Source organism: Streptomyces sp. NPDC056734 (assembly GCF_042790455.1).
GTDB lineage: Bacteria > Actinomycetota > Actinomycetes > Streptomycetales > Streptomycetaceae > Streptomyces.
On record NZ_JBHTZD010000003.1, the window covers coordinates 227,070 to 339,740 of the forward strand.

A 112,671-nucleotide genomic window follows, 5' to 3' on the forward strand; every position below is an offset into this window, starting at 1 on the left:
GCAGCGCCGTCATCGAGCGCGCCGCCGAGGTGCACGACCGGCTCGCCGAACTGGTGCTGCGCGGCGGCGGTGTGCACGACGTGGCCGCCGCCGTCTCCGAGGTCCTCGAAGGCACGGTCCGCTTCACCGAGGCGGACGCGACACCCGCAGCCCCGCTGGAGGCATCGCGCGCCGACGGACACGCCGTACGGCACAAGGACGACTGGATCGCCGCCGTCGCCGCGGGTGACGAACTCCTCGGCGCCCTCGTCCTACGCGGCCATCCCGGCCTCGACCCGGTCGACCAGCGCACCCTGGAGCGGGCCGCGATGGTCACGTCCCTGCTGCTGCTCGCCCGCCGCTCGGCGGCCGAGGCCGAACAGCGGGTCCGCGGGGAACTCCTGGACGACCTCCTCGACACCCGCGACCACGACCCGCGTCTGCTGCGCGAGCGCGCGGCCCGGCTGCGTGCCGACCTCGACGCCACCCATGTCGTGCTGGCCGCCCGTCTCGACGGCACCGCCGCCGACGCCGAACAGGAGGCCGCCGCCCGCCGCCGCCTGTGGTCCGCCGCCTCCCACCTGGCCGCCACCCGGCACGGCCTGGCCGCCGCGCGCGACGGCGGCACGGTCCTGCTGCTGCCCCTCACCGACGGCGACACCGCCACCGACGTGGCCCGCCACACGGCCCGCCGGCTCGGCACCGCCGTCCACGAGGCCGTCACCGTCGGCGCCTCCGCCCCTGTCGAGAATCTCACCGCACACCCCGACGCGATCGCCACCGCCTACGCCGAGGGCCGCCGCTGTCTGGAGGCCCTGCGCCTGCTCGGCCGCACGGGCGACGGCGCCGCCGCCGAGGACTTCGGCTTCCTCGGCCTGCTCCTGGCCGGGGACCGCGACATCGCCGCCTTCGTGGACCGCACCATCGGCGCGGTGGTGGCGTACGACGAGCACAGACACACCGACCTGCTGCGCACCCTGGAGGCCTACTTCGCCTGCGGGATGAGCCCCGCCCGCACGAAGGACGAACTCCACGTCCACGTCAACACGGTCGCCCAGCGCCTGGAGCGTGTCGGGCGCCTCCTGGGCGAGGACTGGCAGAGCCCCGCTCGCCTGCTGGAGATCCAACTGGCCCTGAGACTGCACAGGCTGGCGGCGCCCAGACCGTGAGGGAGCGGCTCACCCGCTGTCGTCCGCCAGCGCGTACAGCCGCGGCAGGTTGACCACGATCGCCTCCTGTGTGCTGCGGGCGATGACGACCACCGCCTCGTCGGCGGGGTCGGGATTCTCCTCGCGGTGGGGGACGTACGGCGGGACGAAGATGTAGTCGCCGGGGGCGGTGCGCAGGCGTACTTCCTCGGGCTCGTCGCCGCTCGCGTCGAGGAACACGAACTCGGGGTGGCCGCTGACGACATAGATGGCGGTCTCCGACTCACCGTGGTGGTGGTCGGAGGAGGCGGTCGCGGGAGCGACATGGGTCTGGCCCATCCAGAGCTTCTCCGAGCCGACGGCCCTGCCGCTGACGGCGGCGAACCGGCGCATGCCTCCGGTCTGGGCCGTGTCGCCGTCGAGCGAGTCGGCGCGGATGTGATGCAGACGGGTGTGCAAGGGGGTGGCCGCGGTGGTGGGGGCGCCGTGGAGATGAGGGTGGAAGCCGTCGCCGGGGGTCGTCAGGGGGTCGCTCATGGGCGGGGACGCTATGGCGGCGCCGAAAAGGATGTCAAGAGGTGTCCATTCCTTTTCACCTGCGGCAATGTTGCCGCAACGGAGGATTGTGGCCGGGAGTGGCCCCGCGCCGGGGAGTTGTCGTCGGGCATGATGGAGGGCATGCATATCTCCGCGAAGGCGGATTACGCCACGCGGGCGCTGCTGGAACTCGCCTGCGAACCGGCCCGCCCGCTCACCTGTGAGGCCATCGCCTCCTCGCAGCAGATTCCGTTCAGATTCCTGAAGTCCGTCGTGGGTGAGTTGCGCAAGGCGGGCCTGGTGCGCAGCCAGCGCGGCTGCGAGGGCGGGTACTGGCTGGGCCGTCCGGCCGGCGAGATCACCCTCCTCGATGTCTCGCGTGCCGTCGACGGCGAGTTGCTCACCCTGCGCGGTGAGCCGCTGACCGGGCTCGACTATCCGGGCGCCGCGGCCGGCCTGCCCGGGATCTGGCGCCGGATCGAGGCCGACGCCGCCGCCGTCCTGGGCGGGGTGACCCTCGCGTCCCTGATGCCCGTGGCCGACAGCGGGCAGTTGAGCCGGAGGGGAGCGGCGTGAGTGCGGTGCCCGGCGGGCCGGGGGTGGAAGTGGTCGAGTACACCGACCCGTTGTGCCCGTGGGCCTGGGGATCGGAGCCGGTGCTGCGCAGGCTGCGCGCGGCCTCGGCCGGCCATGTCGTGTGGCGCCGCGTGTTCTGCATCCTCTTCGACGACGCCGATGACCCACCTCCCGACCCGGCCGCCGAGACCGCCTGGTACGCGCGCTACGTCGAGGAGATCACCGCCCACACCGGCGCTCCCCGGGCGGCGCGTCTCGACCGGGTCGCGGCGAGTTCCTGGCCGGCCTCGCTCGTCGCGAAGGCGGCGGAACTTCAGGGCCCCGATGTGGCCGACCGCGCGCTGCGACGGCTGCGGGAGACAGTGTTCGTCCTGGGGCGGCCCGCGGACACCATGCCGCTGGCCCTGGCGGCGGTGCGGGGCTGCCCCGGTCTGGACCTCGCCCGGTTGTCCGCCGACGCGATGTCCGCACCGGTCCGGGAGCGGGTGCGCGCCGATCACGCCGAGGCGCGGCGCCCGGTCCCCGAGGCGCTGACGGCACACGGTTCCTCGCCGCATCCCGGCGCGGCCAAGGAGACCGCCGACGGCGGCGTGCGGTACGCGCTGCCCACCGTGCTGGTCCGCTCGCCGGGCGGCCACCGGCTGGTGCCGGGCTGGCGCGGCTACGACGAGTACGCCACCGCCGTCACCTCCCTGTGCCCGGAGCCGCTTCCAGAACCGCCCTCGCTCTCCGCCGAAGAGGCGCTGGAGCGGTACGGCAGCCTCACCGACGTCGAGCGCAAGGCCCTGACCCGGGGCGCGTGGCCGCCCGCGCACGCGATCCGCGCCGACACCGGGAACGGGCCTCTGTGGCTGCATCCGAGAGAGGCGGCCGCGCACCCGGCGACGGTCGACCGGGCGGGGCCTGCCGTCGGCACGACCGGTTCGGCCGTCCGCCCGGCGGGGCCCGTTGCCCACTAGGTCGGGCCCGCCGTCGAGCGATCCCGTCCTGCCGCCCTCCAATCCGGTCCCGCCGCCCTCCAGGCCAGGCCCGTCGTCGACCCAACCCGCTTTGCCGTCCACGAGACCGGGCCTGCCGTCGACCCAACCGGTCCCGTCGCCCGCCAGGCCGGCCGGGCTGCCCGGTAAGTTCCGCTGGCCGGCTCCTGACCTGCTGTCAGGTGGGCTCGGTCCGTCCCGCCCAATGAGACACCAATTGGTGTCCATTGACAGCCGGTGAGGTACGACCGCAGGATTGCCGCATGCTCACGACGCACCCCGGTGTGGTGTGCCGCTACGTGGACCTGCGGCGCACCAGCAGCGCTCTCTGTCGCTGAACCGTTCCGCCGCCCCGGCCCTCCGGCGCCCCTCCGTCCGCTGACGCCGGGCAGCCCTTCCGGCGCCGCAGCGCCGCTCTCGTCGTACCGTGCCGTCCCTCACGGGAGTTGGAGTTCGCGCGGCTTCCGTGGCTCCCGCGACTTCCGCTGCCCCCTTGGCGTTTGACGCGTTCGCGGTAGTCGGGCCGGTCGGCGCGTGCGCCGCCTCGGTCCCGTCCCGGATCTGGTGCGAACCGGCTGACGCCGACGCCCTCTGCTCCTGTCCTCACCCTCACCCCTGTCCTCACCCTTGCCCTTGCTCGGAGCCCGAGTTCGGTGTGCGCCCGACGTGTGACGCGACGCCGTGCGGGCGGAGCCCCGGTGTGCCGGCCTCCCCGTCCCGCCGCCCTGCCCCGGGCCGTGCCCTCGCAGAAAGAAACCCATGTCTGCCCTGTCCGTACGTCTGAAGTTCCGCAAGTTCCGCCGCCGTGTGGTGGCCCGCCGAGCCCGCGTCACCGACGCCGGCCGAACCCATGCCACCGATTCAGGCCGCGCCCATGCCACCGCCCCCGGCCCCACCCACGTCACCGTCCCGCCCCCGTCTCACAGCACCCCCCGCCGCACCCACCCCCTACGCGCCACCGCCCTCGCCACCGTCCTGCTGACCGTGCTGGTTCCCACCCTCAGTGCCTGCGCCGGGGAGACCGGATCCGCGTCCGGCAGCTCCACCCTGAAGTGGACGTCGTCGTACTTCCCCACCCACTGGGACCCGGTGGTCAGCGGCAGCAGCGCGCAGTTCCGGGAACTCGCCCTCGTGTACGCCTCGTTGACCCGTACCGACGAGAACGGCGACGCCGTGCCGGACCTGGCCGAGAGCTGGGAGTACAACGCCGAGGGTGACCAGGTCACCTTCCATCTGCGGCCGGGCCTGACGTTCAGCGACGGCGAACCCGTGGACGGCGCCGCCGTGAAGGCGGCCATCGAGCGGGCCAAGGACCAGGAGAACTCGGCGCTGTTCGGCGACCTGACCTCGATCGAGTCCGTGACGGCCGACGGACTGGACGCCATCGTCCACCTCACCCAGGTCGACTACCAGATCCCCCAGCTGCTCGGACAGCGCGTCCTCCAGATCGCCAGTCCCAAGGCGGCGGCCTCGCCGGAGGAACTGGACCAGCAGCCGGTCGGCGCGGGCCCGTTCATCGTGACCCAGCTGGTGCCCGGCACCAAGGTCACCCTGGAGAAGAACCCGGACTACTGGGACGCCGAGAACATCCACATCGACAACGTCGAGCTGACCTCCGCCCCCGACGCCGCCACCGTCGTCAACGGCCTCCAGACCGGGGTGTACAACTTCGCCGACATCGACCCCAGCCAGGCCCAGGCCGCGAAGGACGCGGGCCTCGACGTCTTCGTCCAGCCCGGCTTCAACGCCTCCAACCTCAGCCTCAACATCAACAAGGCGCCGTTCGACAACCCCGAGGTCGTCGACGCCGTACGCCACGCCATCAACCGCGACGAGTTCGTCGACAAGCTGACCTTCGGCTACGGCGAGGCGACCGACCAGCCCTTCCCGAAGGGATACGTGGCCTACGACCCGGAGTCCGAGAACACCTACCCCTACGACCCCGAGGAGTCGAAGCAGCTGCTCGCCGACGCGGGCTACCAGAGCGGCGAGATCAAGCTCGACCTGGTCATTCCCGCCGAGGACCCGCAGGCGGAGATCGTCCAGTCCCAGCTCGCCGCGGTCGGCATCACCGTCAACATAAAGATCGACAAGAACTGGGCCACCCCGTTCTTCGCCAAGGACCTGACCTTCTCCCTGTACGGGACCACCGGCCGTGACTCCGCCGTGCAGACCCTGACCGCGCACTTCGGCCCCGACGGCCCGCTCAACCTCAGTACGCCCTACGAGCCCGCCGGTTTCGAGGAGGCCGTCGCCAAGGTCCGCCAGACGCCGCTCGACTCGCCCGACTACCAGGAGACCCTCCAGGCGGCGACCCGCGCCGGACTCCAGAGCCAGGCGCTGGTCTTCACCTACTCCCAGCCCAACCTCATCGCCAAGAGCACCTCGGTCTCCGACCTGCCCAAGAACCCGGCCCACATCGACTGGACCGGCGTGACCATCTCCGGCGCCGGCTGAGCCGCCGCCCCAGACAGAAGGGAGGCACCCATGACGACCACGGAAGCGCCGGCGGCGAGGTCCGGCCCGCGTCGCCCGGTCGCCGTGGCCAGGACCCGGCGGGCACTGGGCCGGGTCCTGTTCACCCTCGCCCGGTCGGTCGCGATCTTCGTGCCGGTGTTCCTGGTCGCGACGTTCGTGACATTCGCACTGCGCTCGCTCAGCGGGCTCAGCCCGGCACGGATCCAGCTCGGCGAGCAGGCGACCCCCGAGGCGGTCGCCCGTATCGAGGCACAGTGGGGCCTCGACCGGCCCTTCCTCGTGCAGTACGGCGACTGGCTCACCGGAGTGCTGCACGGACAGCTCGGCGCCAGCTGGACCAACGGCGCCGACATCTCCACCCTGATCGGCCTCGGCCTGGGCGTGAGCCTGTCGGTGGCCACCTTCGCGCTGCTCATCGGCGTGCTCGCGGGCTTCGCCCTCGGCACCGTCGCCGCGCTGCGCCGCACCACCTGGCTGGACCGTGCCATCACCGGCTTCGTGACGCTGATCTCGGTGATGCCGCCGTTCGTCGTCGGCATCGTGCTGGTCGCGGTCCTCGCGGTCGGCCTGGGCCTCTTCCCGTCCGCCGGATACGTCCCCGCCGCCGACGGGTTCGGCCCCTGGCTGGCCCACATCACCCTGCCGGCCGTCGCGCTGAGCTTCGACGTGGTGGCCGACGTCGCCCGCCAGCTGCGCGGCAGCCTCATCGCGGCCCACCGCGAGAACTACGTGACCGGAGCGGTCGTACGGGGACTCAGCCCCCGGCGCATCTTCTTCGGCCATGTCCTGCGCAACGGCCTCGGGCCCGTGCTCGCCACCCTCGGCCTGAAGTTCCCCGCGCTGGTCGGCGCGTCCGTCGTCACCGAGTGGATCTTCGGCCTCCAGGGCTTCGGCCGGTTCGCCAACGACTCCGCCCAGGCCGGTGACGTACCCGCCGTACAGGGCGTCCTCGTGGTGTCGATCGCCCTGGTCGTCGCCTTCAACCTCGTCGTCAACCTGGTGCTGGCGCGTGTGACGCCGGCCTCCCAGAGGGGGGTGTGACCCATGCCGCGTCGTGTTCTCGCCCTCCCGTCGGGCCGGATCGCCGTCGCCCTTCTCGCCGGCATCGCGCTGCTGGCCCTGTTCGGTCCCCTGATCGCCCCGCAGAACCCGCTCGCCACCAGCGACAACGCCCTCGCCCCGGTGTCCGGCGCGCACTGGCTCGGCACCGACTACCTCGGCCGCGATGTGCTGAGCCGCCTGCTGGACGGCTCCCGGCTCAGCGTCCTCGGCGCGCTCGAAGTGGCCGTCACCGCGCTGGTCGTGGGGTCCGTCCCCGGCATGCTGTCGGTCTATCTCGGCCGGACCTTCGAATGGATCACCCTGCGGCTGGCCGACACCCTGGTCGCGCTGCCGTTCCTGCTGTTCGCCGTCGCCGTGATCGCCCTGCTCGGCAACGGGCTCACCCAGGCGATGCTCGTCACCGGCGTCCTGGTCGCCCCCCTGTTCTACCGGGTCTCCCGCGCCGCGACCCTTGGCGTCGCCCGCTCCCCGTACGTCGAGGCCGCGTTGCTGGCCGGGGCGTCCGTCGGCTGGGTGGTGCGCCGGCACGTGTGGGCGAAGGTGCTGCCGCCGATCGCGGTCGCCCTCGCCCAGACCATCGGCGTCGGCTTCGTCATCGTGTCGAGCCTGACCTTCCTCGGGATCGGTGTGCAGCCGCCCGAACCCACCTGGGGCGGACTGCTCGCCTCCGACCTCGGCTACCTCAGCCACCGGCCGTGGGCACCGCTGCCCCCCGCGCTGCTCATCATGGTCACCGTCTGGGCCGGCAATGTCCTCGCCGACGCCATCCGCGATGTCTCCGGCGAGGCGGGCCGCGCACTGGTGACCGCCCGCGCCGCCCGCACCCGCCGCCCCGGCCGGGGCCGCCCCGCCGCCACCGGAGGTGCCTGATGACGACCGCGTCCGAGAACCTCACCGCCGAGGAGAGCGTCACGCCCGAGGCGAACCCTGACTCCCGGGGGAACCCTGATTCCGGGGCGAACCCTGACTCCGGGGGGCGCCTCACCCCCGAGGAGACCCGCCTCTCCAAGGGGAACCTCACCGCCGAGGAGACCCCCGCCCCCGGCCGGCACCCCACCCCCGGACCCCACCCACCCGCGCTGTCCCTGCGCGACGTCCGTATCCGGGACCGGGTCACCGGCGTCGAGATCGTGCACGGCGTCAGTTTCACCCTCACCCCCGGCCGGGTGGTCGGCATCGTCGGTGAGTCCGGCAGCGGAAAGACCCTCACCTGCCGGGCCGCGCTGGGCATCCTGCCCGACCGTTTCGAGGTCTGTGGCGGCATGATCGAGATCCTGGGCACGGACATCGCCGGTCTGTCCCCGGCCCGCTGGACGGCCCTGCGCGGCGGCGCCATCAGCGCGGTCTTCCAGGATCCCGCCTCCTATCTCAATCCCTCGCTGCGGGTCGGCGCCCAGATAGCCGAGGTCGTCCGGGTCAAGAAGAAGCTGCCGAGGCGCGCGGCCCGCCGCCGTGCCGTCGAACTGCTGCGGGCCGTCCATCTGCGGGATCCCGAACTGGTCTACGGCCAGTACCCGCACGAACTGTCCGGCGGCATGCTCCAGCGCGTCCTGATCGCCACCGCCATCGCCGCCGACCCGCGCGTCCTGGTCGCCGACGAGGCCACCACCGCGCTCGATGTCACCGTCCAGGCCGAGATCCTCGACCTCCTCGCCGACCTGCGCGAACAGACGGGCCTCGCCCTCGTCGTGGTCTCCCACGACCTCGCCGTGGTCGCCCACCTGTGCGACGAGGTCCTCGTGATGCGGCACGGCGAGGTGGTCGAACAGGGCCCCACCGCCCAGGTGCTGCACGCCCCGCGCCATGACTACACCCGGCTGCTGATCGACGAACACGAGCAGTACGGCCTGGAGAAATTCCTCGCCCGAGACCCTGACCCCGCCCCTGACCTCGCCCCCCACCCTGACCCCGCCCCCCACTCCGACCCTGCCCCCCACCTCCCCCTCGCCCCCGACCCGAAGAAGGCGACGGCATGAGCCCACCCCCACCCCCCGAAACCCGCCCCACCGACCCCCCACCCGTCCTGAAGGTCACCGGCCTGGACGTCCACTACGGCCCCCGCCGCCGACGTCGCCGCGCCCTGCATGGCGTCTCGCTCGCCGTCTCACCCGGCGAGACCGTCGGCGTCATCGGTGAGACAGGCTCCGGCAAGTCGACCCTCGCCCGTGCCGTCCTCGGCCTGGTGCCCGCCTCGGCCGGGTCGGTCCTGGTGGACGGCGACGAGGTCACCTCGTACGGCCGTCGCCAGTGGCGCGACCTGCGTCGGCGGGGCGTGCTCCAGTACGTCTTCCAGGACCCCCTGCGCAGCCTCGACCCGGACCTGACCGTCGCGGCCTCGCTGGCCGAACCGCTGCTGATCCAGGGCGTCCGGGCCGACGACGCGGCGGCCCGCGTACGGACCTTCCTGGCCCGGGTACGGCTGGACGAGGACCTGCTGGACCGGCTGCCCGGGGAACTGTCCGGCGGCCAGCGGCAGCGCGTCGCGGTGGCCCGCGCACTGGTCACCGAGCCCCGCCTGGTCATCCTCGACGAGCCGGTCAGCGCCCTGGACTCCGCCAACCGCGTACAGATCCTGAAGATCCTCAAGGAGTTGCGCGCGGACGGCACCGCCCTCGTCTTCATCTCCCACGACCTCGGCTCGGTGGTGGGCATCGCGGACCGCATCGCGGTGCTGTACCACGGCGAACTGGTCGAGACCGGCGCCGCCCGCGACGTCGTCAACACCCCCCGGCACCCCTACACCCGGCTGCTCGTACGGTCCGCCCCCACCCTGCGTTCGGCCCCCGCCCACCGGGCCGAACGCGCGGCCCTGCGCGCCCTGCTGCACACCTGACCCACCGAAGCGACCACCCACCCCGTTCCGAGAGAGGTCTCCCATGTCCCGCACGATCCATCTCGCCCTGCACCCGCACGGTGTCGGCGGTCCCGGCCAGCACGGGCTGTGGAAGGACCCGCGCGTCGCGAACAACGCGAGCATCGACATCCAGTACTACATCCGGCAGGCACAGGCCGCCGAGCACGCCCTGTTCGACGCGCTGTTCATCGTGGACAGCCAGTTCATCAACGCCACCTATCCGGCGCACTACCTCAACCGGCTGGAGCCGCTGACCCTGCTGTCCGCCGTCGCCACCCACACCCGGCACCTGGGCCTGGTGGCCACGGCCAGCTCCACCTACAACTCACCCTTCAACCTGGCCCGCCGGTTCGCCTCCCTGGACCACATCAGCGGCGGCCGGGCCGGCTGGAACGTCGTCACCAGCTTCGACACCGGGGCCTCGCGCAACTTCGGCCTGGACGAGCACCTCGACTACACCACCCGCTACGCCCGCGCCCTGGAGTTCGTCCAGGTCGCCCGCGGTCTGTGGGACTCCTACGAGGACGACGCCTTCCCCGCGGACATCGAGCGGGGCGTCTTCGTCGACCCCGACAAACTGCATGAACTCAACCACCGGGGCGAGCACTTCAAGGTGGCCGGACCGCTCAATCTGTCCCGCTCCCCGCAGGGCCAGCCGGTGATCTTCCAGGCCGGGGTCTCCGAGGAGGGCCGCGATCTGGCCGCGCGGGTCGCCGAGGGCATCTACGCGCCGGGTGGCAGCCTCCAGCAGGCGCGGGACTACTACGCCGACATCAAGCGCCGCGCCGCCGCCTACGGCCGGGACCCCGACCACGTGAAGATCTTCATCCATGGCGGGCCCGTCGTCGCCGCGACCGATGAGGCGGCCCGGCGCCGTGAGCGGGAGATCTTCGAGGAGGACAACGACTTCGACCGTAACCTCGCCCTTCTCGGCCGCGCCTTCGGGGCCTACGACTTCAGCGTGCACGACCTGGACGCCCCCTTCCCGGACGTCGCCCACCTCGCCGAGAAGGGCGGGCGCACCGGCGCCAACCAGCTCATCGCCCGCGCCCGGCAGGAGAATCTGACCCTGCGCCAAGTCGCCGAGACCGTCTCGGAGTTCCGGCAGTCGCCGTTCGTCGGGGCGCCGGAGACGGTCGCCGACACCATCGAGCAGTGGTTCGACGCGGGGACCCTCGACGGGATCAACCTCGCCTTCCGTACCGACGACGATCTGAACCTGTTCGTGGACGGGGTTGTCCCCATCCTCCAGAAGCGCGGCCTGTTCCGCACCGAGTACGCGGCCGACACCCTGCGCGGCAACCTCGGTCTCCCGGTCCCCGTCAACCGCTGGACGCGTGAGCGCGGCGCCGCGGTGAACGGCTGAACCGGCCGATGACCGAGACGACGACGCCACCGACGCCGATGCCGACGACGCCGATACTGACGCCACCGACGCCGATACTGCCGACGCCACAGACGCTGACCCCGACGGGCGGACGGGACATCCACACCGTCCGCTTCCCGGCCGCCGATCCGCCGGCCGCCGTGGACGTCCTGATCGTCGGCGCCGGGCCGGTCGGGCTGGCCGCCGCGCTCGAACTGACCGCCCGTGGAGTCCGGGTCGCCGTCGTCGACCGGGCCCGCACCGCGACCCTGGTACGGGCCGGTGCGATGGGCCACACCCCCCGGGTGGTGGAGCACCTGCGCCGCTGGGGGCTGCTCCAGCGGGTCCGGGACGCCTGGACCTACCCACCCGAGTGGAACCGGGGCATCCGGGTGGTGACCTCGCTGGCCGGACATGAACTCCTGGCACCGCCCCGCCCGTCGTTCACCGCCTGGGACAACACCCCCAGGCGGTCCGCCGCCGAGGCGCTGCGCCGCCCCCAGACGGTGTTCCAGCGGGTCTTCCTCGAACGCCTCGCGGAACAGGGCGTGAGCGTGTCCGGCGGCTGGGAACTGACCGCCCTGCGCGAGGACGCCCAGGGCATCGATGCCGAGATCACCGAGATCACCGAGGCCACAGAGGTCACTGACGACACTGACGTCACCGGCATCGTGGACACCGGCCCGGGCGCGTCCCACACCATCCGCGCCGCCTACGTCCTGGGCGCCGACGGCGGCGGCAGCACCACCCGCGCCCTCGCCGGCATCCGGCGCGAAGGCGCCCACGCCACCGAGAAACGGCTGCGCCTCATCGTCCGCACCACCGATATCTCCGACCGCGTCGGCCCCGCGCCCAGCGCCACCAACATCGTCGTGAACCAGCACGCGTCCGGCTTCCTGGCCGCCGTCAGCGCCCGCGAATGGCGGGTGTACGCGGGCCCCTACCCCCTCGACCACCAGCCCGGCGAGCCGGAACTCCTGGCCACCGCCCGTGCCGCCTTCGGCTTCGACCTCGATCTGGAACTGCTCTCCGCGACCACCTTCTACGAGGCCACCCGCATCGCCGAGACCTTCCGCCGCGGCCGGGTCCTGCTCGCCGGGGACGCCGCCCACGTCCGTACCCCCGGCGGCAACCTCGGCGAGGGCATCGGGGATGTGGTCAATCTCGGCTGGAAACTGGCGGCGGTCCTGGCCGGGCACGCCCCGCCCGCGCTCCTCGACTCCTACGACCAGGAACGCCGCCCGCACAACCGGCGCGTCGCCGATCACGCCCTGGACCGGACCCGGCGCGACCGCGCGGCCCTCGCCGAGATCCGCGCGGCCGGTATCCCCGACGACACCGACCTCGGCCCCGCCGCCGAGCACCGCCGCACCGCCATCGCCGCGCGCCTGCGCCAGGACCACGGCGGCGCCGACGGCGTCACCTTCGACGAGCGCTACGACGCCTCCGCCGCCATCTGCTACGAGCCCGGCCAGCACGCCACCGAACCGCCCTGGCGGCCCGACGCCTACGAGGACGACCCGCGCCCCGGCCACCGCGCGCCCGACGGCCCCGTCGATCCCGGCGGCGGCACCCTGTACGACCGTATCGGCTGGTCGTTCGCCCTCCTCGTGCTCACCCAGGACCGCACCGCCGAGCGGGCGTTCACGGCCGAGGCCGCCGCCCGGGGCCTGCCGTTCACCGTCGTCCACCTCACCGACCCGGCGGCCCGCGCGGTCTACGGCACCGCCCATGTCCTGATCCGGCCCGACCAGCACGTGGCCTGGCGGGGCGCGCGACTGCCCGACGGCGGCGCCGGTGCCGTCCTGGACCAGGTACTGGGCCACGCCCACGACGTGGCACTCACCCACCCGACCCCGCCCCACCCCCACCGACCAGAACAGCGAGCCTGACATGACCGCCCCCACCCCCGACACCGCCCGCATCCCCGACACCGCCCGCATCCCCGACACCGCCCGCATCCCCGACACCGACCCAACCAGCCAGGCGGACCCCACCCACGGCACCGACTACCACGCCCCCGCCGGCCTGCGCACCCGAGGCACCGTCGTCGTGGTGCCCGGCCGGGGTGAGACCAGGGCGACCTACGCCCGGCTCGGCCGGCGACTGGCCGCCGACGCCTACCGGGTCCGGGTGATCGACGCCCCGGACATCGACTCCCGGGAACCGGACGCGTCGCTGACCGCCCTCGCCCACCGCGTCGCCGCCGCCGTGGAGGGCGCCGCGGGTGAGGACGGCGTCGTGCACCCCGTCGTCCTGCTGGGCGCCGACACGGGCGCCGCCGCGCTCGCCGCGCTGGCCGGTGTCCCCGGGGCACCGCGCCCGGACGCCCTCGTCCTGGCGGGCCTGCCCGGCGAGGGCGCCGCCGCCGTCGGCACCTGGGACGAGGAACTCGACGTACGCACCTCCTGCCCCGCCCACCGGGGCACCCTCAGCGAGGACTCCGGGGTGGCGCGCGGCGCACTCGGCACCCCGCTGCCCGCCGCCCTGCTGACGGCCGCCCACACCGGCGAACCCGGCGTGCCCGTCCTGCTCCTCGCCGGGGACGCCGACCCGCTCGCCGACCACGAGGCGCTGGCCCGGACCGCCAAGTCCCTGGACCTGGCCCGGCTCTCCGTGGTGCGCGGCGCCCACCACGACGTCCTCAACGACCTCCAGCACCGGTCCGTCGCCGCCGAGATCGTCACCTTCCTGGAGACCCTGCGCAATGAGCTGAAGCCGCTCATCGCGGTGGAGTCCAGCGCCTGGTGAGCCGCGTGCACCACTCCACCCCCTGACCCAGCCCACCCCGGAAGGTCCGCATGGCCGCCATCCTGTCCGTCTCCGCCAGCCCCTCCGCCACCTCCCGCACCGCCCGCCTCGTACGCCATCTCGACGACCGGCTCCGCCGCCAGGGCCACGAGGTGACCACCCTGGACGCGCGCACGGTGCCCGCCGAGGCACTGCTCGGCGCCGACTTCGGGCACCCGGCGATCGTCGAGGCCACCGCCCGCTTCGCCGAGGCCGACGGCATCGTCATCGGCACCCCCGTCTACAAGGCCGCCTACTCCGGCCTGCTCAAGGCGCTGCTCGACGTGCTGCCCCAGTACGCGCTCACCGGCAAGACCGTTCTGCCGCTGGCCACCGGCGGCAGTACCGCGCATGTGCTGGCCATCGACTACGCGCTGCGCCCGGTGCTCAGTTCGATGGGCGCGGCGCACATAGTGCCGGGCTGGTTCACCCTGGACAAGGACATCACCGTCGACGCCGACGGCAGCACGACGGTCGCCCCGGCCGCCGCCGAGGCCCTGGGCCAGGTCACCGACCTGTTCTCCACGGCCCTCGGCGGCCGCCTCGCCGCCCTGGCCAGGACCGGCTGACCCCCGCCGTCAGGAGCCGGTGTACTGCTCGGCGTACTCGGGCGACGGGGCGATGGGGGTGATGATGTCGATCAGTACGTCACTTGGATCGGCGACGATGAAGTGCCGCTGCCCGAAGTCCTCGTCGCGCAGGGGGAGCAGAGGGCGGAGCCCCTCGCGCACGACGAGCCGGTCCCACTCGGCGTCCACGTCGGGGACCTCGAAGTTCAGGACCAGTCCCCGGGCGGGGTGGCGGTGGCCCTCGGGAATGGTCGGGTGGGTGTGGTCGAGCAGGGCGAGTTCGTGGGCGGCCGGGCCGGGGTGGCGCAGGCTGACGTACCAGTCGGCCTCGAAGGTCGTCTCGAAGCCGAGGAGCCGGGTGTAGAAGTCGTGTGACTCCTTCAGCCGTGCCGTGCCGATCACGGGATAGAAGCTGGTCAGGCGCATGGTCGAACCCCTTTCACATACCTGAGGTATGCGAACCAAGCTACTTCACATACCTCAGGTATGTCAAAATGATGGCGAGAGAGCAGGGCGAGGGCGACGAAAGGCGGCACGGTGATGGGCGAGCAGGGCGTCCGGGCGCGGCAGCGGGAGCAGACCAGGCGGACGCTGCTGCGGGAGGGCAGGAAGGCGTTCGCCGCCGATGGGTACGCCGGGGTCGGGGTCGCGGAGATCGTCCGTGCGGCGGGGGTGACCAAGGGCGCCTTCTACCACCACTTCGCCACCAAGGCGGAGCTGTTCCATGCCGTGCTGGAGGAGGTGCAGCAGGAGGTGGGCCACCGGGTGGCCGTGGCGGCCGAGGGGTGCGAGGACCCCTGGGACCAGCTCACCACCGGGTGCCGGGAGTTCCTCACCGCGGCCACCGATCCGGACCTCCAGCGCATCATGCTGATCGACGGCCCGGCCGTCCTGGGCTGGGCCCAGTGGCGCGCGATGGACGAAGCCGCCTCGGTCCGCCATCTGACCGACATCCTCACGGCCCTGCGCGACGCGGGACGCATCGTCCCCCAGCCGGTCGAGCCCCTGGTCCACCTCCTGTCGGGCGCGATGAACGAAGCGGCCCTGTGGCTGGCGACCACCCCCGACCCGCGTCTCCACCTGGACCACACCCAGGCCGCACTGACCCGGCTCCTGGACTCCCTCCGCCCCACCTGACCCATGGGTGAGGGGGCGTTGTACGGCCTCGGCCCACCGGTTCGGGCGGGGCCGGGACGCCGGGTGCTGCCGGGTTCGGGTTGCCCCTGACGTGCGGGTCAAGGGTTAACGTCCCTGCGCCGTGCCCGCCCACCGCGTCAGGAGCGCCGATGACCGCATCCCGGCCCACCCACCCCCGTACCCACCGCGAAGTGCGGCTCGCCGCCGTGCCCGACGGTCTGCCCACGCCCGCCGACTTCACCGTGGCCGAAGTCCCGCTGCCCACCGCCGACGAGCATCACGCCCTGGTCCGCAACCACGGGTTCCTGGTCTTCGGCGGACTGCGCACCCTGATCGGCGGCAAGGCGCGGGACACGCCCGTACCGACACTGAGCCCCGGCGACACCCTGTTCGGGCCCGCCCTCGGCGAAGTGGTCCAGGCCCCGAACGGCAGCGCGCTCAGCGTGGGCGACCTGGTCACCCACCCGCTCGGCTGGCGCGAGTACGCGCGCGTCCCGGTGACGCAGTGCACCCCCGTCGACCCGAAGTTCCCCGAGCCGGCCGCCCTGCTCGCCTCCGGTTCCGCCGCCTACGGGGCGCTGACCCGGCTCGCCCGGGTCCGTGCGGGCGATGTCGTCCTGGTCACCGGCGCCGCCGGCGGGGTCGGCTCCCTCGCGGGGCAGATCGCCCGGCTGCTCGGCGCGGGCCGGGTCATCGGCACCACCGGCTCACCGCACAAGGCCGCGCGACTCGTCGCCGAGGCGGGCTACGACACGGTCCTGACCGCCGGTTCCTGGCGCGCGGACGAGGCCACGGACGTGTACCGGGCCTTCGCCGCGCAGCTCGCCGAGGCCGCGCCGGACGGCATCGACGTGCTGCTGGACAACGTGGGCGGCATCCAGCTCGCCGCCGCCGTCGACGCGGCCCGGCAGGGGGCCCGGTTCGCCCTCGTCGGCGCGCTGTCCGGACAGTTCGCCGCCGACGGCTCCGGCGGCGACGCGCCCGTACGGCTCGACACCTTCCGGCTCATCGTCAAGGGCGTCACCCTCCAGGGCTACACCGGCGCCGAACACCCCGGCGTGGACGCCGAATGGACCGAGCGGTTCGCCGGCTGGCTGCGGTCCGGCGCCATCCGCACGCCCCTGAGCCGCGTCATCGGCATCGAGCGGGCCCCGCACGCCGTACGGGAGATGATCGACGGGCGGCACTTCGGCACGGTCGTCGTGGAATTGCCGGCCCAGGAGTGACGTTGCACGACTGATGTTGCACGACTGATGGGACGGCTGCCTGGGCCGTCGTAGCAGGATTGACGAAACGGCCGCCGGGGCCGTAGTCGCACGATGGACGGGACGGCTGCCGGAGCCGCCGCTCCACGACGGGCGAACCGGCCGCCGGGGCTGTCCTGCGGCGGCGCCCCGGCAGCCGAAGTTCCACGACCGCCGGGAGGTACCCAGATGCGGATCGGCGACGCGGCAGCCGCCGCCGGCACCACACCCAGGGCGTTGCGCTTCTACGAGCAGCGCGGGCTCCTGCCCCCGCCGCGCCGCACCCCGTCCGGCCAGCGCGACTACGGCTCGGGCGAACTCGCCGTACTGCGCGTCATCCGGCGGCTCCTGGGCCTCGGGCTCACCGTCGAGGACCTGCGCGGCATCGCCGACCGCCTCCCCCTGCTCGCCGAGCACCCGCCGCCCTGCCGCGCCTCCCTGGCGGCGGGCGGCGAGGAGGCGGCGGAGACGGGGGTCGTCGGCACGGCCGTGGTCCGGCGGCGCATCGCGGCGATCGACGCCGAGATCGAACGCCTCAGCCGGGTAAGGGAGACACTGGCGTCGGGCCTGGCCGCACCGGATGTCGACCCCGAGGTCTCGGCCTCCCGGGTCTCGGCCTTCCAGGACTCGGCCTCCCGAGGCCCGGTCTTCCGGGACTCGACTTCCGGAGGCCCGGCCTCCCGGGACCTCACCTCCCGAGGCCCGGCCCCCGGGACCTGACCCCCTGCGGCCCGCCCCCCAGGGTCTGGCTCCCCAAGGCCCCGATCCCCCCGAGACCTTGCCTCCCATGGCCCGGCCTCCCGGGACCCGGCCCCCGAACGCCCTGCCCCCAGGCCCTGCCTCCCGGGACCGGACCCCCTTAGGCCCGGGACCCAAGGTCCGGCTTTCCAAGGCCCCGCCCCCCCCGAGAGGGCAACGGGTCGCAGACTCGGGCCCAGGCCGGCGGTGGAGTCGCCGATCTGGCGCCGGCTGTGAGGCTGGGCCAGGCGATGTTCTCCGGCAGACCTCGCCTCCCAACGCCCTGTTCCCCAAGGCCCGCCCCCCCAAGACGCGACCGCGAGACTCAACCCCTCAAGGCCCGGCCCTCCCGGACCCGGCCTCCCGGACCCGGCCCCCCAACGCCGGGTCACTCCCGCCCCCTCACCCCACCCGTACCGTGCTCGCGCGGACGCGTAGCCGGCTGGGGACCAGGGTCGGGGCGGTCACCGTCTCGCCGTTGAGGCGTTTCAGGAGCATTTCGACCGCCGCTCCGGCCTGGTCGGCGGGGCGCAGATCGATCGCGGTGATCGGCGGATCGGACTGCTGGGCGAAGCGGTTGTCGATACCGATGGCGAGCAGCAGATCCTCCGGCACCCGGATGCCCCGCTCCCGGCAGGCCCGGGTCGCGCCCTCGCTGTACTGCTCGGCGGAGGCGATCAGCGCGTCCGGTGGCTCGTCGGCGTCCAGGAGCGCGCAGGCGGCGCGATAGGAGTCGGCCTCCAGCCGGTCCACCGACACATGGGCGACGAAGGGCCGCATGCCGTGCGCCGCGCACCAGGACTCGTACGCCTCGCTCCCCTCCAGTGTCCAGGCCCAGGTGGAGCGGGCCGACAGCAGGGCGATCCGGCGGGCCCCCTGGGCGTGGAGATGGTCGAGCAGGTCCCGCATGTTCTGCTCGTTGTCGCCGGAGACGTAGAAGGGCCGCTCGGGGCGGTCCGGGTCGCGCTCGATGGAGACCACCGGGATGCCCATGCCCTCCAGCAGGTCGATACGGGGATCACCGGCGGCGGGGTCGCACAGCACCACCCCGTCCGGGCCGATCAGCCGCCACTCGTCCTCCGTGCTGATCCTCGGGGTCAGCATCACCGCGTAGCCCTCGCTGAACGCGGCGCGCGCCGAACCGGACGCGATGGTCATGTAGTAGTCGAGGCCGATCATGTCGTACTCGTTGCCGCTGACGTCCCGGTGCGGCAGGACCAGGGCGATGGTGCCGGTGCGGCCCCGCCGGAACGCCTGGGCGACCCGGCTGGGCCGGTAGCCGAGGGAGGCCGCCGTCCGCCGGATGCGGTCGCGGGTCTCCTGGCGGAGTTTGCCCTTGCCGTTCAGGGCGTCGGAGACCGTGGTCACCGATACCCCGGCGGCGGCGGCGACATCACGGATCGTCACCCGGCCGCCTGCGGCTTTGGTCGCCTTCACCACGGCATCACCAGATTCACTCGAAGCCCTGCCCGACGTCGACACGGAACTCGGAAAAGAAACACGACATGAAGCACAATCCACGGAACGAAATCACGGAACACGATCCACGGAACACGATCCACGGAACCGGTCCACGCGACACCGCACACCCACCACAGCGCCGGGATCACGCACCCGCACCCGCACCGGGGCCACGGCCGGTCCGACGCGCGTACGCATACAGTACGACGGGCTCCGGCCCGGCCCCGACAACCGCACGGCACGATCGATCAGGCCACCCCCGCCGGCACCGGAGCCGTCCAGATCTCGCCCAGCCGGCGCGCCGCGATCCGGCCGCCCCGTACGGTCCAGCGCGGGCCCGGCTCATTGCGCAGCGCGTCGGTGAGCGAGGTCGCGGCGAGGACCACGAAGTCGGCGGGTTCGCCCGCCCGCAGGGCGTTGAAGGGCACCCCGGCGGCCCGTGCCGCGTGGTCCGTCACCAGCCGCCAGGCCGTCTCGACGCCCCGGTCGTCCTCGTCGGCGAGCGGGACCGCGTGCCAGGCCAGCCGGGCGGTGTCCAGCGGGTCGAGATTCCCGAACGGCTCCCAGTTGTCCTGGAGGTTGCCGGTCCCGGCCGCGAGGGTGACCCCGGCGGCGAGCAGTTCGGCGGCGCGCGAGACACCCCGGTAGGGCCGGGAGCCGCTCAGGTTGGTCGGGCAGACGGTGACCGTGATGCCCGCCTCGGCGACCTTCTCGATCGCCTGCCGGGCGTCGCCCTCCGAGTAGGTCTCCAGGGCCCCGACATGGTTGGCGTTGACCAGCCCCTGCATGCCGTGTGCGAGGGTGCGCTCCGCGAGCGGCAGCAGCAGCCGTTCCGTGGGGTCGGTGAAGTAGTCGACGTTGATGTCGATGCCGACCCCGAACCGCTCCGCCAGCTCGAACACCTGGTCGAGATGGGTGAGCTGGTCCTCCGGTGAGCGCTCGTTGTTGGGCCAGCCGCCGACCCGGTGGGCGCCCGCCGCCAGCGCCGCCGCCACCAGCTCGTAGGCGCCCGGGTCCTGCACCAGGCCCTCCTGGGGGAAGGCGGTCACCCGCAGCTCCAGCAGGTCCGTGTGGGCCTCGCGGGCGTCCATCACACCCTCGAAGGAGGTCAGTCCGGTCACCGTGTCGATGTCCGCCTGACCGGCGACCGTCCCCACGCCCTGCGCGGCGGCCAGCCGCAGGAACGCCCCGGCGCGGTCCGCCACCTCCTCCCGGGTGAAGGTGGCCTTCAGATCACGCTGCCGCTGCATCAGCGCCGGGCGGTGGGTCAGCGGGGCGGGCAGCCCCAGCGGCCCGATCGAACGCCGGCTGAGCGCCTTGTCCGGGTGACTGTGCGGCTCGGTGAACGGGGCGGTGACCAGCCCGCCGTCCGCCGCGATCCGCTCCCGGGCGGCCACCCCCGCACCGGCCCCCGGCCCCAGCGCGGCGATGCGCCCGCCGCGTACGACGACATCCACCAGCTCGGCGGCCACGGCACCGGCGGCGGACGCGACCCGCGCCCCTTCCACGATCAGATCGGCCGGCACGGCCCCGTCGAAGGGTGCCACGCTGGCCTGGTGCTCAGAAGCCGTCACGGTTGATGTCCTTGTAGAGAAGGTACGAGGGTCGGGTCGAGCCGGTCGCGTAGAAGGACTGGGGGCAGTAGGGGGCCATGTAGATGAAGTCACCGGCGGAGACCTCCAGATGGTCGTCGCCCAGGTAATAGACGCCTTCGCCTTCGAGCATGTACAGGCCGTGCTCCTGGTGGTGCACCTCCACCATCCGGAACCGCGAACCGACGTCGAACCGCATGAAGTTCATCGCCATGTCGTAGCGCTCGTCGTCGGGCAGCAGCGGGGCGTAGGTGCCGCCGATGGTGTCGTCGGGGTGATGGGTGACCTCGTCGACATGCCCGGCCACCGGCTCCGGCGGCGCGACCCCGTCCACCCGGTCGTAGCGGCGCTTCACCCACAGCACGCGGGTCGCCCCCGGCGCCTCGACCTCGAACTCGACGCCCTCCGGCAGGAAGAGGTAGCCGCCCGGCACCAGCGCGTACGAGCCCGTGGCCGCCGTCACCGACGCCGCGCCGTCGAGGACGTAGAGGAAGTTCTCGAAGCCCGCGCCCAGCGGCCGGGTGCTGTGGCCGCCCGCCTCGAACTCCAGCAGATACTCGCCGAAGCGGGCGGGCAGTGAGCGCGGGGTCGCCAGCGGCTTGGCGATCACGCCGGTCAGATGCGGCAGCGCGTTCTCGACCAGGTTCTCCGGGCACATCAGCGTGTACGCGGCGCGCAGCCGCCCCCGGCTGGCGCTCACCTGGTGGACGACGGGACTGTTCATGGTCAACTCCTCAGGTCGGGGGAGGCCGCGAGGCCGGGGAAGGGCCCGGTGTAGGCGCCCTCGGTCAGTACGGTCAGTCCGTCGGCCCGGACCGTGGGGCGCTCGACGACCATGTCGACATGGACCGGGGACTCCCAGTCGGCGCCGGTGAATTCGGGGAAGGGGTGCCCGAAGGCGATGTGGGTGCCGGGGACGTTCTCGTCGAAGAGCAGGTTTCCGGTGAGGGTGGTCAGCGCCCGGTTGGTGCCCAGGGCGAGTTCGCCCAGCCGGAGTCCTTCCGGGGCCTCGGTGAGCCAGTCGCGGAGCCGGGTTTCCAGGGCCCGGTCGGGGTGGCGCAGGGACACCGCCCGGCCGTTCGCGACCTCGATCAGCAGCGGCTCGGCGAGCAGCCCGCACTCACTGTTGAAGGGGTAGCCGACCACCGAGACCGCGAGGACGCCCTCGGCGGTCAGCGGGGTGCAGAACACCTCGCCCTGCGGCAGCCGCCCGCCCTGCCCCGCACACTGGTACAGGCCCGTGAAGGGCGTCCAGGGCCGGTCCGGGCCGCAGGTCAGGGTCAGTTCGGTACCGGTGGCGCTGGTGACGCGCACCGACCGGCAGCCGGTCAGCCGCTCCCGTACCGCCAGGGTGAAGCGGGCGACCTCGGTGTAGTCGACGGCCATCCCGATGCCCAGAGCGATGTCGTCCAGCGCGGGCATGTGGGCGTGCCGGGCGCCGAGCCGGTCCAGGTGGTCCCAGAAGGTGGCGTCCCAGGCGAGCAGATCACCGGGATCGGCCGCCGCGAACACCGTCACGGTCGGCTCGTACGTGTCCAGGGCCCGCCCGATCTCCTCGCGCGCCCGTGGGTAGCCGTCGGCGACCTCGGGGACGACGGCCAGCTCGGCGCCGGTCACGGCCCGCGCCTCGGCCAGGATGATCCGGGCCAGCCGCTGAGTGCGCCGGTCGGTGAGGACCAGCACCCGGTCGCCCCCGGTGACCGCCAGACACGTACGCACCAGCTCACGCGCCCCGCGCACGACATCGGGCCTGCTCAGACCGGACATGGGGCCTCCTCGCCGCTGCCGGGGGCGGGGGTGTCGGCCGGGTTCGTCGATGGGGTCTTCTCGCCGCTGTCGGTGGCAAGCGCGGCGACCGGGTCGGCCAAGGGGGCCTCCTCGCCGCTGCCGGGGGCGGGGGTACCGGCCGGGTCCGTCAACGGGGCCGCCTCGCCGCCGCCCCCGGCGGGCGCGCTTGCCGGGTCCGTCACTGGTGCTTCCTCGCCGCCGCCGGGGCCAGGCACGCCGGTCGGGTCCGCCGAGCCATTGCCAAGGGCAGGCACGCCGGCCGGATCCGCCGGAAGGGCCAGGAAACGTCCCGTGCCCTTCGGTACGACGATCTGTCCGCCGACCGCCACCGTCCGGCCCCGTACCACCGTCCGTACCACCCGCACCGAGCTGACCCGGCCGTCGTACGGCGACCAGCGTTCCTCGGCGAGCTGCTGCCGCTCGGCGCTGACCACCCATGGGTCGGCCGGGTCGAGCAGGACGAAATCGGCGTCATGGCCCGGCCGCAGCTCTCCCTTCACGCCCGCCGCACCGCACAGCCGCGCGGGCCCGCTGGTCAGCAGCGGCACGATCCGGTCCCAGCCGACACCGCGCCGCAGCGCCTCGGTGATCACCAGCGGTACGTACTCCTGGACGCTCTGGATGCCGAACGGGCAGCCGAACACATCGTCCGACGCGCCGAGTTTGTCGGCCCGGCCGTAGGGACAGTGGTCGGAGACGATCGCCTGGACCGCCCCGGCCGCCACCCGCTCCCACAGCTGTTCCACCCGCGCCGGGTCCCGCAGCGGTGGGGCGCACACCCCGAAGGCGCCAAGGCCAGGCAGTTCGGCGGCGGTCAGCAGCAGATGGTGGGCGGTGACCTCGCAGGTCGCGTCGAGCCCGGCGGCCCGCGCCCCGGTGACCAGGTCGATGGCCTCCGGGGTGGAGAGGTGGACCAGGTGGACGGAACAGCCGGTGTGCCGGGCCAGCCGCAGTACCTCGCGTACGGCCTCGATCTCCGACGACGGGGGGCGGGCCGCCAGCAGGGCGCCGACGTCCGTGCGGCCCCGGGCCCGCTGGAGGGCCTCGCCCCGGGCGAGCGCGTCGCGGTCCTCGGCGTGCACCAGCACCCGGGCGCCCAGCCGCGCCGCCGTCGCCATCCCGGTCAGGAGATCGGCCTCGGTGGCGGGCGGGAAGTCCATGTCGTTGTCGGGCAGGAACGCCTTGAAGCCGGGGGCGCCGAGCGCGTGCTGGCCCGCCATCTCGGCCAGCGACGGTTCGGTCAGCGCGCCCCACAGCCCGAAGTCGACCACCGCGCCCGCCCCGGCCCGCCGGATCTTGTCGGCGTACCGGTCGGCGGTGGTGGTCGGCGGATCGGAGAACGGGTGCTCCACGACGAAGGTGACCCCTCCGGCGGCGGCGGACCGGGTCCCCGTGTGGAAGTCGGTTTCGAGGGAGATCCCGGGGACGTCGAAGTGCACATGCGGGTCGACCACCCCGGGGATCAGGTACAGCCCGCGCGCGTCGAGAGTCTCCCGGGCGTGGAAGGGTGCGCCGGGCGGCACGATCGCCGCCACCTTCCCGCCGTCCACCAGCAGCGTCCCGGGCCGCGCGCCCTCGGGAGCGAGCACGGTCGCGCCGGTGACGGCGAGGTCGGGGTACTCGCCGCTCATCCGGCGGCTCCCTGCGCGGCGGGGGTGGCGGGGTGTGCCGTACGGTCGCCGAGGCGGGCGTCCGTGACCCGGCGGCCCACCAGGCGCCCGCGCCGGAACGTCGTACGGGTGCCGGGCAGCCCGGCGAGCACGGTCCCCCGGTCGGGGGCGTCGAACAGCACCAGATCGGCGTCCGTACCGACCTCGATGTCCCCGTCACGTCCGCCCAGGACGGCCGCCGCCCGCCCGGACACCATCTCCCAGGCGAGATCGACGGCGCCCTCGTCCTCGAATCCGGCGCCCAGGAACGTCATCCGGGCGCGGTCCAGCGGGTCCAGGGTGCCGAGCGCGTACCAGCCGTCGTTCATGTTGTCGCTGCCGGCCGCGACCATCGCCCCGGCGGCGGTCAGCTCCAGCGGGCGGGACAGCCCCCGGGGACCGCCGTCCACCAGGTTCAGCGGGACGACCACGACCCGGACGTCCGCCTCGGCGACCGCCGCGACCACGCGGGCCGCGTCGGTGTCGTCGTACACCTCAAGGCCGCAGCAGTGGCTGGCCACCACCCGGCCCTGGTAGCCGCGCCGGACCGTCTCCTCGGCGATGTACTCCAGCATGGTCTCGGCCGGGTCGATCGCGCAGTCCGCGTGGATGTCCACGCCGACGCCGAAGCGTTCCGCCAGGTCGAAGGTCTCGCGGACGCTCGCCCGCTGGGCCTCGGCACCGTCCTCCACATTGGGCCAGCCGCCGATAAGCGAGGCCCCCGACCGCAGCGCCTCCGCCAGCAGGTCCCGGGTCCCCGGATCCCGGGCCAGCCCCTCCTGCGGGAACGCCACGATCTCCACGTCCATCAGATGCGCCACCCGCTCCCGGGCGGCCAGCACCCCGTACAGCCCGCGCAGCCCCGACACCGAGTCGACGTCGACATTGGCGCGCAGCCGGGTGACCCCGCCCGAGGCGGCGAGGCGCAGCGCGCGCGTCGCCCGCTCGGTCACGTCCTCGACGGTGAAACCGGCCTTGATGAGCCGCGCCCGCTCGAACCCGTCCCGGGCCCCGGCGGGTGCGAGGCTTCTGCTGTACGCCTTGTCGGGGTGGTAGTGGGGCTCGGTGAAGGCCCGGGAGACGAGGCCCCCGCGCGCGTCCAGCGAGTCGACGGCCCCACCGGTTGTGGAGTCGATGGCCTCACCGGCTGCGGAGTCGACGGCCCCACCGGCGGCGGAGCCGATGGCCTCACCGGTTGTGGAGCCGATGGACCCACCGGCTGTGGAGCCGATGGATCCCCCGGCCGCCGGGTCCATGGCCCCCCCGGCTCCGGAGTCCGCAGACCCCCCGGCTCCGGCGGGCACCAGCGCGCTCACCTTCCCGTCCCGCACATACACATCCACCAGCCCGCTGCGGCCATGGACGCGCGCCCCCCGGATCAGCGGGACGGAGCCGGGCGGCGGCGGGGACGCGGAGAGATCACGTTCGGACGGCATGGCTGAGTCACCACTCCCATTCGTTGGCGGGGACCCGGATGTCCGCCGGGTGCGCGGCCACCGCCGCCAGTCCGGCCCGCAGGGCGGCGGTCTGGAGGGCGAGGTCCATGCTCGGACCGTTGTGGCCGATCCGGGCGACATGCTCCGGGGTGTCGGGCAGATGCACGAACCCGCACCGGGTGGGCAGCCCGAAGCGGGCGGCGAGGTGCAGGGCGGTGTACATGACGGCGTTGCAGCCGTGGGTGGAGGCGGAGTTGGAGATGAGGGCGGGGACCCCGGCCGCGCGCATCGCCTGGCTCATCGCCTTGATCGGCAGGGTGGCGAGATAGGCGGCCGGTCCGTCGGGGTAGAGGGGCTCGCCCGCCGGGCGGCGTCCGTCCTCGGCGAACTGGAAGTCCTCCACATTGACCGCCGTGCGTTCGACGGTGACCGTGGTGCGGCCCGAGAACACTCCGCAGGACACCACGGCCGCCGGGGGCGGGCCGCTCCCGCCGTCCGGCGCGAGCAGCGGGAGCAGGGCCTCTTCGGGGCGCTCGTTCCACAGAAGGGCCCGCCCGACCACGCGATGGCCGCCGATCTCCTCGCCGTCCAGGGCGAGTGCCACGGCGGAGCTGGGGTTGGCGGCGTAGTGCAGCTCGGTCCGGGACGCCTGGGTGCCGAAGGCGCCGTTTCCGGTCACCAGAATCCAGGGTTGGGTCATCGCTCATCTTCCGGTGGGTGGAATGCGTAGGCCGGTGGGCGGAAGTGCGTCAGACCGGCGGCTGGAAGCTCCGGGGTGGTGGACGGCTGTGCCCCGCCACGCCCTGGTTCAGCATCATGACGGAAACTGCGGAGAAAAGAAACGTTTCTTTTTCTCGAAGAAACGTTTCTTTCAAAGGGTTGACCCAAGTTGCCCCTCGGTGTTGACTGCGGCCATCGAGCCCGAGCCCCCAGGCTCCGCAGCGCAGCCGAGACATAGGCGGCACCCCGCCGGGACGGTTCCTCCGCTGCTCATGACTTCCCACTGAATCTGGCTGAATTGCGCCCTGCGTGACCCCGAATCCCTCGCGGAGGTACCTCCCTTGAACGCCCTCCCCGTCCCGCCGCGCCCCAGACGGCTCGCCGTGTCCCTGGTCGCCGGGGCGCTGCTGCTCACCGCCTGTTCCGGCGCCACCACGGACGCCGGCGACCCGGGCCGGAAGAACAGGGTCACCGTCACCGGACTGACCCCCGAGCCCGCCGGTGACCTGGACCGGATCACCTGGGCCGTGTCGGCGGAACCCGCGTCCTTCGACTGGATCTACAACGCCAGCTTCGAGACCGGGCAGATCATGGCCAACGTCTGTGAGGGGCTCTTCCGCCTCGACGCGGACATGTCGGTACAGCCCGCGCTCACCGAGACGTTCACCAACCCGGACCCCAAGACCTGGGTCTTCGAGCTTCGCTCAGGTGTCACCTTCCACGACGGCACCACCCTCACCGCCGACGACGTGGCCTTCAGCCTGGGCCGCAACCTCGACACCGAGGCGGGTTCCTTCTGGTCCGGCGCCTACGAGAACGTCTCCTCCGTCGAGGCCACCGGCCCGCTGGAGGTCACCGTCACCCTCAAGCAGCCCGACGCGCTGTTCACCTCCTATCTGAGCAGCCCCGCCGGCATCGTCGACAGCAAGGCGACGGTCACCTCCAAGGGCAAGGCGTACGGCACCCCCGACGGTGGCGTGAACTGCGTCGGCCCCTTCTCCCTGACCGACTGGGACAAGGGCCAGTCGATGACCCTGACCCGCGACGACAACTACTTCGACGCCGAGCACCGGGCCAAGGCCAAGGAGGTCGAGTTCCAGTTCGTCCGTGACCCCGCAGCCCTGGTGAGCGGACTGCTGTCCGATTCCCTCGACGGCAGCTGGTTCCTGCCGCCCGCCGCCCTCGGACGGCTGACGGACAGCGGCAAGGGGACCGTCTACTACGGCGAGTCCACCCAGGGCTTCAACGCCATCGTCATGGACGCCGAGGGCCCGCTGAAGGACCTCCGGATCCGCCGGGCGCTGTCCATGGCGATCGACCGCGAGGGCATCATCGACTCCGTCATCAGCGGCGCGGGCGAGCCCCAGAAGGCGCCCGCCGTCCCCGGCTCGTGGGGCTACGCCGAGAAGACCTACCGCACCGCCTGGGACGGCCTCACCGCCACCGAACGCGACCTCGACGCCGCGAAGAAGCTGGTGGAGGAGGCCGGGGCACCGGACCGCCCGATCGTCGTCGCCACGACCAGCGCCGAGGCCGAGGTCCCGGTGATCGGCGCGGAGATCCAGTCCGCCGCAAAGAAGATCGGCCTCGACGTCGAGGTCAAGTCGATCCCCGCCGACCAGTACAACGGCGTCTACACCGACGCCGAGGCCCGCAAGGGCATCGACCTCTATCTGACCGGGTGGGGCACCGACTTCCCCGACCCGCTCCAGATGTACCAGTACTTCACCACCGATCACTTCTACAACTTCTCCGGCTTCTCCGACCCGAAGTACGACGACCTCATCGCCGAGGCCGGCCGCACCCAGGACCCGGACCGCCGCGCCGAACTGGTCACCGCCGCGCAGCGGATCGTCGTGGACGAACTGGCCTGGATCCCGCTCTACGCCCCCTACAACACGCTCTTCCTCAACAAGCGGCTGACCGGTTCCCCGGCCTCGTACATGCAGCTGCACTACCCGTGGGCGGCCGACCTGGGAGCGTCGTCGTGAGCGGCCTCGTCAAGGAACGCGGGAAAGCGGGCGGCGGCCCGAAGGCCCCGGCCGCCGGGGGCGGGGTGCTGACCGGTGCGCTGACCGGAGTCCTCGTGATGCTCGCCAAACGGCTCTCCGCGCTGGCCCTGCTGATGCTGGCGACCTCGTTCATCGTCTTCTCGGCGATGTATCTGGCCCCCGGCTCGCCCGAGTCGTTCCTCGCCCGGGGCAACTCCGTCACCGCCGACACCCTCCAGGCCATCCGCGACCAGTACCGCCTCGACGACCCGTTCTTCGAGCGGTACCTGTCCTGGCTCGGCGGGATCTTCACCGGTGACTTCGGGCAGTCGCTCCAGTTCCGCCAGCCCGTGGGCGATCTGATCGGCTCCCGGATCACCACCACCGTGACCCTCGTCGGCTACGCCTTCGTCCTCATCCTGGTCTCCGGTGTCCTCATCGGTGTGATCGCCGCCGTGAAGCGGGGCCGCACCGACCAGGCCGCCATCATCGGCACCACGATCGCCATGGGCACCCCCTCCTTCGTGATGGCGATCGGACTGACCTCGCTCTTCGCCGTCACCCTCGGCTGGTTCCCGGCCTTCGGCGCGGGCGAGGGCTTCCTCGACCGGATCTGGCATCTCACCCTGCCGGCCGTGGCGCTCGCCCTGTCGTCGGCCGCCCTGGTGGCCCGCGCCACCCGCTCCTCGATGCTCGCCGAACTGCGCAAGGAGTACGTCGAGACCGCCCGGGTCCGGGGCATCCCGCAGCGCCGGGTCATCTGGCGCCACGCCTTCCGCAACGCCCTGGTGCCCGTCGTCACCCTCGCCGGGCTCGTCGTCTCCGGGCTGCTGGTCACCACCACCCTGGTGGAGACCGCCTTCGGCCTCAACGGCATGGGCTCGCTGCTGGTCCAGTCCGTCAACGCGAAGGACTTCCCGGTGACCCAGGCGATCGTGCTGATCATCGTCGGCGTCTTCGCGCTCTGCAATCTCCTGGTCGATCTGCTGCACCCGCTGGTCGATCCGCGGGTCCGAGGAAAGGTGGGCGCCTGATGCCGGCCATGACCGACACCCCCACCACGGACACCTCCCCCGACACTCCCGAGAAGACCACCGCGCTCGTACGACGCCGGCTGTGGCCGCGCCGCTTCGGCGGGAGCACCTCGGTGACGCTGTCCGTCGGGGTGCTCACCCTCTTCGTCCTCGTCGCCCTTCTCGCCCCCTGGCTCGCCCCGCACGACCCCAACGCGGTGTCCCTCGCCGACAGCCTCCAGGGCACCTCCGGCGAACATCTGCTGGGCACCGACCAGTCCGGCCGTGACGTCCTGTCCCGGCTGATCCACGGCGCCCGCACCTCGCTCCTTGGCCCGCTCGGGGTCGTCGTCGGCGCCACGCTGCTCGGCGTCACCATCGGCGTCGTCGCCGCCTGGCGCGGCGGCTGGGTCGACACCGTGCTGTCCCGGACCGTCGAGCTGATCTTCGCCTTCCCCGGAGTGCTGCTGGCGATCCTGCTGGTGGCCGTCCTCAGCGCCGGACTCAAGGCGACCGTCCTCGCCCTCGCCATCGCCTACACCCCGTACATGGCCCGGATGACCCGCAGCGCCGCCCTCGGCGAACGCCATCGCCCCTACATCCGAGCCCTGGAGATCCAGGGGTTCTCCGCCGTCAGCATCATCGCCCGGCATCTGCTGCCCAACATCGCGCCGATGGTGCTGGCCCAGGCGTCCCTGTGCTTCGGCTACGCCATGATCGACCTCGCCGGACTCTCCTTCCTCGGCTTCGGCGTCCAGCCGCCCCAGGCGGACTGGGGCGCCATGATCTCCGAGGGCCAGGTCGCCCTCCTCCAGGGCGCGCCCCTGTCGGCGCTCGCGCCGGGAGTGCTGATCGTCGTCGCCGTCGTCGGGTTCAGCCTGATCGGCGAGGGCGTGGCGGACCGGATCAGGAGGGCGGACCGATGACGGGTTCCCTCCGGTCGGCGGGGGTGTCGGCTCCGGCGCCGGGTCGTGCTTCCCGTCCGGCTCCGGCGCCTGGTCGGGCTTCCTGTCCGGCTCGGGATCCTGGTCGGGCTTCCCGTCCGGCTTGGGTTTGGGCTCGGGCTTCGCGTCCGGCTCGGGATCCTGGTCGGGCTTCCCGTCCGGCTTGGGTTTGGGCTCGGGCTTCGCGTCCGGGTCGGGCTTGGGCTCCGGCTTCCCGCGCGGCTTCCCCTCTGGCTCGGACTTCGGCTTCCGCGTGGGCTGCGGCTTCCGCTCCGGCTTCCGCTCCGGCTCCTGGTCCGGCTTCCGCTCTGGCTCTTGGCCCGGCGTGGGCTCCGGCTTCCGCTCCAGCTCCGGTTCCGGCCTTGGCTCTGGTTCCGGCCTTGGCTCCTGGTCCGGCCGTGGCGCTGGTTCCGGCTCCTGGTCGGGCCTTGGCTCCTGGTCCGGCCGTGGTTCTGGTTCCGGCCCCCGGTCCGGCGCCGGCTCTGGCCTCCGCGCAGGCTCAGGCGCCGGATCCCGTTTCAGCACGGGCACCGGCACCCGCACCGGCATCGCCTTCGGCAGAAAGGTTCCTCCCATGACCGCCGCCGCAGCGGCCCCCGCCGCCCCGCCGCGCACCGCGATGCTGGAGGTGGCCGACCTGTCGATCACCGTCCGGCGCGGCGAGGACCGTAAGCCGATCCTCGCCTCGGTGTCCCTGACCTGTGCCAAGGGCGAGATCGTCGGACTGGTCGGCGAGTCGGGGTCGGGCAAGTCCATGACCCTGCGCACGGCCGTCGGGCTGACCCCGGAGAAGGCCGACGTCAGCGGGCAGGTCCAGGTGTCCGGCCGGGATGTGCTCGGCGCCTCGCCGAAGGAACTGGCGGAGGTACGGTCCCGTACCGCGTCGATGATCTTCCAGGACCCCCGGGCCCACATCAACCCCTTCCAGCGCATCGGCACCTTCCTCACCGAGGGGCTGCGTCTGCATCAGGGCCGGTCCAAGGCGGAGGCCGCCCGCACGGCCGCCGACCTGCTCGCGGAGGTCGGACTGCCCGCCCCGGACCGTCATCTGCGCCAGTACCCGCACGAACTGTCCGGCGGGATGCTCCAGCGCGTCATGATCGCCGCCGCGCTGGCCAGCGAGCCCGAACTGCTGCTCGCCGACGAGCCGACGACCGCGCTCGATGTGACCACCCAGGCCGAGATCATGTCGATCCTGCTGCGGCTGCGCCGGGAGCGGGGACTGTCCATCGTCCTGGTCACCCATGACCTCGATCTCGCCGTGGCCTGCTGTGACCGTATCCATGTGATGTACGCGGGCTCCATCGTGGAGGCCGCCTCCGCCACCGAACTCGCCCGCGCTCCCCAACACCCGTACACCGCAGCCCTGTTCGCCGCCCGGCCCGCGCCCGACCGTGCCGAACTCCGCGCGGTGTCGGGCCGCCCGCTGGGCCTGTACGAGGTCGACCGCGGCTGCGCCTTCGCCCCCCGCTGCCCCCGGGCCGTCGACGTCTGCCATGACGTGGCGCCCAGGACGCGGGAGAGCGACGGGCACCGGGTGACCTGCCATCTGGGGGAGTCCGCCGAGGCAGGGCAGGGAGTGGCGGCGGAGGCGTCCGGCACCCCGACCCGCCCCCTCACCCCGCTCACGAAGGGAGAGCGGTCATGACCGCCGACCGTCCCGCACCTCCCGTACTTCCCGCACCTTCCGTACCTCCCGTCCCCTCGGTCATCCGGGTCGAGTCCCTGCGCAAGACGTACGACCGGGGCCGGGTCGTGGCCGTGGACGACGTGTCCTTCGACGTGCCGGCCGGCGGTTCGCTCGGCATCGTGGGGGAGTCCGGATCGGGCAAGACGACGACGGCCCGGCTGATCGTCGGGCTGGAGGAAGCCGACGCGGGGCGGGTGCTGTTCGACGGCCGGGAGGTCGGCTCGGGCGGCGGCCGGGCGGCGCGCAGGGAGCGGGCCCGTACGGTCCAGCTCGTCTTCCAGGACCCGTACCAGAGTCTGGACCCCCGGCAGACCGTGGGTGATGCCATCGACGAGGTGCTGCGGCTGCACCGGGATCTGGATCCCGCCGGGCGCGACCGGCGGCGCGGCGAACTGCTCGGTCAGGTCGGCCTAGGGGTCCGGGAGGCGGCGGCGCTGCCGAGGGAACTCTCCGGCGGGCAGCGGCAGCGCGTCGCCATCGCCCGTGCGCTGGCCGCCGATCCGAGGGTGCTGGTCCTGGACGAGGCGGTCGCGGCGCTGGATGTGTCCATTCAGGCCCAGATCCTCAATCTGCTCTCCGAGATCCGCCGGGACACCGGCGTCGCCCTGATCTTCGTCAGCCATGACCTGGAGGTCGTGCGCTGGGTGGCGGACGACGTGGTGGTGATGTTCCGGGGCGCGGTGATCGAGAGCGGCACCACCGCCGACGTACTGAAACGCCCCGAACACCCGTACACCCGGCTGCTGTTGTCCAGTGTGCCCCGGCTGGGCTGGGACCCGGCGGAGGTGTCCCGCGCCCGGCGGGACTTCCTCGCCGCCGGGTGACCCCATCGCGCCGCCCTCTTCCTTGTCCTCGTCCCGTCCCGCGTCCGTATGCGGCGCCCCGCTGGAGGAACCCACCATGTCCCACCCCCTTGCGCGCCCCGGCCGCCCACGCCGTCGTCGGGGCACCGCCACGGTCCTCACGGCGCTCACCGCGTGTACGGCCCTCGCCCTGTCCGCCTGTGCCGGGGTGGAGAAGGGGGCCGGGAGCAGTACCGGCACCCCGGAGCTGACCGAGTCCATGCCCCCGGCGAAATCCGAGGTGGCCGCCCTGAGATGGGCGCTGTACGCCGAGCCGTCGTCCCTGGACCCCATCTACAGCAATGACTTCCCGCCGATGGAGGTGCTGGCGAACGTCTGCGAGAGCCTGCTGAGGATCGACCCCGACCTGAGCGTCCAGCCCTCCCTCGCCGCCTCCTGGACCAACCCCGACCCGCTGACCTGGGTGTACGAGCTGCGGGACGGAGTCACCTTCCACAGTGGCGCCGCGATGACCGCCGAGGACGTCGCCTACAGCCTGGGCCGCAACCTCGACAAGTCACTCGGCTCCTACCACGACGCGGTCTACAAGAACGTGGCGTCGATCGAGGCGAGCGGCAACCGGGAGATCACCGTCAGGCTGAAGAAGCCCGACGCGCAGTTCAACCAGGCGATGGCGACACCGGCCGGGCGGGTCATCGGCAAGGCGGCGGCCCAGAAGGCGGGCAAGAAGCTGGGCCGTCCGGACGGCGGGGTCGACTGCACCGGCCCGTTCGCGCTGGCGGACTGGTCGGCGGGCAAGTCCATCACCCTCGAACGCAACGACGGCTACTGGGACCGCGCGCGGGTGGCCAAGGCCGCCGGGGTGGAGTTCGAGTTCATCCGCGACCCGGCCGCCCGGACGACGGCGATGCTGGCGGGGGAGCTGGACGGATCGTGGTTCGTCCCGGCATCGGGGTACGGGAAGCTGCTGGCCCAGGGCGGCGGCGCGACCGGCGACGGGGGTCAGGCCGGGGACACCGGGGACACGTCCCTCCACTTCGGCCGGACCACCGGAAGCTATGTCGGCATGGTGACCGACCTCAAGGGTCCGCTCGCCGATGTCCGGATCCGCAAGGCGCTGTCGCTGGCGATCGACCGCGAGGGCGTCATCTCGGCGGCGGTCTCCGGTGCCGCCGAACCCCTCAAGGCCCCCGCCGCGCCGGGCACCTGGGGCTACGCGCAGCCCGAGCTGAAGGCGGCGTACGAGGCGCTGCCCGACCCGAGCGGTCCGGCCGACGAGGCGAAGAAGCTGGTGACACAGGCGGGGGCGCCCACCGAGCCGATCACCATCGCGGTCACCGGCTCACAGTCGGAGATGCCGATCATCGGTACGGAGATCAAGCGCGCCGGGGAATCGATCGGGCTCAAGGTGGACATCAAGACCCTCCCGGCCGACAACTACAACGCCCTGTACAGCGACGCCAAGGCGCGTGAGGGCATCGACATGCTGTTCTCCCTGTGGCAGGCGGACTATCCGGACCCGACCGCGATCTACCAGTACCTCCAGACCGGCGACACCTTCAACTTCGCCCAGTGGTCCGACCCGGAGTTCGACCGGCTGATCAACGAGGCCAAGGCGACCGCCGACACCGATCAGCGCGCCCAGCTCATCGACGAGGCCCAGCAGATCGCCGTCGACCAGTCCATCTGGATCCCGCTCTACACCCCCTTCAACCCGCTCTACCTGAACCCGGACCTCACCGGCGCCCCGCTCAACTCGGTACAGCTGACCTATCCGTGGGCGGCGGACATCGGGGGGAAGAAGTAGCCCTTCCGGCGGACGCGTGGGCGACAGACAAGTCACCAGCAGGTATCTGGCCCTGCCGCCTCGCGTGGTCCTCCGGGTACGGCACTCAGCCCCGGACCAGTTCCAGTGCCTGCCTGAGGTTGTGCTCGGCGATGTCCGCCATGAACGCGCGGTCGGGGAAGTCCCCGTCCAGCAGCCGCAGGGGCCCCGCCGTGAGCGAGAGCCGCTGTGCCAGCAGGTACAGGGCGAGCCGGTCGCCGTCCAGCGCGTCCGTCTCCAGCGGCCGGTAGGCGTCGTGCAGCCGGATCCGCAGGAAGACGTGCTCCCACTCGACGTCGAAGTACATCAAGCCCTCGATGTCGATCAGCACGGGGTTCCCGGCCGTGTCCACCAGCACATGGTCGGGCCCCAGTTCGCCGTGCACCACCGCGTAGTCCGTACGGGGCTGTACGGCCGCCGCCAGTTCCAGCAGGCGTTCCTCCAGCCGGGCGTGGGCCGTTGCGATCCGGGGGTCACGTGACGCCGCCTCGGTGAGGTCCCGCAGTGCCCGGCGCAGGACGACGTCCTCGCACGACGATCCGCGCGAGGTGTCTCCCCGGTCGACCACGGCCACCTTGCCGTACCCGGCCGCCCGGTGCTGTGCCATCGCCTCCAGCGCCGCCGCGAGCCGGGCCATGACGGGCGCGGCGGCGCGCGGATCCCGGGCGAGCAGCCCTTCCAGGGTCTCGCCCCGCAGATCCTCGACGATCACCAGGCCGGCCGGGCCGTGCGTACCGGCGCGGTCGACGAGACGGATCGCCGGGACCCGGACGCCGAGCCCGTCCAGCCGGGCGTGCGCCGCCTCGAACAGGTCGAGGCCGAGGCCGGGCGAGAGCGGGTCGGTGAGATCGTCGTCGCCCTCGGCGGCGGGCCAGTAGTTCTCGGCGGCGTCCCACAGATAGCCGATCGCGGTCGTCGCGTCGTCCATCGTCAGGCGGTACACCCCCTTCTTGCTGCCGCCCGCCAGCCGCTCGGCTCCCGCCAGCCGCCGCCCGCCACCGAGCGCGGCCCGCGCCGCACCCGCCAGCCGCTCCCGCGTCCCCGTCCTCGCCCTCGCCCTCGCCCTCGCACCCACGTCCTGCCCCACCCTTCCGCCCGGACAACCCGCGCACCTTACGGGAGCGTCGGCGCGGGAGCGATGGCTTTTCTCGCCCCCTTCGCCCCTCGCCCCCGCGACCGATCGCTTTCGTCGCGGCACGGCATCCGGGTCGGACGGGTCAGGCGACGATGTGGGCCCGGTGCAGGGACTCGATGGCCTCGGGGGTGTAGCCGAGGTCGGTGAGGACCTCGTCGGTGTGCTGGCCGAGCAGGGGGGCGCCCTGGATGTCGGGGGTGAAGTCGGAGAACTTGACCGGGTTGCCGATGGTCAGGAACGGGCCGCGGCCCTTCTGGTCCACCTCGACCACCGAGCCGCTGCGGCGCAGGGACGGGTCCTCGGCGATCTCCTTCATGCTCAGGACCGGCGCGCACGGTATCTCCGCCTTGCGCAGGACGTCGACCGCCTCGTACTTGTCCTTGTCGGCCAGCCATTTCTCGATCTCGTCGAAGATGCCGAAGAGGTGCGGCTGCCGGGCCCGGGCGGTGTGGTAGGCGGGGTCGTCGGCCCACTCGGGGTGGCCGATGGCCTCGGCGGTGCGGGCCCAGTTCTGCTCCTGGATGGTGAAGTAGATGTAGGCGTTGGGGTCGGTCTGCCAGCCCTTGCACTTGAGGACCCAGCCCGGCTGTCCGCCGCCGCCCGCGTTCCCGCCGCGCGGCACGGCCTCGCCGAACTCGCCGTCGGGGTACTGCGGGTACTCCTCCAGGTAGCCGAGCCGGTCCAGGCGCTGCTGGTCACGGAGCTTGACCCGGCACAGGTTGAGGACGGCGTCCTGCATCGACACGGACACCTTCTGCCCGCGCCCCGTCCGCTCACGGGCGAGCAGCGCCGTCAGCACGCCGATCAGCAGGTGCATCCCCGTGTTGCTGTCCCCCAGGGCCGCCCCGCTGACGGTGGGCGGGCCGTCCCAGAAGCCCGTGGTCGACGCGGCGCCGCCCGCGCACTGGGCCACGTTGTCGTAGACCTTCAGGTCGTTCCACGGCGACTCCTCGTCGAAGCCCTTGACCGAGCCGAAGACCAGCCGCGGGTTGAGTTCGTGGATGTGCTCCCAGGACAGGCCCATCCGGTCCATCGCGCCCGGCGCGAAGTTCTCCACCAGCACATCCGCCTCACGGATCAGCTTCTCCATGACCTCCAACCCCTCCGGCGTACGGGTGTTGATGGCCAGGGAGCGCTTGTTGCCGTTCAGCATGGTGAAGTACAGGGCGTCCGTGTCGGGGATGTCCCGCAGCTGATGGCGGGTCACATCGCCGCCGTCCACGCGCTCCACCTTCAGTACGTCGGCGCCGAACCAGGCGAGCATCTGTGTGCACGCCGGGCCGGCTTGCACACCGGTGAAGTCGATCACCTTGATTCCGGTCAGGGGCAGGTCGGTCATGACGGTTCCTTTTCCACGAGGTGCCGTGAGGTGTGATGTGGGTGTGGGGGTGGGGGTGGGTGGGTGAAGCCGGTGAGTGTGGATCGGTCAGGCCGCCGGGTGGGTCAGGTCCCCGACTCCCTTGGGGTTGAGGCTGGTCAGGTGGCCGCTCTCGGTGCCGTCCGAGGGGTCGATCACACAGTCGATGAGTGCGGGCCCGCCCGAGGCGAGGGCCTCGCGGAGCGCGGCGGCGACATCGTCGGGTGTGGTCGCCCGCAGGCCCATACCGCCGAACGCGTTGATCATCAGGTCGTAGCGGGCCCGCAGGGCGGTCGGGGCGGGGGCGGTGGTGGGGGAGACGTCGTCACCCCGGTACACGCCGCCGTTGTTGAGGACGACCGTGATGACGGGCAGGTCGTAGCGGCAGATGGTCTCCAGTTCCATGCCGCTGAACCCGAGGGCGCTGTCCCCCTCGACGGCCACGACCGGATCGCCCGTCTCGACGGTGGCGGCGATGGCGTACCCCATGCCGATGCCCATGATTCCCCAGGTCCCGCTGTCCAGCCGGTGGCGCGGCAGCCGCATGTCGAGCACATTGCGCGCGAAGTCCAGCGCGTTGGCGCCCTCGTTGACGACATACGTACGCGGGTGGTCGCGCAGCACCTCGCGGATCGCCTGGAGCGCGCCCAGGAACGTCATGGGCCTGGCGGTCCGGGCCGCCTCCAGCCGCCCGGCCATCTTCGTCACGTTCTGCGCCGAACGGGCCGCCAGCCGCTCCCGCCACTCCTCGGGAGCCCTGATCCGGCCCGGCACCGCCCGGTCGAGCAGGGCCTCCATCACCGACACCGCGTCCCCGACCAGCGGAGCCTCGATGGGCCGGTTGCCGTCCAGCTCGGCCGGGTCGATGTCGATCTGCGCGAACCGCGCGTCCGGGTTCCACTGCGGCGGCTCACCATGCCCCAGCAGCCAGTTCAGCCGCGCCCCGACCAGCAGCACCACATCCGCCTCCCGCAGCGCCAGCGACCGCGCGGTGGCCACCGACTGCGGATGGTCGTCGGGCAGCAGGCCCTTGGCCATCGACATCGGCAGGAACGGCAGCCCGGTCCGCTCCACGAACTCCCGGACGCTGTCCTCCGCCCGCGCGTACGCGGCACCCTTGCCCACCACCATCAACGGCCGCCGCGCAGCCGCCAGCAGCTCGACCGCCCGGTCCACGGCCTCCGGCGGCGGCAACTGGCGCGGCGCCGGATCGACGACTCCCGGCAGCGATGTGGCGGCCGTCGCCCCGGCGACGACCTCCCCGAGCACCGCCGCCGGGAGGTCCAGATACACCCCGCCCGGCCGCCCGGACACGGCCGTCCGGATCGCCCGCGCCAGGCCCCGCCCGACATCCTCCGCCCGGTCCACCCGGAACGCCGCCTTCACCAGCGGCCGGGCCGTCGCCAGCTGGTCCAGCTCCTCGTAGTCGCCGCGCCGCAGATCGATGACGTCCCGCTCGCTGGACCCGGAGATCTGCACCACCGGGAAGCAGTTCGTGGTGGCGTTCGCGAGCGCGACGAGCCCGTTGAGGAACCCCGGACCCGACACGGTCAGACACACCCCCGGCCGCCCGGTCAGGAACCCGGCCGCCGCCGCCGCGTGCCCGGCGTCGCTCTCGTGCCGGAAGCCGATGAACCGGATGCCCGACGCCTGCGCGAGCCGCGCCAGATCGGTGACCGGGATACCGACCACGCCGTACACACTGCGGACACCATGGCGTCGCAGCGCCTCCACGACGAGATGCGCGCCGTCGGTCTGCCGCGCGGAGGCGGACCGGGCCGCCGCCTGCCCGGCCGTCGGCGTTGCGGGGGCTGTGGGTACAGCGGTCATCACGGACTCCTCAGGTGGAGGTGTACAGGCCGTTATGTGGGGCTTATATGGCAACTTGGTCTGTTTTATTCCGGTTCACCTGCCACTGTTCGGCAGCCCCCGCCCCCGCGTCCAAGTCCTGTCGCTGACCGGTTGATAGGCGACGGTTGTCGAGCGAGGTCCAGGCGCCCGCGCGGCTCGCTCGCACCGGCTCGATAACCGTTGCCTCTCAAGCGTTCGTACCCGCGTATTTGACCCCCGTCCGCGCCGGGCGCACGCTCCTAGAGGAGGTGATGACATGGCCCCCTCCGCCATGACCCCGCCCCGGACCGGCCGGCTCGACGGGCCCACCGGATCCACCACGCCCCCCGGGCTCCCCGGTCTCCCCGGGCTCACCGGACTGGTCGACCTGCTCGACGGAGCCGTCAGGGACCGGCCCGGATCGCCCGCGCTGATCGTCGGCCCGGACCGCCTCCCGCTGTCCTACGGCGGTCTCGACCGGCTTGCGGACGACATGGCCGCACAGCTCGCCTCCACCGGGCTGCGCCCCGGGGACCCGGTGGGGCTGGTCTGCGCCGGGACCGCCGAGTTCCCGGTCGCCCTGCTGGGCGCGGCGCGGGCCGGGCTGGTCGCCGCCCCGCTGGACCCCGCGCTGCCCGTGCCGCAGCTGGCGGCCCGGCTGTCCGCCCTGGGCGCGCGGGCGCTCCTCGCCGGGCCCGGCACGACGGCCGTGACGCCGGGGACCGGGGCGCCCGACGTGCCCGGGACCGGGCCGCCCGACGTGGGGGTCCCGCTCTGGCCCGTGACCGTGGAGGTGCTCCCGGGCGCCGGGTCCGGAACGGTCGCCCTGGACGCCGGGAAGCGGGCCGCGCCGGGCGGCGGGGGAGCCGCCGGGGAGCTGACCCCCGCCGACGCCCTGGTCCTGAGCACCGCCGGAACCACCGGCCAGGCCAAGCTGGTGCCCCTCACCCACGCGAATGTGGCCGCCGGGGTGAGCGCCGTGACCGGCACGTACGGGCTGGGCCCGGCCGACGGGACGGTGGCCGCGATGCCCTTCTTCCACGGCCACGGCCTGTTCGCGACCCTGCTCGCCTCCCTGGCCACCGGCGGCCGGGTCGTCCTGCCCGCACGCGGCAAGTTCTCGGCGCACACCTTCTGGGACGACCTCGCCGCCGCCGACGGCACCTGGTTCACGGCGGTCCCGACCATCCACCAGATCCTGCTGGCCCGCTCCGCGACCGAGTACCCGGGACAGCGGGTGCGGCCCCTGCGATTCGTCCGCAGTTGCAGCGCCCCGCTCCCCGACACCACCGGCCGGGCCCTGGAGGAGCTGCTCGGCGCCCCGGTACTGAGCGCCTACGGCATGACCGAGTCGGCCCACCAGGCCACCGGCGAACCGCCCCGCCCGGCCGACCCGTCCCGCCCGCGCGGCTCGGTCGGGCCGCCGACGGGAGTGGACCTCCGTATCACCGGCCCGGACGGACAGGCGTCGGCGCCGGGCACCGAGGGGGAGGTGTGGGTGCGGGGCCCGTCCGTCGCCCGGGGATATCTCGGTGACCGGAAGGCGACCGCCGACAGCTTCGCCGGTGGCTGGTTCCGCACCGGCGACCTGGGGCGGCTCGACCCGGACGGACGGCTGTTCCTCACCGGGCGGATCAAGGACCTCATCAACCGAGGCGGCGAGAAGATCTCCCCCGAGCATGTCGAGGACATCCTCACCGGCTGCCCCGGCGTCGCCGAGGCGGCCGTGTTCCCCGTACCGGACCCGACGTACGGGGAACTGGTGGCCGCGGCGGTGGTGATACTCGGGCCGGACGCGGCGATGGACGCGGGCGAGGGGGAGGCCGGCGGCCCCGCAACCGGCGAGGCAGAAGCCGCCGGGCGAGCGACGGACGGGAGAGAACCCGACCGGCAAGAATTCGACCGGCGAGAAGCCGACCAGCAAGAACGCGACCGACAAGAACCCGACCCCTCCGTCCGCATCCTCCGCTACTGCCGCACCCGCCTGGCCCCCTTCGAGGTACCGGAACGCATCCGCGTCGTCGCGGCCCTGCCGCACACTGCCAAGGGCGGCCTGGACCGCCGCGCGCTACGGGCCCGGTACGCGAGCTGACCCCCGGCCTCGCTGCCCCCGCATCCCACGGCACCCGGGAAGCCGTCATTGCCACGGCACCTGGGAGCAGCCACTCCCACGGCACCCGGGAAGCCGTCATTGCCACGGCACCCGGAAGCCGTCATTCCCACGGCACCCGGGAGCAGCCACTCCCACGGCACCCGGGAAGCCGTCACTCCCACGGCACCCGGGAGCAGCCACTCCCACCGCACCCGGAAAGCCCTCAATCCCACCGCCCCCGCCCAACCGTCAGTCCCCGCCCCCCGGCGAACCGAAGAACGCGTCCAGCGACAGCCCCGTCGCCACCTCCAGGAACGCCCGCGCGATCGGCGCCCCGGGCTCCCCGGGATGGATCGCCAGCAGCACCTGGGCCGTCGCCTCCGGCCCGACCAGCGGTACGGCCCGGGTCCGGCCGGTCACCGGCATCGCGCGCAGCCAGGTGTGCGGCACGATGCTCGCCCAGTCGCCGCTGCCCACATGCGCGTACAGCGAGGCCACCGAGTCCGTCTCGACCTGCGGGGCCACCGTGATCCCGGTCCCGGCCAGCGCCGCATCGAGTACGTGCCCGATCTTCAGGTCCGCCGTCAGCAGCGCGAGCGGCAGCCGGGCCGCCTGCGCCCAGGTGATGCTCTCGACCCCGGGCTCCAGCTGGTCCTCGGGGGCCAGCAGCACATACCGCTCCTCGTACAGCGGCACGGTGTGCAGTTCCTCCCGGTCCTCGGGCGGGAAGTGCCCGATCGCGGCGTCCAGCTCGAACTCGCGCAACTGCCGGGCCAGCTCCGCCGTCGGCAACCGGGAGCGGATCCGCACCCTGGCCAGCGGGTGGGCCGCACAGAACGCGGCCACCGGCAGTGCCACCGTCGTCGACGCGCTCGGTACGGTGCCCAGCCGCAGTGTCCCGGCGACCCCCGACTGGACGGCGGCCACCTCCGCCTTGAACGCGTCGTGCTCGGCGAGGATCCGCTGGGCCCAGACGACCAGGCGCTCACCCTCCGGGGTCAGGCCCTGATAGGTGTGGTCGCGGTGGATCAGGGTGACGTCCAGTTCCCGTTCCAGCTTGGCGATGGCCGCCGACAGCGCGGGCTGCGACACGTAACACGCCTCGGCGGCCCGCGCGAAGTGCCGCTCACGGGCGACCGCCACGAAGTACTCCAGCTGCCGGAACTGCATAGGCGCAACCTCCCTCCCCTGCCGACCCGCCGACCCGCCGACCCGCCGACCCGCCGACCTATCGACCCGCCGACCTATCGACGGGAGCGGCCGGGTCCGCTCGCCCCTTCCGCCCCTCCCATCATCGCGGCGGACGGGGCTGTCGGCTCGCCGGGCGGTCAGGGGCAGGCGCCACCGCCGGGTGCCCTCCGCCATGTCCCCGGGCAACCCGTGGGCACCCCACCCGGCCCATGGCAGCATGGATCCCCTTCCTGCCGTCCACGAGAGAACGGGCCACGTGCACCGCGAACCGGGATCCGCCGTCGTCCTGATCACCGGCGTGATGGCGTCGGGCAAGTCCACCGTGGCCGAGCTGCTGGCCCGGCGACTGCCCCGGGCCGCCCATGTACGCGGCGATGTCTTCCGCCGGATGATCGTCTCCGGCCGCGAGGAACTGCTGCCCGAGGAGACCGCCGAGGCCCGTGCTCAGGTGGAGCTGCGCCAGCGGATCTCCGCGCTCGTGGCCGACGAGTACGCGCGCGACGGCTGGACGGCGATCGTCCAGGACATCGTCCTCGGCGCAGACCTCGCCCGGTATGTGACCAGGGTCCGGACCCGGCCCCTGTACGTCGTCGTCCTGGCCCCCGACGCCGCGAGCGTGCACGACAGGGAGACCGGGCGGCCGAAGACGGGCTACGGCCCCTGGACGGTCGACGCCCTCGACCAGGTCCTCCGTGAGCAGACCCCACACCTCGGCCTCTGGCTGGACACCTCCGAGCTGACCCCGCAGGAGACGGTGACACGGATCCTCGCCGACCTGCCACGGGCCCGGGTGCAGCCGGACTGAGCGAGTCGTCCCGGGTGCCCTCGGACCGAGCCGCCGCCCCGGTCACCACCCTCCCCACCCGGCGAACCCGCCAGACAAACCCCCCGTACCTACCGTTCAGTAAGTCTCCCCCTCACCGCCTCTTGACGCGTGCCGCCCGCAATGGCGATCCTCATGCCACACCTTGCGCCGGTCATGACAAACCCGCTTCGGGGGAGGGCATCGTGCCCGCGCCGCTGGGCGCGTCGACCGTGCCGTCCCGCTGACCGAGGGATGTGACCTGTCCGTGGCCCGACGCCCCTACCGTCGCCGCAAGAATCTGACCGTCGTCTCGCTGTTGCTGTTCGTCCTGGCGTTCGCCCTCGGGCCCACGCCCAGCTCCGCCGCGGGCGGCGACGACTGGTGGAACCCCACCGCCCGTCCCGCCCCGGACTCCGCCATCAACGTCACCGGGGAGCCCTTCACCGGCACCACCGCCGACGGCGAGGTCCGCGGCTTCGTCGACGCGCACAACCATCTGATGTCCAACGAGGCGTTCGGCGGCCGGCTGATCTGCGGCCAGACCTTCTCCGAAGACGGCATCGCCGACGCCCTGAAGGACTGCCCGGAGCACTACCCCGACGGCTCCCTCGCCCTGTTCGACTTCATCACCAACGGCGGCGACGGCACGCACGACCCGGACGGCTGGCCCACCTTCGCGGACTGGCCCGCGTACGACTCCCTGACCCATCAGCAGAACTACTACGCCTGGGTCGAGCGCGCCTGGCGCGGCGGCCAGCGGGTGATGGTCAACGACCTGGTCACCAACGGAGTGATCTGCTCGATCTACCCCTTCAAGGACCGCTCCTGCGACGAGATGACGTCGATCCGCCTCCAGGCGCAGCTCACCTACGACCTCCAGGACCACATCGACGAGATGTACGGCGGCCCCGGCAAGGGCTGGTTCCGGATCGTCACCGACAGCGCCCAGGCCCGCCAGGTGATCGAACAGGGCAAACTGGCTGTGATCCTGGGCGTGGAGACCTCCGAGCCGTTCGGCTGCAAGATGATCCTGGACGTGCCGCAGTGCAGCGAGGAGGACATCGACAAGGGCCTGGACGAGCTGTACGACCTCGGCGTGCGCAGCATGTTCCTGTGCCACAAGTTCGACAACGCGCTGTGCGGCGTCCGCTTCGACGAAGGCGCGCTCGGCACGGCGATCAACGTCGGCCAGTTCCTGTCGACCGGCACCTTCTGGCGCACCGAGGAGTGCACCGGCCCGCAGCACGACAACCCCATCGGCCTGGTCCCGGCACCCGCCGCCGAGGAGGAACTCCCCGCGGACGTCGACGTCCCGGCGTACGACGAGAACGCGCAGTGCAATACGCGCGGGCTCACCGACCTCGGCGAGTACGCCGTACGCGCGATGATGGACCGCAACATGATGCTGGAGATCGACCACATGAGCGTCAAGGCCACCGGCCGGGTCCTCGACATCTTCGAGTCCGCGTCCTACCCGGGCGTCCTCTCCTCGCACAGCTGGATGGACCTCGACTGGACCGAGCGGGTCTACGGGCTCGGCGGGTTCATCGCCCAGTACATGCACGGCTCCGAGGAGTTCACCGCGGAGGCGGAACGGACGGACGCGCTGCGCGAGCAGTACGACGTCGGCTACGGCTTCGGCACCGACATGAACGGCGTCGGCGGCTGGCCCGCCCCGCGCGGCGCCGACACCGCCGACCCCGTCGAGTACCCCTTCGTCAGTGCCGACGGCGGCTCGGTCATCGACCGGCAGACCACCGGCGAGCGCACCTGGGACCTGAACACCGACGGCGCCGCCCACTACGGCCTGGTCCCCGACTGGATCGAGGACATCCGGGTGACCGGCGGCCAGGAGGTGGTGGACGACCTGTTCCGGGGCGCCGAGAGCTATCTCGACACCTGGGGCTCCACCGAGCAGCACGCGTCCGGTGTCAATCTCGCCCAGGGCACGGCCGCGACCGCCAGCTCGGCCGAGTGGAACCCCTTCACCAGCTACGCGCCCGGACAGGCCGTCGACGGCGACCCGGACACCCGCTGGGCCAGCGACTGGAGCGACGACCAGTGGCTGCGCCTCGACCTCGGCGCCACCCACCGCGTGGGCCGCGTCACCCTCGACTGGGAACGCGCGTACGGGACCTCGTACCGCGTCGAACTCTCCACCGACGGACAGCAGTGGACGACCGCCTGGTCCACCACCGCCGGCGACGGCGGGCTCGACACCGCCCGCTTCGACGCGGTGCCCGCCCGGTACGTCCGCGTCCAGTTCCTGGACCGGGGTACCGAGTGGGGGTACTCGATCCATGAACTGACCGTGCACAGCGACTGACACCGGCCGCCACGCCCTGACATCGGACTCCCACTCCAGCCGCCCGGCCGGCGCCTCGTCCCCGGGACGGGTCCCGCCGGGCGGCCCGCGGAGTCCGACGGGGCCGACACCCTCCGCGAGACCGCGCCGCCGCACGCCGTTCCCGGCGAGGGCCAGGAACGCGCCGATGTCCTCGGCGGTGCCGGGACCCGCCTCGTACACCGCGACCTCGAACCGCGCCTGGTGCGGCGCGACCCTCGAACTCCCCTGCTACGGCGCGAGCGCGGACGTCCGTCCCTGCGCCCCCGCCGCCGACGACCAGTACGGCGCGCGCGCCACATCGCCCTCCACTGCGCCCGTCCGCGCCCGCCTGCGCCTCCTGCGCCCGCCTGTACCCGTCCGTGCTCCCCTCTGCCGCGCGGGTGGTCTCACGCGGATGCCCCGGGCGGCGGGCCGTTACGCCGTCGGTGCGCCGCCGGTGTGCCGAGGACGGCCGGAAATCTGCCCCCGGGCGGGGTGGCCGGGCGGCCCGCCGTGGGAAGACCCCACCGGAAGGAGTTCGGCGGGGGAGCACGGCACAGAGCACGGCACAGGTCGGTGACAAGAGAACAGAGTGCGAGAGGGTCGGGGGTCGTCTTGAGGGTCGTGCTGCTGGGCACCGCCGCCACCGGCGGCTTCCCGCGGTGGAACTGCGCCTGCGCGCTCTGCACTGCCGCCCGCGACGGAAAGATCCCGGCCCGCACCCTGGAGTGCGCGGCCGTCACCGGCAACTCCCGCGACTGGTGGCTCCTGAACACCTCGCCGGACCTGCGCGCCCAGCTCGCCACCACGACCGCGCTGTGGCCCGGCCCCCGCCCGAGCCTGATGCGGGGCGTGCTGCTCACCGACGCGGAACCCGACCATCTGGCCGGGCTGGGCGTCCTGCGCGCGAGCCAGGGCCTCAAGGTGTACGCAGCCCCGCCCGTCCTCGCCGCCCTGACCCCGGCCCGCAAGGCCCTCGCCCGCTATGCGCACTGGGACTGGTACGACAGCACCCCCGAGGAGGGGTTCGTGCTGTCGGGCGGGCTGGTGGTCACCGCCCACCCCGTCACGGCGGCCCCGCCCGGCTATCTGCCGGCCCGCATGGGCGGCGACCCATGGGGGACGGCGTACCGGATCGAGGATCTGGCCACCGGGGGAGTACTGCTGTACGCGCCCCGGTTACGGGCCTGGAGCGCGGACCTGGACGAACTGGTCGCGTCGGCCGACGGTGTCGTGCTCGACGCCGCGCACGCTCCGGCCGGGCCGTGGGACCAGTCCGTGCGCCCTGGACCGCGCCGGATCCTGACCCGGCTGGAGGACCCCGACCCGCTGCTCGATCCCGCCTCGACGGCCCGTGCGCGGCTGGCCGAGGCGGGGGTCGAAGTCCTGCCGGACGGCACGGAGTTCACGCTGTGAGCCGGAGCCGGAGCCGGAGCCGGCGCCGGAGCCGGAGCCGGAGCCGGAGCCAGAACCAGAGCCGGACCTGGGGATGCCCGCGCCGCGTCACTCGCCGGACAGCTCCGCGAGCAGCTCGGCGGCGTCGGAGTTGCCCTGGTCCGCGAGCCTGCGCAGCTCGTCCGTGTCACCCAACTCCTGCGCGGTCTCCACGAGTTGGTCGATCGCCGTGCGGTTGCCCGTGTCGGCGATCCGGCGCAGCTCGGTCAGGTCGGCGTCCTCGGCGGCGTACTGGATCAGCTCGTCGAGCGCGTCGGGGTCGCCCTGGTCGGCCCGCTCGCGCAGGAGAGCCCGGTCCGGCGGGTCGAGGTGGTCGGTGTCGGTCATGGGGGTCTGCCTCTCGCGTGGATGGGGTGTGATCATGCCCGCCGGGGTGTTCATGCCGGTGGGCCCGGTGGCAGGGCCCCCGGGGGGAGCTTCCCGGCCGCCCGGAGCGCGTCGCGGTGCGCGTGCCACTCGTCCATCAGTCTCGGCAGCCGCTCGGACAGGAAATCGGCCAGCGCGATCATCTCCTCCAGCGGCGCCCGGCGCTCCGGCGGCGCGTCGGCCAGCAGCGCCAGGCCCTCCCGGAACAGCGCCGCGTGCTCCCCATGGAGCCCGGAGTCGAAGTTCTGCGGCTGCCGGCTCTCCGGATCCAGGCCCACCCGGTCCACCCGCTCACCGGCGGCCCGGGTGCGCCGGGCCATCCGATGACCCTCCAGCAGTTTCACGGCACCCGTGACGGCACTCCGGCTGGCCAGCAGCGCCTCGCTCAGCTCGTCGATGGTCTGCTGCGGCGGATCGCAGACGAAGAGATACCCGAGCAACCGCCCCGCCATCGGCGGAAAGCCGTACCGGCGTGCGTAGAAACGGCCGACATGGTCGGCGAAGAGTACGTGTGAGTCCTGCGGCACCCGCTCACCATAACACTGCTGACTGAGATGACACTTATAAGTGTCATCTCAGTCAGCAGTAGAAATCGATGATCAGTGCCCGGTCTTCGGCTACGGCGGGTCGGTTACGGCGGGTCGGTTACGGCGGTCAGCCGCCCAGCATCCGTTCCAGCGCCGCCCGTTGCAGCGGTCGTACCTCGGCGTGCAGGGCGCGTCCCTTGTCGGTCAGGGCGACCCGGACGCCGCGCCGGTCCTCGGCGCACATGGACCGGATCGCCAGGCCGTCCTTCTCCAGCCGGCCGATGAGGCGGGAGAGCGCGCTCTGGCTCAGATGGATCCGGCCCGCCAGGTTCTGCACCCGGCACGGGAGGTCGTCCCCGGGGACCTCGGCGGCCAGCATGTCCAGCACCTCGAAGTCGCTCGCGCCGAGTCCGTAGGGGTGCAGAACACGGTCGATCTCGCACATCGTGCGCGCGTGCACCGCGAGGATGTCCCGCCAGCGTGCTTCCAGCCCCGCGTCGAGTGTGTGCGTTCCCATACCGGCACGGTAACACCGAAACCGCCGGTCGTTGAGTGTGCAACTAGCGCTGCTCGTGCGTCTCGCCGGTCGCGTCGAGGGACAGGCCGGGCCCTCCGTGCCGTACGCCGACCTGCCGACTTCCGGGACTCCCCTCAACTCGCCGTGCCTGAGCCATCGAGCCGATTCGTACCGGTCAAGCGTCGGCGAGTACCGGACGTGATGGTCCGGCGCCCGCCACAGTGGGAAACACCGTATGAACGGCCCGGACCCTGGAGGACGTGATGCTCAGGACTCCTGGCGGCGATCTGCGCCTCGTCATTCTGGAGTGGCTGAAGGACCCGCCGGCCCACTTCCCGCCGCAGCGCCGACTCGATCTGTGTGAGGACGGAGTCCCGGCGGAGGCCGTCGCGGCCAAACTCGGAGTGGACCGGGCGGTCGCCGACACCCATCTGAGGCTGCTCGCCGACCTCGGGGTCCTGCGCAGCAAACGGGTACGGCGCCGCACCTGCTACCGGCGCGACGAGTTCCGGATCGCCGAGGTGGCGCGGTTCTTCGAGAAGGGGTGGTAGCGGGTAAGAGGTCGTTGTGAGCGTTCGGCCGGCGCCGGGCGATCGCCGGTGGGCGCCGGCCTGGGGCGGCAGGACGCCGTACAGGTGTGGCCCGCACCCGCCCGGCGTAGGCACCCGCACCCGCCCGGCGCAGGTAAGCCGGGATTCTCGCCCGCGTGTAGTAGGAGTGATCCACCGCGGCGCCCTGGGACGCCGTGGCATCCGCCGCGCCACCCCGCCGGGGCGCGCGCCCGCCTGAGCAGAACTGGATCACATGAGCGCCATCAGCATCGGTCAGGCCGTCGTCCTGGGAGCCGTCGAGGGGGTGACCGAGTTCCTGCCCGTCTCCTCGACCGGCCATCTGAAGATCGTCGAGGGGCTGATGGGCATCCCCGTGGACGACCACGCGGTCATCGGGTTCTCGGCCGTCATCCAGGTCGGCGCCATCGCCGCCGTCCTCGTCTACTTCCGCACGGACATCGCACGGATCCTGTCGGCGTGGACGCGCGGACTGCGCGACCCGGAGCAGCGCTACCGCCACGACTACAAGTTCGCCTGGTGGGTGATCTTCGCGACGATCCCGATCGTCGTGGTCGGCCTGGCGGCGAAGCCACTGATCCAGGGGCCGCTGGCCTCGCTGTGGGTGGTCGCGGGCTCGCTGCTCGCGGGCAGTGCGGTGATGTGGGCGGCGGACCGGCTGGGGCGGCACAAGCGCGGTGAGGACGACACCTCGTTCAAGGACGCCATGCTGGTCGGCGGCTCCCAGATCCTCGCACTGCTCTTCCCCGGCTTCTCCCGCTCCGGCGCCACCATGTCCACGGCGCTGCTGCTCGACCTGGACCGGGTGGCGGCCACCCGGCTGTCGTTCTTCCTCGGCATCCCCGCCCTGACCGGCGCCGGGATCTACGAGCTGAAGGACGCCCTGGGCACCGGCGCGGGCGCCGCCCCGCTGATCGCCGGGACGGCGGTGTCCTTCGTCGTGGCGTACGCGTCCATCGCCTGGCTGCTGAAGTATGTCGCCAAGCACACCTTCAACGCCTTCGTGATCTACCGGATCGCCGTCGGCCTGCTGCTCTTCGCCCTGCTCGGCACGGGGGTGCTGGAAAGCTGACCCCCCGCGCCCCGCGTCAGTGGCCGTCCCGCAGCGGCTGACCCACGCTCCGCAGATGCCGCAGCGCCTCCCCGTACGAGGCGAGCAGCCCGGTCTGGCAGTACGGGATGCCCAGTTCGGCGCAGTACCGCTCGGTGATGATCTGGGCCTCGCCCAGGGCCGGGGTCGGCATGCTGGGGAAGAGATGGTGCTCGATCTGGTAGTTGAGCCCGCCCATGAAGGCGTCGACCAGCACACCGCCCCGCACATTGCGGGAGGTCAGCACCTGGCGGCGCAGGAAGTCCAGCCGGGTGCCCTCCTCGATCATCGGCATGCCCTTGTGGTTGGGCGCGAACACCGAGCCGAGATAGACCCCGAACAGACCCTGGTGGACGGCGATGAAGGCGAGCGCCTGGAGCGGCGACAGCACCAGGAACAGACCGCCGAAATACAGCGCGAAATGCGCGACGAGCAGCGTTCCCTCCAACACCGGGCGTTTCATCGTCGGGCTGCGCAGCGCCCTGAAACTGCTGAAACTCAGATTGAGCCCTTCCAGCGTCAGCAAGGGGAGGAAAAGGGCCGCCTGGTGCTTTCCGATGAACCTGGGAATTCCCTGTGCCTTGCGCGCCTGCCGCTGCGACCAGACCAGAATCTCGGGGGAGACGTCCGGGTCCTTTCCCTCGTGATTGGGATTCGCGTGGTGCCGGGTGTGCTTGTTCATCCACCAGCCGTAGCTCATGCCCAGCAGCAGATTCGCCACCAGCAGCCCGCCGATCTCGCTGGACCGGCGGCGGGAGAAGACCTGGCGGTGGGCGAGGTCGTGCGCGGCCAGTCCGAGCTGCCCGAACACCCCGGCCATCACCACGGCGACGATCAGTTGGGCCCAGCTCGCACCCAGCGCGACAAACGCGGCGACCCCTCCGGCGAGGGCGAGCCCGACCAGCCCGAAACGGACCGTGTAGTACAGCGGGCGGCGGCGCAGCAGGCCCGCCGCGGATATCCGCCGGGACAGCTCGGCGAAATCACTGCCCGGCTGTCCGGAGCCGTCGCCCGGCGCGATTACCGGCGCGATTACCGGCGGGGTGTCTGTTTGCTGCGGGTCGCCCTCTTTTCGCCGTTCACGCGCGGATGAATTCTCCGTGAGCACCATGGGGTTGGCCATGCGCTCCAGTATGTGAACGCGATTCGCACAGCAGAATGGCGCCTGCCCCCGAAGGGGGGTGGTGGTAGCCCCCCTGCCGAATCGGAGGGTTGCCCGGTTTGCGGGGCAGGCCGCCCGACGGATTACGGGACCGGCCGCCCGGCGGATCGCCTGACGGGCCCGCCTCCCACCGATCCCGCGCCCGACGGCACCGCACCGCCTTGACAGTCCCGCGTCCGGACCGCACGATCGGGAGCGTGAACCTGTCAGACAGCCAGACAGGTGGAACGAGCCCGCGGCGCGTCAGCGCGCTGGAGGCGGTGCTCGGCCACCTCCGCGGCTCCATCGAACGCGGCGAGTACGCCATCGGGGACAAGCTCCCCTCCGAGGCGGAGCTGTGCCGGACCCTGGAGGTCTCCCGGCCGGTGCTGCGCGAGGCCCTGCGCGCCCTCCAGACCATGGGACTGACCGTGGCCAGAACCGGCAAGGGCACCTTCGTGATCGCCCAGCACGTTCAGGACCCCACCTTCGGCGACTACACGGCCGGCGATCTGCTGGAGGTGCGCCGGCACATCGAGATCCCGGTCGCCGGATACGCGGCGGTCCGCCGCACCCCGGCGAACCTCGACCGGCTGACCCGTCTCCTGGACCGTATGGAACGCGAGACGGACACCGCCGCCTGGGTCGCGATGGACACCCTGTTCCATCTCACCGTCGCCGAGGCCGCGCAGAACCCGGTCTTCCGCCGGGTGATCGAGGAGATCCGCGACGCCCTCGCCCGGCAGTCCGCGTTCCTCAACGAACTCGGCGGCCGGCGCGAGCACTCCGACCGTGAGCACCGGGCGATCGTGGCGGCCCTGACCGCCGGTTCCGCGCGGGACGCGAGCGACGCCATGGCCCATCACCTGGACCGGGTGGAGAGCAGCCTGACGGCGATCGTGGGGGCGGCCGGCATGGGCATGGGCATGGGCATGGGCCCGACCCCGGGAACGGGCGGGATCGGAATGCGGGCAGCGGGCGTATGAGCGAAGCACCCGACGATCCCGCGCCCACCCCTGCCGCCCCCGCCCCCGCGCCCGCGCCCGACCCCCGACCTGCGCGGGCGTCCCAGCCCCACCCCCATCCCGATCCCCCGCCACCCGCGAGTCGACTGCACGCAGAGACCTTTCCCCACACCGAACCCCCACCCCACGCCACTCCGGTCACCCCCTCCACCCCCTTCATCCCCCTCACCGAAACCCGGGCCCCGATGCACAGTTCCTCCCTCGCCGACGCACCTCTGATCCGCGAGCCCTTCCACGCCCCTGTCGCCCACGTCGTGCGGGGCGGGGTGGTGGAGGGCATTCACTACGGTTCCGTCGTCGTGCTCGGCGCGGACGGCCGGGTGGAGTTCCAGCTCGGGGACATCGAGGCGGCCTTCTATCCGCGCTCGGCGGTCAAGCCGGTGCAGGCCGTCGCCATGGTCCGCGCGGGACTGCCGCTGGAGGGCGAGTTGCTCTCGCTCGCGGCAGCCAGCCACTCCGGCCAGGAACGCCATCTGGCCGCCGCCCGGCGTGTCCTGGAACTGGCCGGGCTCTCCGACGCCGATCTGCGCAACGTCCCCGACCTGCCGCTCGACCAGGTCGTCCGGGACACCTGGGTGCGCGAGGGCCGGTCGCCCTCCCGCCTCGCCCAGAACTGCTCCGGCAAGCACGCGGCCATGCTGCACACCGCCCGGGTCAACGACTGGACCCTCGACGACTATCTCGACCCCGCCCACCCGCTCCAGCGGGCCATCGCCGCGACCGTCGAGGACCTCACCGGCCAGCGCGTCGCCCAGGTCACGGTCGACGGCTGCGGCGCCCCGCTGTTCGCGATCTCCCTGCACGGGCTGGCTCGCGCCACCGCCCGGATCGTGACCGCCGCGCCCGGTACTCCCGAGGCGCGGGTGGCCGACGCGCTGCGCGAGCACGCCGAGATGGCCTCCGGCTCCGGCCGGGACGTGGCCGCGCTGATGCGGGCCGTGCCCGGACTGCTCGCCAAGGACGGCTACGAGGGCGTCCAGGTGGCCGCCCTGCCCGACGGCCGGACCGTCGCCGTGAAGATCTCCGACGGCGCGAGCCGCGCCCGGGGCCCGGTCACCGCCGCCGCGCTGGCCCGCGCGGGCGTCGATCCGGCCCTGCTCACCGAGTTCGCGGCCACGCCCCTGCTAGGCGGCGGCCGACCGGTGGGCCAGATACGCCCGGTCCACGCCCTGGACCCCCTCACGACACCGGGAACTCCCGCCTGAGGACCCACCCCGCGAGCCTGAAGCCCCGCCCAAGGGCACCCACCCAAAGGCGCCATCCCGAAGGCGCCCCCGGGGGGCCCGCCAGGGCCCCTAAGGGGCGCGGGGAACTGCGCGACCAGCCCCCCACAACCCGCACCCGAAAACCACCCCTCACCCACCCGAACGCCCCCACCCCCCACCCGAGCGGCAGCGATCTGTCACCCCCCACCCCCCACCCGTCCCGACCGGCGTCGATTCCCGGCTACCCGCCGTTGACATCCTGCCCGGGTGCTGGCCCTGGTTCTTCCCGTCGATCTCCGCCGCTGCCAGGCTCTCGGCCTGGCCGGTACCGCCTTCCTCGCGGCGGGCGGTGAGACGGCCGGAGCCCTGCCCGTACGCGAACTGCTCGCCCCGTCCTCGGCGACCGCCGCCCTCGGCCTGGTGGGCGTGTACTTCGGCGTCGTCCTGCTGATCGCGGCCTGGGCGCTGCTCGGCCGCCTGGTGCGCGGCCCGCGCCCGCCCCGGCCCCGCGCGCTGCTGCTGGTGCTCGCCCTCTGGGCGGCCCCGCTGCTGCTGGCCCCGCCGCTGTTCAGCCGGGACGTCTACAGCTATCTCGCCCAGGGCGCCATGGTCGACGCCCAACTGGACGTCTACGCGCACGGCCCGAGCGTGCTCGGCGGCCCGCTGGCCGACGAGGTGTCCCCGGTGTGGCAGCACACGGCCGCCCCGTACGGCCCGGTCTTCCTCGCCGTCGCCTCCGCCCTCTCCGGCCTCACCCGCGGCGAACTGCCCGCCGGGCTCATGGGCATGCGGCTGCTGGCGCTCACCGGCGTGGCCCTGATGGCCGTGGCCCTGCCCCGCCTCGCCCGGCACAGCGGCGCCGACCCGTCCGCCGCGCTGTGGCTCGGCGCGCTCAACCCGCTGGTCCTGCTGCACCTGGTGGCGGGCGCGCACAACGACGCGTTGATGCTCGGCCTGATGGGCCTCGGCCTGGTCGCCGCGCTGGGCCGCCGGCCGGTCCTGGGCGCCGTCCTGGTCACGCTGGCCGCGCTGGTGAAGGCACCGGCCGCGCTCGCGCTCGCCGCGGTCGTCGTCCTCCAGATCCGCGCGGGCCGCGGCCCGGCCCGCGCGCTGCTCACCACCGCCACCGCCGCCGCGGCCACCACGGTCGCCGCGACCGCCGTGGCAGGTACCGGCTACGGCTGGATAGGCGCCCTCAACACCCCTGTCTCCTCGCAGAACTGGGCCCTGACCAGCCTCCTCGGCCGCGCCACCGAAGCCTTCCTGGAGCGCGTCGGCAGCGATCTGGCCCCCCTCGCCGTCCCGGCCTGGCACGCGCTCGGCCTCGCCCTGACCGCCGTGGCCCTGCTCCTGATCTGGGTACGGCTGCGGCCCCGCCCGGTGTACGCGCTCGGCCTGAGCCTGGCCGCCGTCGCCGCGTTCGGCCCCGCGATCCGCCCCTGGTACGCGCTGTGGGGCCTGTTCCTGATCGCCGCCGCCGCGCCCAGCACCTCGGTACGTCACCGGGTGGCCGCCGTCACCGCCGTACTGGCGCTGTCCGTACTGCCCAGCGGCGGGCCGGCCGATCTCGGCCAGCTGGTCCTCGCGGTGTCCGGCGGGGTGCTCGCCGTGGTGGTGCTGTGGCAGGCCCACCAGTCCGCGCAGACCACGGTCGTGGGACGGACCGCGTGAGCGCCCAGGGCGGTGCCACGGGATCCAAAGGGCCATGGCCAGGGCCACGGCTGCGCGCGCCCCGCACCGACCGCGGCCGCCTGGCCCTCGTCCTCGTGCTGATCGCCGCCGTGACCGTCTTCACGGCGACCGTGCCGCTGCTGCGCGACTGGTTCGACCTGCGCGTCTACCACGGCACCGTGCACAGCTGGCTGCACGACGGCGGCCCCCTCTACGCCTACCGGGTGCCGGGGACGGCGTACGGCTTCACCTATCCGCCGTTCGCGGCGGTCGTCATGGCGCCGATGGGGCTGTTCGGCCTGCGCACCGCCATCGCGCTGGCCCTCCTCCTGAACCTGGCCGCCCTCCTGGCGGTGCTGCGGCTGCTCACCGGCCGGGCCTGGCGCCGCTACGGCTGGTACGGCTGCGCGCTGGCCGCCTGTGTCCTCGCCCTGTACGAACCGCTGCGCGACACGTTCAGCTTCGGCCAGGTCAATGTGATCCTGCTGGCGCTGGTGCTGGCCGACATGTGGCTGCTGGCGAACGGCCGGAGCCGCTGGGCGGGCATCGGCATCGGGCTGGCCGCCGCGATCAAGCTGACGCCCGCGGTCTTCATCGGGCTGCTGCTGATCGCCGGGCGCCGCCGGGCCGCCGTCGTCGCCACCCTGGTGGCCGCCGCGGCGACCGGGCTGGCGGCGCTGATCGTGCCCGGCGCCTCCCGCTACTACTGGACCGAGGCGATGTGGGACACCACCCGCGTCGGACGCCTCGACTATGTGTCCAACCAGTCCCTCCAGGGCGTCCTCGCCCGGCTCGGCGAGACCGGCCGCCCGGCCTGGGCGATCGCGGTCGCGGCGGTCCTCGGCGTGTGGGCGTGGCGCTCCCGGCGGGCGGTGGCGGCCGGTGACTGGCGGGCCGCGTTCGCGCTGACCGGGCTGACGGCCTGTCTGATCAGCCCGATCACCTGGGTGCACCATCTGGTGTGGCTGCTCCCGTCCTTCGCGGTCCTGGTCCGCGCCGGGCACTGGAGAACCGCGGGCACCCTGTACGCCGTGCTGTGCACCAGCGTCGTCTGGCTGTGGTTCGACGACGCCTCCGGCGTCGACGGCTTCCTCGGCGGCAACCTCTACACCTGGATCACACTCGGCCTGCTGCTGTGGCTGCCGACCGGTCAGTCCGCCCGGATGCCCAGCCTCCGCAGCACCAGCACCACTGTGCCCGCGCCGAGACAGGCCGCGAGCCCGATGGCCAGGGCCCCCGGCCAGCCCGGCCCGGTCTCCGGGGCGCGGGTCATGGCCACGGGGACCGACGCCGGGTCGGAGGCGGACCGCGACCCGGCCCGCAGCGCGTCCAGCGAACCGACCGGGTCCACCCGCCCGGCCGCGTCGAAGCCCCAGTCCAGCAGCGACCGCGCCTCCTCGTAGACCGCCGAGGGATCGCCGTCCTGAGGGTTCATCACCGTGACGACCAGCGTGCGCGAGCCCCGGTGGGCGGCGGTGACCAGGGTGTATCCGGCGTTGCTGGTGTAGCCGTTCTTGATGCCCAGCAGCCCCGGGTAGTCCGCCACCCCGTCGTCGCCGGTGAGCAGCCGGTTGGTGTTGCGGATCGGGAACGTCCAGCCGCCGCCCCCGGGGAAGTCCGCCTCGACGGTCCGGCAGTACCCGGCGAAGTCCGCGTTGCGCAGCCCCGCCCGCCCGAACACGGCCAGGTCGTACGCCGAGGACACCTGGCCCTCCGCGTCGTACCCGTCGGGCGACTCCACCTGGGTGTCCCGGGCACCCAGCGTCCGCGCCTTGGCCTGCATCTGCCGCGCGGTCGCCGACCAGCCGCCATTGAGCCCGGCCAGCACCCGCACGGCGTCGTTGCCGGAGCTGAGGAACACCCCGCGCCACAGGTCCGCCAGCCGGTAGGAGATGCCCTCGCGGACCCCGACCAGGCTGCTGCCCGGCCCCACGTCCAGGAGTTCCTCGTCGCCCACCTCGTGCTCGATGCCGCTGGGCAGCACCGGCAGCACGGTGAGCGCGAACAGGGTCTTCAGGGTGCTGGCGGGCGGCAGCTTGCGGTGTGCCTCGTGCGCGGCGAGCACCTCGCCGGTGCGGGCGTCGGCCACCAGCCATGACAGTGCGGAGAGGTCCGGGACGCGGGGAGCGCCGGTCCGCGCGCGGACCTGTGTGCCGGACCGGTACAGCAGTGACGGATGCGGGGCCGTGGCGCTGTGCCCGGGGCCGAGGGGATCAGCGCCGGGCCGCGCGGCATCCGCGCCGGACGGTACGGCGAGCGCGGCGGGGGCGAGAGCGAGGACGCCCGCGACGCAGAGCGCGCAGGACACCGAAGCCGTCCGGGAGGAGAATCCGATCGTCATACGATCAACGTAGGAAGCTGTGGGCCGAGCACCGCGCTGCAAGGTCCGAACGGGCCACGCGAGCACCCGGATGCCGCACGCCCCCGGCGTGTCGGAGTGACGGGGGATCAAGCCGGGGGTCAGGTGAAGGGATCCGGCTCGGAGGTTCGGCTCAGGGATCCGGCTGAGGGATCCGGCTGAGGGATCGAGCCGATGGACCCCGTGGGCGAACGGGCGACCGGACGACCGGGCGACCGGAGGTCCCTCGCCACACTCCCGGCTCGCTCCCAGCCCGCTCCCAGCCCGCTCCCGGCTCACCCCGACCGCGCCCGACCGCGCCCGCCCGGCTCACCCCGCCGGCAGCGTCGGCTGGATCCGTCGCAGGAAGGTCGCGTTGTCCGGCGTTTCGCGCATCCGCTCCAAAAGGGTTTCCAGGCTGGCCTCGCCGTCCCGGTTCTGGAGCACCCGGCGCAGCCCGCGCGTGGCGTTCAACTCGCCGGGGGACAGGAGCAGTTCCTCGCGGCGGGTGCCGGAGCGGTTGATGTCGACGGCCGGGAACACCCGGCGGGCGGCCGGCTCGCGGTGCAGCCGCAGTTCCATGTTGCCGGTGCTCTTCAGCTCCTCGAAGAAGAAGTCGTCCGCGCGGGAGCCGGTTTCGACGAGCGCGCTGGCCACGATGGTGAGCGAGCCGCCCTCCTCGGCCAGCCGCGCGGCGCCGAACAGCCGCTTCGGGCCGTGCAGCGCGGCGGCGTCGACCCCGCCGCTGAGGGTGCGGCCACTGGAGGTGCCCGCGTTGTTGTGGGCCCGGCACAGCCGGGTCAGTGAGTCGAGCAGGATCACGACGTCCTCGCCCGCCTCGACCAGCCGCTTGGCCCGTTCGACGACGAGGTCGGCGAGCGCGATGTGCTGCCGCGGCGCCCGGTCGAAGGTGGAGGCGTACACCGCGCCGCGCACCGAGCGCCGCATGTCGGTGACTTCCTCGGGGCGCTCGTCGAGCAGCAGCACCATCAGGTGGCACTCGGGGTGGTTGGCGGCGACGGCCGCGGCGAGCTGCTGGAGGAGCACGGTCTTGCCGGTCTTGGGCGGGGCCACGATCAGCCCGCGCTGGCCCTTGCCGATCGGCGAGATCAGATCGGTGACCCGTCCGGTGAGCCCGGCCGCCGGGTGCTCCAGGCGCAGCCGGGTACGCGGGTGCAGCGGGGTCAGATCGCGGAAGTGACGGCGTTCGCGCAGTTCGTCGGGGGTGTGACCGTTGATGAGCGCGACCTCGGTGAGTCCGCCGCGCTCACCGCGCAGGCCCTCCACGAAGTCGCCCTTGCGCAGTTGGTGACGGCGGATCAGGGCGGGGGAGACGGCGGGGTCGGCGGGTTCGGGCAGCAGTTCCTGGCCCCGCAGGTGCCCCTTCCCGTTGCCGTCGATGTCCAGGACGCCGACGGCGATCCGGTGGGCGGCCTGCTGCCGTACCGGAGGCTGCTGCACCGGGGGGTGTTCGAGTGTGGTGGTGGTCATATGGATCGGTCCTTTCGAGGACACGGGCATGAGACATGCGAAGGGGAGGGAGAGTGCCGCGAAGGGAGGCGACCGGGCGCTCGACAGCGCGCCACGCCTGCGGGCGGCGGGGAACAGCACACCCCGGACCTGAGAGGTGAGGTGGAACTGGAGAGCCGTGAGACCGGAACCGGGAATACGGCCGACTCAGCGGCGAAGAGAAGGAATCAGACGGAACGGGCACCGGCGTCCACGACGGGACGAACACAAGTGCTGTTCGCACTGTACCACGGGCCATCAGCGGCCCCCGGAGAACGTCAGCGGGCCATGGCCACCCCGCAGGGGATAGGCACCGCAGGGACCGTCAGCGGCCCACCAGCAACCCGTACAGCAGCGGGACACGCGGCTCGGGAAGGCGCCACCACCCGGAGGCGGTGCGCTCCATCCGTGCCCAGCGCGGCCAGGGCAGCTCCTCGCTCTCCCGCAGCCGCCGGACACTCAGTCCCGCTGTCGTCAACGCGGTGATGACCTCGCCTATTCCGTGCATCCACTCGAAACTCTCGGTGGCGCCCTCGACGGCGGGCCCGTCGGTGTAGGTGAAGGTCGAGTCCCGCCGCACCGGCCCGCTCCCGGCGAGGTAGTCGCGGCGCAGCAGCAGCTCCGGCCCCTCGCCCGGACCGGGCGTCGTCCCGAGGGCGTTGAGCAGCGGGTGGAACTCGGCCACGTACAACACCCCGCCCGGCCGCAGCAGTTCCCCGATCACCGCGGCCCAGCGCGTCAGATCCGGCAGATAGCACAGCGCGCCCTTGCCGGTGTACACCACATCGAACCGCCGCCCGCCGAGCGCCGTCACGGCGTCGTACACATTGGCCTGTACGTACGTGACCTCCACCCCGGCCCGTGCCGCGATCCCGCGTGCGGCGGTCACTGAAGCGGCGGAGAAGTCCAGCCCGGTCACGCTCGCGGCCCCGCGCCGGGCGAAGGCGATTGTCTCGGTGCCCAGATGGCACTGGAGATGCAGCACGTCCCGCCCGGCCGGGTCCCCGAGGTCCTCCCACTCGAACGGGGCGAACCAGCGCGCCGGATCGCCGCCCTCGTCCACCCCGTAGAACCGGCTGGTCAGATGTACGGGTGTGCGCGCGTCCCAGTTGGCCCGGTTGACCCGCATCAGGCGGTCGTCCTCGTCGCTGGTCATGCCGCCATCCAACCGTCCCGGGACGGGCGGCGGGGGGCCACGCCGGAATCCGGGGGCGAGATCAAGCCGCCGAGGCGCCAGGGCGCCGAGGCGGCGTAGGCGGCGTCCGCGCGTAGTAAATTTATTGATCAGGTGCGGATATGAATAATCACTCCCTGCTAGCGTGTGTTCGCATGTCTGTGAAGTACGCCGTCCTGGCGGCCCTCCTGGAGGGCGAGGCGTCCGGCTATCAGCTCTCCAAGATCTTCGACGTCTCGTCCGCCACCTTCTGGCCCGCGACCCCGCAGCAGCTCTACCGGGAGCTGGAGCGGCTGGCCGGGGACGGCCTGATCCGGGCCCGGGTGGTGCGCCAGGAGCGGCGCCCGGACAAACGGATGTTCACCCTCACCGAGGCCGGGCGCGAGGAACTGCGGGCCTTCGCCGTCGCGCCCACCCGGCGCCCCACCGCCCTGCGCGACGAACTCATGATCAAGATCCAGGCCATGGACGCCGCCGACCCCGCCGCCACCCGCGAGCTGATCGAGGAGCGCAGGACGTGGGCGCGCGGCAGACTGGACCGCTTCGAACGGGTCCGCGAACGGCTGCTCGGCGGCCGTGACGAGGACGACTACCTGCGTACGGCCGACCGGATCGGGCCGTACCTCACGCTGATGGGCGGCATCGCCTTCGAGCGGGAGAAGCTGAGCTGGTGCGACCGCGCCCTCGCCGTCCTCGACCGGCGCGCCCCGCGCCTCTCCCCGAGGTGACCGGGATGTTCCGCCCCGAGGGCCCCACCGCCCGTGAACTCGCCGTCCAGGCGCTGTCCTCCGTCGAGCACGGCTACGACCTGCTCGCCCCGAAGTTCGACCACACGCCGTTCCGCACCCCCGAGCCGGTCCTCGACGCCGTGGCCGCCGCGCTGGCCCGGACCGGGGCCGCTCGCGGCGGGTACGCCGACGGGCTCGACCTGTGCTGCGGGACGGGCGCCGGGGTCGAGGTGCTGGCCCGGGTGTGCGGGCGCAGTGTGACCGGCGTGGACTTCAGCGCCGGGATGCTCGACGTGGCGAGAACCCGCGCCTGGCCCACCGCCCCGCGCGTGTCCTGGGTGCGGGCCGACGCCCGCGCGCTGCCCTTCGCGCCCGCCTTCGATCTCGTCGTCAGTCTCGGCGCTTTCGGCCATTTCCTGCCGCGTGAACTGCCCGGACTGTTCAGCCAGGTCCGCTCGGTGCTCCGGCCCGGGGGCTGTTTCGCCTTCCCGCTGATCGCGCCGCCGCGCCCGGCGTCCGCCGGGTACTGGAAGCTGGCCGGCTTCGACGCCGTGATGCGGGTGCGCAATGCGCTGTGGCGGCCTCCGTTCGTCATGTACTACCGGGCCTTCCGGCTGGCCGACGTGCGCCGGGAACTGACCCGGGCCGGGTTCGGGGTGGAACTGACGCCGCTGCCCGAGTTCGGCCGGCGCGCGGACGGCAGCCCACGGGTGCGGATGGTGGTGGCGCGCGCCCGGTCCGCACCCTGACCACACACTTCCTCGCGCCCGCCGACGTCGGCCCGCCGCACTTCTCCGACACCGCCCCCGCGGCCGGGCGCCGCACCGTCGCCGGTCGGTTCACCGGGCACCAGGGCGGGGCGCCGGTGGTGCCCGGCAGCTGGAGATCCGGCCCACCACCGCCGACCGGCCGCTGGGCGGCGGGGAGCGGGCGGAACTGACCGACCGGGTGCGGTTCCCCGACGGACGCTGGAAGCGGCGGCCGTCGCCACCCTGACCGATGTCCCGCCGCCCGCCCGCCGCACCCCCCCCGCCCCGTCCCCACCGCCGAACCGACCGTGCCGTTCACCGACGCCCTGACCACGGGCGCGGACGGTGGACCGGCGCTGGTGCGGATCCGTACCGAGCGCGCCGACGGCGCCGTCCGGGCCGCCGACGGACGGCTGCTCGCGCTGGGCCGGCAGGCCCGGGCGATGCGGGCCGCCCGGCCCGCGGCTCAGCCCGCCGCGGGCACCGTGAACTCGTAGACCAGCGCGTCCTGCCGGGCGTCCACCAGCAGATCCGTGATCTCCAGCGGCCGGGCGTGCTGATCGTGGACCAGCCGGGTCACCCGCATCGACGGGACGTCGTCGAGCGGGGTGATCGCGTCCCGGTGGTGCAGCGCCAGACCGGCCTGCCGCATCCAGTCGTAGACCCGGCGCAGCTGCGCCGAGTCGCTCGCCAGGGTCCGATCGCGGTAGCGCGCCAGCTCCGCCACCTCCGACAGCGCCACCGCCGAGAACGAGGTGATCGCCGTGCGCCGGCCGCGTTCGTCGGCGCCCGCGGACTCGTAGCGGTGGACCAGGGTCGGCCGGTGCGGGTCAAGACCCAGCGCCCTCGCGTGTTCCGGCGAGGGCGGCTCCCAGGTCACCGTGGCCCGGTCGGAGCCGCCCGGGGCCAGGATGCCCACCGGGAAGGCGAGCGCGGCCGGGTGCTCGACCGGCGTCCCGGGCAGCGTGGCATGGCTGCCCCGCCGGTCCGTGGCGACCAGGCCCTCGCGGCGCAGCACCTCCAGAGCCTGGCGGACGGTCTCCCGGCTCACGCCGAAATGTTCGGATAATTGCCGTTCCCCCGGCAGCCGTTCGCCCGGGGGAATCGTTCCGTCGCGCAGTTCCCCGAGCAGCGCCGCCGCTATTTTCCGGTACAGGGGCCGGGCCTCGCCCCGAGAGTGGTCGTGCGGGGTGGTGCAGGCCATGCCGTGCCCTCCTGGTGGTGACTTGCCGTAGCCGTGCGGGCTCATTGCGCCACCAGATCTAGCACCGGCCCGAATCACCGAGGAAGAGTGGTTGGGAGGTTCGGCCGAAACCGGACGGTCCGCCCACGGCCATGAATTGTTACGACGCCCTGTACAGGGCGTTGACCAGCGACAACTTTCGTGGATCACCGGCGACGCGGGGGCCCATCCGGTTCATGACATAGCTCACCGAGACCCCCGCCCCCGGATCGGCCGGACCGAACGACCCCCCGAAGCCATCATGGCCGAAAGCCTGCGGATCGGGTCCGTACGAGCCGCACGGCCCGCCGGGCGTCAGGCGTACGACCGTAGCCAGCGCATCGTGACCGCGTCCTGGTACGGGCCGCCGCCCTCGTGGTCGTTGAAGTCGTACACCTCGATGGTCTTGTCGTCGTGCGCCCACGCGTTGAACGCCGCGAAGACGGTCGACGGCGGGCAGGTCTGGTCCTCCAGGGCCGCCGAGAAGAGTGCGGGGGACCGGCCCCGGGCGGCGAAGTGCACCCCGTCGAAGTACGAGAGGGTGCGCAGCACGTCCTCGGTGCGGCCCCGGTGCGTCTTGAGCCACAGCGCGATCTCGCGGTACGGATGCCGGTCCGTGAGGGTCGTCGCCCGTGGGAAGTCGCACAGGAACGGCACGTTCGGCGCGATCGCCACCAGGTCCGGGACCAGCGCGCCCACCGCCACCGTGATGCCGCCGCCCTGGCTGGTACCCAGCGCCACCGTCCGGGAGGCGTCGGCCAGCGGATGCGCGCGGGCCGCCTCCACCGCCCGTACGGCGTCGGTGAGGACCCGGCGGTAGTAGTAGTTCTCCGGCGCGTCGATGCCCCGGGTCATGAAACCGGGGAAGGCGGGACCGCCCGCCACCGGGTCCGGGGTGGCCCCGCCCCCGCCCCAGGCGCTGCCCTGGCCCCGGGTGTCCATCACGAAGTGCGCGCGGCCCGTCGACGCCCACAGCAGATGCTCGTGCGCCAGCCCGCGCCCGCCGCCGTACCCGACGAACTCCACGACCAGCGGCACCGGCCCGGCGGCCGTCGCGGGCACGGTCAGCCAGCCCTTCACCGGGTGCCCCCCGAACCCGGCGAAGGTCACGTCGTACACCTCGACGGTGACCAGCCCGCTGTCCACCGGCTCGAACCGCACGTCCAGATCATGCTCCCGCGCCTCCTGGAGCGTCTTGGCCCAGAAGACATCGAAGTCCACGGGCGCGACGGAGCCACTGCGATAGTCACGCAATTCGTCCAGGGGCAGATCGAACAGGGCCATACGGGTCACCTTCACAAGACGGTACGAGGATGATCACACCGTAGACACTGGCCGGGCCGGCACACCAGGCCGTGGGGCCGTCCGGGGTGGTGGGGATCGCCGTCGCGCAGGCCGCGAGGGGGTGGTGCCGTCCCGGTGCGGCGGGCGCCGCAGGGTGATCCGCCGGAGGCATGGGCCATACCGGCCCCGCACGGTGAGGGCCACCGCTCACCGGGGTGACCACCGGCATCACCGACCCCGCGCGCCACTCCCCCTGGGGGAGAGCGCCGCCGTCCCCCCGCTCAAGCCCACCGCCGAGTCCACTCCGGCTCTGTCCGGGCCCAGTCGCGTTCCCACTCCGACAGACGGTGGGCGAGGGCGATCCGGCGGACGGCGGACCAGCCGAGGAGGACCATCGCCGCGGTGCCGCCACTCGCGCAGACGCCCAGGGTGATCGCGTGCTGGACGACGATCGACGCGTCCGGCGGCGGGCCGACGCTGCGGTCCTGCCGGTCGAGCCACACCCGTACGGTGTCCCCGCGGTGGACGTCGGCCGGAACCCGCAGGGCCGTCGTCCCCGGCCGGCCGGACGGGTCCGTCCAGCGGACCGTCGCGCGGTAGGCGTCGGTCGTCGTACCGGTACCGATCGAGGGGAGCGCCCGCTGCGGGGCGGCGATCACCTCCGCGCGCACCAGATGCCGCTCCGCCCGCTGCGCCGCCACCGTCGCGTGGGCGTCGCCGTACGCCCACCAGCCCGTCGCGGCCCCTGCCAGCGGTGCACCGAGCAGCAGCAGCACGGCGACCACGACCAGGGCCCACGCCTCGATCACATCCGACCGGCGGCGCAGCGGACTGGACCGCCACCGCCAGCCACGCACCCGGGTTCGCATGTCGACCTCCTCGCCGTCACGCGTGCGAGTGGCTCTATGGAACTGGTACCCCGTACACCGCCGTTTTGCGCCCATAAGGGCGGACATATGGGGTGACTCAATCGGATCCCCCATCATTAAACGCGTATGAACACTCCCTCCGCCAGGGAATAGCTGGACCGCGATCCTCCTTGCCCGAGGTGCCCGATCCGGGGGCACCCGATCACCCGCCCCCGGCGACAGTGGAAAGAGTGGGAGTCATCATGCCCAAGGCATACGTCTTCACCCGGTACGGCGGTCCGGAGACCGAGGCGCTCGTCGACGTGGACCGGCCGGTCCCCGGCCCCGATGAGCTGCTGATCGCCGTGCGCGCGGCCGGGGTCAACCCGGTCGACTACAAGATCCGCAACGGCTATCGCGGCGCGGGCCAGTCGCCCGCCGAACTGCCGGCCGTCCTCGGCAGCGAGGTGTCCGGCGTGGTCGTGGAGACCGGCGCGGACGTCACCGGGTTCGCCGTCGGCGACGAGGTGTTCGGGGCGTCCTTCAGCGGCGGCTACGCCGAGTACGCCGTACTCCCGCAGGGCCAGAGCGCGCACAAGCCCGCCGCACTGTCCTTCGCCGCCGCCGCGACCCTCTCGGTGGCCGCCGCCACCGCCTACGACGGCATCCGGCAACTCGACCTGACCCCCGGCGCGACCCTGCTGGTGACCGGCGCGGGCGGCGGGGTGGGCGTGGCCGCCGTGCAGATCGCCCACGGCGCCGGACTGAAGGTGCTGGGCCTGGCCAGCGACGGCAAGAAGGAGCTGCTCACCTCCCTGGGCGTGATCCATGTGCCGTCCGGACCGGGCTGGCCCGAGCGGGTGCGGGCCGCCGCCCCCGACGGCCTGGACGGCATCTTCGACCTGGTCGGCGGCGAGGTGTTCGAGGACACCGCGAAGCTGACGGCCGACGGCACGAAACTGATCACCGCCGCGGCCCGGCCCCAGGAGGCCGAGCGGCTCGGCGGCGCCCGGGTGGCCCGCGCCCGCACCGGGGCCGTCCTGGAGGCGATCGCCGCCCTCGTGATCGACGGCACCCTGGACCCGCAGGTGACCGGGACGTTCCCGCTGGAGCGGGCCGGTGAGGCGCTGCGCGTGGTCGAGGAAGGGCACTCCCGAGGCAAGGTCGTGATCGAGGTGTCCCCGTGACCCGCGACGAACCCCCGCACATACTCGACAACCCGGCCCTCGCCTCGCTGACGGGCCCGCACGCCCACTTCGCGCAGCGCCGGGGCCGCATCCTGCGCTACCCGGTCGACGTCTCGCCCTGGCTCGCCCTGCCCGACGAGCTGGGCCCCGACGACTGGGCGGACCTCGTGGCGCTCGCCGGGCCGGACACCGAGATACCCCTCCTCGGCCACCAGGGGCCGGTCCCGGACGGCTGGGAGATCATCTTCCACGCGGACGGCGTCCAGCTCGTCGACGACGGTGTGGTCACCGCCCCCGACCCCGAGGCGATCGTCCTCGGCCCCGCCGACGTGCCCGAGATGACCGACCTGGTCGAGCGCACCAGGCCCGGCCCGTTCCTGCCCCGCACCATCGAGATGGGCACCTATCTCGGCATCCGCCGCGAGGGCCGGCTCGTCGCCATGGCGGGGGAGCGGCTGCATCCGCCGGGCTGGACCGAGATCAGCGCGGTCTGCACCGACCCGTCGGCCCGCGGCGAGGGCCTCGCCACCCGGCTGGTCCTCGCCGTCGCCCACGGCATCCGCGCCCGCGGCGAGGCCCCGTTCCTGCACACGGGCGCCGCGAACACGAACGCGATACGCCTCTACGAGCAGCTGGGCTTCCGGCTGCGCCGCACCACGGCCTTCATGGCGGCCCGCGCCCCGCAACCGACCGGCGAGGACCGGGCGATGGCCGTGTCCTGAACGGCGGGCGGTGCCCGCGACCCGGGGTGTTCCCTGTCCCGCCGAGGCCCCGGCCCGGCGGGCGAGGGGCCCGTGGGCGGCCGATCGAGCAGGTGTATGGTGGCCGTTCCGGCCGCGGGTGGACCCGGCCGTACGACCGAGGAGGTGAGACCCATCACCGCTGTGTCAGCCGGGGTGCTCACCTCTCGAACCGGCGCGGATCACCGGCCCTAGGGCGGTGGCCGCCGGGAGCGCCCTTCGTGTCGCGAAAGGCTCCCGCACTTCCCATGCTCCCCTCTTCCGCACCTTCTTCGCCTTCTCCGTCGCCCACCCCCGCGCAGGTCGTGAGCGCCCTGCGGGCCGCCGGCTGTGTGTTCGCCGAGGACGAGGCCGCGCTGATCCTCGCCGCCGCCCGCACCCCCGGTGAACTCGCCGGACTCGTCGAGCGGCGGGTGAGCGGGCTGCCCCTCGAACTCGTCGTCGGCTGGGCCGAGTTCCGGGGCCTGCGGATCGTCGTGGCCGCCGGCGTCTTCGTGCCGCGCCGCCGGACCGAGTTCCTGGTCGAACAGGCCCTCGCCCGGGTCCCGCACGCGCGCGTCGTGGTCGACCTGTGCTGCGGCTCGGGCGCGGTCGGCGCCGCCCTGGCATCCGCCCTCGACGGCGTCGAGCTGCACGCCGCCGACATCGACCCCGTCGCCGTGCGCTGCGCCCACCGCAATGTCGCCGCCCACCACGGCCGCGTCCACCGGGGCGACCTGTTCGCGGCGCTCCCCGGTGAACTGCGCGGCCGGGTCGGCATCCTGGCGGCCAATGTGCCCTACGTCCCCACCGGCGAGGTCGGACTGCTCCCGGCCGAGGCCCGCGACCATGAACCCCTGGCCGCGCTGGACGGCGGCACCGACGGGCTGGACGTGCTGCGCCGCGTCGCCGCCGGGGCCCCGCACTGGCTGGCCCCCGACGGCCGGCTGCTGACCGAGACCAGTGAGCGTCAGGCGCCGCTCGCGGTCGCCGCGTACACCCGCGCGGGACTCACCGCCGAGGTGGCCGTCTGCGCGGACACCGACGCGCATGTCGTGATCGGCGGCCTGCCCGGGTGAGCGTGCCGGGCGGCGCTCAGCCCGCCTCGCGGGCACGGGCGATGAGCACCGCCACGTCATCGTGGTTGTCCGTCTGGTGCAGGGTGCGCACCAGCAGGTCGCAGACCTCCTCCAGCGGGCGCGCGGGGTCCTCCAGCAGACCGAGCATGGTGTCGAGGCGCTCGTCGAGGGAGTGGCGGCGGGTCTCGACCAGGCCGTCCGTGTAGAGCACGAGCCGGTCGCCGGGCGCGAAGTCGAAGCTGGTGGTGGAGAACGCCACCCCGCCGACGCCGAGCGGCGCCCCGGTCGGCAGGTCCAGCAGCTCCGGCCGGCGCCCGACCCGGGTCCGCGCGGGCGGCAGATGCCCGGCGTTGGCGATCAGGCAGCGGCCGAGCGCCGGGTCGTGGACCGCGTACAGACAGGTGGCGATGGAGTGCTTCAGGCCCGTGGTGATCCGGTCGAGGTGCTCCAGGAGGACCGCGGGGTCGAGGCCGAGCGGCGCGAGGGTGGTGGTGGCGGTGCGCAGCCGGCCCATGGTGGCGGCGGCGCTGATCCCGCTGCCCATCACATCGCCGACGACCAGCGCGGTTCTGCCGCCCTCCAGCGGGATCACGTCGAACCAGTCGCCGCCCACCTCGGTGGTCGCGCCGGCCGGCTGGTAGCGGGAGGCCACCTCCAGGCCGCCGGTGACCGGCGGATGACTGGGCAGCAGGCTGCGCTGGAGGGTGAGGGCGGTGTCCCGGGCGTTCTGGTACCAGCGGGCATTGTCGATCTGCACGGCCGCGCGGGCCGCCAGCTCCCGGGCGAGCAGCACATCGTCCTCGCTGAACGGCAGCGGATTGCGGATGCGCTTGAGGTCCAGAGCGCCGAGCACCTCGCCGCGCGCGATCAGCGGCACGGCGAGATACGAGTGCACGCCCGCGCGCGAGAGCAGGAGCGCCGCCTCGGGGGAGCGGGCGATCCGCCGCAGATCGTCGTCGTTCACATGTGCCACCCGCACCGGCTGCCCGGTCCGGACGCACTCCGTGACCAGCCGGTCGGGCTGGTAGCGCGCCACCTGACCGGGCGGATCGGCCGCCGCCAGCGCGTCCCGCTCACCGTCCGCGCGCACCGCGAGCGCCCTGATCACCGCCGGTTCGGCCGGCCCCAGTCTGCTGCGGCGGCCCTCCATCACCGCGTCCAGCACCTCCACCGCCGCGATGTCGGCCAGCTCCGGGACGGCCACATCGGCCAGTTCCCGGGCCGTGCGGTCCACATCCAGCGTGGTGCCGATCCGCGCCGAGGCGTCCGCGATCACCGCGAGCCGCCGCCGGGCCGCCTCCGCCTCCACGCCCGCCCGGTGCCGCTCGGTGATGTCGACCAGCGACAGCGCCACGCCGAGCGCCGTGCCCACCGCGTCCTGGAGCCGGTACAGCGACGCCGTCCAGACGTGGTCCTCGTCCGGATCGGCGGGCGTACGGCCGGTGACGGACCGGTCGATGACCGGGCGGCCGGTGGCCAGCACCCGGCGGGCCGCGGTCTCCAGCCCGTCGGCGTCCAGCAGCGGCAGCACCTCGCGCAGGGTCCGTCCCAGATGCGCCTCGGCCGGGACGCCGTCCATCAGCTCCAGCGCCGGGTTCACCGAGACATGGCGCAAGGTGGTGTCCAGGACGGCGATGCCGATGGGCGACTGGTCGACGACCTGCGCCGACAGCGCCACGTCCCGCTCCAGCCGCCGTACCGTGCTCTGGTCGGCGGCGAGGCCGAGGGCGAACACCTCACCGCGGTCGTCCGTCAGCCGCATGTTGCGGAACTCCACCAGCCGGGTGCGGCCGTCCTTGTGCCGCACCGGGAAGGCGCCCGCCCAGCCCTCGCCGGTGGCCATCACGTCCGCGAAGAGCCTCACCACCAGGTCCAGATGCTGCTCGTGGACCATCACCTGGGCGGCGTACCGGCCGAGCGCCTCCCGCGCGGAGTAGCCGAACAGCTCCTCGGCCTGCGGGCTCCACAGCACGATGCGCCCCTCGGTGTCCAGCACCACCGAGGCCACGCCCAGCACGTCCAGCAGCCCGCTGGGCCGCCCCGTACCGCGGCCCGGTTCGTCATCTCCGGTGACCGCCGACCCTCGTGCACCCATCACGCACCGCCCTGGCCCTGTGTCACGGCACGTGACTTCCCCCGTGCCGGCTCCCCTGTCGTAGCGCGCCCCACCCTTTCGTTCGAGCCTCCTCGGCGTTGTCTCCACCATCCCTCACCACAGCGGCGCCCGTCCCGCGATCCGCCGGGCACCCGACACCAGCGAAGCACACCGGGCACGGGCGGCCGGGGGCGGCGGACCGGTGGCACCGAGCGCCTCGGTGGTGTTCTGCCCGCGCCGGTGCTTACCTGGACAGGGGGCCCGGCCCTCCGCGGCCAGTACCAGGGCCGCGGCCGGCTGCCCGAAGGAAGCCGAGGGTCACCCGGCCAAGGGAAGGAGAGCGGTCGCGATGAACGCAGCGGCCTCGCATCCGGAATCCGTCTCCGTCGAGATCAGCGGGTGCAGCAAGGAAGACGCCCGGGTGGTGTTCGACACCCTCCGCGCGTGCTTCACCTCCGACCGGCGCGCCGACGACGTACCGCAGGAACTCCATGAGACCCGGCCCGCGGTCTGGCTCGGCACCTTCGACGTGGCCGACGCCCACCAGGACCCGGCGGCGGCGCCGGACCGGCTGGTGGCGTCCGTGACGGCGGACGTGCAGGGCGGCTACTGGGCGATCGACCGGTTCCGTACGACGTTGCACTCCCTGTTCGCCGTACGGGAACTGTCCACCGCGTCCGGCGACCAGGAGCGTGAGCTGCACGTGCTGCTGGAGAACCGCTGAGAGCGGCGGATACCGGCGATTGTTTTGCAACTAGTTGCATAAACCGTGTGCGGTCCTCTACAACTGACCGGGAGGGCATGACACCGCGCACGGAGGGGCCCATGAGCCGTTACCCGCATCTGCTGAGCCCGCTCGACCTGGGCTTCACCACCCTGCCCAATCGCGTCCTCATGGGCTCGATGCACGTAGGACTGGAGGAGATCGAGGGCGGCTTCACCCGCATGGCGGAGTTCTACGCCGCCCGGGCGCGCGGGGGAGTGGGCCTGATCGTCACCGGGGGCATCGCGCCCAACGAGGAGGGGCGGCCCCGGGCGGGCGGCGCCAAACTCACCACCGCGGCGGAGGCGGTGGAGCACCGCGAGATCACCGACGCCGTGCACCGCGCGGGCGGCCGGATCGCGATGCAGATCCTGCACTTCGGCCGCTACGCCCACCACCCCCGCCTGGTCGCCCCCAGCCCGCTCCGGGCGCCCATCAGCCCCCACCCGCCGCGCGAGCTGACCGACGCGGACATCGAGCGGACCATCGACGACTACGTCCGCGCCGCCCGCCTCGCCCGCACGGCCGGCTACGACGGGGTCGAGATCATGGGCTCCGAGGGCTATCTCATCAATGAGTTCATCGCCCGGCGGACCAACCACCGCACCGACCGCTGGGGCGGCTCGTACGGCAACCGGATCCGCTTCCCCGTCGAGATCGTCCGGCGGGTGCGCCAGGCCGTCGGCGCGGACTTCATCGTCATCTACCGGCTGTCCATGCTCGACCTGGTACCCGACGGCTCCACCCTGGACGAGGTGATCACCCTCGGCCGGGCCGTCGCGACGGCCGGGGCGACCCTGATCAACACCGGCATCGGCTGGCACGAGGCCCGTATCCCCACCATCGCCACGTCCGTGCCGCGCGGCGCCTACACCTGGGTCACCCAGCGCCTGATGGGCGAGGTGCCGGTGCCGCTCATCACCACCAACCGCATCAACACCCCGGAACTCGCCGAGGAACTCCTCGCCGACGGCCGCGCGGACATGGTGTCCATGGCCCGCCCGATGCTCGCCGACCCGGACTTCGTGGCGAAAGCGGCGGCCGGGACGCCCGAGGCCATCAACACCTGCATCGGCTGCAACCAGGCGTGCCTGGACCACACCTTCAGCGGGCGGATCACATCCTGCCTGGTCAATCCGCGCGCCTGCCACGAGACCGAGCTGGTGCCGGCGCCGATCCGGCGGCGCAGACGCGTCGCGGTCGTCGGCGCCGGTCCGGCCGGCCTCGCCTGCGCGGCCGGGGCCGCCGAACGCGGCCACGACGTCACCCTCTTCGACGCGGCGGGCGAGATCGGCGGGCAGCTCAACGTGGCCCGCAAGGTCCCCGGCAAACGCGAGTTCGACGAGACCCTGCGCTACTTCCGCCACCAGCTGGACGCCCACGGCGTGGACATCCGCCTCGGCACCCACGTCACCGCCGCCGATCTCACCGGCTACGACGAGGTGGTGGTCGCCACCGGGGTCACCCCGCGCATCCCCGACATCCCCGGCGTCGGCCACCCCAGCGTCGTCGGCTACCTCGACGTACTGCGCGACGGCGTCCCCGTCGGCGGCCGGGTGGCGATCCTCGGCGCGGGCGGCATCGGCTTCGACGTCGCCGAGTTCCTGACCGACACCGGCGACAAGGCGAGCGAGCACCCGGAAACCTACTTCCGCCACTGGGGCGTCGACCCGGCCTACACCTTTGCGGGCGGCCTCACCACCCCCGACCGCCCCACCCCGCCCCGCACGGTCCACCTGCTCCAGCGCAAGCCCACCAAGGTCGGCGCCGGGCTCGGCAGGACCACCGGCTGGATCCACCGCACCGAGCTGAAGCACCGAGGCGTCACCATGCTCCCGGGTGTGCGCTACGACCGCATCGACGACGCCGGACTCCACCTCACCGTCGGCGCGAAGAGCACGGTCCTGGAGGTCGACACGGTGGTCCTGTGCACCGGCCAGGACCCACGCCGAGACCTGTACGAGGCCCTGCTCGCCACCGGCCACCGCCCCCACCTCATCGGCGGCGCCCACACCGCCGCCGAACTGGACGCCAAGCGCGCGATCAGACAGGGGACGGAGGTCGCGGCGGGGTTGTGAGGGGGCCTCCGGCCGCGCCTGGGGTGCCCTGGGGCCTGTGCGCAGAGGTACGCGCGCCTCGCGGTGCCTGGGCGTTCTGCGCGTGGCCCGGCGTCCGTCCGAAGGGCGGCCCGGGGCGTCGGGACCCCGCAGCGGCACCCGGCGCCGTCCCTAGGATGACCGCATGTCACTCCCGCACGCGATCCTCACCGCCCTGCTCGAAAAGCCGTCCTCGGGGCTCGAACTGACTCGGCGGTTCGACAGGTCGATCGGCTACTTCTGGTCGGCGACGCATCAGCAGATCTATCGCGAGCTGGGAAAACTGGAGACCGAGGGGCTGATCCGGGCGCTGCCCGGCGAGCAGCCGGCCCGCGGCCAGAAGAAGTCCTACGAGGTACTGCCCGCCGGCCGCGCCGAACTCGCCCGCTGGACCGCCGCGCCCCAGGACCCCAGGCCGATGCGCGACCCCCTGCTGCTGCGGCTGCGGGCGTCGGCCGTGGTCGGCACGGACGGTCTGGAGGCCGACCTGCGCCGCCATCTGGAACTGCATCAGGGCGTGCTGGCGCGGTACGCGCAGATCGAGGAGCGGGACTTCCCGCCGGACAAGGACACCGCCCAGGACCGGCTCCAGCATCTGGTCCTGCGCGCGGGCATCGACCTGGAGACCTTCTGGACGCGGTGGCTGACGCACGCGCTGGAGGAACTGGAGGGCCTTCCCCGGTGATCCGGCTGTCCGTTCAGAGCCGGTACGGCTTCGACCGCCTGCGCAGGAACCAGCCCGCCGCGATCGCCCCGGCGCCCACCAGCACCCCGCCCGCGACCAGCGTCAGCGTCCCGTAGTTCTTGATGCCGCCGCCGACGCCGCCCAGCACCCCGCGCGGCGAGGCGGAGGCGGAAGGGGAAGCCGGGGCCGAGGCGGCGGCCGAGGAGGTCGCCGAGATGGTCGGTGACGCCGGGGCGGAGACGATCACCGACTGGGTGCCCGCGGTGTTGCCGCCCGCGCACACGACGGCGACCGTGTAGGTGCCGGGCGTGACATTGGACCAGGCGGCCGACTGGAGGTTCGACGTGCCGGTGAGGGCGATCTGACGGCCCTGGGCGAAGTTCGTCTGGGCGCTGTTGATCAGCGAGGCATTGCCCCAGCTGCCGCTCATCTGGGTGCACACGGCGGTGGTGACCGACACCGAGGACCCCGAGGTGCTCACGGAGATCCCGCTTGCGGCGGCGGCCGGCCCGGCGGCCAGGGCGAGCGGCACGGCGGCGGCGGTCACGAGCGGGCCGGAGCGCAGGAGTTGCCGGCGGATGCGCATGGGTCTGTCCTCCAGTGGCACGGTCGGCGGTACATCCCTAGCGCCGCCAGGTCGGAAAACGCCCGTGCGCCTCACAGGCAGCCAATGCCGCCCGGCCGCCGCCCGCACTCCGGCCGCACCCGGGCAGGTGACGGATTCCGCCGTCCGGGCCATCCGCGCCCTCAGCGCCCTCTGCGCCCTCAGCGCTCTCCACGATGCCGCCCGCCGCCGATCCACGCCGGGGAGGGCCGATCGCCCGCCCCGGATCACCGTCCAGGACCGGCGCCCCGGACCAGCACCCCCCTCAGGACTCCCCGTCGTCCTCCCCGGTGATCACCGTCCGCTCCGGCGAGTACCCGCCCCACGTCCCGTCCGGCAGCTTGGCCCGCAGCCGCACCTTGTGCGTCTCACCGGCCTTCTCCCCGATGTAGAAGCTGTAGGTCGACAGCCCCTCGGGCGGCTTGGCGCCCCACACGAGCGAGGTCGTGGACTCTCCGTCGAGCTGGATCTGGTACTCGGAGATCACCCCGTCCACCGCGGGCGGCATCCAGGTCAGCGACAGGTTGTAGGCCCCGTCGACCAGCCGCGTGGTCGCGGTGAAGTCGGTGGGCGCGGTGCCCTGCCCGCTGTCGTCCCCGGCCGCCGTGGTCAGCCGTACGGCGTTCCCGGCGGGCGAGACATTGTCCGCCGCGTCCCGCGCCTTGATCGTGAAGGAGTAGTCCGTGCTCGGCCGTAGCCCGGTGACCACGGCCGCGGTCTGGGTCCCGCTCACACTGTGGATCTTTGTATCGCCCTGGAAGATGTCGTACGACACCACCTTCTGGTCGTCTGTCGACGCTCCCCACTGCAGCTGCACCGCCTGGCTCCCCGTCACCTGGCCGCTGGTCGTGCCGGGTCGGGTGGGCGGGGAGTCGTCGGCGGGACCGGCCGCCGGGGTGGTCGCCTCGACCTGAATGCTGGGGTCGCTGAGCCGCCCCTCGGCGTCGCGGGCGCGGACGGTGAAGGTGTAGGTGGTCGAGGGCTTGAGCTGCACGACGTCCACCATGTGCTCGTCGGCGTCGACCTCCTTGACCTTGGTCGAGCCCTGGTAGATCTCGTACTCCGTGACGGGGGGTTCGGCCGACACCTCGTTCCACATCACATGCACGCTGGTCGCGCTGCCGGCGTCGGCGGTGACCCCGGCCGGTGCCCCGGGTGGGCTTTCACCGCTCTCCGCCGCACCGCCCCAGGCGCAGGAGGTCACGAGCAGGAGGGTGCCGCAGATGAACACGGCGGGAACGGGGGCGCGTCGCACGGTGATGCCTCCCAGGGCGGCTGCAATGGTCCGGACCAATTCTGCGCGCCTGGCGGGATCACATCAAGGGGGGAATGCCCTCGCGGTCGGCGTCCCGGCGGCGTCCGGGCCGCGTCCGGGCACTGTTGGTGAGCATCGCCCGGAGTTACGTATGCTGAAGCCCCTCACGGCCGAACTCTCCCAAAGAGCGGGGGAGTTCACGCCGATGGCGCGGACCGCTGTCGTCGCTGTCACCGCGCCGGCGCGGGCGGCCGGGGGCCGGAGCCGATACGGGCTCGGGCCCCCGCCCCCTGTCGCCCCGGAGAATGTCGCCCCGGAAAAATCCTCCCCCAGGCACGTCGACCCGCCGCGCGGACCCGCCGACACGCGTGACACGCCGGAGGTGCACCGTCCGGCCCCCGTTAGTGGCCTCGTGATCGGAAAGGGCGTCAGATAGGGCTGAGTGTCCGTCAGATCCGAGGAGAGGCCCCTATCGTGCGTGTCCAGTCGCTGACCCTCGCCGTGGCGAGTGCCGCCCTGCTCGCCCCGACGACATCCCCCACCGCCACGGCGTCCGTGTCCGGCCCACCCCCGCGGCACGTCCCGGCGGCACCGGGCGAGGACGCGGTCTCCGCCGCCGCCCTGCTCGCCCGGGTACGCGACTGCACGCCCGTCTCCCGGGGCCGCTACCGCACCGACGGCGGCACCCGCGCCCGTGTCCCGGTCTGCGGCACCCAGGGCGCCGTGTTCTGGAAGGCGGACATGGACATCGACTGCGACGGGCGGGCGGGCCGCCACTGCAACGCCCGTACCGACCCGTACTTCTCGCCCCACACCGCCTTCCAGCAGTCCGACGGACAGGCCCTGAACTCCGAGGAACTGCCCTACGTCGTCGTACCCGTGCCGAGCCGGATCTGGGACCACGGCGACGACGGGGTGCGGGCCGGGACCGTCGCCGCCGTCGTCTACCGCGACCGGGTGCGCTACGCCGTGGTCGGCGACCGGGGACCGCGCGACCTCATCGGCGAGGCTTCCTACGCCACCGCCCGGCAGCTGGGCATCGACCCCGACCCCCGGCACGGCGGCACCGCGTCCGGGGTGACCTACATCCTGTTCAAGGACTCCACCGTCACCCCGATCGAGGACCACCCGGCAGCGGTCCGGGAGGGCGAGCGGCTGGCGCGCGAGTTCGTCGGCTGACGTGCCGCGCGCGAGCGCTCGTGCGGTGAGCGTGACGGCGGGGCGGGGAGGAAGAGCGCCCGCACGAGGACGGGTGCTCGTACGGCGACGGGTGCTCGTACGGTGACGGTGCCCGTACGGTGACGCCCCGCCGCCCCGGTCACACCTTGCGGTAGGTGTACGCGTCCGCCGCCGCCGCCTCCACCGCCGCCAGATCGGCACCGGCCGCGGCCGTCACGACCGCGGCCACCGCGCCCTCGACGAACGGGGCGTCCAGGAGCCGGGTGCCGGGCGGCAGTTCGTCGCCCTCGGCCAGCAGCGCCTTGACCGTGAGGACCGCGCTGCCGAGGTCCGTGAGCACGCCCACCCCGGCCCCCCGGTCCACCGCCACCGCCGCGGCGGTGATCAGCTCGGCGCTGGTGCCGAGCCCGCCGCCCTCGACGCCGCCCGCGGGCGCGACCGGCACCCGCGCGCCGCCGCCCGCGAGCGCCTGCGCCAGCGCGGCGACGGACGCGGCCACCTCGGCGCTGTGCGACACCAGCACGATCCCCACCAGGCCGTCGTCACTCACCGTGGGCCTCCGCGAGGGCCGCGACCAGCAGCGCCGACGAGGTGGCGCCCGGATCCTGGTGGCCGATGCTGCGCTCGCCGAGATAGCTCGCCCGGCCCTTGCGCGCCTGGAGCGGCGTGGTCGCCACCGCGCCCTCCTCGGCCGCCGTACGCGCCGCCGCGAAGGACGTGCCGAGCGCGTCCACCGCCGGAACCAGCGCGTCGATCATCGTCTTGTCGCCCGGCGCGGCCCCGCCCAGCGTCATCACCGCCTCCACGCCGGTGCGCAATGCCTGCGCCAGTTGCTCCTCGCTCACCTCGGGCGCGTCGCCGAGGGCCTTGCCGGTGCGCCGCAGCAGCGTGCCGTACAGCGGGCCCGAGGCGCCGCCCACCTTCGAGATGAGCTGCTTCGCCGACAGCATCAGCACCGCGCCCGGGGTGTCCGGCGCCTCCTGCTCCAGCGCGGCCGACACCGCCGTGAACCCGCGCTGCATGTTGCTGCCGTGGTCGGCGTCCCCGATCGGCGAGTCGAGGGCGGTGAGCCGCTCCGCCTCACGCGCCATGGACGCGGCCGTGACCGTCATCCAGCGGCGGAAGAAATCGGCGTCGAGCACTGGAACTCCTTGCGTGGTAGGTACGTTCACCGGGCGCGGTGCCGCCCGGAGGAGGACGTGTTCCCGTCGGGGGACGGGAGTATGGCGCCGCCAGGGACGGGAGCGCGACGCCGCCCGGGACGGGAATCCGGCGTCGCCCGGGACGGCAGGCGGCGCCGCCCGGACGGAGTGCGGTCCCGTCACCTGCCCCAGCGCAGCCCCGGGGTGCTCACCGGTGCGTCCCACAGCCGCAGCAGTTCCCCGTCGGCCTGGCACAGCGTCACCGAGGCGCCCGCCATGTCCAGCGAGGTGACGTAGTTGCCGACGAGCGTGCGGGCGACGGCGACCCCGCGCCGGCTCAGCACCCGCTGCACCTCCGCGTTGAAGCCGTACAGCTCCAGCAGCGGCGTGGCGCCCATGCCGTTGACCAGGACCAGCACCGGGTTGCGCGGACTCATGTCGTCCAGGATCGCGTGCACCGCGAAGTCGGCGATCTCCCCGGACGTCATCATCGCCCGCCGCTCCCGGCCGGGCTCGCCGTGGATGCCGATGCCCAGCTCCAGCTCACCGGCCGGCAGATCGAAGGTGGGAGTGCCCTTGGCGGGTGTGGTGACGGAGCTGAGCGCGACCCCGAAGCTGCGGGAGTTCTCGTTCACCTGCCGCGCGATCGCCTCCACCCGCTCCAGCGGCTGTCCCTCGTCGGCGGCGGCACCCGCGATCTTCTCCACGAACAGCGTCGCCCCGGTCCCGCGCCGCCCCGCCGTGTACAGGCTGTCCGTGACCGCCACATCGTCGTTGACCAGCACCTTCGCGACCTGGATGCCCTCGTCCTCGGCGAGTTCCGCGGCCATGTCGAAGTTGAGCACGTCGCCGGTGTAGTTCTTCACGATGAACAGCACACCCGCCCCGCTGTCCACCGCGGCCGCGGCCCGCACCATCTGATCGGGCACCGGCGAGGTGAACACCTCCCCCGGACAGGCCGCCGAGAGCATCCCCGGCCCCACGAACCCACCGTGCAACGGCTCATGCCCCGACCCACCCCCGGAAACCAGCCCCACCTTCCCGGCCACGGGCGCGTCCCGCCGCACGATCACCCGGTTCTCGACATCGACGGTCAGCTCGGGATGCGCGGCGGCCATTCCCCGCAGGGCGTCGGCCACCACGGTCTCGGGGACGTTGATGAGCATCCTCATGGGTACCTCCTGGGAAGGATAGCAAACGGGTTGGCTGCCTGCATTTTTGCTGGTCAGCGCGGGCTTGGATCGTTCGTGATCTTGGCGGCCCGTGGCGACCTGAAGCGGGTTCTGGCGGTACAGATGCTGACTCAATGCTGACTTCAGTGACGGTCCATCAGGTAGATCGGATGGTCGGGTGGGCGCCTGCTGGGCTGCTCTTGTCGGCAGTATCGGCCTTGCGGAAGTGAAGGGCACGCGCAAGAGCGCCATCGGCGCGGCGCCCGGGCCCCTAATCAGGATGCATTCGTTTGCGGCTGGGCGCCGCCGTCTATGAGTGCACAGAGACTCACCCGAACCGGATGTGTGGCAAGCGGCTGTCTCCACCGACCGTGACGTACGTCCCCTTAACCCTCAAAGCCGCCCCGGAACACGCCGTCCGCGAGTGCGAGCTACCATGCAACGTCCGCGCCGCTCTCTATCGCTCGCAGCGGCCGAGGCGCGGCACTTCCTCGAAGCTGCGAGGACCGAACGACTGCACGCACATCACGAATTCACCGTCACTCCGGAATCGGCGCATATGATGATCCATCAGGTTTGGTGAGTTGAGCTTCTTCGTACGGCCCGGGTCGATGCCCAGGACCCAGTCCACGACAAGAGCTCTTGGCGGGACGTGCTGTTCGATGGCTTTGCGGCGCTGGTCACTGCCACAGCGCACGGCGTGAGCGGACTGATGGTGCGGTTGGCAGGAGGGAGTGGTGTAGGCGTATGTCCGTCCTGCGGCCGGGGGCGCGGGTGTACGACCGCTTGCAGAATCTTCCGCTGGCCGGGCGCGCCTTGGGGGGGCCTGCTGGCCGTGCGGCGCTTCGTGTGCGTCGACCCGGGTTGCTCCCTGCGTACATTCGTTGAGCAGGTATTGGGGCTGACCAAGCCCGTGCGTGCGGTGCACTGACCGGCTGGGCGGGCTGCTAGGCCGAGTCGCGCTTGAGTTGGCGGGCCGCGCAGGTCTCCGGATGGCTACTGCTGTGGGGTTGACCGGGTCGGATGGGGCTGTTGAACCATGTCCGGGCGATGCCTGACCCGTTGTGCGGCTCCGGAGTATGTTCAGAGTGCGACGCTTTGCGTCATCAGGGAAGGGGTGCATGGGGGGCGCGAAATAATTCAGCCTCCATCCCTCGTTGCGCCAGGGTGATGATCTCTGATAGGGGGCGACGAGGCTGAGGTTGTTCAGTACGAGGGGCGGAGTGACGGAGGTCCTGCCATGTCTGGCGGAGGCTGAGGCGGATGTCCAGGGTCTGGTCGAGGCCCATATGGAGACCATGCTCGGGGTGCGGTTCCTGGCTAGCGAGTACAGCACAGGTCCTGTCCACGGCGGGCGGATCGACTCGCTGGGGCTGGACGAGAACGGGGCGCCGGTGGTCGTCGAGTACAAGCGGGCGACCGACGCGGGGGTGATCCACCAGGGGCTGTACTACCTGTCCTGGCTGGTGGACCACCGTGACGAGTTCCAGCGGCTGGTCCGCGACCGGCTCGGCGCCAGGGCTGCGGCCGGGGTCCTGTGGAGCGGTCCCCGGGTGATCTGCGTGGCCGGTGATTTCACCCGGTACGACGTCCACGCCGTGCGGGAGCACCGCCGGAGTATCGATCTCGTCCGCTACCGGCTCTACGGCGACGGCCACATCGCGCTGGAGACCATCGCCTCCGTCCACGGGCGCGCTGCCGGAGCCCGCCGCCGGACGAACGCTAGCGCGAGCGGCCCGTCGCCCTCCGGGAGCGGGACGGCTGCGGCGGGGATGTCCGACCTGGCCGACGCGCTGGGCGAGGTGCTGCTCGGCCTGGGCGGTGATGTCGCCGCGGTCCAGCGCAAGCAGTACACGGCCTACCGGCGGCTGAGGAACTTCGTCTGCGTTCCGCCGGTGCGGCACGCCAAGATCCTCGCGTATGCCAAGGTCGACCCGAAGGAGGTCGATCTTGTGCCCGGATTCACGCGGGACGTTACGGGCCTGGGCCATCACGGCACCGGTGACCTGGAGGTCCAGTTGCGGTCCGAGCGTGACCTGGAGCGAGCTGCCGACCTGTTCCGCCTGGCCTACGCAGGGGCGTAGCCGCCGCGGATACCGGGTGGCTCTGTGGCTGGTCGCAGGTGTGGTGTGTGTGCGGCGTGGCGGGCGCCTTTCGTTGGCGGGTACGTGTCCGGTGGCGGTGGAGTGGTCAATTGTCCAGCGGTTCTCCGATTCTGCGAACCGGGGAACCGCTGCTTCTGCGCCGGAATCCGGAGAGCGGCTTCGGAGGGTCTGTTGTAGTGCCAGGTTCGTCCTGACTCTGCCCTGAGGTCGGCCTCTGTGTGGGTGTGTGTGGAATGGGATTTTCAGGGCCGAGCGAGTGCGAGGTGGGGTTTCCCCCCGAAAGAGTGGCAGCCAGGCGGAGCGTGAGGGGGATTCTCACACGAGGTGACTTTCCTCCGACCGTGATTGATCGGGTTTGACCGCGTGGTGCCGCTTGCGGCGGCTCATTGATCCCCGTGTGTTTGTTTCCGGTCATTTCTCCCCGGAGTGGCGGGAGTTCCCGGTTCCGTTTTCACGATTGTCATCTCCTGCTGCTGCCGGTGTGAGGGCACTAGCGTGCGATCGGCACGGAAAAGGCCCCGAGTTGGTTTGGCGCTCGCGTCGGGGCCTTCCCTTCGTGCTTTCTCATCCGACGCACCAGGGAGGTACGAAGTTGAAGCAGCACGTTCAGCGGGGGCTGGCCCGCCTTGTTCCGGCGGCGCCCCGGGGGAGCATTCCTCTGCCGGCGCTCCTGCAAACGGCCGTGACGGGCGTCCTTCTGCTCAGTTTCCGGTTCGGGTCGGTACTGGCGGTGGCGGTCGCGGTTGGGGCTGTCGTCTGGCCGGGGGCGCTGAGTCCGGAGGTCCAGATGATGGTGGTGGTCACGGCGTGGGCTGACCGCAGCGCCGTTTCCTTTGTCAGGATCCGCTACGCCTGCTGATCTGCAGGCAGGTGGCAGCTCGTGCCCGGCCGCGAGGTCCCGCAAGCCGGGATGCGGATGGGGGCGCGAGCTGCCTGCGGTGGTGGGCGGCCCCGACTCTTCTTCCGCCCGTGCCGATGGCCCTTCCGCGCTGCACCGTGACCGTGGCTTCGTGTCCGCAGGTGCATCTTCTGAGCCCCGTGGAGTGGAACGACATGCCCAAGCGCCCATATCCTGGCAGGTCGCGCACCAGCCGGGGGCTTCCCGACCTCAGGTCCATACCGGCCGATCTCCCGCTGGCGGAGCCGGCGAGCGACCCCCTTGCCTACGCGGCCTTCTGCAACGAGCACTGGACGGTCTACTGCCGCTTCGGCAGCGCGGTCGTCGGCTCGCCGCGCCGGGGACGCGAACTCGCCCGCGCCGCTCTGCGTGAGGTGGCCGCGCACTGGATGGTCATCCTGGGCAGCGCCTCAGCCGATGCCGCAGCCTGGGACCTCCTGTCACGCACGTGTGCGGCCCGGCGGACGGAGCCGGTGGGCCGGCTGCACCGCGTGCTCGGCCGCAGGGAGGCCGACGCACTGGTCCTGCGCCACAAGGTCGGACTGACGGCTTGGCAGGCGGGACGTGCCATGGGTCTTTCGGAGGCCGATTTCGGGCTGCTCTACAGCCGGGCTCTGCTGGGACTGAATGTCTGAATATGCCATAGTCAAATTCAGACCGGAGTGCGCCGGAGCATCCGGGGTATTGGCCCGCGGCTGATTTGATTCGGCGGTGCGTCGCCCGTTGGTGGCTGCGGGTAGCACAGGGATGAACAACTCTCCTAGCATGGCTCCCACCGTCGGGAGCCCGCGTCACCGCAGGTGGGCGCGGCGTGCGAGCGTGGGGAGTGCCTCATCGTTGACCTCAGCAGGCCAAGTGTTGCCAGAATGTACGACTACCTCCTGGGCGGCACGGACAATTATCAGGTGGACCGGGTTGCTTGCCAGGAATTGCTGGATCTTGCCCCGAGCACACGCGATTTAGCGCTGGCGAACCGCGCTTATCTTGTCCGCGCTGTCAGATATCTCGCCCGCGAGCACGGGGTGCGCCGGTTCCTCGACCACGGCTCGGGCCTGCCGACCCGGCCGAATGTCCACCAGGTCGCGCAGGAGGTCGACCCGTCCAGCGAAGTCGTGTACATCGACAACGATCCGATCGTTCTCGGTCACGGGCGCATGATGCTGGCCGAGGATCCGGAGACGACGGCCGTTCTGGACGCCGACATGCGGAACACCTCCGATATCTTCGAGAGCGCGGAGGTCAGACGGCTGCTGCGTGACTCCCAGCCGGTGGCGGCCCTGTTCGTGAGTGTGCTGCACTGCATCGATGACGACGACGACCCGTGGGCGCTGGTCGACAGGGTCGCCGGCTTGCTGCCGCCGGGGAGTTACGTGGTGATCTCGCAACTGGCGAGCGAAGACCCTGGCGTGCGTGACCAGCTGACCCAGTTCATGCGGGGGGCCACGAACGGACAGTGGGGCCGGGTCCGGTCGATAGAAGCCGTCGAGCGCTACTTCCACGGCCTGGAGGTACTGGAGTCCGACGGTCCGGTGGAGGTGTCGCACTGGCTGCCCGACAGTGACCTCGCACCGCGTCAGAGCAGCACGGAATGGATCGAGTACGGCGCTGTGGCACGCATAAGGTGACTACGGCCCGCCGTCCCCGGTGGCGGAGAGGCCCTCGATGCAGTCCTGGAGGCAGTCCTGGGTCTTCTCCTTCGAGTACGCCTTCGCCCACCACTCCTCGATGGACGCCTGGAACGTCTCCAGGTCGTCGCCGTCGGCGTACAGGGTGCCGCCCCGGTTCATGTCTTCGAGGTAGACCGTGCGCCCGGAGGCGCTGTCGTGCGGCTTGTACAGCGTCATGGCGGGGTGAGCGGGATTCCTGGACCGCAGGGCCGACTCCGGCAGGATGCGGATGTGCACGTGGGGCTTGTTCTCGGAGATGCTGAACAGGTGACGCAACTGTTCACGCATCACGTTCCTGCCGCCGAGTTCCTTCCGCACGGCCTGTTCGGCGATCAGAGCGCTGAACTCCGGGGCGTCGGGCTGGTCGAGGAGGTGCTGGCGGCGCAGGCGCAGCTCCAGCCGCCGTTCGACGGTTGCGAGGTTCTCCGCCCGTTTCTTCGGATCGGGGTGGGTGCCGTAGAAATCGGTCATGACAGCGCGTGCGTAGCCCGCGGTCTGGAGCATTCCGGGGATGAGGATCTGATGGCAGGTCGTGATCACTTTGGAATCGGCGTCGAGGGCGAACAGGGATTCCATGATGGTGCCAGCGACGTCGGAGTAGCTCGTCCACCATCGTGTATCGCACGGCTGCCGCAACAGCATCTCCACTTCCTCACGGATCTCGGGAGGAGCCTGGTAGAAGTCCAGCAGCATGCGAACCCGTTCCGGCTTGGGGATCCGTTTGGGCATTTCGATCCGATGCAGGGTGGCCAGAGACCCCACCTGCGGGATCTCCCGCACGACGTCCTTCAGGAGAAGCCCGGAACGGCTACGCAGATGCCGCAGCACAGCGCCGATGAGCTGTGCCGCGGCTTGCGGCGTCGCCGGGGGCAACTGCCCCTCCTGGCCGACGAGCGCCAGAATGTGCCTGGACATCTGAACTCCTTGCGATCAACGGCGGTCCCGCCGCTCGCCCAGGATTGACCGGCCCCCGCTCCAGGAGCAAGTGCCCCCTACTCCTTTTCAGACACGCAGGTTGCTGAACTCCCCTTTTGACGCCCCTTCCGTGAACGCCTCCCACTCGGCCAGAGTGTAGATGAGGGCCGGTCCGTCCGGGTGCCGCGAGTTGCGGACAGCAAATTCATCCTCGCCGATCCTCGCTACTTCGACGCAGTCGTTCTTCGCGTCACTGGCCGTGGCCTTCTGCCACCGTGCACCGGCGATCCGGCTGGCCGCCACTCCGTTTTCCCACTGGCTCATCCCGTGTCCGCCTTCCCGTCCTGGCCAGCGGTGACGTGTCACCGCCGGTCCGCCTGAGTGGGAGTACACCCGCCTTGTTTTCATCTCGGAGTGAGATTTTCATGCGAGCGTGAGAATGATCTCCACCTTGGGTCACGTTCAAGCCTTTGCGGTGTCCCTCGAAGGGGTGCTCTTGGCCGCCGGGGAGGATTTGTAAGATCAAATGAAGAAGAGTGTGGGGGTGGGGTCTGTGTGGCGGAGAATGGCCGGACATCCACCCGTGGCGAATTGTTGTGGGAGTTGTGAATCGGCTTGAAGCGACAAGGGAGGAGAGGGTTCGCTGCCTGAGCGACCCAACACTCGGTCGGCAGGCGGCCACGTGAGACTGCGCGTCGCCGTTCCGCAGATCGGCGGGGGAGATGTCGCCCTCCTTGTTCCCGCGCCGTGGCACGTCGCTTCTCATCCAGCCGTGAACGAACGCCGCCCGCAGCAACGTCGGATGGAACTCGCTGGTGCGCACGATGCCCGTGCTCAACCACCGCTTTTCCGTGCTCTGTTCACACTCACCTGGTGGGGACGTCAGGGTTCGCCAACATGGTTGGGCGGACCGGTCGGTCATTCAGCGTGTGCGGCCGGCCTGGGGTGCGGGCGGTGCTGGAGGGGTGCCTCCGAGGGCTGCTGTCGCTGCCCGGCCTTCGGCCGGTGGGAGACGGGTTCCGGTCGTGTGGGCGAGGGTCTCGGAGAGGTCCGCGAGCAGTGTGCTGGGGGTGCCCGGGGAGGCGGTGAGGGTCCAGGTGGGGTGGTCGGGGTCGGGGCCGGCCCAGATGGTCCAGGTAGAGAGGTTGTGGTGCGGGCGTTGCGCGGTGAAGGCGTCGAACTGGACTCCCGCGTTTGCGTCGGGGGCGGTCCAGCGGATCCATCGTCCGTTCAGGGTGTGGGTCCATCCGGCGTCGGTGAGGGGCTGTGTTGAGGCGGTGACGATCTCCTCGGTGACCGTGGTGCTGACGGCGGTGTCCCAGACGCGGCCCTCGGCGAGGAGGTCCAGCAGTTCCTTCAGGACAGGGGCGGGGGTGGCGCCGGTCGCGGTGAGGACCCAGATGCGCTCGGAAACGGGGCTCTCGTAGGCGGCCACGATCCATGCGGTCTGGTGGCGGGGGGTGTCGTGGATGCGTTCGATGCGCAGGGTCTGGGACTCGTGGATGGCGTGGGTGGTGTCGTCGTCCCAGGTGCGCCACTTGTCCCAGTCGTCGTGGGTGGTGAGGAACGTGTCGAGGAGGGCGTCGTGGTCGCCGGGGTCGGCCGCGTACACCGGGACGGATTCCGGCTGCGGGGGTTCGCAGTCTGCTCTGGGCGGATGCAGGGCGAGCGTGGTGCGGGCGCGGGCGGTCTCCAGTTCGGTGTCGGTGAGGGGCGCGGAGCCGAGGCGTACGTCGCCGTACAGCTGCTCGAAGAGGCGCAGAGCCTGGGCAGGTGAGTCGAACGTGCTGGTGATCTGCCGCAGATGGTCCTGGCCGCGCAGATGGACGCTCTTGCCGGTGCTCACGTAGGTGCCCACCGCGAGAGTGGCCGGGTTCGCGTCTGTGCTCTGGCCGTGGGCGTGGATGAGGAGGCGGCCGTGGTGGATGTCGTCATGGATCTCCTGCGCTGTGTTGCACAGATCACGCAGGTCGCTTTCGGTGTGGGTGTACCGGTGCATGTGGGCCCAGATCCAGGGCCGGGCGATGGCTTCGCGGAGCCTGGGGGTGATCTCGACGGTGACGCCGTCGGCTGCCAGGTGCCGGGCTGCCCCTGCGGCCAGGTACGGCTCCTGGCCGTCGATGCGGGCCAGGACCAGGACGTTCTCCGCGACCGGGATCCAGTCGGCTGCTTCCAAGCCCGTGTGAGGGATGGGGGTCTGGGTGCCGGTGATGGTGGCGGTGACGGCGCTGGGGTGGTCGGGGTGAGTGTCGAGGACGACGTGGGCGTCCACGGAGGTGGTGGTCATCGGGGGTGCGGTTTCTCCTGCGGGTCGTGTCAGCGGGTGGCTCGGGCGGTTCGGGTGGGTGAAGTCGTCGGCGGGCCGGCGCGGATGGTGGTCGTCGCGGGGCGTGGTCGCTGTGGTGGGGCGGGTGTGGTGGCGTGGTGCCAGCGGGTGCGGATGGCGCCGAGGTCGGCGAGGGCCCGGCGTGCGCCGGTGACGAGCTGGAAGGGAGTGTTGGCCGGGTCGCGGGCGTATGCCTGGATACGGCGGGCGGTGTGGTCGGCGGTGGCCAGGAGTGAGCGCTGGAGGGTGCGTTCGGCCCAGTGCTCCACGCAGAGGGCTGGTTCGGCCAGCAGGCGGAGCACGTCGCCCGGTGTGCTGCCGGCGTCGAGGAGGCCGCGCTGCTGGGCCTCCCACAGGACGGTGACGGGGTCGACGGGCTCGTGGCGGCGGGCGAGGGTGGTCAGGCACTGCCAGAGTCCGGCGTGCGGGGGATGGGTGAAGTCGTCGGCGAGCAGCCACCGGACCGCCTCGATGTCGGCGGGGTGCGCGGTGGCGGTCGCGAGCAGCAGTTGCTCCTCCTCGGTGGCCTCGGTGTGTCCGGTTGAGGGCACCGGTGGTGGAGCGGGGGTGCGGGGCAGGGTGCCGGCCCGGGGCGGGAAGCGTGCCGCGATACCGTCCACGACCGTCGCGAGTTCGTCGGCCTCGGCGAGCACCGTCCGTACGGGCTGGGGGAAGGAGGCGTCGTGGACGGTGTGGACGAGGCGTTCGGCGGCGGCTTCCAGGCGGCGGCGGGCGTGCTCGGCCTCGATCATCCGCGCGTACGCGGGGGTGTGGCGGGGCCAGGGGCAGACGTGTATCAGGGTGTGCAGGTAGGAGGCGGTCAGACCGCGCGCCTGCTCGCGGGCCGTGACCAGGACCTGGTCGAGCCACTTGGCGTTCCTGGCGTGCTCGGCCGGGTCGGGCGGGGGCAGCGTGCTGATCGCGGCGAACAGGGCGCAGTGCGTGGCCCTGGAGAACGAGGCGGCGGTGATCCCGCTCAGGTCGGCGAGGCGGTGCGGATCGAGGAGGAGGGCACCGAGGAGGGCCTGCTCGGCGTGGAACACCGGGCGCGGCGCGGGCGCGGTGTCGGGCTGGTCGTCCTCGTCGGGTTCGGGGGCGGGGGGCATCAGGCTGCCAGGGTGAAGTCGGCGGCGTTCAGGGTGACATCGAGGTGCGGCGCGATGAGGTGACCGGCGAGCAGCGGGGGCACCGCGTTGCCGATCTGTGAGAACTGCTGGCCCTTGTTCCCGGCCCAGGGGTAGTCGGCGGGAAATGTCTGGAGGAGGCCGGCCTCGCGGGCCGTGATCCGGATCGGATCCGGCGCGGCCCGGGCGGCGGTTGCTCCTGTCGGTGGTGAGGCCGGCTCGGCGACCCAGGTGCACTCGTTCGCGCGGCGACCGAAGAACAGCGTGCCCGCCGGCTCCTCAACTGGCCGGACAGTGGCATGGGCCTGGTTGCTGCTGCGCAGGGCCCACCTCCAGGACTCCCGGGCGGCGAGCGCGGGATCCCGGCGGCAGCCGGGCCGAGGACCCGGGGCGTCCGGCCCGCAGCCGGGGGCGGCTGCGGGCAAGTGCGGCGGCCGGGCGCAGCGGTGGCCGCGCGGGGACCATGTGCCGCGGTCGCGGGCGTCGGAGAGGGCTTTGCGGGAGCCGGACGGGAAGGGCTCCGCGCCTCCTCCGGGACCGCCGCCGGCGCAGACGGTCGGCACCGGCCGGTCGGTGGCGCCCCAGCCGAGGGCTTCTGCCATCGACACCCACCGGGCGCGGCCGGCACCGAACAGCGTGTCGGGCTCGGCCGTGCGGGCGTGCGTGGGCGGCGGGGGCCCGGCGGAACGGACCCGGGAAGCGAGGAGAATCGCCCGCCTCCTCGTTTGCGGGACGCCGTAGTCGGCGGCGTTGAGGATCCCGGTCCACACCGAGAAACCCCAGCCACGCAGGACGGCCGCATACTGCCGCCACAGAGGCAGCACATCGGGGACCTCCTCCATCGCCACCCACTCCGGCTCACCCGCCAGGTGCAGGGCGCGCAGGTAGCGCATCGGTTCGGCGGCCAGCAGCGACCGGTCGTCCCGGCAGGCCGCGAGGAGCCGCTCGCGGGTGTCGCGTCCGGCCGCGAGGTCGGCGACCGCCTGGTGCACGAGCGGCTGGTCGAGAAGGCCGAGTCGCTTGCCCGCCATCGACCACGCCTGGCACGGCGGGGAGGCGATCAGCCCCGCCACCCGCCCGGCGAACACCCCCACCGGATAGGCCGCAATGTCGGTCCGGATGGTCACCAGCCCGGCCGCGGCCCGCGTCCGGCACGCCCACTCGTCCCATTCCAGGCCGACTTCCCGCACCTGCCACCGCGACAGGGGGATTCCCCAGCCGCCCGCACCCGCGAACAGATCGAGGACCATTCTCCTCACGCGGTGAGACCGAAGTCGTCCCGTACGGGCTCGGATCCGCGGCAGGCCCAGGGGGAGCAGCCGTCCACCGCACCCTCTTCCAGGTGCGCTGCGTCCAGCCCGTCGATCTCCGGCTGGAGGGCGGCCCATTCGGCGGCGGTGACATGGTCGATCGGTGCCTCGCCGAGCGGGACCCTGGAACGGTGCAGGAATGCCTGTCCGAGGAGCCGGTTCCCGTTCGCGTTCGCGCGGGCATTCCCCTCCCGGATGGCCGCGTCGAATTCCACGACATCCGCCCATTCCTCCGGTGACTCGTCCCGGATGGCACGCCACTGGGCGTTGCCGTGAAATGGGCAGCCGAGGCAGCTCGATTTGGGGGTTTCGGCGAGCCCGATGGATGTCAGGTAGCGGACGCAGTCGGCCCGGGACCAGCCCATGTCTGTGATGAGGGGGTGTCGGTTGTGCATGTATTTGACGTCGGCGTCCTTGGCCCGGTGGAATTCATCGGTGGAGATACCGACCCACTGCTCGACGAACAAACCCCTTGGGATCCGGGCGGGATACGGGTATCCGAGGAGTTCTCGGACCTTTTTCTTGATCGGCTTTACCTTGTATTCCCCTGTGCATTGCCGCCGGGTCATTCCCGGACGGCCGTCCTCGTTGAGGATATGGAGGGGCATGGATGCGAAACGGTGTTCCGGGTCGAGTGCGTCTTGGCGGATGTTCCCGGAGGAGACCCGCAGGATCTCAATTCCGGCGGGCTTCGCTATGTCGCGTTCCAGACGGTCGAGATGGTCGTAAACGGCCTTCGGTTCCCAGCCGGTGTCGGCGAATATCGCGTAGTCGACCTTGGGGAGTGCGCCTTCGGCGGAGAGGGCGAGCAAAGTGCTGGACTGTACTCCTGCGCCGAGGGACAGGGCACGGAATGCGGGGAGGGTGGAAATGCGGAAGTCCTTGTGGTGTGCGGAGGATTCGGGGCAGTACGGCGGGAGCGCCCTGGGCGGAGCCGGTGCTGCGGACGCGGAAGCCGACGGTGACCTGGGGAGTCGGGGCGGTGCCTGGTGCTGTTCTGCGGGATCCCGGTGGTGGATGCGGGGCTGGTCAGCGGGTGGGCCCCTGGCGGGAGGCGGGCGCAGGTGCGGCGCGGGCGTCGGCGCCCGGTGCGGTGCCCGCGGCGTGGAGGGTGGCGCGGCCGGCGGGGGTGAGGAGGAGGGGCTGGCCCGAGTGGATGCTCACGCTGACGTCCCGGGCGATGAGCCCGGCGGCGCTCAGCGCGTCGATGACGGGCATGGTGATCCGGGCTGACGTCCCGGTGGCCATCACGCGGAAGGGACCGCGAAAGCCCCGGTACAGGACCACGTCGTGGCGGTCGATGATCTCCAGGGCGCGGTGGCGGGCGGGGGTGAGCCTGAAGTCCGTTCCGCGCGCGGAGGCGGAGGAAGGAGGCACAGGAAGCGCCCTTCTGGTCTGGTGGGGAGCGGTAGTTCGATGACGGTGCACGGTGCCGGGCCGTACGGGGGCGGCCAGGTCCGGGCAGCGGGCCGGGGCGGGCGCGGGTGGTGCGCCCCGCAGCCGGGACACGGTGCCGTCGTCGGGCGGGAGCGCGCCGGGTCTTTCAGCGGCGTGTGTGGCCGGTGTCGGCCGGTCCCAGGGAGGCGGTGGGAAGGAGAGCGGACCCTGCGGGCCGGACTGTGGAGCTGTGGAGGATGGTGCTGAGGGCGCTGATGCCGAGCGCGGTCAGGTGCGCGCGGTCGCGCAGGGGGCCACCGGGGAAGAGCGGGGGTACCGAGGCGGGTTCGCTGATCAGCAGCCGCTGGTCGTGCAGGCTGTGCAGCGCCTGGGCGTCGACCGGCACGGAGTCGCCGTAGACGCGGTCGCCCTGGCCGACGATGGTGAGGTGCCCCCGGGCGACCATGAGCAGGACGCCGCGCTGGGATCCGTCGACGGCGGCGGCCCTGCCGGGCGCCTGGGTGCGGAATCTGGGGGCGAGATGGACGGCGGACTCGATGATCGCCGGAGACGCGAGCGCGGTCAGTTCCCGGGCCAGGGCCACCATCTGCCCTGCGCCGCGCCGGCGATCGAGGGGGAGGCCCGGCTCATCTTCCGTGGGCAGGGAGTGCTGCGCGGTGCCGAGGTAGCGGGCGGCTCCGCCGGAGAGATAGGCGATCTGACGCAGCCTTACCAGAGTGCTCGGGACCGGTTCGACGGCGGGGAGGCGCTGCTGCTGGATGGCCCTGACGCAGGCGAGCGTCTCGCGCTCCAGGCCGTGCGCGGAGGCGGTGTAGGTGTCGGGGCCGGGGTGGGGGTGGCCGTGGAGGAGGAGATCGATGCGGTCGTTGTGCCGGGTGTGGAGACCGGCGAGCGCCAGCAGCTGCTCGACGGGTGTCGGTGATCGGGGCACGTCCATGTCGAACAGGGGCGCGTGGGGGTCGGGTGCTGTCATCGGCGGGACATTCCGGGTGGTGACCGGGCAGGGGGAAGAACTGGTCAGGGAGTCGCGCCGGGGCCGGTCGTGTCGGGCCCGGAAGGTGCATGGTCCGGCTGTGCGGTCGCCGACAGGGGTCGAGGCACAGCGCCGTGGCTCCTGCCGTGCCGGCCGGTCCCGGCGCGGGGACGTCAGCGGGTGCGGGGCTTGGCCGTGCACCCGGGTGCGGGGACCGGTGCGGGCTCCGGGCCTGGCTTCGGCGGGATGGCGTCGACGGTGGGGAAACCGAGAGCGACGTGGACGGTGATGCCTTCGGTGTACAGATGGCTTTCCAGCCGGACGACGGCGCCGACTCGGTCGCGTTCGCTCAGGCCGGGAGGGAGCGTGAGTATGTCGCCGGTGGTGAGGAAGCCGTGCCGGGTGAGGATGTCACGGCCAGCGCTGGTGCGGGCGGTGGCGGTGACCTGCTCGCCGGCGAAGGTGATGCGGACAGCGGCCTGTTCGGGGCCTGAGCTGGGCTGGCGGGTGGTCCAGGCAAGGTCGGCGAAGTCCAGGGTGTGCGCGAGGAGCCCGTACAGGGCGACGCCCGCCTTCTCGTGCGCCTCGGCCGTGGTCGGGCCGGGCGGGAACAGGTAGAGGGTGCGCCCGTGATGGGAGCGGGCGGTGAACCCGGCCTCGGCCAGTGCCTGCCGGGCGCCGGGGATGGGGGCGTTCAGGGTGACGAAGGTGTGGCCGTCGTCGGTCGAGCCGATGAACACGTCGTGGTGATCGGTGATGGCGATGCGAGGTCCTCGAAGGTCGGCTGGTGGCAGAGGTGCGTCAGCGGCGGCGGCCCGCTACGGGGCCGGGAGACCGGGGGGCATTGGGCGTGGTGGTGGCCGGGCGGTGGAGTGCGGTGCGGGCCTGGGCGAGCGAGCGGCGGGCGTTGCGCAGATGGCGGCGCAGCGTGTCGGTCGCTTCCGACTCGTGGTGGGGCGTGGTGACGTGGGGCGGCTGGGAGAGGACGGCGAGGGGCGCGAGGGCTTGCCCGTAGTGGCCGAGGGCGCGGGTGCCGTGGCTGAGTGCCTCGGCGAGCGGGCCCGCCGCGGCGGTGAGGGTTTCGACGGGCAGTTGGGTGCTGGTGGAGTCCCCTTGGCCGGGGCTCTCGTGGGAGTGGCCGGTATGGAAGTGGCTGTCTGCGGCGAGCCGGGTCACCAGGTGGCTGATCAGCGCGATGTGCCGGACGACGGTGAGTATCCCGCTGGTCGCGAGGGCGACCGGGTGGGTGTCGATGTCCCTGCCGACGGCGTCGATCGCGTCGCGGTGGGTGAGGCTGTCCAGGTCATGAGGTTTGTACACGGAGCGTGGTCCTTGACGGGGGTCGGCGCGGATCGCTTGCAGCCCGGGGACGCGGGCCCGGGTTTCAGCGCAGCGGCCCTCGGGCGCCGGGCGTGGTGGGCGGAGGGCCGGGCTTGTCCGTACTGGTCGTGGCGGAAGAGCGTGTGCCGGCGCCGTGGGCGTGCCGTATGTCGTGTGTTCCGACCGCGGTCTGGGTGACGGAGTGCGGGTCCGGGACGTCGCTCCTGGCGCGCAGGGCCGGTGCGTCGCGGGCCAGGGCGGTGGCGAACGCGGTGACGAGGTGGAGGGGCACACTGTCGAGTTCACCGTCCCAGAAGTGCGAGCCGTGGGGCGTGCTGACGTCGATGAGCCACGTGGTCGCGGCAGGGTCGGCGGTATCGACGCGATGGAGCCGCAGGGTCTGGGAGGGGTGCCAGGCGTAGTCGTCGCGGGTGCGCTGCCATCCTGCGGCGGTCAGTACGGACCAGGGCTCCGCGGGTTGTCGCGGCTGAGGGTCTGCGAGGGCCTGGAGGACCTCGGCAAGGATTTCGGCGGGCAGGTTGCCGCCGAAGGATGCTGTCCACGGGCGGCCCTCGTGGCTGCCGGAGAGGTGCCACCACAGGGCGACGGAGGAGGGCGCGGGCCGTAGGGCGACCGTCGACTCGCCGGTGGGACTGGTGTAGGTGAGGCGGGTCGTGTCCGCCTCACAGTGGCTCGTCCATCCCGCTGCTCGCAGGGTTCTGGTGACCAGGCGTACGTCACCGGGGCCTGCCAGGAAGCGGGGTGTGGTGGCATACAGCGGGCTGTCGGCTCCTGAGTCGTTCATCGCGTGTGACCCGTCCGGCGCCGTGCTGGGGGTGTGAGCGCAGGTGCCGCCTGGGTGGGGATGTTCGGGCCGGTGTGCGTCGTGAGGTCCCGGGCGATGATCGTGGCGAGGTAGTGGCAGCCGGTGGATGCGAGGTCGAGCTGTTCGAGCGCTTGGCTGTGGTGTTCCTCGATGAGGGGCGCCGCGTTCTGGTGCAGGAGGGCGCGGACCGTGTTGTTGTAGGGGGTCCCGTTGAACGCCGTGCCCGGCAGCGGGTTGGCGGCCAGGACGCCGGCGAGTTCGGCGGCGGCGATGGTGGTGCTGTGGACCGTGGAGGTGAGCGCTTTCACGGTGGTACGGCTGCCGGGGAGGGTCGTGTACTGGCTGCCGTCGAGGGCGGCGAGGCGGTCCATCGCCTGCGCGGCCAGGGCGTTGACCGCGATGATCTGCCGGGTGATCTGCCGCCGCAGTTCGCTGCCGGGGGTGAGATCGAGCGAGCGGACGTCGCTGTGGACGTTTTCGAGGGCGTCGGCGAGGCCGTGCAGAAGTATGGTTTCGGCGTTCAGGTCGGTATTGCGCAAGGCGCTCCAGGCGTGGCATTGGCATGAGGGCAGGGGGCGGGGAGCGGTGGCCGGCCTGTCACGGAGGGCCTGGCCGCCTTCGGTCAGGGTGCTTCCCACAGGAACCGGGCGGTGTGGTCGTTGCCGTGGCCGGTGCGGGGGCGGGAGGGGGTGTGCCATCCGGGTCGGGGCGGGCGCCGGGCGGTCAGGCGCCAGCCGGCGCCGCGCAGCGATGCCCCGCTCTCGCCGTCCTGCGTGGACGTGATCAGACGCTGGTATCCGAGGGCCTTGGCGGCCCGCCACGCCGCCCCGTAGAGGGTGGAGTTGGCGTTGCGGGTGCCGTCGGTGGCGGTCCGGGTGACTTCCAGGGTGGTGCCGTCGTCGAGATGGCGGGCGACGGGCCGGCCGACGATCGCGACCGCGCGCAGGACGCCGTTGTCGTCGACTGCTCCGACGGCGAAGATCTGCCCGGCGGGCGGTGGATGGTGGCGGTGCCAGGTGCGGACGAATTCCTTCGCCTCGCGGGAGCGGACCGGCACCAGGTGCAGCCGGGAACTGTTCACGCGTCCTGCCCCGGTACGGGCGGGGAAGGTGCGTGCTTGGCGACGGCGCGGGCGGTGATCGCCTTCGATGCGAGGGCGGAGGCGGCGGCCAGGCGGTCGGCGCCCGGCTCGGTGTACCAGGGGCGCAGGTCGAGCATGGCGGCGCGCATCCCGGTCGCGAAGAGCAGCGCGGTGCCCTTGGGGAGGGCGCGGATGGCGTCGGCGGGCAGGATTCTCTCCTGCCTCATGCTGACGGAGGTCGATCTCCCGGACTCGGAGGTGGAGGTCGAGGTGGTGGGGACGTCGTGGTCGCCGATCAGCCGGGAGAGCTTGTCGGCGAAGTCCGGGTCGTCGATGCCGGAGCCGATGACCTTGATGGTCGCGGCGGACCACATGGCGTCCATGCCCGAATCGCCCCATACCTTCTGGCCCTGGCGGTAGGACTGCAGGATCGTGATGGGGATGATCCCGCGAGATCCGAGGTGGGAGTACAGGTCCGGGAGGTCGCTGATCTTGCAGACGTTGGCGGCTTCGTCGAGGATCGCCAGCATCGGCGGGTCGAGTCTGCCGCCCGCGCGTTCGGCCTGGGCGGTCGCGGCCCGCATCACGGAGTCCGCGCACGCGGCGATCAGCGCGGAGGCTCCGCCGCCGCCGTCCTTCGACAGCAGGAACAGGGTGTCGGTGCCGGTGACGAAATCGGCGGGCCGGAACTCCGGTATCTCCTTCTGGGGGGTGACCCAGGCGGCGATCTCGCTGTTGAGGAGGGCGGCGGCGTACTGGCGGGCGGTCTCGTAGATGCCGTCCCGGGTCTCAGGCGGTCCTTCCACGGTGCCCTTCAACTGTGCGGCGACGGCGGTGAAACCGTGGTCGCGCAGAATGTCGAGCGGGGTGCGGTTGGCGGGGAAGGCGAGCCAGTCCATGACATCGGTGACCGGCCGCTCGTCGAGGGCCGCGGCGAGGAACACCTGCGACAGGATGTTGGATCCGGCCTTGGACCAGAAGTCGCCCTGCTGGGAGGCATCCACACTCGCGGCGAGGAAATGCCCGGCGAGGCGGCCCGCGCCGTCGAGTGATTTCGCCCCGGCGAGGGGGTTCCACCACATCCTCCGCTCCGCGTGGGCGATCTGCTGCGGGTCCATCGTCCACACCCGCCCCGCTGCCGTCCGCGCGTCGAGGGTGGCCGTGTAGGCGTCGCCTGCCGCCTTGTTGGAGGTCAGCAGAACGGGGCCGGGCGCGGCGAGGATGGACGGGATGGCCAGCGAGGTGGTTTTCCCGGAGCGCGGGGCCATGATCGCCACGGCCACGTCCTCGTACCCCATTCGCACCTCGGTGCGTGTCCCTTGGAGGTTGCCGAGGAGGATGCCGGTCTCGGCCGGTGTGATGGTCTTCGCGTCCTTCAGGCTCGGGCGCAGACTGCGGGCCTTGGCGGTGATCGCCTTGGCCAGCAGCGGCTCGATGTCCTTCGCCTTCGCCGTCCCGGTGATCTTCTTGCGGCGTCCGGGGCCGCCTCCTCGGCGGGTCCAGTACAGGGAGCAGATCACGCCGAGGGCGATCAGGAGGGCGGCGGGGATGATCCGTGCCCCGATGAGGAGGGACGTTTCACCGAGGTGGGGCCAGAGGCGGTCGGGGTGGAGGAGGGCGTCTGCGGGCCGGTAGGGCGCCCACGAGCCTCCGCTGACGGTGTGGGTGAGGTTGCCGGTGATCCAGGCCAGGTTGGCGGCCGGTACGGCGACGCCGAACAGGCCGAGGAGCGCTTTGAAAGCGAGGTCGGTGCCGGGACTGCTGGAGACGGAGGGGGAGTTCGGCAAGGTTCGAGGAGTCCGAGGGAAGCGGGAGCGTGGTCAGCGGGTTCGCGGTTGGTTTGGCCGGGCCCGTGGTGAGGGCTGGGCGTTGTGCGGGTTCGGGGCCGTGGCCAGGTGCTGGATGCGGTCTTCCAGCGCGGAGGCGAGATCGGCAGCGGGAACCTCACGGACGGCGATCAGGGCGTGGTGGCGCGTGCTGGGTGAGAGATGGAGCGGGTCCCGGCGCACGGGCGCGGGATCGGCGAGTGCCCGGGTGAAGCCGGTGATCACCGCGGTCGGAGTGGTGCCGGAGAAACTGGCTTCCCACAGGCGGCCCTCGGGGTCGCCGCTGACGGTGGCGGTCACGAACCAGGCGTCGGTGCCGTCGTGGGTGAAGTGATCGACCGTGGTGAAGCCGTCGGGCGACATGAGGCCGTCGTGGTCGCGGCCGGGCAGCTAGCCCTGCTCCAGGAGCGGTTCGTAGGGGTCCGTCTGTGCTGTGGTGCGGGGGTGGGTGAGGGCGTCGGTGGCGCCGGCGATGATCTCGACGGGGGTGCGCCCGCCGAAGCTTGCGTGCCAGGCGGGCTTCCCGGCGTCGGCGGTGTGCTGGAGCGTCCACCACGGGCCGTCGGTGGCGGGCTCCAGCCTCAGGAGTGCCTTCTGGTCGGGGCTGGAGAGGATGACCCGGGGCATCAGGGGGTCGTGGCCGTGGCTCCAGCCTGCGGCCCGGTGGAGCGGGACGATGATCCATCCCGGGTCTCCGCCGTCGGCCAGGGAGCGGGGTGCGATGAGGCACATGTCGACGGTGCTGGCCGGGGTCATCGCCGCACCGGCCGGGACACGGAGGCGGGGGCGGGCTGCGCGGGGACGTGGGTGGCGGGCCGGGGCTGCCCGGGTCCGGCTGCGGCGCGGATGCCGGTGACGGCGGGGGCGTGCAGGGCCCATTCCTCCAGCAGCGGCCAGGCCGCCGCGTTCCGGTCGGTGAGTACGGCCCCGTATGCCTCGCTGCCTGGCCCGGTTCCGGGCGGCAGTGCGCTGAGAGCTTCCTCGGCGGTGGTGGCGACCGTGTCGAGCTGGCTGGTAAGGCCGGTCAGGACGCCGAGCTGCCACCCCCACCGGGGCTGGGCGGTCCGGTCCGGGAGCTGGGGGCGGCGCTGTTCGGCGGAGGCGACGAGCCGTGCCGCGATGCCGGCGAGTGCTTCCCAGGCGTCCCAGGCTTGGGCGTTGCGCTCCTGTTCGGCCTGCTGGTGGGCCTCGTCGTCGTAGGGTTCGCCGCTGGGGTCGGTGTGGGTGTCGATGCGCGTGTCCCACGCGGTCTGGAGCCGGTCCAGAGTGTTCAGGAAGCCGGCGAGCAGCTCGTCCGGACCGGGACCGTGGGTGTGCTGGTGGGTGTACGGGATGGGGGTTTCACCGTGCCTGTCGTCGAGGGGATGAGAGTGCCGGGGAGGGCGGTGGGCTGGGAGTGGGGGCCTGCTCGGGATGGCGGCGGGCGGCCCGGACTCGCGTGCGGATCGAGTCGACGCGGTCGTGGTGGGCCCGGACGTAGTCAGCGGGCACCATGGGGCTCTCGGTGCGCCGGGCCCGGTAATGCCCGAGGGGCTGCTGCCAGTTGCGTCGCAGTGGTGCCGGGGCGGTCAGCGCGCGGGCCAGACCGTGGACCAGATGCGCTGGGCATGCGTTCCGGATCGAGGCCATCCACACGGGAGCCCCTTCGTCCGGACGGGGAACGACTTCGACACGCCAGAAACGGGGGTCTTCGACGTCCTGGCTGTCGGGCCGGTGAGCGATGTGGACCAGCCCGTCCGGGGACCGGGCCTCCGCGTTGCCGTCGGGGTGGACGGTGTGGTCCCAGCCCGCCCCGGACAGCAGGTCCCACACCTCCGGCAGGTCCTTTGCGGGGGCGGGAAGGAGAAGGCCGTCGGTGAAGCCGGCGAGGATCTCCGCCGGGACCGGCCCGAAGGACGCGGACCAGAACGCGCCCGGAGCGTTGCTGCTCACCTGCCAGGTCCTGCTGTTCCAGGTGGCCTGGGGTTCGTGACGGAGCCGGTGGAGGTGGTCGGGGCTGATCATGTCGACGACCGCTGTCAGAGGGTCGGACCGCACCGTCCATCCCGCGGCGGCCAGGGCGTGGGTGACGTGCCGTGCGTCCCCCGGGCCGGCCAGATACCGGGGTGACACGTCGTCGAGGAGGCTGCTCTCGTGGTCGGCGGTGAAAGCCTCCAGTTGCTCCGGCCTCAGCAACGTTGGCCACCGGCACGGTGGGGCCCCGGCGCCGGCGGCGTCCCCGGACCCTGGGCGGGCCGCTCGGTGGCCGTGACCGTGTGCGGCCTGCGGCGAGATACCGCCGGTGCGGGGGAGCCGGCCGGCGCGTTGGCGGGATGGACCATGCTGTTCAGTTCGATCACCGTGTGCCCGCTGATGGCCCAGATCTCCAGCGGATGCCACGCCTCGTCGAAGAATTCGGTGAGGATCAGGTCGGCGGTCTCCAGGTTCGCGCCGGGGCCGGCGAAGTGGCCGCGGAGGCGTTCGACGGTGTCCTCGTGCTCGCGGTCCAGGGCCTCGGCCGCCCGGCCCAGCGCCCGGAGCCTGGCCGCCCACGGTGCGCGCGAGGGGGCGGGGAGCTGGTCGAGCTGTGCCGTCGCGGTGGCGAGGAGCTGCGGGACCTGTACCCGGATGGACAGGAACGCGATCCAGATGAGGCGGTCGCGGCGGTGGGCGGCCCAGCTGTATGCGTCGATGTCGACGGGCTGTCCGTCCTCCTGCTGCTGGGCGGGGTTCTGGTCGAAGGTCTCCACGATGATCTTGGCCTGGCGCAGGAAGAGGCCGAGGAAGTCGAGATGGTCCGGCGAATGGGCTGGCATGTCGGCCTGTCTTTCTGCCGTGGGGCCGAACTCGGCGTTCGGGGGGATCGGCGGCTGCGGTGGCCCTGGGGCCGGCCGGGCCTGGCGGGGTCAGCGGCGGCCGGTGGCGTATCCGGTCGGGATACGGGTGTCGGGTCTGGGGCTGCGGGGGCGGGCGGTGGCCCAGGAGGAGCGGGCCCAGGTGGCGGCGCGGGCGGCGGTGATGCGTGCCTGCTGCCAGGCGCCGAGTTCGGAGGGGCGCAGGGAGACGGAGGTGGTGCGGATGCGGTCGCTGGGCGCGAACATGCCTCGCGGGCGCATCACGGGCTGGGGGTCGGCCAGTGCGGTGGTGAGCGCCTGCACCAGATACAGCGGCGTCGTTGATGACAGTTCCGCGTCCCAGGCCCGTCCGTGTTCGTTGCGGGCCCCGATCCACCAGTGCGCCTGGCCCGGTGAGGACTGGTGGAACTGCACGAAGGCGTTGCGGTCGGGGCTGGTGGCGGTGACGTGCTGTCCGCTGCGGGTGTTCCAGCCCTGGGTGTCCAGCGGGGCCCAGACGTTGGGTGCGTGGGCGGAGGGGGGCTGGGTGAGGGCGTCGGTGAGCCCGGCGATGATCTCGACGGGGGTCCGGATGCCGAACTTCGCTTCCCACGGCGGCTGATGGCCGGCGGATTTCCCGCGGATGGTCCAGCCGCCCGGCTGGCTGAGCGGGTCGAACATGATCCGGACGGACTTCGTCGGGCTGTCGAGGACGATCGGGCCCCTGGTCTTCGAGCGGTTCTTCCAGCCGCAGGCGCGCAGGAACTCGGTGATGTGGCGCAGGTCGCCTCCGCCGGCGAGGTAGCGGGGCTCGATGAGGTAGTGCTGCTGGGGCTGGTCGTGCCATCCGGCCCAGCCCTGGGGATGGTTCACCGGTGCCGCCGTGCGATCAGGGGGGAGGCGGCCGGAGGTGTGGGGGTACTGCCGGGCGGTTTGGGCGTGGCGAGGTCGCGCAGGGTGTCGGTGTGCTCGTCCAGATCCAGGCCGATGTCATGGAGTTCGTTCGCGGCTCGGCCGAGAGCGAGCCACACCTCGGGCGGGAGCAGTCCGTGCTCAGCATGGGATTTGGCGAAGTGGGAGCCGGTGGCCATCAGGGTGGTGAAGCGGCCGAGGATTCCCTCCTCGGGGTCGAGGACCTCGCTGATGATCTGCGCGGCGAGCAAGGGCGGGGCCTGGATGAGGCGCCCGGCCAGTTGGTCGATCTGGCGGGCGATCTCACGGGCACGCTGGACAGGGGCGGGTGTCGGGTCGGTCATGGTCCTCCGGACAGCGGGACACAAGGGGGCGGGGGTCAGAAGTCCTGGCGGCGGCTCGGCCTGCGGACCGGACCCCAGAAGGCCGGGATATGCGGCACGTTGTCCCGCTCGGGACGTTCATAGGAGACGGGGGTGCGCCGGCGGACGGGGGCCGGGCGGGCGGCGGTCCGGCGCAGCAGGGACATGCAGCGGTGCGGCCAGCTGGGACCGGGGAGGCGGGGAATGGGGTCTTCGATGACAGGAGGGAAGGGAGAACGGCGTTGGCCCTCCGGGCCGCGGCCATCCCGGGACCTGGCCCGGGATGGGGAAGGTTCAGGAGGTTCGGCCCCGGGCGGGGGAGGCTGCGGGGGCGCTGTCCGGCCGATGGCGGATTGGGGGCGCGGTGTCATCGGACCCGGGCGGCGGGCCGGGCCTGCTGCGCCGGGGCCATCGCGGTGCTGTCGGGGCTGAAACGGGGTGCCGGGTGCCGCAGGGCGAGGCTGGTGCCGAGCATGGCGAGCCGCGCTCCGACGGTGCGGATGGTCCTGGCCTGAAGGGCGCTGTCGTCTCCGGCGAGGACCAGCGTCCCACCGGCGGGGGACGGTGTGAAGCCGTGCTCGGTGAGGATCTCCCGCACCGGCGTCGACGGGGCGTGGGCATGGAGGTCGGTGCCGGACCAGGTCAGCGTCAGCGACTCCTCCAGCCCCAGCCGGATCGACTGGGACAGGACCAGGTCGAGGGCCGCCTGGTAGCGGGGCAGCAGCCCGGCCTGGACCATCTGGGCGGCGGCTTCCGGGTCGGCGGGAACGGCGATACCGTCGGGCTCGCGCACACCCCCGAACGCCTCCGGCGGCAGAGCCGGGGCGATGGCGGCGACGAGGAAATCGTCCTCGTGGCCCGGCCTGCCGGTGAGGTAGAGGCGGGTGCCGCTGCCGTGGGTGAGGATCGCGTCATGGTGCAGCGCCTTGGTGGCGATGGCGTCGGCGACGATGTTCATGTCCCACACCGCAGCGGCGCGGGCCATCTGCTCCGCACGGTTGGCGTGCCGGCGGTAGTCCACGCTCCAGCGGCCGGACAGCTCACCGGCCAGAACGGCGGCGAACCCCTCCACATCGTGGTCTTGCTCGTGGTCGTGCATGGGCTCCTCGGGGAGAAACGAAAGGGGGGGACAGAAGGCTTCGGCGGCAGGAGAGACGGGCTTCGGCTGGGGGCAGCAGGGCAGGCCCTCCGCCGCCGGAGGGTCCGCGGCAACGCCGAGGTCCTGGTGGAAGCCGGCCGTGGCGATGACGACTCCGGCGAGAGCGAGGACGTCGTCGTATGCGGCGGTCACCTCCGCAAGGACCTCGGCGACCTCGTCGCTGGTGGTCGAGGCACGGATGCCGGCGGACAGGCCAGCCGGTTCCCGTGTGCACTCACGCCATGCCTGATCGGGTCTCGACACGGCCGTCCGAGCGCCTGCGCCAGCCGCCCGGCCGCCACAAGAGTGGGCTCTCACTCACGAAGGCGATCACCGCTGTCCGCGCCGGTCGTGGGTGTGGATGAGCTGGTTCAGGGCGGTGAGGATGTACCAGCCGCAGTCCACCGGGCTCCTGGCGCCGCGGGTCCGGGGCCGGATGTGGTCTTTGAGTGCCCGTTGGTGGTTGAGGCAGTCCCGGCACCGCCGGGAGAGGTGGATCATGTAGCGGGGATGGGCGGTGACGTAGGTCTGGGTGCCTCCGTTGGGGTTCCTCAGCCGCCAGCCGTCCTCGTCGGTCGGTGTGTGCCAGGACGGGGTGACGACCGTCATCGCCTCGCCCCACAGGTCCCCGTCGGCGATGCCCTTGACGATGATCACCTGGTCGCCCGGTCGGAAATGGGCGTGTGTGATGTCCCGATCGGGAGTCAGGGTGTCGGCCGGTATGTACGGCGGGCGGGAGGATGGGGGCACGGCGGGAGTCCTTCCACAGGGCGCGGGGTGGCGGTGGGGAGGATTCAAGGGTCCGGAGATTCCCCGGTTTGGCGAACCGGGCATCGCCGGGTACAAGCGGTCGGTCAGCGGTAGGGGTTCTCGGTTGCACGGTCGGATCCTGTGGCGGCGTCGAGGAGTTCGGGCAGGTCGGTGCCGTCCGAGCCGCGCTGGTCGATCCACCAGCCTGCTCTGGTGATGGTGCGGGCCTTCTCTTCCAGAACCGACCAGTCCGCCTCGTCCAAGGCGCCCTCGATCACCAGAGCGGTGTGTGCCGTGGTCACGAGCTGGTGGCGGCACCGCTCACCCCAGCCCAGGGCCTTCTTTGGGCCTTCGAGCGCAGGCATGTCGAAACGTGCCGCCCACTCCGCGGCGGCAGCATGTTCGGCCGCGCGGCGGTCGGCCAGCCACTCCTCGCGGCTCGCCGTATCGCCGGTGCGGGCTGTACGCCAGCAGTCGGTGCAGTCCCGGCCCGCGAGCCAGCGGGCGAAGGCGGCACGCCGGTCGGCCGGACGGCCGGAGAGATCGTGTGTCCATTCGTGTCCACAGCTGTGGACAACGTCCCATCGGGTGCGGACCCCCGGGGAATTCCGTTTGATGGGCGTTACGTTCGAGGTCGGGCTGCTGGTCCGGGGCTTCAAATCGAGTGCCTTTCGTTGGCGGTTGGGGTGGTGGCCTGCGTCGTTGCGGGGGGTCGTGCATCAGATGCGCGATTCATGCGGCGGACGGAGGTGGTCTGGAGTGCTTGGCGGTGGTCTCGGGGACGCTTCCGCCTTCTGCGTCGTCTCAGCGTGTCCTGCGGATGGCGTCTGTGGCCGCCGCGGCGATGGCGACGGGAGCGTTGGAGGGCTGGGGCAGGTGCAGCAAGGTGGTCCCCGGCAAGTGGCGGGACTCCGCGGTGAGGGTGAGCTGGAGTACGGCGCAGCCGGCGGTCGTGAGCTGCTTGACGCGGGTGACGGCTTGAGCGGTTTCGTCGCGGCTGTACCGGGCGTCGGTGACGATCACGAGGAGGCGGCCGGCGCCGGGGCGGCTGAGTTCGAGGCCGTGGTCGAGTGCGTCGATGGCGTCGCCGAGGTTGTGGTGGCGGCCCTTGGCGTCGAACGTCTTCACGCGCTCTGGTGCTCGGTGGGTGGGCCGGGTCAATGCGGTCAGGTGCATGTCATAGGCGATGGTGGCGGTGAGGGAGTCGGGGTCGGTCAGGGCTGCTGCGCGTGCCACGATCCAGGCAGCGGACGCGACGGGCGCGCAGGCGGCACGCATGGAGCCGGAGACGTCGACGGCGATACCCACACGCAGCGGTGGGGTGGGGGAGTTCCGGCGGCGGGTGTGGGTGAACGGTTGGGCGGTGGGGACCGACCCGGCCGCGCGCTGAGCGTCGCGGGCGAGGGCAGCGCGCATGTTGAGGCGGCCGGGCGGGGTGGGGCTGGTGGTCCGCTCCTCGGTCCGCTCGCGGTAGGCGGCGGCACGCAGGGCGCGGCTCAGGCGTGCGGCGGCACTCTGCTCGGCGGCGGTGGGCCTGCGGGTGCCAGTGACCGGATTGCCGTGGGGCGCCGGTGTGCCGTCGGGGGTGACGGTGGTGCCACGGGCGTTGAAGACCGACTTGGCGGTGGCGGCGGCTCGGCGTCGCTGGCCGGCCCGCTGGGCGCGGTCCTGAGCCTGCGCCTTGGACTGCGAGGCCAAGGCGTCGGTCGCTGCGGCCTGTGCCGCGAGGTCGGCGGCGTCGGTGGCTGCCGTGCTGTCCATGACGACCCCCACGGCGCCGGACAGCAGATCGGTGAGGTTCTCCGGCACGGGCAGGGCGGGGGCCGCGGTGTCCAGAGCGTCGCACCATTTCTGGGCGTGCGCGAGCATGGTCGTGGCGTCGTGGTCGGCGCACTGGTGGGCTGCGGTCCAGATGCGGGTGAGTGTGGCCAGCAGGTTTTTGCCCAGCACCTTTTCGCACAGATCGGCGACGGCCCGGGTCTCGCCGGCGTCCAGGATACCGGCGTCACGGCGGCCGAGGACCAGGGCCGCCACGGCGGCGGCGTGCTCGATGCCCTGGAGGGTGGGGTGGGCGATGTCGGGCATGACCAGGGTTCGGGCACTGGTGCGCAGGTACGTGCGGTCTGTGGGCCGCGTGATCAGGTGTGCGCCTTCGACGCGGCTCTCCTCCAGCAGGAGCGCGGCCTCGACGACACGGGGGTTCGCTCCGGCAGGCTGTGTCCAGACGGAGTGGGCCGCGTGCGCGGCCTCGTGGACGAACACTCCCCAGGCGGCGGGATACCGCTCCTCGTCGCCCACGATCCGCGGATGGATCTCGTGGGGCTGGAGCGGGGCGAACAGGCCGGCGTCGAACTCGACCTCGCCCAGAGTGGGGAAGAACGCGGCCGGTGCGCCGCTGCGCGTGCCGGGGCGGCAGGTGACGAGGAGGTCCTGGCGGCCGGAGAGGTCGACCAGCCGGTCGCCGAGTTCGGCTCCCACGCGCAGCCACGCGTTGGGGGAGGAACGGGGTTGCGCGGGCGGGGCGCCGTCGTCGTCCCATCGCGCGAGGTCGGCGTCGTCGTCCCGGGTGGTGGCCGGGGACTGGACGTGGTGGTGGGTGCTCATCGCGAGCGGCCCCGGTGCGCGGAGCCAGTGTTGCCCGGGGGCTGCCGGACGGCCGAGGCGGGGAGCTGCTTGCCGAGGGTGAGGGGCGCGACCTCCTTGACGCCGGCAGCCTTGATGACGGCAGTGGCGACGGCGTCGCGATCCTCCACAGGAGCGATGCCGACCAGGTTCGCGAGCGCGGCTTTGGTGCCGAGGACGGCCTCGGTCTTCTGGTAGCTGAGCAGTTCCCGCAGTTGGGGGGCCCAGCCCAGCTCGCCGAGTTCGACTTGGCGGGCGAGGTGCCGGGCGACCCGGACCACCCGGGCATCGATCCTCAAGGCCAGGGCGAGGTCATAGTCCGTGCCGATCTGGATCTGCACGCTGAACCGGCTCGCGAGCGCCTCCGTCAACACCGCGCCGTGGACGCCGGGATTGTGGCCCGCCACCACGTAGAAGCCCGGCTCGGCTTTGATGGTCTCGCCCTTGTGGGCCTTGACCTGGATCTGCCTGCGCCCGTCCATCGCGGGATACAGCGCCGCCAGGACCTTCGGTGAGATCAAGGTGGCATCGTCGATCAGCAGGGCGCGGCCCTCGGTCATCGCGGTGACCAGCGGACCGTACTGGAAGACGTAGGCTCCCGCGTCGTCCTGTGTGTACTCGCCGATCAAGTCGCCGACCGTGGTGTCGCCGTCGCCGGCGACGGTGAGCAGGTCCGGGAACGCCGCCTCCACCAGCGATGTCTTGCCGGTGCCCGGAGGGCCGTAGAGCAGCACCGGCACGTCGGCGTCGCGCAGGCGGTTCAACGCCTCGACGTCGGGCAGATCGGCCAGCTCCCGGGGATGGTAGAGCTGGCCCCCCGCGCGGCGGATCGGACCGGTCTGCCCGGGCGTGGCTGCTGCGGGAACGGTCGTGCGGGCCGTGGCCGCCTGGGCGCGGGGAGAGTGGGTGCCCGGTGGGCTGATCACAGCGGTCTGCGCGGCTGCGGCGGTTTTCGCGTTTGCGCGGAACTCCGGTTGTCCGGTTCCGCCTTGGTCGGCCTCGCCGCGTCGCACCAGGGTGAGGGCGGCGTTGCGGACGGCGCCGTGGGAGTGGCCCAGCTGCCTGGCCATGTCCCCAATGGTGAGCGTGTTTGCCGGCCGGTCGGCCAGCAGCCGGGCCACCTTGGCCCGCAGTTCGCCGCCCTTGGTGCGCGCTGGACTGGTAGGCGCTCCGGGTGTGGTCAAAGCGAGGCCCCTTCAACAGGTGCGGGTGCGGTCGGGGTTGGCGATGAGCTGGAGAGGCCGGCCGTTCTCGGAGCGGATCACGGACTGTGCCGACATCGGCGACCGGGCCGACCGGGGCGTACCGTCGGCGCTCACCGGCCGACCGAGGGCTCGGTCCAGGTGCAGGGGATGGTCGGCGACGAACAGTTCGCCGGCTGCCGAGCAGGCCCGTGCGTCCGCTCCGTACCGGGTTCCGTCGCTCGGCAGGCGCAGCCTGGCGTCTTTTCGAAGCCGGACTGGAGCAGGATCCGCCGGGCGGCGGCGTTGTAGCCGGTGGTGGTGATCTCGCCGGTGATGGTGTGCCGGATCGTCATGAACGGCTCTTCTGGTGCTTCGGGCAAGGCGGATCTCCTATCGGTGGTGGCGGGAAAGCGGTGGGGTGTTGGGCGAAGGCGAGGCGGGCCCGGAGCTTCCAGCACATCAACGGTGCGTGGCTGGACCACCAACGATGGGCACTGACTGCCGACATGCTCCAGGGCGGGCCTCACCGCCCCGCAGCTACCTGACTCGCCTTTCCGCACGTTCTGATAGCCGGGCGTACCAACTACGGCCATAGGTTGTACTCCCTGGTAACTGATTCTGTGGGTGGGGTGTTCACCGCTCCTGTGTGGGCGGCGGAGCGAGGGACGGGACTCAGTCGTGGTGGGTGGGCCGGTATCCGGGCCGGCCGGGGGCTGACGGGATCGTCGCGTCGCCGGGGACGAGGGCGCGCAGGTAGCGGCGGAACAGGAACGCTGCCAGGCGCGGCGGTCGTTCGCCGGTGATCGGGGGCGGGGTTCGGAGGTGTGCGAGAGGCAGGGCGCTCTCCTCGGATGCAGGTGGCGGGAAGCGTGAGCGACGGGTCAGCGGGTTCGGGAAGGATGATGGTGGGGGCGGGCCGGCGGCAGCGGACGTGGGGTGCGGCGCCGATCGCGGGCTTCGGCGATCCGTGCTTCGAGGTCCGCCCGCTCCTGGTCGGTGGTGTACGGGGTCCGGGTGAGCCGGGTGTGGCGCTCGCACCCGTACATGGGCACGCCGATGGCCATGCGGGGCAGCGGGTTGTCGTCCGCGAGGCGGCGGGTGAACGCGGTGACCACGGCGGGCGGGGTGCGGGGGCTGAACGAGGCAGTCCACCAGGTGAAATCGCCGACCGCGCACACGGCGTACCAGGGGCTGGGCCCGGGTTCTCCGGTGATGCGGACCAGGCCGTCCGGTGACACGGCGGTCGCTGCGGACGCGGCGGGATCCGTGGCCCATCCCGCCGCGTGCAGCGGGCCGAGAACCGCAGGCGCACGGCGCGGTCCGGGCTCCTGCATGGCGACGACGAGATCGGTGATGTACTCGACGGGGATGTGTGCCCCGAGCACGGCCGACCAGTGCCGGCCGCCGGCCGGGGCGGCGTGCAGGCTCCACTTCCACGTTCGGCGGTCCAGGCTCACCTGAAGGCTGCCGTCGGGGCCGGCCAGGACCGTGTGGGTGTCGACCGTAGAGATGTCCTTCCACCCATGGCCGCGATGCAGCAACTCGGTCAGGTGCTGCCAGTCGCCGCCGCCGGCGATGTAGCCCGGTGCTGCCAGGACGTAGGGGATGGTCGGGTGGGGCAAGACACTCCTTGCAGGCGAGGTATCGGGAGAGAGGCAGTGGACGGGCTTCGGGAGCCGGCCAGGGCGGCCCTGCGGCGTGCCCGGTCAAGAGCGCGGGGCGAGCGGTTGGTTCTCAGGGGTCTTGGGGTGTGCGTTCGCCGGTCCCGGGTGCGCTGGCAACCGGCCAGGAGGGCGGCGGCATGCTGAGGGCGTGCGGGAGGTGTCCGGCGGGTGTGCTCGGTGGCGCGGCGGCCGTCCGGGCGTAGCGGACAAATGGTTCTCCGCCGGCCAGCCAGATCTCGGTCAGGGGATGTATCCGTGCCTTCTGCGAGCGGATGGCCCGAGCCTTGGCCGCCGTTGTGCGCAGGGCGTGTTCCGGTCCGGGGCGTATCGAGGCGGCGGTGTTCGGCGACAGATTCTTCGCTCAGGTCCGCGGTGTTCCGGATCCGTTCGACCACGGCGGTGTACTTGCGGCCAGTGCCCGTAATGGTGATTCGGGTGGGAAGTCCGCCGCCACTTCCGTGAGTCGGCTAAAGAAGGGGGATGACGGAACATGACGACCCGTGGCTGATTGACGCGATTTGGCGGGCGGTTGACCTGAAGCGGGCCTACCTGATCCCGGACCGTGTTCAGGTTGCGGCATGTCTTGCGGGCTTGGACAGCAGCCGGCTGGAGCGGGTCCTGACGTGGCTGGTTCTTGATCACGACATACTTTTCTGTGATTTGGGAGAGCCGTCCATGTCGGTGCGGGAGCTTGATTCGGTGGCGGCCCTGGCGCCACTGGAGACCGAGCTGGCGATGATGACGGCCGTACGCCGGGTCGCCGCGAAGGAGACGGGGCTCACCGGAGCGGTGGAGGGCCTGGCGCTGCTGGATCGTGTCCACGCCATCGCGATCTGCACCGCGGTCATGCTGCTGGAAGCACGTGGCCGCACCGCGGCCCTGGTGTGGCTCGATGGTGAAACCGTGCGGTATGAGCAGATGGGCTACCCCAGGCCGTACACGAACACTTGATCGCAAAGGCCCCTTCCTGGCTCCGGATCAGCGGCACGCGGGGACGGTCAGCGGCTCCACATGCGCTGCCAAGGCCCTGCCTGCGGCCGGAGGTACGGGCGGTGGCGGGTGCGTCGGGGCTGCCCAGGGCCGTGTGGGTGCCGGCCGTAGAGACGTCCTTCCATCCGTGGCCGCGATGCAGCAACCGGTCAGGCGCCAGCGGCTGTCGCCGCTGGCGATGTAGCCGGGTGTTGCCAGGACGTAAGGGACGGTCGGCCGGGACGAGCAGTTCTCGTGCGGCGAGATGCCGGGGAGGAGACGGGGGCGGCTTCGGGGCTGGTGGCGCTACGGCGTCGCGGGGCTCGCGGTCACCGGTGTCGGGCGCTGGAGGTGGCGGGAGCCGTGGGCGGGATGCGTGGAGGCTGCGATGGCGTGAGAGCTACGTGCCCGGTGGGGGGCAGGTGCCGCGGTGCAGGGATGCGGTGCGGGGGCAGAACTGCCTCGGCTTCGGCCATGTCGTCCCGGACCGTGGTGAGTTCAGCGGTGAGGTGGCCGACCTGGGCGGACAGCATCCGCAGCCGGACGGCCATCTCGGCGCCCGTCCGGGTCTCCATCGCCGTCGCCCACGCGGCGCACATGTCGAGAAGGTTTGCGAGGTGGGTGAGGTGTCCGGTCGGATACGGCGGCTGGCCGGTGAGGTGTGAGAGCACTCCGGCGACCGCCGGGCTGTTCGGGGCGTCGAGCACGTCCTGGGTCAGCGCGACGAGGAAGGGCACCGTCGGTCCGGGGATTGGTCGCGCGCCGGTGCGGGTGGGGTGCAGAACACCGGGTGGAACGGGGGGAGGGAGTTCGAACCAGGCCGCTTCGCGGCTGTCGTAGTGGCCGATCACCCGCACCGCCGGGCTGTCGATGTCCCCGGCGAGCGCAAGCACGACCTCATCGTCCTGGTCCTGGCCCGTTTCGCCGGGTGCGATGGCGGTGGCGACGGTGATCAGCTGACCGGTCCGCTCGTACCAGGACTCCTGCGGAATCAGCAGGCCCCGGGCACGCGCCGTGCGCGCGTGATCCGTCCACATCTCTTCCTGCGGCCCCAGCGAGGGCAGCGGACGCGGGGGCGGATCGGCCTGGAGGGCGAGATCGCGTACGAGCACGGCCCGCTCGCCCCAGGTCCGCAGGAACGGCCAGAGGCGGGCATCGAGTTCTGCCTCGTCTGCGGGCCCTGCGTCGACACTGTTCTGTGCCTGTTCAGCGGCGTGTTCGAGGTCGTCGAGCACGAGGCGCCATCCTGCGTGGTGGCGGGCTGCGGGCATGGAGTCGACGCCCCGGCGCGCGGCGGCGAGGAGCGTTGCGGTGTAGGGGAGGAGCAGGTCTTGCGCGGCGACGGAGAGAGCGGTGTCGCGGGCTGTGCCGGCGGCGGGCGATTCCTTGGCTGACTGAGGTGGGCCGCGGTGTTGGTGGAGGGCGGTGTCCCAGCGCGCGGCCACGACCTTGTACCAGGTGGCGTACGAGGCCAGAGAGTCCAGGGCCGTGGTCACATCGGGTGGGGTGCGGCTGTCGATTGCTGGTCCGTGGGGGTTGGGTTTGCCGGGCACGGTGGGCTGATCAGGTCACCGGCCCCGTGCTGCGGAAGGCGTCGTGGCGGCTGTGGGAACGGGCGTGGCCGGGTATGCCGGGCCGGGGTCTGGGGCTGTGCGGAGTTGGGGCGGGCGGGCGGTGGCTGCCTGGGCGAGGCGGGTGCGGTGTGAGTGGTCGGGCCGGTCGTGCCGGGTGGGCGCGGGTTCGGGGGCTGGGTCGAGGGTGTAGTCGGCCTGGACGGTGAAGCCTTGGGTGCGCAGGTCGTGGACCGTCTGGCGGGCACGCCGGACCGGATCCTGTTCGGGGTTGGTGAGCCGGTACAGGCCGGGCTGTTCGGGTACTGGCTCGAACTGGAGCCGTACGAGGTACCAGTCGGCGATGTGGATGGGCACGCCGGGGTGGAAGGCGGCGGCGATCTGGTGGTCGGGGTGGGTGCCGATGTGGAAGTGGGGCAGGAGGGATGTTCCTCGGTCAGTGGCGGCGGTGCGGGGCGGCGGCCGGGGGCAGAGCGGGGACGGCGGCGGAGGGGAGGCTCGTGGGGGTGCCGGGTGCGGCGTGGGCGCGGTTCAGCAGGGTGTCGCCGTGGACGAGCCAGGTCTCGATCACCGGCCGGATGCGGGCATCACGCACCGCCTTCGCCTCACGGTGGCCGTCTGACCGGTGGGCCTGCTGTGTGTGGGAGGCAGCGGGGCCGAGCAGGCTGCGCCAGGTGTCCACGATCTCGGCGCCTGTGGTGAGGGCGGCGCTGAGTTGGGCGAAGGCGGCAGCGTCCGGTGCTGTGAGTCCGGTGCGTTGGCAGTGCCGGAGGAGCGGTGGAGCGTGTGCCACGACGGTGAGGAACTCGTACCAGGCGGTCTCCGCGAACAGTTCCTGCTTCGGTCCGGAGCCGGAGGGGTCGAGGCGCTGGAGTTCGATGTGTTCGCAACGGATTCGGTCGAGGGCTTCGGCGACGGCCACCGTATGCCGGGCGTGGAGGGCCTGGTGGTAGGCGGGCAGGTAGCGGTCGGTGATGGCGTCGGCTGCCTGGTGGGGGTCCTGGGGCAGGACGATGCCGGTGGGCGCGTGCGGGTCACGTGCGTTGTCGGTGAAGCCGTCGGATGCGAAAGCCCCGATGACGTATCCGTGGGGGTGGCCGGGGCGCTCGATGAGCAGCAGTTCGACGCCGGCGGCGGTGTTGGCGAGGGTGGCTGCGTAGGGCACGTTCCCGTCATGGACCGCTTCGGCGAGTTCGCCGGAGTCCCACACCCAGGGCACCAGGTCGCCCCGCCACACCGGGTGGCTGTAGATCTCCACGGTCGGGATCCATGGTCCGGGCAGGTGGTGGGCGATGGTGTCGGCGATGTCCCCGAGGAAGGGGCGGCTGCTCATGGCGACGGTGGCCCGGTGGCGGCGGGCGAAGTGGATAAGAGCGGAGACGGCCCGTTCGGCACTCGCCCGGTCGGCGAAGAGCCGGGTGTGGACGCCGGACTCCGTTTTGGTCCATCCGGCAGCGGCCAGCGCGGTGTGGGCCCATTTGTACTGCTCGCCGGTGGCGATGGCGGTGATCTCCCGGTCGCCTCGCCGCGACAGGGTGATCCGGGCCGGCGGTGAGGAAAGGGAGCCGGAAGTCACGGTCTCCTCTTTCTTTGCCGTGCTCTGGGGCTGCGGGCGGTGCCCGGTGGGCTGGGAGGGACGCCGGGGGTGCGTGCGGGCTGGGTGGTGGTGAGGGGGCGGGCGGTCATGAGGGGGGCGAAGGCGGGGTGGAGGGCGATGCCGGCGGGGCGGACGACCGGTTCGGGGGACAGGGTCTGTTCCAGGACGGAGGCGACGACGAACGTGGGGACGGCGTGAGTGAAGGAGACTGCCCACAGGGGTCCGGCGGGGTGAGCCGCGAGGAGGTGCCAGGCGACGTCGGGGTCTTCCTGGAGCGGCGGTCCGAGGGAGTCCTGCGGCCGGTTCAGGATGGCGGCGAGTCCGTCGTGGGAGTGGAGGCCGGCCAGTCCCCAGTTGTCCAGGACTTCCCACCGGTCACCGGTGAAGGGCAGGGCGATCATCCCTTCGGGTTCGGCCGCGATGTCGTACACGAGGTGGTCCGGATCGTGCTCCAGCGCGGTGGTGATCGTCGTGGTGAGCGCGGAGAGGAGTTCGACAGGTACGTTGCCCGCGATGTCGGCCCGCCACCGGGCGGGTGCGCCGGGGCCGGTGTGGGCGGTGATGACCAGGTGGGGTCTCCATCCTTCGGCGGCGTGGTCATGGCGCAGGATGATCCGTCCGCACGGGCTTGTCACGGTCGCCGTCTGGTTGTCCGTGGTGAGGGCCCAGGTGTGGCTGTCGGCGAGTGCCGCCAGGTGGGCGTGGTGGTCGGAGAGGGGGCTGGCGGCCAGGTAGCGGGGGCTCACCTCGAACAGGGGGTCAGGCACAGGCTTTCCAAGGTGGTGGGAGCGGGGCCGGTCATCGCCGGGCGGCTCGATGGGAC

Annotated in this window: 105 protein-coding genes and 4 pseudogenes (2 of these 109 running past the window's edge); 46 read left to right on the forward strand and 63 right to left on the reverse strand. The window is 72.4% G+C overall.

What is annotated here, in order from left to right; genetic code table 11:
* Nucleotides 1-1,148, forward strand: the 3' portion of a protein-coding gene (locus tag ACFRFC_RS05230; RefSeq protein WP_382683221.1) for a helix-turn-helix domain-containing protein. It extends 790 nt beyond the left edge of the window; only the last 1,148 of its 1,938 coding nucleotides appear in the window; its start codon lies off the left edge, out of view; the stop codon is at nt 1,146-1,148.
* A gap of 9 nt (nt 1,149-1,157) precedes the next feature.
* On the opposite strand, the gene ACFRFC_RS05235 is transcribed toward ACFRFC_RS05230, so the two are convergent.
* Nucleotides 1,158-1,664, reverse strand: a complete 507-nt coding sequence (locus ACFRFC_RS05235) for a cupin domain-containing protein (protein WP_382683218.1) — start codon at nt 1,662-1,664, stop codon at nt 1,158-1,160.
* Between the two features lie 141 nt (nt 1,665-1,805).
* Here ACFRFC_RS05235 and ACFRFC_RS05240 point away from each other — a divergent pair, with 141 nt between their 5' ends.
* From ACFRFC_RS05240 to ssuE, 11 genes are all read left to right on the forward strand, one after another.
* On the forward strand, nt 1,806-2,240 hold the full coding sequence (locus ACFRFC_RS05240) for an RrF2 family transcriptional regulator (RefSeq protein ID WP_382683216.1): 435 nt from the start codon (nt 1,806-1,808) through the stop codon (nt 2,238-2,240).
* On the forward strand, nt 2,237-3,199 hold the full coding sequence (locus ACFRFC_RS05245) for a DsbA family protein (RefSeq protein ID WP_382683213.1): 963 nt from the start codon (nt 2,237-2,239) through the stop codon (nt 3,197-3,199). Before ACFRFC_RS05240 ends, ACFRFC_RS05245 begins: the two co-directional genes overlap by 4 nt.
* Nucleotides 3,200-3,976: 777 nt before the next feature.
* On the forward strand, nt 3,977-5,674 hold the full coding sequence (locus ACFRFC_RS05250; protein ID WP_382683211.1) for an ABC transporter substrate-binding protein: 1,698 nt from the start codon (nt 3,977-3,979) through the stop codon (nt 5,672-5,674).
* 30 nt (nt 5,675-5,704) lie between these two features.
* A complete protein-coding gene (locus ACFRFC_RS05255; RefSeq protein ID WP_382683209.1) occupies nt 5,705-6,736 on the forward strand; it encodes an ABC transporter permease in 1,032 nt (343 codons plus the stop codon).
* Nucleotides 6,737-6,739: 3 nt separating this feature from the next.
* Nucleotides 6,740-7,627: an ABC transporter permease gene (locus ACFRFC_RS05260; RefSeq protein WP_382683205.1), complete on the forward strand. Its 888-nt coding sequence runs from the start codon at nt 6,740-6,742 to the stop codon at nt 7,625-7,627.
* Entirely contained in the window at nt 7,627-8,733 is a 1,107-nt protein-coding gene (locus ACFRFC_RS05265) for an ATP-binding cassette domain-containing protein (RefSeq protein WP_382683202.1), read from the forward strand. Before ACFRFC_RS05260 ends, ACFRFC_RS05265 begins: the two co-directional genes overlap by 1 nt.
* Nucleotides 8,730-9,590 carry an ABC transporter ATP-binding protein gene (locus tag ACFRFC_RS05270; protein WP_382683199.1) on the forward strand — a complete coding sequence of 287 codons (861 nt, stop codon included), beginning with the start codon at nt 8,730-8,732 and terminating at the stop codon, nt 9,588-9,590. The genes ACFRFC_RS05265 and ACFRFC_RS05270 overlap by 4 nt, the downstream gene beginning before the upstream one ends.
* Before the next feature lie 43 nt (nt 9,591-9,633).
* Nucleotides 9,634-10,977, forward strand: a complete 1,344-nt coding sequence (locus ACFRFC_RS05275) for an LLM class flavin-dependent oxidoreductase (protein WP_382683197.1) — start codon at nt 9,634-9,636, stop codon at nt 10,975-10,977.
* 8 nt (nt 10,978-10,985) lie between these two features.
* Nucleotides 10,986-12,869: an FAD-dependent oxidoreductase gene (locus tag ACFRFC_RS05280; RefSeq protein WP_382683194.1), complete on the forward strand. Its 1,884-nt coding sequence runs from the start codon at nt 10,986-10,988 to the stop codon at nt 12,867-12,869.
* Between the two features lies 1 nt (nt 12,870).
* Complete coding sequence (locus ACFRFC_RS05285; RefSeq protein WP_382683191.1) at nt 12,871-13,728, forward strand: alpha/beta hydrolase; 858 nt, start codon at nt 12,871-12,873, stop codon at nt 13,726-13,728.
* 50 nt (nt 13,729-13,778) lie between these two features.
* The gene (gene ssuE / locus ACFRFC_RS05290) at nt 13,779-14,336 is read left to right on the forward strand and encodes an NADPH-dependent FMN reductase (RefSeq protein ID WP_382683189.1); all 558 of its coding nucleotides are present in this window, start codon (nt 13,779-13,781) and stop codon (nt 14,334-14,336) included.
* A gap of 9 nt (nt 14,337-14,345) precedes the next feature.
* On the opposite strand, the gene ACFRFC_RS05295 is transcribed toward ssuE, so the two are convergent.
* The gene (locus ACFRFC_RS05295; RefSeq protein WP_382683186.1) at nt 14,346-14,762 is read right to left on the reverse strand and encodes a VOC family protein; all 417 of its coding nucleotides are present in this window, start codon (nt 14,760-14,762) and stop codon (nt 14,346-14,348) included.
* A 114-nt stretch (nt 14,763-14,876) separates the two neighbouring features.
* On the opposite strand from ACFRFC_RS05295, the gene ACFRFC_RS05300 reads away from it, so the two are divergent.
* From ACFRFC_RS05300 to ACFRFC_RS05310, 3 genes and pseudogenes are all read left to right on the forward strand, one after another.
* On the forward strand, nt 14,877-15,473 hold the full coding sequence (locus ACFRFC_RS05300; RefSeq protein ID WP_382683183.1) for a TetR/AcrR family transcriptional regulator: 597 nt from the start codon (nt 14,877-14,879) through the stop codon (nt 15,471-15,473).
* A 149-nt stretch (nt 15,474-15,622) separates the two neighbouring features.
* Entirely contained in the window at nt 15,623-16,699 is a 1,077-nt protein-coding gene (locus ACFRFC_RS05305) for an MDR family NADP-dependent oxidoreductase (RefSeq protein ID WP_382683181.1), read from the forward strand.
* Between the two features lie 207 nt (nt 16,700-16,906).
* Nucleotides 16,907-17,278: pseudogene (locus ACFRFC_RS05310) on the forward strand (MerR family transcriptional regulator); the annotation flags it as partial.
* 579 nt (nt 17,279-17,857) lie between these two features.
* On the opposite strand, the gene ACFRFC_RS05315 reads toward ACFRFC_RS05310, so the two are convergent.
* The 7 genes from ACFRFC_RS05315 to ACFRFC_RS05345 form a co-directional block, all read right to left on the reverse strand.
* On the reverse strand, nt 17,858-18,892 hold the full coding sequence (locus ACFRFC_RS05315; protein ID WP_382683178.1) for a LacI family DNA-binding transcriptional regulator: 1,035 nt from the start codon (nt 18,890-18,892) through the stop codon (nt 17,858-17,860).
* A 272-nt stretch (nt 18,893-19,164) separates the two neighbouring features.
* The gene (locus tag ACFRFC_RS05320) at nt 19,165-20,490 is read right to left on the reverse strand and encodes an amidohydrolase family protein (RefSeq protein ID WP_382683176.1); all 1,326 of its coding nucleotides are present in this window, start codon (nt 20,488-20,490) and stop codon (nt 19,165-19,167) included.
* Nucleotides 20,477-21,232, reverse strand: coding sequence for a (S)-ureidoglycine aminohydrolase (allE, locus tag ACFRFC_RS05325; RefSeq protein ID WP_382683174.1), 756 nt, complete (start codon nt 21,230-21,232; stop codon nt 20,477-20,479). Before allE ends, ACFRFC_RS05320 begins: the two co-directional genes overlap by 14 nt.
* A 2-nt stretch (nt 21,233-21,234) precedes the next feature.
* Nucleotides 21,235-22,275 carry an aminopeptidase gene (locus ACFRFC_RS05330; RefSeq protein ID WP_382683171.1) on the reverse strand — a complete coding sequence of 347 codons (1,041 nt, stop codon included), beginning with the start codon at nt 22,273-22,275 and terminating at the stop codon, nt 21,235-21,237.
* Nucleotides 22,263-23,927, reverse strand: coding sequence for a dihydroorotase family protein (locus tag ACFRFC_RS05335; protein ID WP_382683168.1), 1,665 nt, complete (start codon nt 23,925-23,927; stop codon nt 22,263-22,265). Before ACFRFC_RS05335 ends, ACFRFC_RS05330 begins: the two co-directional genes overlap by 13 nt.
* Nucleotides 23,924-25,381, reverse strand: coding sequence for an amidohydrolase family protein (locus tag ACFRFC_RS05340; RefSeq protein WP_382683165.1), 1,458 nt, complete (start codon nt 25,379-25,381; stop codon nt 23,924-23,926). Before ACFRFC_RS05340 ends, ACFRFC_RS05335 begins: the two co-directional genes overlap by 4 nt.
* Before the next feature lie 7 nt (nt 25,382-25,388).
* Nucleotides 25,389-26,081: a pyroglutamyl-peptidase I gene (locus ACFRFC_RS05345; protein WP_382683163.1), complete on the reverse strand. Its 693-nt coding sequence runs from the start codon at nt 26,079-26,081 to the stop codon at nt 25,389-25,391.
* A 361-nt stretch (nt 26,082-26,442) separates the two neighbouring features.
* Here ACFRFC_RS05345 and ACFRFC_RS05350 point away from each other — a divergent pair, with 361 nt between their 5' ends.
* The 6 genes from ACFRFC_RS05350 to ACFRFC_RS05375 all read left to right on the forward strand — a co-directional run bounded on the left by ACFRFC_RS05350 (nt 26,443) and on the right by ACFRFC_RS05375 (nt 34,349).
* The gene (locus ACFRFC_RS05350) at nt 26,443-28,092 is read left to right on the forward strand and encodes an ABC transporter substrate-binding protein (protein WP_382683160.1); all 1,650 of its coding nucleotides are present in this window, start codon (nt 26,443-26,445) and stop codon (nt 28,090-28,092) included.
* Nucleotides 28,089-29,126 (forward strand): ABC transporter permease, encoded by a 1,038-nt coding sequence (locus tag ACFRFC_RS05355; RefSeq protein ID WP_382683157.1) that lies wholly within the window; start codon nt 28,089-28,091, stop codon nt 29,124-29,126. Before ACFRFC_RS05350 ends, ACFRFC_RS05355 begins: the two co-directional genes overlap by 4 nt.
* Nucleotides 29,126-30,031 carry an ABC transporter permease gene (locus tag ACFRFC_RS05360; protein WP_382683154.1) on the forward strand — a complete coding sequence of 302 codons (906 nt, stop codon included), beginning with the start codon at nt 29,126-29,128 and terminating at the stop codon, nt 30,029-30,031. The genes ACFRFC_RS05355 and ACFRFC_RS05360 overlap by 1 nt, the downstream gene beginning before the upstream one ends.
* 592 nt (nt 30,032-30,623) lie before the next feature.
* Nucleotides 30,624-31,697: an ABC transporter ATP-binding protein gene (locus ACFRFC_RS05365; protein ID WP_382683151.1), complete on the forward strand. Its 1,074-nt coding sequence runs from the start codon at nt 30,624-30,626 to the stop codon at nt 31,695-31,697.
* On the forward strand, nt 31,694-32,563 hold the full coding sequence (locus ACFRFC_RS05370; RefSeq protein WP_382683148.1) for an ATP-binding cassette domain-containing protein: 870 nt from the start codon (nt 31,694-31,696) through the stop codon (nt 32,561-32,563). The genes ACFRFC_RS05365 and ACFRFC_RS05370 overlap by 4 nt, the downstream gene beginning before the upstream one ends.
* A gap of 76 nt (nt 32,564-32,639) precedes the next feature.
* Nucleotides 32,640-34,349, forward strand: a complete 1,710-nt coding sequence (locus ACFRFC_RS05375; RefSeq protein WP_382683145.1) for an ABC transporter substrate-binding protein — start codon at nt 32,640-32,642, stop codon at nt 34,347-34,349.
* Nucleotides 34,350-34,434: 85 nt separating this feature from the next.
* Here ACFRFC_RS05375 and ACFRFC_RS05380 read toward each other — a convergent pair whose 3' ends face one another.
* From ACFRFC_RS05380 to oxc, 3 genes are all read right to left on the reverse strand, one after another.
* Entirely contained in the window at nt 34,435-35,310 is an 876-nt protein-coding gene (locus ACFRFC_RS05380) for an aminoglycoside phosphotransferase family protein (protein ID WP_382683742.1), read from the reverse strand.
* Nucleotides 35,311-35,584: 274 nt separating this feature from the next.
* Nucleotides 35,585-36,841 (reverse strand): formyl-CoA transferase, encoded by a 1,257-nt coding sequence (gene frc / locus ACFRFC_RS05385; protein ID WP_382683143.1) that lies wholly within the window; start codon nt 36,839-36,841, stop codon nt 35,585-35,587.
* Nucleotides 36,842-36,928: 87 nt separating this feature from the next.
* Nucleotides 36,929-38,689, reverse strand: a complete 1,761-nt coding sequence (gene oxc, locus ACFRFC_RS05390) for an oxalyl-CoA decarboxylase (protein ID WP_382683140.1) — start codon at nt 38,687-38,689, stop codon at nt 36,929-36,931.
* Between the two features lie 277 nt (nt 38,690-38,966).
* Between oxc and ACFRFC_RS05395 the strand changes: the two genes are divergently transcribed.
* Nucleotides 38,967-40,781, forward strand: a complete 1,815-nt coding sequence (locus ACFRFC_RS05395) for an AMP-binding protein (protein WP_382683137.1) — start codon at nt 38,967-38,969, stop codon at nt 40,779-40,781.
* Nucleotides 40,782-41,030: 249 nt separating this feature from the next.
* Here the strand turns inward: ACFRFC_RS05395 and ACFRFC_RS05400 are convergent, their stop codons facing one another.
* A complete protein-coding gene (locus tag ACFRFC_RS05400) occupies nt 41,031-41,951 on the reverse strand; it encodes a LysR family transcriptional regulator (RefSeq protein ID WP_382683134.1) in 921 nt (306 codons plus the stop codon).
* Between the two features lie 277 nt (nt 41,952-42,228).
* Here ACFRFC_RS05400 and ACFRFC_RS05405 point away from each other — a divergent pair, with 277 nt between their 5' ends.
* From ACFRFC_RS05405 to ACFRFC_RS05415, 3 genes are all read left to right on the forward strand, one after another.
* Nucleotides 42,229-42,777, forward strand: a complete 549-nt coding sequence (locus tag ACFRFC_RS05405; protein ID WP_383112585.1) for an AAA family ATPase — start codon at nt 42,229-42,231, stop codon at nt 42,775-42,777.
* Nucleotides 42,778-43,042: 265 nt separating this feature from the next.
* A complete protein-coding gene (locus ACFRFC_RS05410; protein ID WP_382683130.1) occupies nt 43,043-45,103 on the forward strand; it encodes a discoidin domain-containing protein in 2,061 nt (686 codons plus the stop codon).
* Between the two features lie 624 nt (nt 45,104-45,727).
* Complete coding sequence (locus ACFRFC_RS05415; protein ID WP_382683739.1) at nt 45,728-46,519, forward strand: MBL fold metallo-hydrolase; 792 nt, start codon at nt 45,728-45,730, stop codon at nt 46,517-46,519.
* An 87-nt stretch (nt 46,520-46,606) separates the two neighbouring features.
* Here ACFRFC_RS05415 and ACFRFC_RS05420 read toward each other — a convergent pair whose 3' ends face one another.
* From ACFRFC_RS05420 to ACFRFC_RS05430, 3 genes are all read right to left on the reverse strand, one after another.
* Nucleotides 46,607-46,885, reverse strand: a complete 279-nt coding sequence (locus ACFRFC_RS05420) for a hypothetical protein (protein ID WP_382683127.1) — start codon at nt 46,883-46,885, stop codon at nt 46,607-46,609.
* A gap of 50 nt (nt 46,886-46,935) precedes the next feature.
* Entirely contained in the window at nt 46,936-47,451 is a 516-nt protein-coding gene (locus ACFRFC_RS05425; protein ID WP_382683124.1) for a GbsR/MarR family transcriptional regulator, read from the reverse strand.
* Nucleotides 47,452-47,578: 127 nt separating this feature from the next.
* Nucleotides 47,579-47,968, reverse strand: coding sequence for a MarR family winged helix-turn-helix transcriptional regulator (locus ACFRFC_RS05430; protein WP_382683122.1), 390 nt, complete (start codon nt 47,966-47,968; stop codon nt 47,579-47,581).
* Nucleotides 47,969-48,231: 263 nt separating this feature from the next.
* Here ACFRFC_RS05430 and ACFRFC_RS05435 point away from each other — a divergent pair, with 263 nt between their 5' ends.
* Nucleotides 48,232-48,519 carry an ArsR family transcriptional regulator gene (locus ACFRFC_RS05435; protein WP_382683120.1) on the forward strand — a complete coding sequence of 96 codons (288 nt, stop codon included), beginning with the start codon at nt 48,232-48,234 and terminating at the stop codon, nt 48,517-48,519.
* 253 nt (nt 48,520-48,772) lie between these two features.
* Nucleotides 48,773-49,609 (forward strand): undecaprenyl-diphosphate phosphatase, encoded by an 837-nt coding sequence (locus ACFRFC_RS05440; protein ID WP_382683118.1) that lies wholly within the window; start codon nt 48,773-48,775, stop codon nt 49,607-49,609.
* A gap of 16 nt (nt 49,610-49,625) precedes the next feature.
* Here ACFRFC_RS05440 and ACFRFC_RS05445 read toward each other — a convergent pair whose 3' ends face one another.
* On the reverse strand, nt 49,626-50,738 hold the full coding sequence (locus ACFRFC_RS05445; RefSeq protein ID WP_382683737.1) for a fatty acid desaturase family protein: 1,113 nt from the start codon (nt 50,736-50,738) through the stop codon (nt 49,626-49,628).
* Between the two features lie 248 nt (nt 50,739-50,986).
* Here ACFRFC_RS05445 and ACFRFC_RS05450 point away from each other — a divergent pair, with 248 nt between their 5' ends.
* From ACFRFC_RS05450 to ACFRFC_RS05465, 4 genes are all read left to right on the forward strand, one after another.
* Nucleotides 50,987-51,754 (forward strand): FadR/GntR family transcriptional regulator, encoded by a 768-nt coding sequence (locus ACFRFC_RS05450; protein ID WP_382683116.1) that lies wholly within the window; start codon nt 50,987-50,989, stop codon nt 51,752-51,754.
* 224 nt (nt 51,755-51,978) lie between these two features.
* Nucleotides 51,979-52,998, forward strand: a complete 1,020-nt coding sequence (locus ACFRFC_RS05455) for an asparaginase (RefSeq protein WP_382683113.1) — start codon at nt 51,979-51,981, stop codon at nt 52,996-52,998.
* 276 nt (nt 52,999-53,274) lie between these two features.
* Nucleotides 53,275-54,669 (forward strand): polyprenol phosphomannose-dependent alpha 1,6 mannosyltransferase MptB, encoded by a 1,395-nt coding sequence (gene mptB, locus ACFRFC_RS05460; RefSeq protein WP_382683734.1) that lies wholly within the window; start codon nt 53,275-53,277, stop codon nt 54,667-54,669.
* Nucleotides 54,670-54,719: 50 nt separating this feature from the next.
* Nucleotides 54,720-56,072, forward strand: coding sequence for a glycosyltransferase 87 family protein (locus ACFRFC_RS05465; RefSeq protein ID WP_382683731.1), 1,353 nt, complete (start codon nt 54,720-54,722; stop codon nt 56,070-56,072).
* Between the two features lie 35 nt (nt 56,073-56,107).
* On the opposite strand, the pseudogene ACFRFC_RS05470 reads toward ACFRFC_RS05465, so the two are convergent.
* From ACFRFC_RS05470 to ACFRFC_RS05480, 3 genes and pseudogenes are all read right to left on the reverse strand, one after another.
* A pseudogene (locus tag ACFRFC_RS05470) lies at nt 56,108-57,010 on the reverse strand (D-alanyl-D-alanine carboxypeptidase family protein); the annotation flags it as partial.
* 327 nt (nt 57,011-57,337) lie between these two features.
* A pseudogene (gene rho, locus ACFRFC_RS05475) lies at nt 57,338-58,535 on the reverse strand (transcription termination factor Rho).
* Between the two features lie 306 nt (nt 58,536-58,841).
* The gene (locus ACFRFC_RS05480; protein WP_382683110.1) at nt 58,842-59,672 is read right to left on the reverse strand and encodes a class I SAM-dependent methyltransferase; all 831 of its coding nucleotides are present in this window, start codon (nt 59,670-59,672) and stop codon (nt 58,842-58,844) included.
* 173 nt (nt 59,673-59,845) lie between these two features.
* Here ACFRFC_RS05480 and ACFRFC_RS05485 point away from each other — a divergent pair, with 173 nt between their 5' ends.
* The 3 genes from ACFRFC_RS05485 to ACFRFC_RS05495 all read left to right on the forward strand — a co-directional run bounded on the left by ACFRFC_RS05485 (nt 59,846) and on the right by ACFRFC_RS05495 (nt 61,664).
* Complete coding sequence (locus tag ACFRFC_RS05485; RefSeq protein ID WP_382683106.1) at nt 59,846-60,418, forward strand: PadR family transcriptional regulator; 573 nt, start codon at nt 59,846-59,848, stop codon at nt 60,416-60,418.
* 5 nt (nt 60,419-60,423) lie between these two features.
* Nucleotides 60,424-61,167, forward strand: a complete 744-nt coding sequence (locus tag ACFRFC_RS05490; protein ID WP_382683104.1) for a class I SAM-dependent methyltransferase — start codon at nt 60,424-60,426, stop codon at nt 61,165-61,167.
* A gap of 308 nt (nt 61,168-61,475) precedes the next feature.
* Complete coding sequence (locus ACFRFC_RS05495) at nt 61,476-61,664, forward strand: hypothetical protein (protein WP_382683102.1); 189 nt, start codon at nt 61,476-61,478, stop codon at nt 61,662-61,664.
* Here the strand turns inward: ACFRFC_RS05495 and ACFRFC_RS05500 are convergent.
* The 4 genes and pseudogenes from ACFRFC_RS05500 to ACFRFC_RS05515 form a co-directional block, all read right to left on the reverse strand.
* The gene (locus ACFRFC_RS05500) at nt 61,634-62,371 is read right to left on the reverse strand and encodes a GntR family transcriptional regulator (RefSeq protein WP_382683099.1); all 738 of its coding nucleotides are present in this window, start codon (nt 62,369-62,371) and stop codon (nt 61,634-61,636) included. The genes ACFRFC_RS05495 and ACFRFC_RS05500 overlap by 31 nt on opposite strands.
* 139 nt (nt 62,372-62,510) lie before the next feature.
* Nucleotides 62,511-62,696, reverse strand: a pseudogene (locus tag ACFRFC_RS05505) (EstA family serine hydrolase); the annotation flags it as partial.
* 8 nt (nt 62,697-62,704) lie between these two features.
* Nucleotides 62,705-63,673, reverse strand: a complete 969-nt coding sequence (locus ACFRFC_RS05510; RefSeq protein ID WP_382683096.1) for an acetylxylan esterase — start codon at nt 63,671-63,673, stop codon at nt 62,705-62,707.
* Between the two features lie 281 nt (nt 63,674-63,954).
* Nucleotides 63,955-64,542 carry a hypothetical protein gene (locus ACFRFC_RS05515; RefSeq protein WP_382683094.1) on the reverse strand — a complete coding sequence of 196 codons (588 nt, stop codon included), beginning with the start codon at nt 64,540-64,542 and terminating at the stop codon, nt 63,955-63,957.
* 242 nt (nt 64,543-64,784) lie between these two features.
* Between ACFRFC_RS05515 and ACFRFC_RS05520 the strand changes: the two genes are divergently transcribed.
* The 3 genes from ACFRFC_RS05520 (at nt 64,785) to ACFRFC_RS05530 (ending at nt 67,506) form a co-directional block, all read left to right on the forward strand.
* Complete coding sequence (locus ACFRFC_RS05520; RefSeq protein ID WP_382683092.1) at nt 64,785-65,708, forward strand: NADP-dependent oxidoreductase; 924 nt, start codon at nt 64,785-64,787, stop codon at nt 65,706-65,708.
* On the forward strand, nt 65,705-66,430 hold the full coding sequence (locus tag ACFRFC_RS05525) for a GNAT family N-acetyltransferase (protein ID WP_382683090.1): 726 nt from the start codon (nt 65,705-65,707) through the stop codon (nt 66,428-66,430). Before ACFRFC_RS05520 ends, ACFRFC_RS05525 begins: the two co-directional genes overlap by 4 nt.
* A gap of 266 nt (nt 66,431-66,696) precedes the next feature.
* Nucleotides 66,697-67,506 carry a putative protein N(5)-glutamine methyltransferase gene (locus ACFRFC_RS05530; protein ID WP_382683087.1) on the forward strand — a complete coding sequence of 270 codons (810 nt, stop codon included), beginning with the start codon at nt 66,697-66,699 and terminating at the stop codon, nt 67,504-67,506.
* Between the two features lie 16 nt (nt 67,507-67,522).
* Here the strand turns inward: ACFRFC_RS05530 and ACFRFC_RS05535 are convergent, their stop codons facing one another.
* Nucleotides 67,523-69,601: a SpoIIE family protein phosphatase gene (locus ACFRFC_RS05535; RefSeq protein ID WP_382683086.1), complete on the reverse strand. Its 2,079-nt coding sequence runs from the start codon at nt 69,599-69,601 to the stop codon at nt 67,523-67,525.
* 349 nt (nt 69,602-69,950) lie between these two features.
* Here ACFRFC_RS05535 and ACFRFC_RS05540 point away from each other — a divergent pair, with 349 nt between their 5' ends.
* From ACFRFC_RS05540 to ACFRFC_RS05550, 3 genes are all read left to right on the forward strand, one after another.
* Complete coding sequence (locus ACFRFC_RS05540; RefSeq protein ID WP_382683084.1) at nt 69,951-70,325, forward strand: hypothetical protein; 375 nt, start codon at nt 69,951-69,953, stop codon at nt 70,323-70,325.
* Between the two features lie 101 nt (nt 70,326-70,426).
* Nucleotides 70,427-72,442 carry an FAD-dependent oxidoreductase gene (locus ACFRFC_RS05545; protein WP_382683082.1) on the forward strand — a complete coding sequence of 672 codons (2,016 nt, stop codon included), beginning with the start codon at nt 70,427-70,429 and terminating at the stop codon, nt 72,440-72,442.
* 163 nt (nt 72,443-72,605) lie between these two features.
* Complete coding sequence (locus ACFRFC_RS05550) at nt 72,606-73,145, forward strand: PadR family transcriptional regulator (protein WP_382683080.1); 540 nt, start codon at nt 72,606-72,608, stop codon at nt 73,143-73,145.
* A gap of 13 nt (nt 73,146-73,158) precedes the next feature.
* On the opposite strand, the gene ACFRFC_RS05555 is transcribed toward ACFRFC_RS05550, so the two are convergent.
* Nucleotides 73,159-73,731, reverse strand: a complete 573-nt coding sequence (locus tag ACFRFC_RS05555; protein WP_382683077.1) for a hypothetical protein — start codon at nt 73,729-73,731, stop codon at nt 73,159-73,161.
* A gap of 283 nt (nt 73,732-74,014) precedes the next feature.
* Nucleotides 74,015-75,004, reverse strand: a complete 990-nt coding sequence (locus ACFRFC_RS05560) for a fibronectin type III domain-containing protein (RefSeq protein WP_382683075.1) — start codon at nt 75,002-75,004, stop codon at nt 74,015-74,017.
* 474 nt (nt 75,005-75,478) lie between these two features.
* Here ACFRFC_RS05560 and ACFRFC_RS05565 point away from each other — a divergent pair, with 474 nt between their 5' ends.
* Nucleotides 75,479-76,183: a glycoside hydrolase family 75 protein gene (locus ACFRFC_RS05565; RefSeq protein WP_382683072.1), complete on the forward strand. Its 705-nt coding sequence runs from the start codon at nt 75,479-75,481 to the stop codon at nt 76,181-76,183.
* 139 nt (nt 76,184-76,322) lie between these two features.
* Here the strand turns inward: ACFRFC_RS05565 and ACFRFC_RS05570 are convergent, their stop codons facing one another.
* The 3 genes from ACFRFC_RS05570 to dhaK all read right to left on the reverse strand — a co-directional run bounded on the left by ACFRFC_RS05570 (nt 76,323) and on the right by dhaK (nt 78,497).
* A complete protein-coding gene (locus tag ACFRFC_RS05570; RefSeq protein ID WP_382683070.1) occupies nt 76,323-76,733 on the reverse strand; it encodes a PTS fructose transporter subunit IIA in 411 nt (136 codons plus the stop codon).
* Nucleotides 76,726-77,325 (reverse strand): dihydroxyacetone kinase subunit DhaL, encoded by a 600-nt coding sequence (gene dhaL / locus ACFRFC_RS05575; protein WP_382683067.1) that lies wholly within the window; start codon nt 77,323-77,325, stop codon nt 76,726-76,728. The genes ACFRFC_RS05570 and dhaL overlap by 8 nt, the downstream gene beginning before the upstream one ends.
* A 179-nt stretch (nt 77,326-77,504) precedes the next feature.
* Nucleotides 77,505-78,497: a dihydroxyacetone kinase subunit DhaK gene (gene dhaK / locus ACFRFC_RS05580; RefSeq protein ID WP_382683064.1), complete on the reverse strand. Its 993-nt coding sequence runs from the start codon at nt 78,495-78,497 to the stop codon at nt 77,505-77,507.
* 1,223 nt (nt 78,498-79,720) lie between these two features.
* Here dhaK and ACFRFC_RS05585 point away from each other — a divergent pair.
* From ACFRFC_RS05585 to ACFRFC_RS05600, 4 genes are all read left to right on the forward strand, one after another.
* A complete protein-coding gene (locus tag ACFRFC_RS05585; RefSeq protein ID WP_382683060.1) occupies nt 79,721-80,581 on the forward strand; it encodes a DUF5655 domain-containing protein in 861 nt (286 codons plus the stop codon).
* A gap of 613 nt (nt 80,582-81,194) precedes the next feature.
* Nucleotides 81,195-81,461: a hypothetical protein gene (locus ACFRFC_RS05590; RefSeq protein WP_382683058.1), complete on the forward strand. Its 267-nt coding sequence runs from the start codon at nt 81,195-81,197 to the stop codon at nt 81,459-81,461.
* Nucleotides 81,462-81,655: 194 nt separating this feature from the next.
* Nucleotides 81,656-82,135 (forward strand): hypothetical protein, encoded by a 480-nt coding sequence (locus ACFRFC_RS05595; RefSeq protein WP_382683056.1) that lies wholly within the window; start codon nt 81,656-81,658, stop codon nt 82,133-82,135.
* Between the two features lie 165 nt (nt 82,136-82,300).
* On the forward strand, nt 82,301-83,125 hold the full coding sequence (locus tag ACFRFC_RS05600) for an SAM-dependent methyltransferase (protein WP_382683053.1): 825 nt from the start codon (nt 82,301-82,303) through the stop codon (nt 83,123-83,125).
* On the opposite strand, the gene ACFRFC_RS05605 is transcribed toward ACFRFC_RS05600, so the two are convergent.
* The 28 genes from ACFRFC_RS05605 to ACFRFC_RS05740 form a co-directional block, all read right to left on the reverse strand.
* Nucleotides 83,126-84,082, reverse strand: coding sequence for a helix-turn-helix domain-containing protein (locus ACFRFC_RS05605; protein ID WP_382683050.1), 957 nt, complete (start codon nt 84,080-84,082; stop codon nt 83,126-83,128).
* Nucleotides 84,083-84,169: 87 nt separating this feature from the next.
* The gene (locus ACFRFC_RS05610) at nt 84,170-84,406 is read right to left on the reverse strand and encodes a DUF397 domain-containing protein (RefSeq protein WP_382683047.1); all 237 of its coding nucleotides are present in this window, start codon (nt 84,404-84,406) and stop codon (nt 84,170-84,172) included.
* Nucleotides 84,407-85,004: 598 nt separating this feature from the next.
* Nucleotides 85,005-86,369, reverse strand: coding sequence for a DUF317 domain-containing protein (locus ACFRFC_RS05615; RefSeq protein ID WP_382683046.1), 1,365 nt, complete (start codon nt 86,367-86,369; stop codon nt 85,005-85,007).
* 29 nt (nt 86,370-86,398) lie between these two features.
* A complete protein-coding gene (locus ACFRFC_RS05620; RefSeq protein WP_382683043.1) occupies nt 86,399-87,514 on the reverse strand; it encodes a DnaB-like helicase N-terminal domain-containing protein in 1,116 nt (371 codons plus the stop codon).
* Nucleotides 87,514-88,782: a DNA cytosine methyltransferase gene (locus tag ACFRFC_RS05625; protein WP_382683728.1), complete on the reverse strand. Its 1,269-nt coding sequence runs from the start codon at nt 88,780-88,782 to the stop codon at nt 87,514-87,516. Before ACFRFC_RS05625 ends, ACFRFC_RS05620 begins: the two co-directional genes overlap by 1 nt.
* 5 nt (nt 88,783-88,787) lie before the next feature.
* Nucleotides 88,788-89,654, reverse strand: coding sequence for a hypothetical protein (locus tag ACFRFC_RS05630; RefSeq protein WP_382683040.1), 867 nt, complete (start codon nt 89,652-89,654; stop codon nt 88,788-88,790).
* Nucleotides 89,655-89,871: 217 nt separating this feature from the next.
* Nucleotides 89,872-90,219 (reverse strand): hypothetical protein, encoded by a 348-nt coding sequence (locus ACFRFC_RS05635; protein WP_382683039.1) that lies wholly within the window; start codon nt 90,217-90,219, stop codon nt 89,872-89,874.
* Between the two features lie 166 nt (nt 90,220-90,385).
* A complete protein-coding gene (locus tag ACFRFC_RS05640; RefSeq protein ID WP_382683037.1) occupies nt 90,386-91,213 on the reverse strand; it encodes a hypothetical protein in 828 nt (275 codons plus the stop codon).
* Between the two features lie 173 nt (nt 91,214-91,386).
* Nucleotides 91,387-91,953, reverse strand: a complete 567-nt coding sequence (locus tag ACFRFC_RS05645; RefSeq protein ID WP_382683035.1) for a hypothetical protein — start codon at nt 91,951-91,953, stop codon at nt 91,387-91,389.
* Between the two features lie 61 nt (nt 91,954-92,014).
* Nucleotides 92,015-92,533, reverse strand: coding sequence for a hypothetical protein (locus ACFRFC_RS05650; protein WP_382683032.1), 519 nt, complete (start codon nt 92,531-92,533; stop codon nt 92,015-92,017).
* Nucleotides 92,534-92,597: 64 nt separating this feature from the next.
* Entirely contained in the window at nt 92,598-93,338 is a 741-nt protein-coding gene (locus ACFRFC_RS05655) for a DUF317 domain-containing protein (RefSeq protein WP_382683029.1), read from the reverse strand.
* A complete protein-coding gene (locus ACFRFC_RS05660; protein WP_382683026.1) occupies nt 93,335-93,898 on the reverse strand; it encodes a hypothetical protein in 564 nt (187 codons plus the stop codon). Before ACFRFC_RS05660 ends, ACFRFC_RS05655 begins: the two co-directional genes overlap by 4 nt.
* Nucleotides 93,899-93,981: 83 nt before the next feature.
* On the reverse strand, nt 93,982-94,440 hold the full coding sequence (locus tag ACFRFC_RS05665) for an XF1762 family protein (RefSeq protein WP_382683024.1): 459 nt from the start codon (nt 94,438-94,440) through the stop codon (nt 93,982-93,984).
* On the reverse strand, nt 94,437-96,227 hold the full coding sequence (locus ACFRFC_RS05670) for a type IV secretory system conjugative DNA transfer family protein (RefSeq protein WP_382683022.1): 1,791 nt from the start codon (nt 96,225-96,227) through the stop codon (nt 94,437-94,439). Before ACFRFC_RS05670 ends, ACFRFC_RS05665 begins: the two co-directional genes overlap by 4 nt.
* Before the next feature lie 33 nt (nt 96,228-96,260).
* Nucleotides 96,261-96,629 carry a DUF317 domain-containing protein gene (locus ACFRFC_RS05675; protein ID WP_382683019.1) on the reverse strand — a complete coding sequence of 123 codons (369 nt, stop codon included), beginning with the start codon at nt 96,627-96,629 and terminating at the stop codon, nt 96,261-96,263.
* 27 nt (nt 96,630-96,656) lie between these two features.
* On the reverse strand, nt 96,657-97,022 hold the full coding sequence (locus ACFRFC_RS05680; RefSeq protein WP_382683017.1) for a DUF317 domain-containing protein: 366 nt from the start codon (nt 97,020-97,022) through the stop codon (nt 96,657-96,659).
* Between the two features lie 585 nt (nt 97,023-97,607).
* A complete protein-coding gene (locus tag ACFRFC_RS05685) occupies nt 97,608-98,441 on the reverse strand; it encodes a DUF317 domain-containing protein (RefSeq protein ID WP_382683015.1) in 834 nt (277 codons plus the stop codon).
* Nucleotides 98,435-99,061 (reverse strand): hypothetical protein, encoded by a 627-nt coding sequence (locus tag ACFRFC_RS05690; protein ID WP_382683012.1) that lies wholly within the window; start codon nt 99,059-99,061, stop codon nt 98,435-98,437. The genes ACFRFC_RS05685 and ACFRFC_RS05690 overlap by 7 nt, the downstream gene beginning before the upstream one ends.
* Before the next feature lie 90 nt (nt 99,062-99,151).
* Nucleotides 99,152-99,952 carry a DUF317 domain-containing protein gene (locus ACFRFC_RS05695; RefSeq protein ID WP_382683009.1) on the reverse strand — a complete coding sequence of 267 codons (801 nt, stop codon included), beginning with the start codon at nt 99,950-99,952 and terminating at the stop codon, nt 99,152-99,154.
* Complete coding sequence (locus ACFRFC_RS05700) at nt 99,949-100,335, reverse strand: hypothetical protein (protein ID WP_382683006.1); 387 nt, start codon at nt 100,333-100,335, stop codon at nt 99,949-99,951. The genes ACFRFC_RS05695 and ACFRFC_RS05700 overlap by 4 nt, the downstream gene beginning before the upstream one ends.
* A gap of 35 nt (nt 100,336-100,370) precedes the next feature.
* Entirely contained in the window at nt 100,371-100,520 is a 150-nt protein-coding gene (locus tag ACFRFC_RS05705) for a hypothetical protein (protein WP_382683004.1), read from the reverse strand.
* 200 nt (nt 100,521-100,720) lie between these two features.
* Nucleotides 100,721-101,755: a hypothetical protein gene (locus ACFRFC_RS05710; protein WP_382683001.1), complete on the reverse strand. Its 1,035-nt coding sequence runs from the start codon at nt 101,753-101,755 to the stop codon at nt 100,721-100,723.
* Between the two features lie 66 nt (nt 101,756-101,821).
* A complete protein-coding gene (locus ACFRFC_RS05715) occupies nt 101,822-102,241 on the reverse strand; it encodes a hypothetical protein (RefSeq protein ID WP_382682998.1) in 420 nt (139 codons plus the stop codon).
* A 104-nt stretch (nt 102,242-102,345) separates the two neighbouring features.
* Nucleotides 102,346-102,858, reverse strand: a complete 513-nt coding sequence (locus tag ACFRFC_RS05720; protein WP_382683726.1) for a hypothetical protein — start codon at nt 102,856-102,858, stop codon at nt 102,346-102,348.
* A gap of 187 nt (nt 102,859-103,045) precedes the next feature.
* Nucleotides 103,046-104,845, reverse strand: coding sequence for a hypothetical protein (locus tag ACFRFC_RS05725; protein WP_382682995.1), 1,800 nt, complete (start codon nt 104,843-104,845; stop codon nt 103,046-103,048).
* Complete coding sequence (locus tag ACFRFC_RS05730) at nt 104,842-105,984, reverse strand: AAA family ATPase (protein WP_382683723.1); 1,143 nt, start codon at nt 105,982-105,984, stop codon at nt 104,842-104,844. The genes ACFRFC_RS05725 and ACFRFC_RS05730 overlap by 4 nt, the downstream gene beginning before the upstream one ends.
* Nucleotides 105,985-106,178: 194 nt before the next feature.
* Entirely contained in the window at nt 106,179-106,400 is a 222-nt protein-coding gene (locus ACFRFC_RS05735) for a hypothetical protein (RefSeq protein ID WP_382683720.1), read from the reverse strand.
* Between the two features lie 528 nt (nt 106,401-106,928).
* A complete protein-coding gene (locus ACFRFC_RS05740; RefSeq protein ID WP_382682992.1) occupies nt 106,929-107,669 on the reverse strand; it encodes a DUF317 domain-containing protein in 741 nt (246 codons plus the stop codon).
* 522 nt (nt 107,670-108,191) lie between these two features.
* Between ACFRFC_RS05740 and ACFRFC_RS05745 the strand changes: the two genes are divergently transcribed.
* The gene (locus tag ACFRFC_RS05745) at nt 108,192-108,662 is read left to right on the forward strand and encodes a hypothetical protein (RefSeq protein ID WP_382682990.1); all 471 of its coding nucleotides are present in this window, start codon (nt 108,192-108,194) and stop codon (nt 108,660-108,662) included.
* 347 nt (nt 108,663-109,009) lie between these two features.
* Here the strand turns inward: ACFRFC_RS05745 and ACFRFC_RS05750 are convergent, their stop codons facing one another.
* The 5 genes from ACFRFC_RS05750 to ACFRFC_RS05770 form a co-directional block, all read right to left on the reverse strand.
* Nucleotides 109,010-110,176 (reverse strand): hypothetical protein, encoded by a 1,167-nt coding sequence (locus ACFRFC_RS05750; protein ID WP_382682987.1) that lies wholly within the window; start codon nt 110,174-110,176, stop codon nt 109,010-109,012.
* Between the two features lie 72 nt (nt 110,177-110,248).
* On the reverse strand, nt 110,249-110,608 hold the full coding sequence (locus ACFRFC_RS05755) for a hypothetical protein (RefSeq protein WP_382682984.1): 360 nt from the start codon (nt 110,606-110,608) through the stop codon (nt 110,249-110,251).
* 79 nt (nt 110,609-110,687) lie between these two features.
* Nucleotides 110,688-111,827: a hypothetical protein gene (locus ACFRFC_RS05760; RefSeq protein WP_382682981.1), complete on the reverse strand. Its 1,140-nt coding sequence runs from the start codon at nt 111,825-111,827 to the stop codon at nt 110,688-110,690.
* Nucleotides 111,824-112,615: a DUF317 domain-containing protein gene (locus tag ACFRFC_RS05765; RefSeq protein ID WP_382682979.1), complete on the reverse strand. Its 792-nt coding sequence runs from the start codon at nt 112,613-112,615 to the stop codon at nt 111,824-111,826. The genes ACFRFC_RS05760 and ACFRFC_RS05765 overlap by 4 nt, the downstream gene beginning before the upstream one ends.
* Before the next feature lie 31 nt (nt 112,616-112,646).
* Nucleotides 112,647-112,671, reverse strand: the final stretch of a protein-coding gene (locus ACFRFC_RS05770) for a hypothetical protein (RefSeq protein ID WP_382682977.1). Its footprint extends 416 nt past the window's final position; the window shows 25 of its 441 coding nt (coding positions 417-441); its start codon lies beyond the right edge, outside the window; the stop codon is at nt 112,647-112,649.

Bases quoted from the DNA above. Each gene is read 5' to 3' on its own strand.
- ACFRFC_RS05235 (WP_382683218.1), bottom strand. From the start codon at position 1,664: ATGAGCGACCCCCTGACGACCCCCGGCGACGGCTTCCACCCTCATCTC.
- ACFRFC_RS05240 (WP_382683216.1), top strand. From the start codon at position 1,806: ATGCATATCTCCGCGAAGGCGGATTACGCCACGCGGGCGCTGCTGGAA.
- ACFRFC_RS05250 (WP_382683211.1), top strand. From the start codon at position 3,977: ATGTCTGCCCTGTCCGTACGTCTGAAGTTCCGCAAGTTCCGCCGCCGT.
- ACFRFC_RS05255 (WP_382683209.1), top strand. From the start codon at position 5,705: ATGACGACCACGGAAGCGCCGGCGGCGAGGTCCGGCCCGCGTCGCCCG.
- ACFRFC_RS05260 (WP_382683205.1), top strand. From the start codon at position 6,740: ATGCCGCGTCGTGTTCTCGCCCTCCCGTCGGGCCGGATCGCCGTCGCC.
- ACFRFC_RS05265 (WP_382683202.1), top strand. From the start codon at position 7,627: ATGACGACCGCGTCCGAGAACCTCACCGCCGAGGAGAGCGTCACGCCC.
- ACFRFC_RS05270 (WP_382683199.1), top strand. From the start codon at position 8,730: ATGAGCCCACCCCCACCCCCCGAAACCCGCCCCACCGACCCCCCACCC.
- ACFRFC_RS05275 (WP_382683197.1), top strand. From the start codon at position 9,634: ATGTCCCGCACGATCCATCTCGCCCTGCACCCGCACGGTGTCGGCGGT.
- ACFRFC_RS05280 (WP_382683194.1), top strand. From the start codon at position 10,986: ATGACCGAGACGACGACGCCACCGACGCCGATGCCGACGACGCCGATA.
- ACFRFC_RS05285 (WP_382683191.1), top strand. From the start codon at position 12,871: ATGACCGCCCCCACCCCCGACACCGCCCGCATCCCCGACACCGCCCGC.
- ssuE (WP_382683189.1), top strand. From the start codon at position 13,779: ATGGCCGCCATCCTGTCCGTCTCCGCCAGCCCCTCCGCCACCTCCCGC.
- ACFRFC_RS05295 (WP_382683186.1), bottom strand. From the start codon at position 14,762: ATGCGCCTGACCAGCTTCTATCCCGTGATCGGCACGGCACGGCTGAAG.
- ACFRFC_RS05300 (WP_382683183.1), top strand. From the start codon at position 14,877: ATGGGCGAGCAGGGCGTCCGGGCGCGGCAGCGGGAGCAGACCAGGCGG.
- ACFRFC_RS05305 (WP_382683181.1), top strand. From the start codon at position 15,623: ATGACCGCATCCCGGCCCACCCACCCCCGTACCCACCGCGAAGTGCGG.
- allE (WP_382683174.1), bottom strand. From the start codon at position 21,232: ATGAACAGTCCCGTCGTCCACCAGGTGAGCGCCAGCCGGGGGCGGCTG.
- ACFRFC_RS05330 (WP_382683171.1), bottom strand. From the start codon at position 22,275: ATGTCCGGTCTGAGCAGGCCCGATGTCGTGCGCGGGGCGCGTGAGCTG.
- ACFRFC_RS05335 (WP_382683168.1), bottom strand. From the start codon at position 23,927: ATGAGCGGCGAGTACCCCGACCTCGCCGTCACCGGCGCGACCGTGCTC.
- ACFRFC_RS05340 (WP_382683165.1), bottom strand. From the start codon at position 25,381: ATGCCGTCCGAACGTGATCTCTCCGCGTCCCCGCCGCCGCCCGGCTCC.
- ACFRFC_RS05345 (WP_382683163.1), bottom strand. From the start codon at position 26,081: ATGACCCAACCCTGGATTCTGGTGACCGGAAACGGCGCCTTCGGCACC.
- ACFRFC_RS05360 (WP_382683154.1), top strand. From the start codon at position 29,126: ATGCCGGCCATGACCGACACCCCCACCACGGACACCTCCCCCGACACT.
- ACFRFC_RS05365 (WP_382683151.1), top strand. From the start codon at position 30,624: ATGACCGCCGCCGCAGCGGCCCCCGCCGCCCCGCCGCGCACCGCGATG.
- ACFRFC_RS05370 (WP_382683148.1), top strand. From the start codon at position 31,694: ATGACCGCCGACCGTCCCGCACCTCCCGTACTTCCCGCACCTTCCGTA.
- ACFRFC_RS05375 (WP_382683145.1), top strand. From the start codon at position 32,640: ATGTCCCACCCCCTTGCGCGCCCCGGCCGCCCACGCCGTCGTCGGGGC.
- frc (WP_382683143.1), bottom strand. From the start codon at position 36,841: ATGACCGACCTGCCCCTGACCGGAATCAAGGTGATCGACTTCACCGGT.
- oxc (WP_382683140.1), bottom strand. From the start codon at position 38,689: ATGACCGCTGTACCCACAGCCCCCGCAACGCCGACGGCCGGGCAGGCG.
- ACFRFC_RS05395 (WP_382683137.1), top strand. From the start codon at position 38,967: ATGGCCCCCTCCGCCATGACCCCGCCCCGGACCGGCCGGCTCGACGGG.
- ACFRFC_RS05400 (WP_382683134.1), bottom strand. From the start codon at position 41,951: ATGCAGTTCCGGCAGCTGGAGTACTTCGTGGCGGTCGCCCGTGAGCGG.
- ACFRFC_RS05420 (WP_382683127.1), bottom strand. From the start codon at position 46,885: ATGACCGACACCGACCACCTCGACCCGCCGGACCGGGCTCTCCTGCGC.
- ACFRFC_RS05430 (WP_382683122.1), bottom strand. From the start codon at position 47,968: ATGGGAACGCACACACTCGACGCGGGGCTGGAAGCACGCTGGCGGGAC.
- ACFRFC_RS05435 (WP_382683120.1), top strand. From the start codon at position 48,232: ATGCTCAGGACTCCTGGCGGCGATCTGCGCCTCGTCATTCTGGAGTGG.
- ACFRFC_RS05440 (WP_382683118.1), top strand. From the start codon at position 48,773: ATGAGCGCCATCAGCATCGGTCAGGCCGTCGTCCTGGGAGCCGTCGAG.
- ACFRFC_RS05445 (WP_382683737.1), bottom strand. From the start codon at position 50,738: ATGGTGCTCACGGAGAATTCATCCGCGCGTGAACGGCGAAAAGAGGGC.
- ACFRFC_RS05455 (WP_382683113.1), top strand. From the start codon at position 51,979: ATGCACAGTTCCTCCCTCGCCGACGCACCTCTGATCCGCGAGCCCTTC.
- ACFRFC_RS05480 (WP_382683110.1), bottom strand. From the start codon at position 59,672: ATGACCAGCGACGAGGACGACCGCCTGATGCGGGTCAACCGGGCCAAC.
- ACFRFC_RS05485 (WP_382683106.1), top strand. From the start codon at position 59,846: ATGTCTGTGAAGTACGCCGTCCTGGCGGCCCTCCTGGAGGGCGAGGCG.
- ACFRFC_RS05490 (WP_382683104.1), top strand. From the start codon at position 60,424: ATGTTCCGCCCCGAGGGCCCCACCGCCCGTGAACTCGCCGTCCAGGCG.
- ACFRFC_RS05500 (WP_382683099.1), bottom strand. From the start codon at position 62,371: ATGGCCTGCACCACCCCGCACGACCACTCTCGGGGCGAGGCCCGGCCC.
- ACFRFC_RS05510 (WP_382683096.1), bottom strand. From the start codon at position 63,673: ATGGCCCTGTTCGATCTGCCCCTGGACGAATTGCGTGACTATCGCAGT.
- ACFRFC_RS05515 (WP_382683094.1), bottom strand. From the start codon at position 64,542: ATGCGAACCCGGGTGCGTGGCTGGCGGTGGCGGTCCAGTCCGCTGCGC.
- ACFRFC_RS05520 (WP_382683092.1), top strand. From the start codon at position 64,785: ATGCCCAAGGCATACGTCTTCACCCGGTACGGCGGTCCGGAGACCGAG.
- ACFRFC_RS05530 (WP_382683087.1), top strand. From the start codon at position 66,697: ATGCTCCCCTCTTCCGCACCTTCTTCGCCTTCTCCGTCGCCCACCCCC.
- ACFRFC_RS05535 (WP_382683086.1), bottom strand. From the start codon at position 69,601: ATGGGTGCACGAGGGTCGGCGGTCACCGGAGATGACGAACCGGGCCGC.
- ACFRFC_RS05540 (WP_382683084.1), top strand. From the start codon at position 69,951: ATGAACGCAGCGGCCTCGCATCCGGAATCCGTCTCCGTCGAGATCAGC.
- ACFRFC_RS05545 (WP_382683082.1), top strand. From the start codon at position 70,427: ATGAGCCGTTACCCGCATCTGCTGAGCCCGCTCGACCTGGGCTTCACC.
- ACFRFC_RS05550 (WP_382683080.1), top strand. From the start codon at position 72,606: ATGTCACTCCCGCACGCGATCCTCACCGCCCTGCTCGAAAAGCCGTCC.
- ACFRFC_RS05555 (WP_382683077.1), bottom strand. From the start codon at position 73,731: ATGCGCATCCGCCGGCAACTCCTGCGCTCCGGCCCGCTCGTGACCGCC.
- dhaK (WP_382683064.1), bottom strand. From the start codon at position 78,497: ATGAGGATGCTCATCAACGTCCCCGAGACCGTGGTGGCCGACGCCCTG.
- ACFRFC_RS05595 (WP_382683056.1), top strand. From the start codon at position 81,656: ATGCCCAAGCGCCCATATCCTGGCAGGTCGCGCACCAGCCGGGGGCTT.
- ACFRFC_RS05605 (WP_382683050.1), bottom strand. From the start codon at position 84,082: ATGTCCAGGCACATTCTGGCGCTCGTCGGCCAGGAGGGGCAGTTGCCC.
- ACFRFC_RS05610 (WP_382683047.1), bottom strand. From the start codon at position 84,406: ATGAGCCAGTGGGAAAACGGAGTGGCGGCCAGCCGGATCGCCGGTGCA.
- ACFRFC_RS05615 (WP_382683046.1), bottom strand. From the start codon at position 86,369: ATGACCACCACCTCCGTGGACGCCCACGTCGTCCTCGACACTCACCCC.
- ACFRFC_RS05620 (WP_382683043.1), bottom strand. From the start codon at position 87,514: ATGCCCCCCGCCCCCGAACCCGACGAGGACGACCAGCCCGACACCGCG.
- ACFRFC_RS05625 (WP_382683728.1), bottom strand. From the start codon at position 88,782: ATGGTCCTCGATCTGTTCGCGGGTGCGGGCGGCTGGGGAATCCCCCTG.
- ACFRFC_RS05640 (WP_382683037.1), bottom strand. From the start codon at position 91,213: ATGACAGCACCCGACCCCCACGCGCCCCTGTTCGACATGGACGTGCCC.
- ACFRFC_RS05655 (WP_382683029.1), bottom strand. From the start codon at position 93,338: ATGAACGACTCAGGAGCCGACAGCCCGCTGTATGCCACCACACCCCGC.
- ACFRFC_RS05675 (WP_382683019.1), bottom strand. From the start codon at position 96,629: ATGTCGCCCGACGGCTTCACCACGGTCGATCACTTCACCCACGACGGC.
- ACFRFC_RS05680 (WP_382683017.1), bottom strand. From the start codon at position 97,022: ATGACCCCGGCCAGCACCGTCGACATGTGCCTCATCGCACCCCGCTCC.
- ACFRFC_RS05690 (WP_382683012.1), bottom strand. From the start codon at position 99,061: ATGCCAGCCCATTCGCCGGACCATCTCGACTTCCTCGGCCTCTTCCTG.
- ACFRFC_RS05700 (WP_382683006.1), bottom strand. From the start codon at position 100,335: ATGACCGACCCGACACCCGCCCCTGTCCAGCGTGCCCGTGAGATCGCC.
- ACFRFC_RS05705 (WP_382683004.1), bottom strand. From the start codon at position 100,520: ATGTCCCTGCTGCGCCGGACCGCCGCCCGCCCGGCCCCCGTCCGCCGG.
- ACFRFC_RS05725 (WP_382682995.1), bottom strand. From the start codon at position 104,845: ATGAGCACCCACCACCACGTCCAGTCCCCGGCCACCACCCGGGACGAC.
- ACFRFC_RS05735 (WP_382683720.1), bottom strand. From the start codon at position 106,400: ATGACGATCCGGCACACCATCACCGGCGAGATCACCACCACCGGCTAC.
- ACFRFC_RS05745 (WP_382682990.1), top strand. From the start codon at position 108,192: ATGACGGAACATGACGACCCGTGGCTGATTGACGCGATTTGGCGGGCG.